98 protein-coding genes, 1 tRNA gene, 2 pseudogenes and 1 riboswitch (2 of these 102 only partly in view) are annotated in these 115343 nt (G+C 66.1%); of the genes and pseudogenes, 64 read left to right on the top strand and 37 right to left on the bottom strand.

The window, feature by feature from the left end:
• The 7 genes from AC56DV_RS15230 to AC56DV_RS15200 form a co-directional block, all read left to right on the top strand.
• On the top strand, nt 1–1102 hold the 3' portion of the coding sequence (locus AC56DV_RS15230; RefSeq protein WP_496315116.1) for a lipopolysaccharide biosynthesis protein. Its footprint begins 365 nt before the window's first position; the window shows 1102 of its 1467 coding nt (coding positions 366–1467); its start codon lies beyond the left edge, outside the window; it ends in the stop codon at nt 1100–1102.
• Between the two features lie 44 nt (nt 1103–1146).
• The gene (locus AC56DV_RS15225; protein WP_496315115.1) at nt 1147–2118 is read left to right on the top strand and encodes a WxcM-like domain-containing protein; all 972 of its coding nucleotides are present in this window, start codon (nt 1147–1149) and stop codon (nt 2116–2118) included.
• Between the two features lie 34 nt (nt 2119–2152).
• Complete coding sequence (locus AC56DV_RS15220; protein WP_496315114.1) at nt 2153–3277, top strand: DegT/DnrJ/EryC1/StrS family aminotransferase; 1125 nt, start codon at nt 2153–2155, stop codon at nt 3275–3277.
• Complete coding sequence (locus AC56DV_RS15215) at nt 3274–4245, top strand: glycosyltransferase family 2 protein (RefSeq protein ID WP_496315113.1); 972 nt, start codon at nt 3274–3276, stop codon at nt 4243–4245. Before AC56DV_RS15220 ends, AC56DV_RS15215 begins: the two co-directional genes overlap by 4 nt.
• Before the next feature lie 7 nt (nt 4246–4252).
• On the top strand, nt 4253–5320 hold the full coding sequence (locus tag AC56DV_RS15210; protein WP_496315112.1) for a glycosyltransferase family protein: 1068 nt from the start codon (nt 4253–4255) through the stop codon (nt 5318–5320).
• A gap of 21 nt (nt 5321–5341) precedes the next feature.
• Nucleotides 5342–7321: an acyltransferase family protein gene (locus AC56DV_RS15205; protein WP_496315111.1), complete on the top strand. Its 1980-nt coding sequence runs from the start codon at nt 5342–5344 to the stop codon at nt 7319–7321.
• Between the two features lie 81 nt (nt 7322–7402).
• Nucleotides 7403–8350: a methyltransferase domain-containing protein gene (locus tag AC56DV_RS15200; RefSeq protein WP_496315110.1), complete on the top strand. Its 948-nt coding sequence runs from the start codon at nt 7403–7405 to the stop codon at nt 8348–8350.
• Between the two features lie 19 nt (nt 8351–8369).
• Here the strand turns inward: AC56DV_RS15200 and AC56DV_RS15195 are convergent, their stop codons facing one another.
• Entirely contained in the window at nt 8370–9515 is a 1146-nt protein-coding gene (locus AC56DV_RS15195) for an acyltransferase family protein (protein ID WP_496315109.1), read from the bottom strand.
• A gap of 163 nt (nt 9516–9678) precedes the next feature.
• Between AC56DV_RS15195 and galE the strand changes: the two genes are divergently transcribed.
• Nucleotides 9679–10680: a UDP-glucose 4-epimerase GalE gene (gene galE / locus AC56DV_RS15190; RefSeq protein WP_496315108.1), complete on the top strand. Its 1002-nt coding sequence runs from the start codon at nt 9679–9681 to the stop codon at nt 10678–10680.
• A 27-nt stretch (nt 10681–10707) separates the two neighbouring features.
• Here the strand turns inward: galE and AC56DV_RS15185 are convergent, their stop codons facing one another.
• The 3 genes from AC56DV_RS15185 to AC56DV_RS15175 are packed head-to-tail and all read right to left on the bottom strand — an operon-like array spanning nt 10708 to nt 15265.
• Nucleotides 10708–12858, bottom strand: a complete 2151-nt coding sequence (locus tag AC56DV_RS15185) for a 3-hydroxyacyl-CoA dehydrogenase NAD-binding domain-containing protein (RefSeq protein WP_496315107.1) — start codon at nt 12856–12858, stop codon at nt 10708–10710.
• A gap of 21 nt (nt 12859–12879) precedes the next feature.
• Nucleotides 12880–14085: an acetyl-CoA C-acetyltransferase gene (locus AC56DV_RS15180; RefSeq protein WP_496315106.1), complete on the bottom strand. Its 1206-nt coding sequence runs from the start codon at nt 14083–14085 to the stop codon at nt 12880–12882.
• A gap of 43 nt (nt 14086–14128) precedes the next feature.
• Entirely contained in the window at nt 14129–15265 is a 1137-nt protein-coding gene (locus tag AC56DV_RS15175) for an acyl-CoA dehydrogenase family protein (RefSeq protein ID WP_496315105.1), read from the bottom strand.
• Between the two features lie 82 nt (nt 15266–15347).
• Between AC56DV_RS15175 and AC56DV_RS15170 the strand changes: the two genes are divergently transcribed.
• Together AC56DV_RS15170 and guaD are read left to right on the top strand one after the other, a co-directional pair.
• Nucleotides 15348–15971, top strand: coding sequence for a TetR/AcrR family transcriptional regulator (locus AC56DV_RS15170; protein ID WP_496315104.1), 624 nt, complete (start codon nt 15348–15350; stop codon nt 15969–15971).
• A gap of 122 nt (nt 15972–16093) precedes the next feature.
• Complete coding sequence (guaD, locus tag AC56DV_RS15165; RefSeq protein WP_496315103.1) at nt 16094–17530, top strand: guanine deaminase; 1437 nt, start codon at nt 16094–16096, stop codon at nt 17528–17530.
• 12 nt (nt 17531–17542) lie between these two features.
• On the opposite strand, the gene AC56DV_RS15160 is transcribed toward guaD, so the two are convergent.
• Together AC56DV_RS15160 and AC56DV_RS15155 are read right to left on the bottom strand one after the other, a co-directional pair.
• Nucleotides 17543–18892 carry an MFS transporter gene (locus tag AC56DV_RS15160; RefSeq protein WP_496315102.1) on the bottom strand — a complete coding sequence of 450 codons (1350 nt, stop codon included), beginning with the start codon at nt 18890–18892 and terminating at the stop codon, nt 17543–17545.
• Nucleotides 18892–19920: a LacI family DNA-binding transcriptional regulator gene (locus AC56DV_RS15155; protein WP_496315101.1), complete on the bottom strand. Its 1029-nt coding sequence runs from the start codon at nt 19918–19920 to the stop codon at nt 18892–18894. Before AC56DV_RS15155 ends, AC56DV_RS15160 begins: the two co-directional genes overlap by 1 nt.
• Nucleotides 19921–20147: 227 nt before the next feature.
• On the opposite strand from AC56DV_RS15155, the gene AC56DV_RS15150 reads away from it, so the two are divergent.
• From AC56DV_RS15150 to AC56DV_RS15130, 5 genes are read left to right on the top strand one after another with little or no spacing between them, the layout of a single operon-like run.
• Entirely contained in the window at nt 20148–22988 is a 2841-nt protein-coding gene (locus AC56DV_RS15150; RefSeq protein WP_496315100.1) for a TonB-dependent receptor, read from the top strand.
• Nucleotides 22989–23010: 22 nt separating this feature from the next.
• Nucleotides 23011–24342: a BNR repeat-containing protein gene (locus AC56DV_RS15145; RefSeq protein ID WP_496315099.1), complete on the top strand. Its 1332-nt coding sequence runs from the start codon at nt 23011–23013 to the stop codon at nt 24340–24342.
• Nucleotides 24343–24369: 27 nt separating this feature from the next.
• A complete protein-coding gene (locus AC56DV_RS15140) occupies nt 24370–25536 on the top strand; it encodes a glycoside hydrolase family 88/105 protein (RefSeq protein WP_496315098.1) in 1167 nt (388 codons plus the stop codon).
• Between the two features lie 3 nt (nt 25537–25539).
• On the top strand, nt 25540–27921 hold the full coding sequence (locus tag AC56DV_RS15135) for a beta-galactosidase (RefSeq protein ID WP_496315097.1): 2382 nt from the start codon (nt 25540–25542) through the stop codon (nt 27919–27921).
• An 8-nt stretch (nt 27922–27929) separates the two neighbouring features.
• Nucleotides 27930–29216: a DUF2264 domain-containing protein gene (locus AC56DV_RS15130; protein WP_496315096.1), complete on the top strand. Its 1287-nt coding sequence runs from the start codon at nt 27930–27932 to the stop codon at nt 29214–29216.
• A gap of 6 nt (nt 29217–29222) precedes the next feature.
• On the opposite strand, the gene AC56DV_RS15125 is transcribed toward AC56DV_RS15130, so the two are convergent.
• The 3 genes from AC56DV_RS15125 to AC56DV_RS15115 all read right to left on the bottom strand — a co-directional run bounded on the left by AC56DV_RS15125 (nt 29223) and on the right by AC56DV_RS15115 (nt 32903).
• Nucleotides 29223–30287, bottom strand: coding sequence for a hypothetical protein (locus AC56DV_RS15125; RefSeq protein ID WP_496315095.1), 1065 nt, complete (start codon nt 30285–30287; stop codon nt 29223–29225).
• 64 nt (nt 30288–30351) lie between these two features.
• Nucleotides 30352–31656 (bottom strand): sugar MFS transporter, encoded by a 1305-nt coding sequence (locus AC56DV_RS15120; RefSeq protein ID WP_496315094.1) that lies wholly within the window; start codon nt 31654–31656, stop codon nt 30352–30354.
• 113 nt (nt 31657–31769) lie between these two features.
• Nucleotides 31770–32903: a sensor histidine kinase gene (locus AC56DV_RS15115; RefSeq protein ID WP_496315093.1), complete on the bottom strand. Its 1134-nt coding sequence runs from the start codon at nt 32901–32903 to the stop codon at nt 31770–31772.
• 160 nt (nt 32904–33063) lie between these two features.
• On the opposite strand from AC56DV_RS15115, the gene AC56DV_RS15110 reads away from it, so the two are divergent.
• The 4 genes from AC56DV_RS15110 to AC56DV_RS15095 all read left to right on the top strand — a co-directional run bounded on the left by AC56DV_RS15110 (nt 33064) and on the right by AC56DV_RS15095 (nt 37991).
• Nucleotides 33064–33531 (top strand): hypothetical protein, encoded by a 468-nt coding sequence (locus tag AC56DV_RS15110; protein WP_496315092.1) that lies wholly within the window; start codon nt 33064–33066, stop codon nt 33529–33531.
• Between the two features lie 304 nt (nt 33532–33835).
• A complete protein-coding gene (locus AC56DV_RS15105; RefSeq protein WP_496315091.1) occupies nt 33836–35062 on the top strand; it encodes a sensor histidine kinase in 1227 nt (408 codons plus the stop codon).
• A gap of 14 nt (nt 35063–35076) precedes the next feature.
• Nucleotides 35077–35454, top strand: a complete 378-nt coding sequence (locus AC56DV_RS15100; protein ID WP_496315090.1) for a response regulator — start codon at nt 35077–35079, stop codon at nt 35452–35454.
• Nucleotides 35451–37991, top strand: coding sequence for an EAL domain-containing protein (locus AC56DV_RS15095; protein WP_496315089.1), 2541 nt, complete (start codon nt 35451–35453; stop codon nt 37989–37991). The genes AC56DV_RS15100 and AC56DV_RS15095 overlap by 4 nt, the downstream gene beginning before the upstream one ends.
• Here AC56DV_RS15095 and AC56DV_RS15090 read toward each other — a convergent pair.
• Nucleotides 37988–38503 carry a pyridoxamine 5'-phosphate oxidase family protein gene (locus AC56DV_RS15090; protein WP_496315088.1) on the bottom strand — a complete coding sequence of 172 codons (516 nt, stop codon included), beginning with the start codon at nt 38501–38503 and terminating at the stop codon, nt 37988–37990. The two genes, AC56DV_RS15095 and AC56DV_RS15090, sit on opposite strands and share 4 nt — an antisense overlap.
• 139 nt (nt 38504–38642) lie before the next feature.
• Here AC56DV_RS15090 and AC56DV_RS15085 point away from each other — a divergent pair, with 139 nt between their 5' ends.
• Nucleotides 38643–38858, top strand: coding sequence for a hypothetical protein (locus AC56DV_RS15085; protein WP_496315087.1), 216 nt, complete (start codon nt 38643–38645; stop codon nt 38856–38858).
• 51 nt (nt 38859–38909) lie between these two features.
• On the opposite strand, the gene AC56DV_RS15080 is transcribed toward AC56DV_RS15085, so the two are convergent.
• Nucleotides 38910–39998 (bottom strand): PEP-CTERM sorting domain-containing protein, encoded by a 1089-nt coding sequence (locus AC56DV_RS15080; RefSeq protein WP_496315086.1) that lies wholly within the window; start codon nt 39996–39998, stop codon nt 38910–38912.
• Between the two features lie 279 nt (nt 39999–40277).
• On the opposite strand from AC56DV_RS15080, the gene AC56DV_RS15075 reads away from it, so the two are divergent.
• The 9 genes and pseudogenes from AC56DV_RS15075 to AC56DV_RS15035 form a co-directional block, all read left to right on the top strand.
• Nucleotides 40278–40925 (top strand): NAD(P)-dependent oxidoreductase, encoded by a 648-nt coding sequence (locus AC56DV_RS15075; RefSeq protein ID WP_496315085.1) that lies wholly within the window; start codon nt 40278–40280, stop codon nt 40923–40925.
• A gap of 85 nt (nt 40926–41010) precedes the next feature.
• Entirely contained in the window at nt 41011–41577 is a 567-nt protein-coding gene (locus AC56DV_RS15070) for an Xre family toxin-antitoxin system antitoxin (RefSeq protein ID WP_496315084.1), read from the top strand.
• The gene (locus AC56DV_RS15065) at nt 41574–42047 is read left to right on the top strand and encodes an RES family NAD+ phosphorylase (protein WP_496315083.1); all 474 of its coding nucleotides are present in this window, start codon (nt 41574–41576) and stop codon (nt 42045–42047) included. The genes AC56DV_RS15070 and AC56DV_RS15065 overlap by 4 nt, the downstream gene beginning before the upstream one ends.
• 307 nt (nt 42048–42354) lie before the next feature.
• Nucleotides 42355–42702 carry a hypothetical protein gene (locus AC56DV_RS15060; protein WP_496315082.1) on the top strand — a complete coding sequence of 116 codons (348 nt, stop codon included), beginning with the start codon at nt 42355–42357 and terminating at the stop codon, nt 42700–42702.
• Nucleotides 42703–42998: 296 nt separating this feature from the next.
• On the top strand, nt 42999–43343 hold the full coding sequence (locus AC56DV_RS15055; RefSeq protein ID WP_496315081.1) for a hypothetical protein: 345 nt from the start codon (nt 42999–43001) through the stop codon (nt 43341–43343).
• Nucleotides 43344–43403: 60 nt separating this feature from the next.
• Complete coding sequence (locus AC56DV_RS15050; protein ID WP_496315080.1) at nt 43404–43682, top strand: type II toxin-antitoxin system RelE/ParE family toxin; 279 nt, start codon at nt 43404–43406, stop codon at nt 43680–43682.
• Between the two features lie 16 nt (nt 43683–43698).
• On the top strand, nt 43699–43974 hold the full coding sequence (locus AC56DV_RS15045) for a HigA family addiction module antitoxin (RefSeq protein ID WP_496315079.1): 276 nt from the start codon (nt 43699–43701) through the stop codon (nt 43972–43974).
• Nucleotides 43975–44182: 208 nt separating this feature from the next.
• Nucleotides 44183–44509, top strand: a pseudogene (locus AC56DV_RS15040) (helix-turn-helix domain-containing protein); the annotation flags it as partial.
• Nucleotides 44510–44538: 29 nt separating this feature from the next.
• Nucleotides 44539–44745 (top strand): annotated as a pseudogene (locus AC56DV_RS15035) (ATP-binding protein); the annotation flags it as partial.
• Nucleotides 44746–45076: 331 nt separating this feature from the next.
• Here AC56DV_RS15035 and AC56DV_RS15030 read toward each other — a convergent pair.
• Nucleotides 45077–45152: transfer RNA gene (locus AC56DV_RS15030), tRNA-Arg, on the bottom strand.
• 207 nt (nt 45153–45359) lie between these two features.
• On the opposite strand from AC56DV_RS15030, the gene AC56DV_RS15025 reads away from it, so the two are divergent.
• Entirely contained in the window at nt 45360–45920 is a 561-nt protein-coding gene (locus AC56DV_RS15025) for a c-type cytochrome (protein ID WP_496315078.1), read from the top strand.
• 61 nt (nt 45921–45981) lie between these two features.
• On the opposite strand, the gene AC56DV_RS15020 is transcribed toward AC56DV_RS15025, so the two are convergent.
• The 3 genes from AC56DV_RS15020 to AC56DV_RS15010 all read right to left on the bottom strand — a co-directional run bounded on the left by AC56DV_RS15020 (nt 45982) and on the right by AC56DV_RS15010 (nt 50965).
• Entirely contained in the window at nt 45982–48036 is a 2055-nt protein-coding gene (locus AC56DV_RS15020) for a M13 family metallopeptidase (protein WP_496315077.1), read from the bottom strand.
• 138 nt (nt 48037–48174) lie between these two features.
• Entirely contained in the window at nt 48175–50223 is a 2049-nt protein-coding gene (locus AC56DV_RS15015) for a M13 family metallopeptidase (protein WP_496315076.1), read from the bottom strand.
• Nucleotides 50224–50383: 160 nt separating this feature from the next.
• Nucleotides 50384–50965: a hypothetical protein gene (locus tag AC56DV_RS15010; protein ID WP_496315075.1), complete on the bottom strand. Its 582-nt coding sequence runs from the start codon at nt 50963–50965 to the stop codon at nt 50384–50386.
• Nucleotides 50966–51275: 310 nt separating this feature from the next.
• Here AC56DV_RS15010 and AC56DV_RS15005 point away from each other — a divergent pair, with 310 nt between their 5' ends.
• From AC56DV_RS15005 to AC56DV_RS14995, 3 genes are all read left to right on the top strand, one after another.
• Nucleotides 51276–52721 carry a S41 family peptidase gene (locus tag AC56DV_RS15005; RefSeq protein ID WP_496315074.1) on the top strand — a complete coding sequence of 482 codons (1446 nt, stop codon included), beginning with the start codon at nt 51276–51278 and terminating at the stop codon, nt 52719–52721.
• Between the two features lie 135 nt (nt 52722–52856).
• Entirely contained in the window at nt 52857–53978 is a 1122-nt protein-coding gene (locus AC56DV_RS15000; RefSeq protein ID WP_496315073.1) for a beta-ketoacyl-ACP synthase III, read from the top strand.
• 162 nt (nt 53979–54140) lie between these two features.
• A complete protein-coding gene (locus tag AC56DV_RS14995) occupies nt 54141–55889 on the top strand; it encodes a cation:proton antiporter domain-containing protein (protein WP_496315072.1) in 1749 nt (582 codons plus the stop codon).
• Nucleotides 55890–55900: 11 nt separating this feature from the next.
• Here AC56DV_RS14995 and AC56DV_RS14990 read toward each other — a convergent pair whose 3' ends face one another.
• A complete protein-coding gene (locus AC56DV_RS14990; protein ID WP_496315071.1) occupies nt 55901–57967 on the bottom strand; it encodes a 2,4-dienoyl-CoA reductase FMN-binding domain-containing protein in 2067 nt (688 codons plus the stop codon).
• Between the two features lie 257 nt (nt 57968–58224).
• On the opposite strand from AC56DV_RS14990, the gene AC56DV_RS14985 reads away from it, so the two are divergent.
• Nucleotides 58225–58713 (top strand): SRPBCC family protein, encoded by a 489-nt coding sequence (locus tag AC56DV_RS14985; RefSeq protein WP_496315070.1) that lies wholly within the window; start codon nt 58225–58227, stop codon nt 58711–58713.
• A gap of 21 nt (nt 58714–58734) precedes the next feature.
• Here the strand turns inward: AC56DV_RS14985 and AC56DV_RS14980 are convergent, their stop codons facing one another.
• From AC56DV_RS14980 to AC56DV_RS14945, 8 genes are all read right to left on the bottom strand, one after another.
• Complete coding sequence (locus tag AC56DV_RS14980) at nt 58735–59187, bottom strand: hypothetical protein (protein WP_057158556.1); 453 nt, start codon at nt 59185–59187, stop codon at nt 58735–58737.
• 6 nt (nt 59188–59193) lie between these two features.
• Complete coding sequence (locus AC56DV_RS14975) at nt 59194–59640, bottom strand: DUF2721 domain-containing protein (RefSeq protein ID WP_496315069.1); 447 nt, start codon at nt 59638–59640, stop codon at nt 59194–59196.
• Nucleotides 59641–59705: 65 nt separating this feature from the next.
• On the bottom strand, nt 59706–60662 hold the full coding sequence (gene pip, locus AC56DV_RS14970) for a prolyl aminopeptidase (RefSeq protein WP_496315068.1): 957 nt from the start codon (nt 60660–60662) through the stop codon (nt 59706–59708).
• Nucleotides 60663–60672: 10 nt separating this feature from the next.
• Complete coding sequence (locus tag AC56DV_RS14965; RefSeq protein WP_496315067.1) at nt 60673–62001, bottom strand: amino acid deaminase; 1329 nt, start codon at nt 61999–62001, stop codon at nt 60673–60675.
• 90 nt (nt 62002–62091) lie between these two features.
• Complete coding sequence (gene phbB, locus AC56DV_RS14960; RefSeq protein ID WP_496315066.1) at nt 62092–62832, bottom strand: acetoacetyl-CoA reductase; 741 nt, start codon at nt 62830–62832, stop codon at nt 62092–62094.
• A gap of 74 nt (nt 62833–62906) precedes the next feature.
• Nucleotides 62907–64085: an acetyl-CoA C-acetyltransferase gene (locus AC56DV_RS14955; RefSeq protein WP_496315065.1), complete on the bottom strand. Its 1179-nt coding sequence runs from the start codon at nt 64083–64085 to the stop codon at nt 62907–62909.
• A gap of 55 nt (nt 64086–64140) precedes the next feature.
• Entirely contained in the window at nt 64141–64374 is a 234-nt protein-coding gene (locus AC56DV_RS14950; RefSeq protein ID WP_496315064.1) for a hypothetical protein, read from the bottom strand.
• Nucleotides 64375–64458: 84 nt separating this feature from the next.
• Entirely contained in the window at nt 64459–65367 is a 909-nt protein-coding gene (locus AC56DV_RS14945) for a LysR family transcriptional regulator (RefSeq protein ID WP_496315063.1), read from the bottom strand.
• Nucleotides 65368–65493: 126 nt separating this feature from the next.
• Here AC56DV_RS14945 and metE point away from each other — a divergent pair, with 126 nt between their 5' ends.
• The 4 genes from metE to minE all read left to right on the top strand — a co-directional run bounded on the left by metE (nt 65494) and on the right by minE (nt 69934).
• A complete protein-coding gene (metE, locus tag AC56DV_RS14940) occupies nt 65494–67869 on the top strand; it encodes a 5-methyltetrahydropteroyltriglutamate--homocysteine S-methyltransferase (protein ID WP_496315062.1) in 2376 nt (791 codons plus the stop codon).
• Between the two features lie 180 nt (nt 67870–68049).
• Complete coding sequence (gene minC / locus AC56DV_RS14935) at nt 68050–68838, top strand: septum site-determining protein MinC (protein ID WP_496315061.1); 789 nt, start codon at nt 68050–68052, stop codon at nt 68836–68838.
• A 27-nt stretch (nt 68839–68865) separates the two neighbouring features.
• Nucleotides 68866–69681 (top strand): septum site-determining protein MinD, encoded by an 816-nt coding sequence (gene minD / locus AC56DV_RS14930; RefSeq protein WP_056400829.1) that lies wholly within the window; start codon nt 68866–68868, stop codon nt 69679–69681.
• A gap of 1 nt (nt 69682) precedes the next feature.
• A complete protein-coding gene (minE, locus tag AC56DV_RS14925; RefSeq protein ID WP_056400827.1) occupies nt 69683–69934 on the top strand; it encodes a cell division topological specificity factor MinE in 252 nt (83 codons plus the stop codon).
• A 23-nt stretch (nt 69935–69957) separates the two neighbouring features.
• Here minE and AC56DV_RS14920 read toward each other — a convergent pair whose 3' ends face one another.
• A complete protein-coding gene (locus AC56DV_RS14920) occupies nt 69958–70473 on the bottom strand; it encodes a hypothetical protein (protein ID WP_496315060.1) in 516 nt (171 codons plus the stop codon).
• Nucleotides 70474–70699: 226 nt separating this feature from the next.
• On the opposite strand from AC56DV_RS14920, the gene AC56DV_RS14915 reads away from it, so the two are divergent.
• The 10 genes from AC56DV_RS14915 (at nt 70700) to AC56DV_RS14870 (ending at nt 81208) form a co-directional block, all read left to right on the top strand.
• Nucleotides 70700–71389 (top strand): response regulator transcription factor, encoded by a 690-nt coding sequence (locus tag AC56DV_RS14915; protein WP_057158566.1) that lies wholly within the window; start codon nt 70700–70702, stop codon nt 71387–71389.
• A 109-nt stretch (nt 71390–71498) separates the two neighbouring features.
• Nucleotides 71499–72773 (top strand): glutamyl-tRNA reductase, encoded by a 1275-nt coding sequence (gene hemA, locus AC56DV_RS14910; RefSeq protein ID WP_496315059.1) that lies wholly within the window; start codon nt 71499–71501, stop codon nt 72771–72773.
• Between the two features lie 90 nt (nt 72774–72863).
• On the top strand, nt 72864–73940 hold the full coding sequence (prfA, locus tag AC56DV_RS14905; RefSeq protein ID WP_496315058.1) for a peptide chain release factor 1: 1077 nt from the start codon (nt 72864–72866) through the stop codon (nt 73938–73940).
• Nucleotides 73941–74007: 67 nt separating this feature from the next.
• Complete coding sequence (locus AC56DV_RS14900; RefSeq protein ID WP_496315057.1) at nt 74008–74481, top strand: disulfide bond formation protein B; 474 nt, start codon at nt 74008–74010, stop codon at nt 74479–74481.
• The gene (prmC, locus tag AC56DV_RS14895) at nt 74478–75320 is read left to right on the top strand and encodes a peptide chain release factor N(5)-glutamine methyltransferase (protein ID WP_496315056.1); all 843 of its coding nucleotides are present in this window, start codon (nt 74478–74480) and stop codon (nt 75318–75320) included. Before AC56DV_RS14900 ends, prmC begins: the two co-directional genes overlap by 4 nt.
• Nucleotides 75321–75467: 147 nt before the next feature.
• On the top strand, nt 75468–77060 hold the full coding sequence (gshA, locus tag AC56DV_RS14890; RefSeq protein WP_496315055.1) for a glutamate--cysteine ligase: 1593 nt from the start codon (nt 75468–75470) through the stop codon (nt 77058–77060).
• 15 nt (nt 77061–77075) lie between these two features.
• Nucleotides 77076–78119 (top strand): histone deacetylase family protein, encoded by a 1044-nt coding sequence (locus AC56DV_RS14885; protein ID WP_496315054.1) that lies wholly within the window; start codon nt 77076–77078, stop codon nt 78117–78119.
• Between the two features lie 129 nt (nt 78120–78248).
• Entirely contained in the window at nt 78249–78734 is a 486-nt protein-coding gene (locus tag AC56DV_RS14880) for a RidA family protein (protein WP_496315053.1), read from the top strand.
• A complete protein-coding gene (locus AC56DV_RS14875) occupies nt 78683–79882 on the top strand; it encodes a dipeptidase (RefSeq protein ID WP_496315052.1) in 1200 nt (399 codons plus the stop codon). Before AC56DV_RS14880 ends, AC56DV_RS14875 begins: the two co-directional genes overlap by 52 nt.
• Nucleotides 79883–79903: 21 nt before the next feature.
• A complete protein-coding gene (locus AC56DV_RS14870; protein WP_496315051.1) occupies nt 79904–81208 on the top strand; it encodes an amidohydrolase family protein in 1305 nt (434 codons plus the stop codon).
• Nucleotide 81209: 1 nt separating this feature from the next.
• Here the strand turns inward: AC56DV_RS14870 and rnk are convergent, their stop codons facing one another.
• The 6 genes from rnk to AC56DV_RS14840 all read right to left on the bottom strand — a co-directional run bounded on the left by rnk (nt 81210) and on the right by AC56DV_RS14840 (nt 90642).
• Nucleotides 81210–81617, bottom strand: a complete 408-nt coding sequence (gene rnk, locus AC56DV_RS14865) for a nucleoside diphosphate kinase regulator (RefSeq protein WP_496315050.1) — start codon at nt 81615–81617, stop codon at nt 81210–81212.
• Nucleotides 81618–81804: 187 nt separating this feature from the next.
• Nucleotides 81805–83313, bottom strand: a complete 1509-nt coding sequence (locus AC56DV_RS14860; protein ID WP_496315049.1) for a PepSY domain-containing protein — start codon at nt 83311–83313, stop codon at nt 81805–81807.
• Nucleotides 83314–83324: 11 nt separating this feature from the next.
• Complete coding sequence (locus AC56DV_RS14855) at nt 83325–85424, bottom strand: TonB-dependent receptor (protein WP_496315048.1); 2100 nt, start codon at nt 85422–85424, stop codon at nt 83325–83327.
• A gap of 10 nt (nt 85425–85434) precedes the next feature.
• The gene (locus tag AC56DV_RS14850; protein ID WP_496315047.1) at nt 85435–85755 is read right to left on the bottom strand and encodes a hypothetical protein; all 321 of its coding nucleotides are present in this window, start codon (nt 85753–85755) and stop codon (nt 85435–85437) included.
• Nucleotides 85752–86222, bottom strand: a complete 471-nt coding sequence (locus AC56DV_RS14845) for a MotA/TolQ/ExbB proton channel family protein (protein ID WP_496315046.1) — start codon at nt 86220–86222, stop codon at nt 85752–85754. Before AC56DV_RS14845 ends, AC56DV_RS14850 begins: the two co-directional genes overlap by 4 nt.
• Before the next feature lie 10 nt (nt 86223–86232).
• A complete protein-coding gene (locus AC56DV_RS14840; RefSeq protein WP_496315045.1) occupies nt 86233–90642 on the bottom strand; it encodes a cobaltochelatase subunit CobN in 4410 nt (1469 codons plus the stop codon).
• A gap of 68 nt (nt 90643–90710) precedes the next feature.
• Nucleotides 90711–90928, bottom strand: a riboswitch (cobalamin riboswitch).
• Between the two features lie 98 nt (nt 90929–91026).
• Here AC56DV_RS14840 and AC56DV_RS14835 point away from each other — a divergent pair.
• The 6 genes from AC56DV_RS14835 to AC56DV_RS14810 all read left to right on the top strand — a co-directional run bounded on the left by AC56DV_RS14835 (nt 91027) and on the right by AC56DV_RS14810 (nt 94897).
• Nucleotides 91027–92643 carry a hypothetical protein gene (locus tag AC56DV_RS14835; protein ID WP_496315044.1) on the top strand — a complete coding sequence of 539 codons (1617 nt, stop codon included), beginning with the start codon at nt 91027–91029 and terminating at the stop codon, nt 92641–92643.
• Nucleotides 92615–93019 carry a thiol-disulfide oxidoreductase DCC family protein gene (locus AC56DV_RS14830; RefSeq protein ID WP_496315043.1) on the top strand — a complete coding sequence of 135 codons (405 nt, stop codon included), beginning with the start codon at nt 92615–92617 and terminating at the stop codon, nt 93017–93019. Before AC56DV_RS14835 ends, AC56DV_RS14830 begins: the two co-directional genes overlap by 29 nt.
• A 155-nt stretch (nt 93020–93174) precedes the next feature.
• Entirely contained in the window at nt 93175–93600 is a 426-nt protein-coding gene (locus tag AC56DV_RS14825; RefSeq protein ID WP_496315042.1) for an organic hydroperoxide resistance protein, read from the top strand.
• 105 nt (nt 93601–93705) lie between these two features.
• Nucleotides 93706–94017 carry a DUF4148 domain-containing protein gene (locus AC56DV_RS14820; RefSeq protein WP_496315041.1) on the top strand — a complete coding sequence of 104 codons (312 nt, stop codon included), beginning with the start codon at nt 93706–93708 and terminating at the stop codon, nt 94015–94017.
• A 75-nt stretch (nt 94018–94092) separates the two neighbouring features.
• Nucleotides 94093–94404, top strand: a complete 312-nt coding sequence (locus AC56DV_RS14815) for a DUF4148 domain-containing protein (protein ID WP_496315040.1) — start codon at nt 94093–94095, stop codon at nt 94402–94404.
• 40 nt (nt 94405–94444) lie between these two features.
• Nucleotides 94445–94897: a GNAT family N-acetyltransferase gene (locus tag AC56DV_RS14810; RefSeq protein ID WP_496315633.1), complete on the top strand. Its 453-nt coding sequence runs from the start codon at nt 94445–94447 to the stop codon at nt 94895–94897.
• A 12-nt stretch (nt 94898–94909) separates the two neighbouring features.
• Here the strand turns inward: AC56DV_RS14810 and AC56DV_RS14805 are convergent, their stop codons facing one another.
• Nucleotides 94910–96214, bottom strand: a complete 1305-nt coding sequence (locus AC56DV_RS14805) for a sensor histidine kinase (RefSeq protein WP_496315039.1) — start codon at nt 96212–96214, stop codon at nt 94910–94912.
• A complete protein-coding gene (locus tag AC56DV_RS14800; RefSeq protein WP_496315038.1) occupies nt 96204–97619 on the bottom strand; it encodes a sigma-54-dependent transcriptional regulator in 1416 nt (471 codons plus the stop codon). The genes AC56DV_RS14805 and AC56DV_RS14800 overlap by 11 nt, the downstream gene beginning before the upstream one ends.
• Before the next feature lie 229 nt (nt 97620–97848).
• Here AC56DV_RS14800 and AC56DV_RS14795 point away from each other — a divergent pair, with 229 nt between their 5' ends.
• The 5 genes from AC56DV_RS14795 (at nt 97849) to AC56DV_RS14775 (ending at nt 106048) form a co-directional block, all read left to right on the top strand.
• Nucleotides 97849–99132 (top strand): efflux RND transporter periplasmic adaptor subunit, encoded by a 1284-nt coding sequence (locus AC56DV_RS14795; RefSeq protein ID WP_496315037.1) that lies wholly within the window; start codon nt 97849–97851, stop codon nt 99130–99132.
• A 28-nt stretch (nt 99133–99160) separates the two neighbouring features.
• The gene (locus tag AC56DV_RS14790; RefSeq protein ID WP_496315036.1) at nt 99161–99841 is read left to right on the top strand and encodes an ABC transporter ATP-binding protein; all 681 of its coding nucleotides are present in this window, start codon (nt 99161–99163) and stop codon (nt 99839–99841) included.
• On the top strand, nt 99838–102270 hold the full coding sequence (locus tag AC56DV_RS14785) for an ABC transporter permease (RefSeq protein ID WP_496315035.1): 2433 nt from the start codon (nt 99838–99840) through the stop codon (nt 102268–102270). The genes AC56DV_RS14790 and AC56DV_RS14785 overlap by 4 nt, the downstream gene beginning before the upstream one ends.
• Before the next feature lie 16 nt (nt 102271–102286).
• Nucleotides 102287–104686: an ABC transporter permease gene (locus AC56DV_RS14780; RefSeq protein WP_496315034.1), complete on the top strand. Its 2400-nt coding sequence runs from the start codon at nt 102287–102289 to the stop codon at nt 104684–104686.
• 132 nt (nt 104687–104818) lie between these two features.
• A complete protein-coding gene (locus AC56DV_RS14775; protein ID WP_496315033.1) occupies nt 104819–106048 on the top strand; it encodes a DUF4382 domain-containing protein in 1230 nt (409 codons plus the stop codon).
• A gap of 60 nt (nt 106049–106108) precedes the next feature.
• Here AC56DV_RS14775 and AC56DV_RS14770 read toward each other — a convergent pair whose 3' ends face one another.
• Nucleotides 106109–106912 (bottom strand): FKBP-type peptidyl-prolyl cis-trans isomerase, encoded by an 804-nt coding sequence (locus AC56DV_RS14770; RefSeq protein ID WP_496315032.1) that lies wholly within the window; start codon nt 106910–106912, stop codon nt 106109–106111.
• Nucleotides 106913–107043: 131 nt separating this feature from the next.
• Entirely contained in the window at nt 107044–108921 is a 1878-nt protein-coding gene (locus tag AC56DV_RS14765) for a potassium transporter Kup (RefSeq protein WP_496315031.1), read from the bottom strand.
• 187 nt (nt 108922–109108) lie between these two features.
• Between AC56DV_RS14765 and rarD the strand changes: the two genes are divergently transcribed.
• Nucleotides 109109–110011, top strand: a complete 903-nt coding sequence (gene rarD / locus AC56DV_RS14760; RefSeq protein WP_496315030.1) for an EamA family transporter RarD — start codon at nt 109109–109111, stop codon at nt 110009–110011.
• 10 nt (nt 110012–110021) lie between these two features.
• Here the strand turns inward: rarD and AC56DV_RS14755 are convergent, their stop codons facing one another.
• Entirely contained in the window at nt 110022–110819 is a 798-nt protein-coding gene (locus AC56DV_RS14755) for a helix-turn-helix domain-containing protein (protein WP_496315029.1), read from the bottom strand.
• 130 nt (nt 110820–110949) lie between these two features.
• Here AC56DV_RS14755 and AC56DV_RS14750 point away from each other — a divergent pair, with 130 nt between their 5' ends.
• From AC56DV_RS14750 to AC56DV_RS14735, 4 genes are all read left to right on the top strand, one after another.
• A complete protein-coding gene (locus tag AC56DV_RS14750; RefSeq protein WP_496315028.1) occupies nt 110950–112002 on the top strand; it encodes an alpha/beta fold hydrolase in 1053 nt (350 codons plus the stop codon).
• Nucleotides 112003–112028: 26 nt separating this feature from the next.
• Nucleotides 112029–112352, top strand: coding sequence for a DUF5710 domain-containing protein (locus AC56DV_RS14745; protein WP_496315027.1), 324 nt, complete (start codon nt 112029–112031; stop codon nt 112350–112352).
• An 85-nt stretch (nt 112353–112437) separates the two neighbouring features.
• The gene (ettA, locus tag AC56DV_RS14740; protein WP_496315026.1) at nt 112438–114105 is read left to right on the top strand and encodes an energy-dependent translational throttle protein EttA; all 1668 of its coding nucleotides are present in this window, start codon (nt 112438–112440) and stop codon (nt 114103–114105) included.
• Between the two features lie 55 nt (nt 114106–114160).
• Nucleotides 114161–114643 (top strand): DUF6265 family protein, encoded by a 483-nt coding sequence (locus AC56DV_RS14735; RefSeq protein WP_496315025.1) that lies wholly within the window; start codon nt 114161–114163, stop codon nt 114641–114643.
• 162 nt (nt 114644–114805) lie between these two features.
• Here AC56DV_RS14735 and AC56DV_RS14730 read toward each other — a convergent pair whose 3' ends face one another.
• Nucleotides 114806–115343, bottom strand: partial view of an outer membrane beta-barrel protein gene (locus tag AC56DV_RS14730; RefSeq protein ID WP_496315024.1) — the 3' portion only. 56 nt of this gene lie beyond the right edge of the window; only the last 538 of its 594 coding nucleotides appear in the window; the start codon falls outside the window, past its right edge — the gene reads right to left on this strand; it ends in the stop codon at nt 114806–114808.

Genomic DNA, 115343 nt, shown 5'->3' with positions numbered 1-115343 from the left:
GGGCGCCGAGAACATCGGCACCGTCACGTTCCGCAAGCAGATGAATTTCGGCCAGGAATTCCGCTTCCTGCTGTCGAAAAAGCTGATCTCGTTCACGGTGACCATGGTGCTGGCGTTTACATTGCGCAACTACTGGGCGCTGGTGGGCGGCATCATCGTCGGCAAGGTGTGCGCCGTGCTGCTCAGCTACAAGGTGCACCCGTTCCGGCCGCGCTTCTCGCTGGCGGCCAGCCGCGACCTGTTCCATTTTTCCAAGTGGCTGCTGGTGTCCAACCTGATTGTATTTCTCCAGAACAAGTCCGACAGCTTCATCCTGGGCCGCACCGTGGGCGCGCACGACCTCGGCCTGTACAACGTGGCCAGCGAGATCGCCGTGCTGCCGTCGACCGAGCTGATCGCGCCGATCAACCGCGCCGCCTTCCCGGCCTACTCGGCCAACTCGGCCAACCTGGACGCGCTGCGCGCCAAGTTCCTGTCGGTGTTCGGCTTTATCGGCCTGCTGGCCTTCCCCATGTCGGTCGGCCTGGCCTGCGTGGCCGGCCCGGCCGTGGCCGTGCTGCTGGGACCGCAATGGGCGGCCGCCGTGCCGCTGCTGCAGCTGTTTACGGTGTGCGGCCTGACCAGCGCCATCCAGTCCAACCTGATCATGGTGATCGTGGCGCTGGGCAAGCCCAAGGCCAACACCATGCTGTCGGGCGCCATGCTGGTGCTGTACCTGCCGGCGCTGGCCTACGCCAGCCTGCAGTACGGCGCGCTGGGCGCGGCCTGGGTGCACCTGGTGATGTCCTGCGTGGTGCTGGTGCCGCTGCACATCGTGTTCCTGCGGATGACCGGGCTGGGCGCGGCGCGCTACTTCGGCGCGCTGTGGCGCCCGCTGGCCGGCGCCGCCGTGATGGGCGCTGTGGTGCTGCTGCTACAGCGGCAGCTGGCCGGCGCCGCCCAGCCGTGGCCGGCGCTGGCGCAGCTGGCCGTTTGCATCTGTGCCGGCGCCATCAGCTATGTTACGATGGTCTTGACGCTTTGGCATGCTGCGGGACGCCCGGCCGCCAGCGCGGAAGCCACCATGCTGGCCAGCGTGGCTGGCCGCTTCCAGTCAGCGTAACCAGTCTGCATAACCCGTCAGCTTAATCGAACCCCACGCGCCCCATGCCCGACCACTTCCAACACTCGCACGCCCTGGTAGAGACCGAACAGATCGGCGCCGGCACCCGCATCTGGGCCTTCGCCCACGTGCTGCCCGGGGCCGTCATCGGCGCCGACTGCAATATCTGCGACCACGTCTTCATTGAAAACAAGGTGCGCATCGGCGACCGCGTCACCATCAAGTGCGGCGTGCAGCTGTGGGACGGGCTGACGGTGGAGGACGACGTGTTCATCGGCCCCAACGCCACCTTCACCAACGACCGCTACCCGCGCAGCCGGCAGTACGCCGACGAATGGCCGGCCACCGTGATCCACCAGGGCGCCTCGATCGGCGCCAACGCCACCATCCTGCCCGGCCTGAGCATCGGCCGCAACGCCATGGTGGGCGCCGGCGCCGTGGTCACGCGCGACGTGCCGCCCAACGCCATCGTGGTGGGCAACCCGGCCCGCATCACCGGCTACGCCAGCACCTCGCCGCAGGCGGACGCCCAGCCGGCGCCGTCGCGCACCGCACCGCTGCCGGCCGCAGCGCAGGCGTCGCTGCCGCGCGCGCTCAACGTGGCGGGCGCGAAACTGCACGCCATGCCGCTGGTGGAAGACTTGCGCGGCGCGCTGGTGTACGGCGAAATCGACCAGCACCTGCCCTTCCCGCCCAAGCGCTATTTCGTCGTGTTCGACGTCCCCAGCCGCGAAGTGCGGGGCGAGCACGCCCACCTGGAGCTGCATGAATTCCTGGTCTGCCTGCGCGGTTCGTGCTCGGTGGCGCTGGACGACGGCACCTCGCGCGACGAAGTGGTGCTGGACACGCCCACCATCGGCCTGCACGTGCCGCCGCGCCTGTGGCGCGTGCACTACAAGTACAGCCCGGACGCCATCCTGCTGGTGCTGTGCTCGGACGTCTACCAGGGCAGCGACTACGTGCGCGACTACGACCAGTTCCTGGCGCTGGCGCGCGGCGCCGCGCCGGCCGCCTGACCCCCTTCTCCTTTACCGCCACCCACGATACGCCATGATTCCTTTCCTCGACCTGAGCGCGATGCACGCCGAACTGCGTCCACAGCTGGATGACGCCTACCGCCGCGTGCTGGACTCCAGCAACTTCATCCTCGGTCCCGAGACCGCCGCCTTCGAGCGCGAGTTCGCCGACTACTGCGGCGCGCGCCACTGCATCGGCGTGGGCAACGGCCTGGATGCGCTGTTCCTCACGCTCAAGGCCTGGGGCGTCGGTCCCGGCGACGAAGTGATCGTGCCGTCCAACACCTTCATCGCCACCTGGCTGGCGGTGTCCTACACCGGCGCCACGCCGGTGCCGGTGGAGCCGGACCCGCGCACCATGAATATCGACCCGGCCCTGATCGAGGCGGCCGTCACGCCGCGCACGCGCGCCATCATGCCGGTGCACCTGTACGGCCAGCCGGCCGACATGGACCCCATCATGGAACTGGCGGCGCGCCTCGGCCTGAAGGTGCTGGAGGACGCGGCGCAGGCGCACGGCGCGCGCTACAAGGGCCGCCGCACCGGCACCCTGGGCCACGCGGCCGGCTTCAGCTTCTACCCCGGCAAGAACCTGGGCGCGCTGGGCGACGGCGGCGCCATCGTCACCAACGACGACGCGCTGGCCGAGCAGCTGCGCACGCTGCGCAACTACGGCTCCAAGGTCAAGTACTACAACGAAGTGCAGGGCCACAACTCGCGCCTGGATGAACTGCAGGCGGCGCTGCTGCGCACCAAGCTGCCGCTGCTGGACGGCTGGAACGTGCGCCGCCGCGCGCTGGCCGCGCAGTACAGCGCCAGCCTGGAAGGCAGCGGCCTGGCGCCGCAGCACGTGCCGGAGTGGGCCGAGCCGGTGTGGCATCTGTATGTGGTGCGCAGCGCCCGGCGCCAGCAGCTGCAGGAAGGCCTGGCCGCGCGCGGCATCCAGACCATCATCCACTACCCGGTGCCGCCCCATCTGCAGCCGGCCTACGCCGAACTGAATCTGGCGCAGGGCCGTTTCCCGGTTTCGGAAGCCATCCACGCCGAGGTACTGAGCTTGCCGTTCTGGCCGCAAATGCAGGACAGCCAGCAAGCCGAAGTTGCGGCAGCGTGCCGCCAGCTGTGCGCCGGCGCGGGCGCGGACGAAAAAGCGGCATGACCACGCAATCCGCCAGGCCGGCCGTCACCGTCATCGCGCTGTGCTACAACCACGCGCGCTTTCTGCACGCCTGCCTGGACAGCATCCGCGCCCAGACCTGCCAGGACTTCGAGCTGATCGTCACCGACGACTGCTCGCGCGACGACTCGGCCGACCTGATCGCCGCCTGGCTGGCCGAGCACCGGCCGGACGCGCGCTTTACCCGCCACACGAAAAACGCCGGCATCTGCGCCACGCTGAACGAGGCCATCGCCGGCGCGCGCGGCGAATTCATCAGCATGATCGCCACCGACGACATGTGGGCGCCCGACAAGATCGAGCGCCAGCTGGCCGCCATGCGCGCCCAGCCCGCCGGCGTGGCGGTGCTGTACTCGGACGCCTGGCAAATGGACGAGGAAGGCAAGCCGCTGCCGCTGCGCTTCATCGAGCAGCACCGGCCCAATTTCCAGCCGCCGTCCGGCAAGGTGTTTTCCGCGCTGGCCGACGGCAACTTCATCCCCGCCATGGCCACCCTGATACGGCGCCAGGCGCTGGCCGACGCCGGCTACTACGACGAGCGGCTGACGTACGAGGACTACGACATGTGGCTGCGCCTGGCCGCCGCCCACGACTTCGCCTACGAGCCGGGGCCGGTGGCGCACTACCGCATCGTGTCCACCTCCATCGTGCGCACCACCTTCGTGCGCCCGTCCGCCGCGCACTGCTACACGCTGTTCCTGATCCACGACCGCTGGCTGAGCGCCGGCGCGCTCAACGCCGCGCAGCGCGCGCGCTGGGGCGAGGCGCTGTGGTCGGCCGCCTACCAGCTGTATGTGCACGGCGACAGCCGCGCGCGCGCCTGCCTGTGGTCGGCCGCGCGCCACACCCGCAAGCCGCGCGCCGCGCTGCTGGCACTGGCCAGCACGCTCGGCATCCGGCGCGACGGCGCCAAGCGCCTGCTGGCGGCGCTGGGCATGGCAGGCAAATGAGCGCGGCATGAAGATCGGTTTCATCCTGCTGTCCAATTCAGCCCGCCCCATCCCCAGCACGCGGGTGGCGGCGCTGAACATGTTCCCGCTGCTGCGCGCGGCCGGCTGCCAGCCGCACATCGTGTTCGAGCCGGCCACCGCCACCGAAACGCCCAACCTGGACGGGCTGCTGCCGTCCATCGCGGCGGGCGGCTACGACCTGGTCGTGTTCCAGAAAGTGCAGGGACCGAGCGCGGTGGCGCTGGCGCGCCAGTTGGGCGAAGCCGGCATCCGCACCGTGTACTGCGTATGCGACCTGGTCGACGCGCCCATGGCGGCGGCCACCGACGCCACCGTGACCGTCACCGAATTCCTGAAGAGCCTGTATCCGGCCGCGCTGCAGCACAAGATCCACGTGGTGCACGACGGCATCGAGCGGCCCGACGTGCACAAGGGCGACTGGGGCCATCGCCGCGCCACCCCGGCGCACCCGCTGCGCGCGGTGCTGGTCACGTCCGCCCAGCTGGACCGCCTGCCCGTGATCGCCGAGCCGCCGCCGTGGCTGCGCGTGACCATCGTGGGCCGCTACCGCCCGCCCGGCCAGCCCGTGCAGCGCCTGCGCGAAGCCAAGTGGCAGCTGGCGCGCGCCGCCGAGCAGGGGCGCGGCTGGACCTACCTGCGCTTCCTGGCCAACCGCCGCATCCGCTGCGTGGCCTGGCACCCCAGCGGCGTGTACGAGCAGATGCGGCAAGCCGACATCGGCATCATCCCGGTGGACACCGGGCACGGCGCCGGCGCCGGCCAGGCCGCGCCCAGCTGGCAGGTGAAATCGGAGAACCGGCTGAGCATGAAGATGTGCGTGGGCCTGCCCGTCATCGCCACGCCCATCCCCTCCTACGAGCCGCTGATACGGCAAGGCGAAAACGGCTTCCTGGCCTCCAGCGAAGAGGACTGGATGCGCTGCCTGGATGCGCTGCGCGAACCGGCGCTGCGCGCCGCCGTGGGCCGCGCCGCCCGCGCTTCGGTGCAGCAGCGCTATTCGATGGAGGAACAGGCCCGCCTGTTGTTGGGCGTACTAAGCGGCCTCTTGCATTGACTAGCTGAAAGCAGGCAACGCATGAAGCCAGTCCCCAAAAATCAACGCGCAGATATTCAAGCGCTACGCGGACTGGCAGTATTGATGGTGGTGCTGTACCACACCCACATAGGCGGCCTGACCGCGGGCTATCTCGGCGTTGACATCTTTTTCGTCATCTCGGGCTACCTGATCACAACGCTGGTGGCGCGCGCCATCATGAACAATCAATTCAGCCTGGTTGACTTTTATTTCCGCCGCGCGAAGCGCCTGCTGCCGGCGGCCTACACCACGCTGCTCGCAACGGCATTGCTGGCGCCATGGTTCCTGAATCGGCAGGAATTGCAGGACCTGAGCCGCCAGGTACTGGGCGCACTGACCTTCACGGGCAATATCGTCTTGTGGCAGCAAAGCGGCTATTTCGAGGGCGCCAGCGACCTGAAGCCTTTGTTGCACGTCTGGTCGCTGGCAGTGGAAGAGCAATACTACTTCGTGCTGCCCGCCTTGTTGCTGTGGATACGGCCGAAGCGCTGGATGGCGGGGCTGGCGCTGCTCCTGCTGGGCAGCCTGGTGCTGTGCCTGCTAGGGACACATTTCAAACCCGTCGCCACGTTCTATCTGTTGCCGACGCGGGCATGGGAAATGCTCATAGGTTCGCTGGGCGCGCTGTGGGTACTGGCGCCGCTGTCCGACGCGCAGCGCCAGCCTGCGGCGCGCGCCTTGCGCTGGCTGCTGGCGCCAGCTCTGCTGTGTTTGTTTGTCCTCCCCGTGTTCCCATTCGGCGGCAGCCATCCGGGCCTGAATGCGGTCGTGGTGTGTTGCGCCACCCTGGTCGTCATCCTGCGCGACAGCCACGCGGTAGGCAATGCCGCTCCCACGAAGGCGCTGGCAAAGCTTGGCGACATGTCGTATTCGCTGTACCTGGTGCATTGGCCCATCGTCGCATTCATCAGGAACGCATGGGTGGGCAGCGCCCCGGACGTGCCGGCCGCAGCGAGCTGGCTCGCGCTGGGCCTGTCCATGCTGCTGGCCTGGCTGCTGTATCGCCATGTCGAAGAACCGCTGCGCCATTACCCATTCGTGCCGTCGAAAAAATTCGTGGCAGGCACGGTCAGCGCCTCGGCTACCCTGGCGCTGATCTCACCGCTGGCGTTGCAGTCCAGGCCAGCGCTGGATTTCGAAACCGTGCGCCGCCCGAACATCGGCCTGGCCGCGACCTGCGAATACGACGGGGCTTTCGAACCCAGGAAACAATGCCGGACCGGGGATGCTCCCACCATGCTGGTCTGGGGCGACTCCTACGCCATGCATCTTGTGCCCGGCCTGGCGGAGAACTGGGAGCCGCAAGGTATTGCGCAAGCCACCAAGAGCCAGTGCGGCCCGCTGATGGGAATAGCCCCGCGCATGCTGGCGTCGCAGGGGCATTCCAATACGGAAGATCATGCCTGGAGCATAGGCTGCATCCGTTTTAATCGGGACGTGCTGGCCTACTTGCGCGATACGAAATCCATACACACGGTGGTGCTCTCAAGTCCACTGAGCCAGTACCTGGATGCCCGCCATCGCGCGCACCTGATACAAGACGGAGAAGACTATCGGACCGTTCCCACGCAGCCTGCTGCAGCATATGCCGGTCTGCGCCGTACCATCGACGCGGTTCATCAACTCGGCAAACGTGTCGTGCTGGTGGCGCCGCCGCCTTCCGCCGACTTCAACGTTGGCAACTGCCTTGAACGCGAGCTGAGCGGCGCCTTTTCGTTCGGTGGAATGCCAGGCTGCGCTGTCAGCGTCGCCGAATACCACGCGCGCAGGGCGCCGGTACTGGCGCTGCTGAAACGCATGCAGCAGGAAGGCATACCCGTGATCAGCTTTGATGGCTGGCTATGCAATGGCGCTTCGTGCCGCACCATGGTCGATGGCACCATGCTCTACCGCGATAGCGGCCACTTCTCCGTTGACGGGTCCCGCCTTATTGCCCAGCGTGTGCAATTGGCCAGTCAGATCCGGGAAATAGCGCGCTGATTGCGAACAGATGCCGGCGGGCAGATCCGCCGCTCTTCCGTTGTGATATAGTCAACTATCAATGCCACGCGAGGGAATGCCATGAGCGAAGCGCTGCAGTTTCCTGTGTCCTACGCCTGTCCGGTGCACAAGACCGCCCTCACCAGCTGGCGCTGCGAGCAATGCGGCCGCGACTATCCCACCGTGCACGGCATTCCTGTCCTGCTTCACCACAGCAACAGCGTCTTCAGCGAAACCGACTATCTGCCCCAGGATGGCTACGGCGGCTACGACGGCGCCAGCGGTTATTCCGGCACGCTGGACCGCAGCACCGGCCTGCGCCGCCTCTACCATCGCGCGATGATGCGGCTGATGGATGCCGAACCGCCCCGGCGCGATTTCGGCGTGGCCGACGCGCTGGCGGCCATCCTGGCCGAACAGCCGCAGGCGTGCATTCTCGTCATCGGCGCGGGCGAACGCATGCTGGCTGGCAACGTGGTCTACACCGACGTGGCGTTCGGCAAGCACGTCAGCTGCATCGCCGACGCGCACGACCTGCCCTTCGAGGCGCATAGCTTCGACGCCTGCGTGGCCTGCGCCGTGCTGGAACACGTGCTCGACCCCTATCGCTGCGTGGAGGAAATACGCCGCGTGCTCAAGCCGGGCGGCTACGTGTATGCCGAGACACCGTTCATGCAGCCGGTGCACATGCGCGAATATGATTTCACCCGTTTTACCCACTTGGGCCACCGCAGGCTGTTCCGCCATTTCGCGGAGCTGCGCAGCGGCACCACGGCCGGCACCGGCACCAGCGCCGGGCAGATCATGCGCTACGCGCTGGCGGCGCTGTCGGACCGCCCGCGCACGCGGCGCTGGCTCAAGCTGGCCGGCCTGCTCGGCACCTATCCGCTGCGCTGGCTGGACTACCTGGTGCATGCCAACGAAAGCGATTATGACGCCGCTTCCGGCTTCTATTTCTTCGGCCGCCTGCAGGGCGAGCCACTGCCCGACCGCGAACTGCTGCGCGGCTTCCGGGGCTCGCGCTGCTGAAGCGGCTGACGAGGGACTGCTAAGCGGCGGCAGCCGGCGGCGCCAGCCCCCAGTGCGACTTGCCGCGCCGCCTGATCCATTTCCGGCAAGGCTCTTCAATGCAGTGGTATCCGAACGCCGACAGGGCCATCAGCACGGCGAACGCCGCCAGCAGCAGCATGCGGTTGTCCGCCAGCAGCGGCAGGTGGCCGACGATGGCCGCGTGCTGCGATTTCAGCACCAGCAGGAGCACGATCTGGAAGGAATAGAAGGAGTAGCTGATGTGGCCGCACCATACCAGCAGCCGGCTGCCGAGCAGTTTCGCCAGCACGCCGCCCTGCGTCACCGCGTAGATCGTCAAGGCTATCACCGGCAGCACGATCCAGTTGTGCGTGATCCACCCCGGCAGCCTGTTGCCCGCCAGGCCGAGATAAACGACCAGCAGCGCCAGCGCCGGGATGTGCAGCAGCAACGCCAGGCGCGGCGACAGCAAACCGCGGCGCAGTATTTCAAGGGTGCAGACGCCCATGACAAATTCCGGCAGGCGGTAGATCGGCAGGCTGTAGAACACCACCTGGTCGCCGCCCAGCAGGACCAGCACCATGCCCGGCAACAATGCCAGTCCGTATGCAGCCAGCGCCAGGCGGCGCAGTCCCGCATCGCCCAGCACCACCACCCTGGCCAGGATGAAGGGCAGCAGCAGATAGCAAAATACTTCCACTGAAATCGACCAGCTGCCGCCGTTGTTCCACATGTGAAACATCTGCGGGAACCAGGCCTGGATCACCAGCAATTCAGCCAGCACCAGCATGGCGGCAGTGATCACATGACGCAAGGTTCCGTAGGCGGATTCCGCATTGAAGTCGACGCCCATCCAGGGCACCGTCAGCAGCGCGACCACGAGGTACACCGGGTAGATCCGCGCAAACCTGTTGACGATGTAATCCTTGAAACTGTCCTTGCCGCTGTGATAGCGCTTGGCCAGCACAAAGCCCGACAGGATGAAAAACAAGCTCATGCCGATCGCGCCCTGGCCGAGCAGGTTGGTTAGGAATGCCGACTCCGGCGCCAGCGGCCAGCGCAACTGGATATGAAAAATGAACACATAAAGGGCCGCGATAAAACGCAGCCCTGTCAGCGGAAAAATTTCGTCGGTGTCGGCAGACACGCCATTAGTTGTGAACATACTCGGCAAGGAGTGAGTTAACAAGCTCAGTCACAGTGTTGTTCAAACTTTAATGGATTTCAAGGAAAACGCGCGTTCGCTTGGACTGGCCGATAAAAACTGTAGGCAAAAAAACCATAGCAATTTATTATCACGGCTGGAAGCTTCTTACTCTGGAAATGCTATGAAAATACTGGTCACCGGCGGACTGGGCTATATCGGCTCGCACACCTGCGTCGAACTGTTGGCCGCAGGCCACGACATCGTCGTTCTCGACAACCTGAGCAACGCGCAGCCTGCGGTGCAGCAGCGCGTGGAACGCATTGCCGGGCGCAGCTTCCCGCTGGTGCAGGCCGACGTGCGCGACCGCGCCGCGCTGCGCGCCGTGTTCCGCGAGCACGCCATCGGCGCGGTGATCCATTTCGCCGGGCTGAAGGCGGTGGGCGAGTCGGTCAGCAAACCGCTGGAGTACTACGACAACAATGTGGCCGGCAGCCTGGTGCTGTTCGAAATCATGGCCGAATTCAATGTGCGCACCCTGGTGTTCAGCTCGTCGGCCACCGTCTACGGCGACCCGGCCAGCGTGCCCATCACCGAAGACTTCCCGCTGTCGGCCACCAATCCCTACGGGCGCAGCAAGCTGATGATCGAAGAAATGCTGCGCGACCTGTGCCATTCCGATCCGCAATGGCGGGTGGCCTTGCTGCGCTATTTCAACCCGGTGGGCGCGCATGAAAGCGGCCTGATAGGCGAAACGCCGAACGGCATTCCCAACAACCTGCTGCCCTACGTGGCGCAGGTGGCGGCCGGGCAGCGCCCGGTGCTGGCGGTGCACGGCGACGATTACCCGACCCCGGACGGCACCGGCGTGCGCGACTACATCCATGTGACCGACCTGGCGCTGGGCCATGTGCGCACCCTGGCGCGGCTGGCGCAGGCGCCCGGCCTGCTCACCTACAACCTGGGCACCGGGCGCGGCTACAGCGTGCTGGAGATGGTGCAAGCCTTCGCCGCCGCCAGCGGCCGGCCGGTGCCCTACCAGGTCGGCCCGCGCCGTCCCGGCGACGTGGCGCAGTGCTACGCCGACCCGACCCGCGCCGAACGCGAACTGGGCTGGAAGGCCGAGCGCGCCATCGACCAGATGTGCCGCGACGCCTGGCGCTACCAGAGCGCCGGCGCGGCTTAGGGTCGCTTAGGGCGGCTTAATGCAGCCTCAGCCGCCGTAGAACGTCTTGCCCGACGCCGCCATGCCGCGCAACAGCGCCGGCGGCGCAAAGCGCTCGCCGTGGCTGGCGGCCAGGCGTTCGCAGCGCGCCAGGAAGGCCGCCGCGCCATCCTTGTCGACCTCGCTCAGCGGACCGCCGCGGAAGGCCGGGAAGCCCCAGCCGAGGATGGCGCCCACGTCCGCGTCGCGCGCGGTGGTGAGCACGCCCTCCTCCATGCAGCGCACGGTTTCCACCGCCTGCACCGCGATCAGGCGCTCCACCAGTTGCGCCACGCAGGGCTGCGCAGCCACGCGCGGGAAGTGCTCGGCCAATCCAGGCCACAGGCGCTTCTTGCCGCCCTCCGGATAGTCGTAATAACCCTGCCCCGCCTTCCTGCCGATGCGCCCCAGCTGCACCATGCGCGCCGCCACGCCGTGGCCGGGCCGGCTTTGGTAGGCGTCGCCCAGGTCGAGCCGGGTCTGGCGGTCGATCTTGTCGATCAGCTCGCTCGACACTTCATCCGTCAGCGCCAGCGGGCCGACCGGCATGCCGGCCTGCAGGCCGGCGTTCTCGATCAGCGCGGGCGCGATGCCTTCGGCCAGCATGGCCATCCCTTCCAGCACATAGGTGGAGAACACGCGGCTGGTGTAAAAACCGCGCGCGTCGTTGACGACGATGGGCGTCATGCCCAGCGCCTTGACCAGGTCCAGCGAGCGCGCCAGCGTGGCCTCGCTGGTCTGCTTGCCGACGATGACTTCCACCAGCGGCATCTTGTCCACCGGCGAGAAGAAATGCAGGCCGATGAAGTTGGCCGGGCGCGCGCTCGCTTCGGCCAGGCCGCTGATCGGCAAGGTGGACGTGTTGGACGCGAAGATGGCTTCCTGCGCCAGCACCGCTTCCGCCTGCGCCGTGACGGCAGCCTTCAGCGCGCGGTCCTCGAACACCGCTTCGATAACGATGTCGCTGCCCGCCAGCTGCGCGTAGTCGGTGGTGGCGGTGATGCGCGCCAGCAGGGCTTCGGCTTGCTGCGCTGCCTGCTGCGGCGCAGCCTGGCCGCGCGCGGCCTGCTTCTCCAGCAGCGCCTGCGAATAAGCCTTGCCCTTGTCCGCATCGGCTTGCGAGCGGTCGATCAGCACCACCTGCAAACCCGCCCTGGCGGCCACGTAGGCGATGCCGGCGCCCATCATGCCCGCGCCCAGCACGCCGACCTTGCCGTACTTCTGCTGCGGCACGCCGGCCGGGCGCGCGGCCAGTTTATTCGCCTCGCCCATGCTGAAGAACAGGGTGCGTATCATGGCTTTCGCTTCCGGCGACAGCACCGTCTGCGCAAAGTAGCGCGCCTCGGTCATCAGGCCGGTGTCGATGTCCGTGATCAGCCCTTCGTAGACGCAGGACAGGATGTTCATCGGTGCCGGGTAATTGCCCCAGGTCCTGGCGTGCACCATGGCGTTGGCCGCCATGATGGTCTGCTGCACCGCCGGCGCGGCCACCGCGCCGCCCGGCACCTTGTAGCCCTTGGCGTCCCACGGCTGCTGCACGCGTTCGGAGGGCGCGGCCAGCATGGCTTCCCGCAGCCACGCGCGCGCCGCTTCCTGCTCGCCGCCAGGCGCCACCACAGCGTGCAGGATGCCGGCCTTGAGCGCATCGGCCGCCTTCAGGCGCTTGCCCTCCAACAGCAGCGGCAGCGCTTTCTGGATGCCGATCAGGCGCGGCAAACGCTGCGTGCCGCCGCCGCCCGGCAGCAGGCCGAGCGTCACTTCCGGCAGGCCGAAGCGGGCTTTCGGATTGTCCGCCGCCACGCGGTAGTGGCCGGCCAGCGCCACTTCCAGGCCGCCGCCCAGGGCGGAACCGGGCAGCGCCATGGCCACCGGCTTGCCGCAGGCCTCCAGCTTGCGCAGCGCGCGGTGCAGCCGCATCACGCGCTCGAACAGCACGCCCGCGTCGCTGGTGTCCAATAGCCATTCGAGGTCGCCGCCGGCGATGAAGTCCGGCTTGGCGGAGGTCATCAGCAAGGCCTTGACGGCGCCGTCTTCCACCGCCTCGTCGATCAGGTCGCACAGCATCTGGCAGCTTTCCGCATTCAGCACGTTCTGGCTGCGGCCCACCATGTCCCAGCTCAGCGTGGCGATGCCGTCCGCGTCGATTTTCACGTTAATCATGGGTGGGTTATCCTCTATTCTTCAAATGCGTTCAATGATGGTGGCCGTGCCCATGCCGGCGCCCACGCACAGCGTGGCCAGGCCGGTGGATACGCCGCGGCGTTCCATTTCGTCCAGCAGCGTGCCCAGGATCATGGCGCCGGTGGCGCCCAGCGGATGGCCCATGGCGATGGCGCCGCCGTTCACGTTGATCCTGTCGTGCGGCACGGACAGCACTTCCATGAAGCGCAGCACCACCGAGGCGAAGGCTTCGTTCAGTTCCCACAGGCCGATGTCGGAGGCCTTCATGCCGGCGCGCTTGAGCGCCTTCTCGGCCGCGTAGCTCGGGCCGGTGAGCATGATGGACGGTTCGGAGCCGACCGAGGCGAAGGCGCGTATGCGCGCGCGCGGCTTGAGCCCGGCGCGCTCGCCGGCCGCGCGGTTGCCGATCAACACCGCCGCCGCGCCGTCCACGATGCCGGAGCTGTTGCCCGCGTGGTGGATGTGCTGCATCTGCTCGATTTCCGGGTAGCGCTTGCGGATCACGGCGTCGAAGCCGAACTGCTCTCCCATGTCGGCAAAGGCGGGCTTCAGCGCGGCCAGCGAGGCGGCCGTGGTGCCCGGCTTGATGAATTCGTCGCGCGCCAGGATGGTCAGGCCATTGCGGTCGACCACCGGCACCACGCTGCGGTCGAACCAGCCCTGCTGCTGCGCATGGTGCGCGCGGCGCTGGCTCTCGGCGGCGTAGGCGTCCGCGTCGGCGCGGCTGTAGCCGTGGAGGGTGGCGATGGCGTCCGCCGATATCCCCTGCGGCACGAAGTGGGTCTTGAACGCCACTTGCGGGTCCACCGGCCAGGCCCAGCCGCTGGCGCCCATGGGCACGCGCGACATGGCTTCCACGCCGCCGCCAATGGCCATGTCCGACTGGCCGGCCATCACCTGCGCCGCCGCCATGTTGACCGCTTCCAGGCCGGAGGCGCAGAAGCGGTTGATCTGCACGCCCGCCACGCTCTCCGCGTAGTCCGCCGCCAGCACGGCGATGCGGCCGATGCAGGCGCCCTGCTCGCCCACCGGCTCCACGCAGCCCAGCACCACGTCGTCAACCAGCGCGGTGTCGAGCGCGTTGCGCGAGGCGATGGCGCGCAGCGCCGTTTCGGCCAAGCGGATCGGCGTCACGCCGTGCAGCGAACCGTCCTTCTTGCCCTTGCCGCGCGGGGTGCGCACGGCGTCGTAGATGTATGCTTCCATTGTCCGCTCCAAAGTAGGATTCAAGCTGCCGCTTATTGGCTGCTTACAGGCTGCGGCTGATGAGTTCTTTCATGATCTCGCTGGTGCCGCCGTAGACGCGCTGCACGCGGGCGTCGGCCCAGGCGCGCGTGATCGGGTATTCCCACATATAGCCATAGCCGCCGTGCAGCTGCACGCAACGGTCCAGCACCTTGAACTGCATCTCGGTGGCGGCCAGCTTGGCCATCGAGGCGGTGGCCGCGTCCAGCTTTTTCTCCAGCAGCAGCTCGATGCAGCGGTCCACGAACACGCGCATGCAGGTGATCTCGGTCTTGATTTCGGCCAGCGCGTGCGCCACGGTCTGGAACTCGCTCAGCGCGCGCTTGAAGGCCTTGCGTTCGCGCGTGTACTGCAGGGTCCAGTCCAGGCCCGCTTCGGCCGAGGTCACCGCCATGATGGCGATCTGCAGGCGTTCCCACGGCAGCTCCTGCATCAGGTAGGCGAAGCCGCGTCCTTCCTCGCCCAGCAGGTTGGCGGCCGGCACGCGCACATTGTCGAAGAACAGCTCGGAAGTGTCCTGCGCCTTCATGCCGGCCTTCTTCAGGCGCTTGCCTTTCGAGAAGCCGGCCATCGCGGTATCGACCACGAACAGGCTGATGCCCTTGGCGCCGGCCGCCGGGTCGGTCTTGGCCACCACGATCACCGCGTCCGCGTGCCAGCCGTTGGTGATGAAGGTCTTGGAACCGTTCAGGAGGTAATGATCGCCATCGCGGATGGCCGTGGTCTGCACGCCCTGCAGATCCGAACCGGTGCCCGGCTCCGTCATGGCAATGGCGCCCACCATCCCGCCGCTGGCCAGCTTGGGCAGGTAGTGCGACTTCAGGTGCTCGCTGCCGTAATGCAGGATGTAGGGCGCCACGATTTCCGAGTGCAGGCCGAAACCGAGGCCGGTGGCGTTGATGCGCGCCTGTTCCTCGATCAGCACCACGCTGTACAGCTGGTCCGCGCCGGCGCCGCCGTACTGCTCCGGCATGCTGGCGCACAGGAAGCCGGCGGCGCCCGCCTTTTGCCATACCTCGCGGTCCACATAGCCCTGCTCTTCCCAGCGCTCGTGGTGCGGCAGCACTTCGGTTTCCATGAAGCGGCGCGCCGATTCGCGCAGCATGTCGTGTTCTTCGGTGAACAAAGTACGGGGGATCATAGTTGTCTCCTTGTGTTTTTAGGTCATTCGACCTATTATTTATAGGTATGTTGACCTATTTTCTGAAAAAGCGCAATCCGCCATGACCAAGCCACGCAAGGAATCGAACACCACCACCAAGGGCCACGAGCGGGCCGGCGCCATCCTGTCCGTGGCGCGCGAGATACTCGGCACCGAAGGCTATGGCGCGCTGTCGATGCGCAGCGTGGCCTCGCGGGTGGGCGTCAGCCTGTCCACCGTGCAGCACTACTACCCCAGCCGCGAAGTGCTGCTGGAGGCGCTGCTGAACCAGGCCTTCGACGGCTACCAGGCCGGCATCGACCAACGCCTGGCTCAGCGCACCGGCACCGGCAGCGGCAGCGGCAAGGCCGTGTTCCAGGCCATCATCGACTACTTCCTGGACGACTTGCGCGACCAGATTTCCAGCGGCCTGTTTTTCGAGATCGCCGCGCTGGCCAATCGCCATCCCTATGCCTCGAAGATGTTCGACACCATGCTGACGCGCGCGCGCCGCACGCTGCGCAACCTGATGCGCGACATTGCGCCGGAACTGACGCAGCGCCAATGCGAAATCCGCGGCGCGCTGATCGTGTCGCAAATGATAGGCCTGATGATCTTCCTGTCCGACACCCGTCCCAAGCACGACGAACTGGCCGAGCTGCAGCAGGAGGCCACCGCCGCCATCATGCGCACCGCATTCAACTGAGCTGGCAAGCGGTTCCGACAAATAGACACATAGCCCGTTTCATATAGTACCCACCAGGCCCTCCTTTTAGATTCTGTATCGGCATATACCTCTGCCGACATAATTTCTATACGGAGACTTTTATGAAACTAGTAGCAGCAGTGTGCACCGCCGCGCTGGCGGCGGCGTTCCCGGCAATCGCCCAGCAAAATCAGGATCAATACCAGTACCAAAGCACCGCCTACCGCGGCTCCGTGCTGCACTTCGTGGCGGACCCCGCCACCAGCGAGCACCCCTACGAATACTACGAGGACGGCGTGCTGCTGGTGGGCGCGGACGGCAAGGTGAAAGCCGTCGGCCCCGCCGCGCAAGTGCTGAACAACTACCAGCAGGTGAACGTGGTCGACTACTCCGGCAAGCTGATCATGCCCGGCTTCATCGACAGCCACGTGCACTACCCGCAGACGGAAATGATAGGCTCCTTCGGCCAGCAGCTGCTGCAGTGGCTGGAGACCTACACCTTCCCCACCGAGCGGCAGTTCGCCGACAAGACCTACGCCAAGAGCGTGGCCAAGGTGTTCCTGAACGAGCTGGCGCGCAACGGCACCACCACCGCGCTGGTGTTCGGCACCGTGCACCCGCAGTCGGTGGACGCGCTGTTCGAGGAAGCGCAGGCGCGCAATATGCGCATCATCGCCGGCAAGGTGATGATGGACCGCAACGCGCCGTCCTGGCTGCTGGACACGCCCGCCACGTCCTACGCCGACAGCAAGGCGCTGATCCAGCGCTGGCACAACAAGGGCCGCGCCCTGTACGCGGTGACGCCGCGCTTCGCGCCCACCTCCACGCCGGCGCAGCTGACCGAAGCGGGCCGCCTGCTGCAGGAGCACCCGGACGTCTACATGCACACCCACCTGTCCGAGAACAAGGGCGAAGTGGCGTGGGTGCAGGAGCTGTTCCCCGAGTCCAGCGGCTACCTGGACGTGTACAACCGCTACGGCCTGTCGCGCAAGCGCTCGGTGTTCGCGCACGGCGTGCACCTGCGCGACGACGAGTTCGCCTCGCTGGCGCAGACCCAGTCCGCCGTGGCCTTCTGCCCCACCTCCAACTTCTTCCTCGGCAGCGGGCTGTTCGACCTGCAGAAGGCGGAAGCCTACGGCGTGCACGTGGGCCTGGGCACGGACGTAGGCGCCGGCACCAGCTTCTCGGCGCTGCAGACCATGAACGAAGCCTACAAGGCGATCCAGCTGCACAAGGCCTTCAGCGACACGCCGGACCAGCAGCGCCCGCTCACCGCGCTGAAAGCCTACTACCTGGCCACGCTGGGGGCCGCCAGGACGCTCGACCTGGACGGCAGGATCGGCAACTTCAAGACCGGCAACGAGGCCGACTTCATCGTGCTCAACCCCAACGCCACCGACCTGCTGCGCTTCCGCATGCAGCGCGCCGCCAGCATCGAGGACAAGCTGTTCGTGCTGCAAACGCTGGGCGACGACCGCGCCGTGGAGCAGACCTATCTGATGGGCAAGCGCGTGGCCGTCACCACGGGCACGGGCGGCTACGACTACGGCAATAACTAGCGGGCCGGCGGGTTAGCGCGCATGCAATGCGGGCGTAACCCGCCGCAGCCGCAGCAGGCAGGTAATGGCCAGCAGCGCGAAGGCGGCGCCGCTCAGCAAGGTGAGGCGGTAGTCATGTCCCGAGAAATCGAGTATGGGCCCTTGCGCGCTGCTGACCAGGATATTGCCGAACACGACCATCAAGTCCTTGGTGGAGTTGTACTGCACGAAGCGGTCGCGCGGGAACAGCGCCATCGGCATCGACGAGGCGGCCGTGAAGTAGGCCCCGGAAATAATGATGTGCGCCATGTAGAACACGCGGAAGCTGCCTTCGTCGCGCACCGTCAGGTAGCCGGCGGCGGCGGCGCCGCAATACAGGACCATGAAGATGGCCGACATGCGCACCGCGCCGTAGCGGTCCGCCAGCCAGCCCACGCCGAAGGCGGACGCGATGGAGAACATGTAGCCATAGGCCGTCATGCTGCCCAGCGCGGCCTTGGAGATGCCCATCATCTGCGCGTAGTACTGGCAGAAGGTGTTGAACGGGCTGAACGTGACGCAGGCGAACATGAAAGCCGCCACGATCCACAGGTAGGGCCGGTAGCGGAAGCACTCGAGGATGTGGGCGCGCGGCACCAGCAGCGTGCAGCGGCCGCGCGGCGCCATGCCCGCGTCCGGCGGACACACTTCCTTGACGGTGGCGCACATGATGAAGATGGCCAGCGCAAACACCACGCCGATGGCGGCCAGGATCTCGGCCAGGTAGTGGTCGGTGAGCGCGAACACCCAGGTGTGGAAGGCGATGCCCAGGCTGAGCCCGACGATGCGGAAGCCGGCGAAGAAGCGGCCCAGCAGGCCCGGCGGCACCACGTCGTTGACCAGGCCGGTGAACAGCGAGGCGGCGCTGATGGCGGCGCACTCGAACACGGTCCAGAACAGGCAGAACCAGCCCAGGTTGCAGATGCGCGCGCCGGGCGAACTGGCGCCCAGCATGGCGTCGGTCCAGGCGCCCAGCACCGGCGACAAGGCCAGCCCCAGCATGGCGGCGCAGCCGATCGGCGCGATCACCAGCAGGAAGGGACGGCGCCGGCCCCAGGCGCTGCGGAAGCGGTCCGAGTGGTAGCCGATGAAGGGCACCAGCAGCACGCTCAGCACGGCCGGCACGGTGGCCAGCAGCAGCGAAGTGGTGGTGTCGGAGGCGGCGTTGCGGCGCAGCAGCTCAAGCCCGCTGGGCAGGGCCACGCGCTCGCGCATGGCGATGCCCAGGTCGCCCAGCATCAGCCAGCAGCCGACGGCGAACAGGCCGGCGGCGGTCAGCGGCAGCGCCGCGCCACGGCTGCGCCCGGGCGGTGCGGCTGTCAGCGCGGCGCCGTCGGCGGACATCAGGCCGCCAGCGTGACGCCGGGCGCGGGGCCGGTGGAATTGCGCACCACCAGCTCCATCGGGAAGGCCAGCTTCTTCGAGGCGGCGGGCGCGCCCTGGATCATCTCCACCACCTCGCCCACCGCGCGCGCGGCCATTTCCTGCAGCGGCTGGCGCATGGTGCTCAAGGTGGGGAACACGCCGGCGGCGGTGGGGATGTCGTCGAAGCCCATCACCGAGATATTGCCCGGCACCTTCAGGCCCTTGCTGTGGATGGCGTCGATGGCGCCGAAGGCCATTTCGTCGTTGGCGGCGAAAATGGCGGTGGGCAGCTGCTCCAGCGCCAGCAGTCTTTCGGTGGCCGCGTAGCCGCCGGCCTGCACGAAGCGCCCCACCTCCATCAGTTCCGGCAGCACCGGCAGGCCGGCGGCGGTGAGCGCGTCGATATAACCCTTCTCGCGCTGCGCGCTCTGGCCGGTGCCCTTGGAGCCGGCGATGAAGGCGATGCGCTGATGCCCCAGCGAAATCAGGTATTCGACGGCGCTGCGCGCGGCCTGCCGGTTTTCCACCGCCACCACCGGCACGTTCACGTCGCGCGCCTCGAAGCTGAAGAACACGGCCGGGATGCGCTGCTTTTCAATCACGTCCAGGTAGCCGTCGTCGGCGTTGGGCAGCAACAGCACCAGGCCGTCGCACAGCTTGCTCAGCATGTCGCAGGTGGGCGCCCGGCCCGGGCCGTCGAAACGCTCGGCGTTGAAGATCAGGATGTCGTAGCCGATGCGGCGCGCTTCCTGGCTGATGGCCTTGGTGATCTCGTGCAGCACCAGGGAACCGTAGTTGTTGACGAAGATGCCGATCAGGTTGCTCTTGTCGCCGCGCATGCGGCGCGCCAGCATGTCCGGCGTGTAGTTGAGCTGGGCCGCCGCCGCCATCACGCGCGCGCGCGCCGCTTCCGACACATAGCCGGTGCCCCGGATCGCCCGCGAGGCCGTAATCGGCGATACGCCGGCGGCCTTGGCCACTTCGCTCAGTTTGCTCGTCTTACCCATGTTCTCTCACCGCCGGTCTGCAATGTGGTCACGATACCACAAGCCGTAAAATCGATTCAATAAAAAATTCATTATAAAAATCAAACGCTTACTGAAACGATCAAAAAGTTGAGCAAAACGTTGGCCGTAGGACGGCAGCCGAGGTGGTAACGTGACCACATGGTACTGACAACAATATCAAAAGTACCTGGGGAGATGGTCTGACTGTCGTTCACTTGGAGGAGCACATGAATAAGAAGATACTGGCCGCACTGCTGCCGGCCGCCCTGGCCGCCGCGTACGGCGGCGCCGCGCTGGCGCAAGAGGCGGCGCCAGCCGCGCCCGTGGCCGTTCCGGAGGCAAACACCGTGGTGGTTACCGGTTTCCGTTCCAGCCTGCAAAAGGCGCTGAACCTGAAGATGCAGGCCATCGGCGTGCGCGATTCCATCGTGGCCGAAGACATCGGCAAGTTCCCCGAGGCCAATGTGGCGGAATCGCTACAGCGCGTGCCCGGCGTGATCCTGAACCGCGACGAGAGCTCGGCCGAAGGCCAGCGCATATCCATCCGCGGCCTGCCCACCGAATACTCGGTGACCACCTTGAACGGCGCGCCCGTCAACACCACCTCCACCAGCACCATCGGTTCGGCCGCGCGCGGCTTCAACTACGACGTGTTCGCTTCCGAACTGTTCGGCCGGGTGGACTTCTACAAATCGCCGCTGGCCGAGCTGACCGAAGGCGGCCTGGGCGGCATCGTCGACCTGCAGACGCCGCGCCCCTTCGACAATCCGAAGCGCACCGTGCGCTATGCGCTGTCCGAGTCCTACAACACCATGTCCAAGAAGGCCGACCCGAGCGGCTTCGCGCTGTATTCCAACACCTGGAACGACGTCGGCTTCCTGATCGGCGCGGCGCACTCGTCCAGCGTGAACAACCGCTCCGGCTTCGAAGCCACCGGCGGCTACAACAGCTCGGCGCGCGGCAGCCAGAGCCCGGTCAAGGGCAACTTCGCCGTCACGCTGGACTACGACGATCCGCGCGCCAACCTGGGCGGCCTGACGCGCGCCCAGGTGGACAACGCGCTGCTGCCGCGCATCTACCGCTTCTACGGCTCGGCCAACGACCGCACCCGCGACGGCCTGGTGTCGTCCCTGCAATACAAGTCCGGGGGCCTGAACCTGAGCCTGGACACGCTGTACTCCAAGCTGAAGAACACGCGCGACGAAATGTACTTCGGCCTGCTGGTGCGCAACAGCAAGACCACCAACCGCGCCGCGCCGCCCGGCCAGGCCGGCCACAACGGCTTCGTGCCGATCAACGTGAAGGTGGACCCGGACTCGAACCTGCTGACCGGCACCTTCGGCAACACCTCCTACAGCAGCGGCGTGACCTACAGCGAAGACGAAACCAAGTTCGGCTACACCTCGCTGAACGGACGCTGGGCCGCCAGCGACACCTTGGTGCTGAGCGGCCAGCTGAGCGTCAACAACAGCAAGGCGCTGAGCTACCAGGACACGCTGTCCGGCCAGATCTTCGGCGTGACCTCCACCATCGACTACGGCGACGACCACGTGTATCCGTCGCTGTCCTCGACCTCCAGCTACACCGACCTGAACAACTACCAGGGCTTCGACATCGGCACCGGCTGGACCCGCGAGACCGACAAGGCCAAGCAGGGCCGCCTGATCGCCGACTGGGACTACCAGTTGCCGGGCGACTGGAAGGGCCACCTGAAGGCGGGCGTCAGCTACGTGGACACCACCAAGGGCATCAACAAGCGCAACGGCACGTCGGCGGCCAAGGCCAAGATGAACCAGCTGGGCACGGCCGGCATCCGCAGCGGCATGACCACGCAGCTGCCGATCGGCAACCTGGACATGGGCGCCGGCTGGCCAAGCGCATGGGGCACCTTCACGCGCGACTACGCCTATTCCACGTTCGATCCGCTGGCCTACAACGTGGAATCGGCCTTCACCCCGGCGCAGAGCTTCACGGCGGGCGAGAAAGTGACCACCGGCTTCGTGCAGTCCGACTTCGTCGGCAAGGTGATGGAGCACGAGCTGCGCTTCAACGCCGGCGTGCGCTACTCGCGCACCGAAACCGAGATCGACAACTTCAAGCAGCAGGGCGCCAGCCTGACCTATGCGCCGAACCGCGAATCGGGCTCGTACAGCAACCTGCTGCCGGCCTTCAGCGCCGCCTTCGACGTGACGGACAACCTGATGTGGCGCGCCTCGTGGGGCAAGACCATCAGCCGCGCATCGCTGTCCATCATCGCCGCGCAGACCGTGATCCCGAACCCCTTCGACAACACCGCCACCGCCGGCAACCCCGGCCTGCGCCCGCAGCAGTCGAAGAACATGGACACCAGCCTGGAGTGGTACTTCCAGCCGGGCAGCCTGCTGTCGGCCGCCTACTTCAAGAAGGACCTGACCGACGCCACCGTGGCCAACACCAGCAACACCACCTTCGGCGCGCTGGGCTTGCCGGACACGGCGCTGGGCGCGATCTTCCAGAACGCGCAAGGCCGGGTCGACCCCAACCTGCCGATGACGCTGCGCAGCTACACCAACGCCGGCCAGCAGACGCTGAAGGGCTACGAACTGGCTTACCAGCAGGCATTCACCTTCCTGCCGGAACCGTTCAAGGGCTTTGGCGCGCTGGCCAGCTACACCCACATCGACCCGTTCAACAGCGCCAAGTGGATCACCAACGCCGGCAAGGAAATCCAGGTCAACTCGGTGCCGAAGTACGCCTACAGCACCACGGCCTACTACGAGAACGGTCCGCTGGCGGTACGCCTGTCGTACAACTACAAGGGCCGTTCGCTGCACGGCGACAACCCGCGCAACCTGGGCGACGACCTGATCCGCTGGCGCGCGGCGCGCGGCTACCTGGACGGCAACATCAGCTACAAGATCAATGACATGCTGGAACTGCGCATTGACGCGATGAACCTGTCCAACACGCTGAGCTACGACTACTTCGAAGACGCCTCCGGCCAGTTCGGCAGCGGAAAGAAGACCCGCATGGACTACGCCAAGTACGACGGCCGCACCATCAAGATCGGCATTCGCGGCAAGCTGTAAAGAGCAGAAACGGACACCACCCATGACCATGACCGCCCGCCTCGCCACGTTCGCTGCATTGACCTTTGCGGCCGCCCTCGCCCCGGCGCGCGCGGCGGACCAGGTCCGCATCGTCGACGTGGCGCCGGGCTGGGCCGGTAACTCGGTCAATGCGGTGGTGTTCCGTAAAAACGCCCTCGTCACGCACGGCGACACGCAGTACATCGCCTTCTACGACAAGGACGCCTGGGTGGTGCTGGGCAAGCGCAAGCTGGGCGGCGCGGCGTGGGAACTGCAGCGCAGCCAGTACCAGGGCAATGTGCGCGACGCCCACAACAGCATCAGCCTGATGGTGGACGGGGCCGGCTTTCTGCACCTGGCCTGGGACTTGCACAACCAGCCGCTGCGCTACGCGCGCAGCGTGCGCCCCGGCGCGCTGGCATTGACGGACACCATGCCGATGACGGGCGCGCAGGAACAGTCCGTCTCCTACCCCGAGTTCTACCGCCGGCCGGACGGCAAGCTGCTGTTCCTGTACCGCGACGGCGGCTCCGGGCGCGGCGACCTGGTGATGAACCGCTACGACCCGGCCGCGGCCTCCGGTCCCGGCTGGACCCGGCTGCACAGCAAGCTGATCAGCGGCGAAGGCAAGCGCAACGCCTACACCCAGGCCTTCCTCGACCACAAAGGCACGCTGCACCTGTCCTGGGTCTGGCGCGAAACGCCGGACGTGGCCAGCAACCACGACATGGCGTACGCCCGCTCGCGCGACGGCGGCCTGACGTGGGAAAAGTCGAACGGCGAGCGCTACGCGCTGCCGATTACGGCAGCCACCGCCGAGTATGCGGCACGCATCCCGCAAAACAGCGAGCTGATCAACCAAACGTCGATGTCCGCCGACCGGCAGGGCAATCCCTACATCGCCAGCTACTGGCGCGACGCCGCCTCGGCGGTGCCGCAGTACCGCGTGCTCTACCTGCGCGGCGGCGCCTGGCAGCGGCTCGACCTGGACTTCCGCAAACAGCCGTTTTCACTGAGCGGCATGGGCACCAAGGCGATTCCCATCGCGCGGCCGCAGATCATGGTCAACATCCAGCGCGAGCGGCCCTCCGGCCTGCTGATCTTCCGCGACGCCGAACGCGGCAGCAAGGTGTCGGCGGTGCGCATCGCCGACTTCGGCAAGGCGCAGTGGAGCGTGCGCGACCTCGACAGCGCGTCCGTGGGCGCCTGGGAGCCCAGCTTCGACACCGAACTGTGGCGGCGCAGCGGCGAACTGAATTTGTATTTGCAGACCGTGCAGCAGATCGACGGCGAGGGTGTGGCCGACGCCGCGCCTTCCCCGGTGCGCGTGCTGCAATGGACACCGGACTTCTGACTCCCCATCCACGCAAGGATCATGAACATGATGAGAAGACGACTTTGTTTGAAGGCAGCGCTGGCCAGCGTGGCGGCCATCTCCGCCGGCTGCACCCTGGGCGGCGTTGCAAGCACGACCTCCGTGACGAAAGCCGACGCGCTGACCGCGCTGCGCCTGGCCAACGACTACTGGCAACGCAGCAATTCCCCCGCGCTGTGGTCGTTCTGGGACGTGGCCGCCTACCACACCGGCAATATGGAAGCCTATTTCCTCACCGGCGACCAGCGCTACCGCCAATACTCCACCGCCTGGGCCGAACACAACCAGTGGAACTCGGCCCGCTCCGACGTGAAAGCCGCGTGGAAATACACCTACGGTGAAACCAACGAGCACGTGCTGTTCGGCGACTGGCAAGTGTGCTTCCAGACCTATGTCGACCTGTACAACCTGGACCCGGCCAAAGACCCGCGCAAGATCGCCCGCGCGCGCGAAGTGCTGGAATACCAGCTCGGCACGCCCAACAACGACTACTGGTGGTGGGCCGACGGCCTGTACATGGTGATGCCGGTGATGACCAAGCTGTACAAGGTGACCGGCGACCAGCGCTACCTGGACAAGCTGTACGACTACTTCCAGTTCGCCGACCAGCTGATGTACGACGCCGACGCCGGCCTGTACTACCGCGACGCCAAGTACATCTACCCCAAGCACAAGAGCAGCAACGGCGGCAAGGACTTCTGGGCGCGCGGCGACGGCTGGGTGTTCGCCGGCCTGGCCAAAGCGCTGGCCGACCTGCCCGCCGGCCACCGCTGCTACCCGCTGTTCAAGGCGCGCTTCCAGCGCATGGCGCAGGCCCTGAAAGCGGCGCAGCGGCCGGAAGGCTACTGGACCCGCAGCCTGCTCGACCCGGCGCACGCGCCCGGCCCGGAAAGCAGCGGCACCGCCTTCTTCACCTACGCCTACCTGTGGGGCATGAACCACGGCCTGCTGGACCGGGCCGAGTACGCGCCGGTGGTCAGGCGCAGCTGGCACTTCCTGAGCAAGACGGCGCTGCAGGCGGACGGCAAGCTGGGCTATGTGCAGCCGATCGGCGAGCGCGCCATTCCCGGCCAGGTGGTGGACAAGAACTCCACCGCGTCGTTCGGCGTCGGCGCCTTCCTGCTGGCCGCCGCCGAGCTGGCCCGTTTCCTCGACAAGCACACCCTGGATTGATCCATGACGACCAAGTTCTCTCGCCGCCGGCACCTGCAAGGTGCCGCGGTTGCAGCAGCCAGCGCGCTGCTGCCTTTTTCTGCCAGCGCACAGGTCCCCGCTTCCGGGCCTGCCGCGCGCTTCGCCATCGGCCAGGACGACTTCCTGCTCGACGGCAAACCGATCCAGATCCGCTGCGGCGAAATGCATTTCGCCCGCGTGCCGCGCGAATACTGGACGCACCGCCTGCAGGCCATCAAGGCCATGGGGCTGAACACGGTGTGCGCCTACCTGTTCTGGAACTACCATGAATGGCGCGAAGGCAAGTACGACTGGAGCGGCCAGCGCGACGCGGCCGAGTTCTGCCGCCTGGCGCAGCAGGCCGGCCTGTGGGTGATCCTGCGGCCCGGCCCGTACGCCTGCGCCGAGTGGGAAATGGGCGGCCTGCCGTGGTGGCTGCTCAAGCAGCCCGGCGACGCCTTCCTGCGCACCCGCGACGACGCCTACGTGCAGCCGGCGCGGCGCTGGCTGCGCGAAGTGGGCCGCGTGCTGGCGCCGATGCAGGCGACGCAGGGCGGCCCCATCCTGATGGTGCAGGTGGAGAATGAATACGGCTTCTTCGGCGAAGACCTGGACTACATGCGCGTGATGCGCCAGGCGCTGCTGGATGCGCGCTTCGAGGTGCCGCTGTTCCAGTGCAATCCCACCAACGCGGTGGTGAAGTCGCACATCCCCGAGCTGTTCTCGGTGGCCAACTTCGGCAGCGATCCGGCCACCGGCTTCAAGGAGCTGGCCAAGGTGCAGCGCGGCCCGCTGATGTGCGGCGAATACTATTCCGGCTGGTTCGACACCTGGGGCGCGCCGCACCGGCGCGGTTCGGCCGACAAGGCGGTGGCCGACATCCAGGCCATGCTCAAGGCCAACGGTTCCTTCAGCCTGTACATGGCGCACGGCGGCACCACCTTCGGCCTGTGGGGCGGCTGCGACCGCCCCTTCCGCCCCGACACCACCAGCTACGACTACGACGCGCCGATCGGCGAAGCCGGCTGGACCGGCGACAAGTTCAAGGCTTACCGCGACGGCATCACGCCGCTGCTGCCGGCCGGCGAGACGCTGCCGGACGCGCCCGCGCGCATGCCGGTCATCACCATCCCGCCGTTCGCCCTGCAGGAGACGGCCGCCGTGATGGCCAACCTGCCGGCGCGCACCATCAACGACGTGTCGCCCAAGCCGATCGAGCAGTACGACATCAGCCGTGGCCTGGTGGCTTACCGCGTGACCTTGCCGGCCGGGCCGGCGGGCACGCTGGCGGCGGCCAAGGTGCGCGACCTGGCCTGGGTGTTCGTGGACGGCAAGCAGGTCGGCACCATGGACACGCGCCACCGCCGCTTCAAGGTGGCGCTGGCCGCGCGCAGCAAGCCGGTGACGGTGGACATCCTGCTGTACACCATCGCGCGCGTGAACTTCGGCGTGGAGATCCACGACCGCAAGGGCTTGCACGGCCCGGTCACCTTCACGCCCAAGGACGGCGCGGGAGCGGCGCAGGCGGTGGAAAACTGGGCCATCCGCGCCATCGATTTCGACGCCGACGGCACGCTGCCGCCGCTGCAATGGAAGCGCAGCCGCGCGCAGGGCCCGGCCTTCTGGCGCGGCGGGTTCGACGCCGCGCAAACCGGCGACACCTTCCTCGACATGGCCGGCTGGGGCCAGGGCATCGTATGGATCAACGGCCGCTGCCTGGGCCGCTACTGGAGCATCGGCCCGACGCAGACCATGTACCTGCCCGGACCGTGGATCAAGCGCGGCCGCAATGAGGTGGTGGTGCTGGACCTGACCGGCCCGCGCAGCGCGCGCATCGCCGGCCTGGCCATGCCGGTGCTGGACCAGCTGCGCCCCGAACTCGACCTGGCGCGTCCGCCCAGCACCTCCAAGCTGCAGCTGGACGGCGTGGCGCCGGTGCACGCAGCCGAATTCGCGCCCGGCTCCGCCACGCAGGACGTGATGTTCGCCGCGCCCGCCAGCGGCCGCCAGTTCTGCCTGGAATCGCTGAACGCCTTCGACGGCAAGAGCTACGCGGCGGTGGCCGAAATCGCCCTGCTGGACAAGGCGGGCAAGCCGCTCAACCAGTCCAGCTGGACCATCGCCTACGCCAGCAGCGAGGAAGCGCGCAAGGAGGACGGTTCGGCGCTGAACGCCATCAACGGCCAGAACACCGACTACTGGCACACCGCCTACAGCGGCGCGGCCGCCAGCATGCCGCATCCGCACCGTATCATTATCGACCTGGGCAAGGCAATGGAAGTGGCGGGCCTGCGCTACGTGCCGCGCCAGGGCACGGCCGAGGTGACCGGCCGCATCAAGCAATACCGCATCTATATCGGCGACCAGCTCGTCACGGGCAACTAGGAGAACACATGGAACGACGCAACTTCATGCGCACGCTGGCGGCCGGCACGGCTGGTTCGGCGATGAGCGGATTGATCACCGCCAGCGGCACGCTGGCTGCAGGCAGCGCGGCGGCCGCCACGGCTGCGGCTGCGGGCGGCGACCGCGCCTACCTGCTCGGCCTGCTGCAAAAGATGTCCGACCCGGTGCTGTCGGCCATGTCGCAGGGCCAGCTGCACAAAAAATTCGCGCTCGAACTGAGCCCCACCTGGGATGGCCGCGACTCAAAGGTGGCCTACCTGGAATGCTTCGGCCGCCTGATCGCCGGCGTGGCGCCGTGGCTGGCCCTGCCCGCCGACGGCACGCCGGAAGGCCAGTACCGCCGGCGCATGCAGCAGATGGCGCTGCAAAGCTACGTGCATTCGGTCGACCCGGCCAGCCCGGACTGCCTGCTGTGGAAAGGCCCCGGCCAGACGCTGGTGGATTCGGCCTATTACACCAACGCCCTGATGCGCGCGCCCAAGACCTTGTGGGAACCGCTCGACAGCACCACCAAGCAGCGCATCATCGCCGCCATCAAGGGCCTGCGCCGCATCGAGCCGCCCTACATCAACTGGATGCTGTTCGCCGCCATGAACGAAGCGTGGCTGATGTCCATCGGCGAGGAATACGACCCGATGCGCATGAACGTGGCCATCCGCAAGATCAACGAGTGGTACGTGGGCGACGGCTGGATCAAGGACGGCGAAGCGTTCCACTTCGACTACTACAACTCCTACGTGATGTACCCGATGCTGGTGGAGATCCTGGACGTGCTGGCCAAGTTCAAGGGGCCGTTCTGGAACGGCAAGCCGGAGGAATTGCTGGCGCAGGCCGTGAAGCGCATGCAGCGCTACAGCGAGCACCTGGAGCGCTTCATCGCCACCGACGGCAGCTACCCGCCCATCGGCCGCTCGCTCACCTACCGCACCGCCGCCTTCCAGCCGCTGGCCCTGCTGGCCTGGCGCAAGCAGCTGCCGCCGTCGCTGCCCGAAGGCCAGGTGCGCGCCGCGCTGCACGCGGTGCACAAGGCGGTGTGGACCGAGCCGAGCAACTTCACCAGGGACGGCTACCTGACCATCGGCTTCGTCGGCCACCAGCCGGAGCTGGGCGACTGGTACTCCAACAACGGCAGCATGTACATCGCCTCCGCCACGCTGCTGCCGCTGGGCCTGCCCGAAAACGACAGCTACTGGACCGCGCCGGCGCAGGACTGGACGCAGAAAAAGGCCTTCTCGGGTCGCAAGTTCCCCAAGGACTACCACGTCAGCTACTGAAGACGCCTAGTACTGCTCCTTGTTGATGACGAAGTACATGCGGAAGACGGTGTCCAGCACCGTCTTCGCGGTGGCAGCCGCCTCTGCCGCAGGCATGCGCAGCTGGCGTACGTAGTGCTGCGCCAGCGCGCGCTCGGCCGGTGCGTACTGGGCCTGGATGGCTGCGGTGTGCTTCTTGTTCTTCTTGCCCTGCTGCGACCAGGCCAGCAGGTTCTCATCCACTTCCTCGCGCGTGTTGTAGGGGTTGTCCGCCACCCAGGGGCGCAGCGCGGCGTTGGCCCAGGCCTGCTGCACGCTGGCGCGCACCCTGGCGGTGGGCTGCCAGAAGCTCTCGCCCTTGCCGCTGCCCAGGGTCCGGTCCAGCAGCGACGCCAGCTTCTGCACCGGCTGCGGCAGCAGCTGCACGGCGCGGCGGACCTGCGGCCGGAACTGGATCTCGCACGCGGGCTTCAGCTCGCCGCCGGCGGGCACGAACACTTTCCAGTTGCCGGAGAAGCCGCCCGGTTCCGCGATGTACATCATCCACAGCGCGCTGTCGCCGTTTTTCCTGAACACGAAAGGCGCGCGCCAGCCGTCGCTGAACGGCTTGCCCAGGCGGGCGCTGCGCTCGCCGGCGTCGGTGCCGAGATAGTCCCTGGCGGTCATGGCCTGGCCGACCAACCGCACCCGGTGCATGTCGCCCTGCCAGCCGAGCGGCACTTCTTCCACCACCAGGCGCTTGCCGTTGACGGCGTCGGTCTGCCAGTAGATGCTGCGCGGCTTGTATTCGGGGAGGGGGACTTGCGTGAATACTTCGGTATCGAACTCCAGCACGTCGCCGCCGGTCAGGCTGGTGCTCTTGGGGCCGAGCACCAGGTCGCTGCCGAAGTCGTCCGGTATCGCATCGGGGTGCGTCCACGGCAGCACGCTGTTCGATTTGTGGGCCAGCGTGGCCAGCCCCAGGGCGGCCTTGCATTCGGCCAGCTGTTGTCCATTCGTCAGCCTGGGCCAGTCCTGCGCCTGGGCCCCGGCCGGGCCCCAAGCCATAGACAAGGCCAATCCGGCCGCGCAATACAGTTTATCCAGATTCATGGCATTCCATTTGAGTCGACCGCGCGGCAACCGGCCGCGCGATTAACTATTTTACAATGGAATTTTAGGTAGCTGCGTCCGGGAAAGCATTAGTCGTGCGCGCGCCCCACAGCGCGTAGAACAGCACGTACAGTTCGCACGCGGCGGTCAGCAGGAAGGACATCTGCAGGCCGTAGATGTCGGCCAGCCATCCCTGCACCACCACCAGCGCGCCGCCGGCGATGGCCATGATCAGCAGGCCGGCGCCTTCTTCGGTCAGCGGGCCCAGGCCCTTGATGCCCAAGGTGAAAATGGTCGGGAACATGATGGAGTGGAACAGGCCCACCGAGATCAGCGCCCACATGGCGGTCGGGCCGCTGCTGAAGGTGGCCACCAGCATCACCATGCAGGCGCCCACGCTGGCCGCCGCCAGCACGTGCTCGGCGGCGATCGAGCGCATCAGCACGCTGCCGGCGAAGCGGCCCACCATCATGCCGCCCCACAGCAGGAACAGGTAGTGCGAGGCGCGCTCGTGGTTGACGTTGCCGATGTCCGGCTGCGACACGAAATTGATGAACAGGTTGGCCACGCCGATTTCGGCGATCAGGTAGATGAAGATGGCCGGGATGCCGAACACCAGGTTGCGGTGCCGCCACAGCGAATGCGAGGCGCGCTCGGCTTTCGACACGCGGCTGGTGGCCGCGCCCATCTCCGGCAGCGGGAAGCGCGCGATGATCACCGCCAGCACGATCAGCACGCCCGCCACGATCAGGTAAGGCAGCTGCACCGCCTGCGCGTCGGCCAGGCGCTCGGCCTGGGTCAGCACATGGCCGGCGTCCGCCGTGCCGGCGTTGGAGCGGCCCAGGATCAGGTAGCCGCCGAACAGCGGCGCGAACATGGTGCCCAGCGAATTGAAGGCCTGCACCAGGTTCAGGCGCGCGGACGCGGTCTGCGGCGTGCCGACCACCGCCACGTAGGGGTTGGCGGCCACCTGCAGCAGCGTGATGCCGCAGGCGATGACGAACAGCGCCACCAGCGTAACGATGTAGGACGGCAGGCGCGCGGCCGGTATCATCATCAGCGCGCCCAGCGCCATGATGGACAGGCCCACCACCAGCGATTTCTTGTAGCCGATGCGCTCGATCAGGCGCGCCGAGGGGATCGAGGCGACAAAGTAGGCGATGAACCAGACCGATTCGATCAGCGTGGTCTGCGTGTAGTTCAGTTCGAACACGCTGCGCAAATGCGGCAGCAGCGTGTTGTTGATGACGGTGATAAAGCCCCAGGTGAAGAACAGGCTGGCCAGCAGCGACATGGCCGACTTGTAGCTGGCGGTTGCGGGCGCTTGCCCATCGGAAGATGTACTGACAGAAACAATAGGCGCAGCCACGGAAAGTCCCCTGAAAATCTTATTTTGGAGCCTTCCATGCTAGAGCCTTACGTGATCCAATACCAATAACTAAATTGCACGGATCTATACCGGTTTCGATATCGCAGCGCGCGTCAGTTGGGCAGCGCCACGCGCGGCAAGGTGATGGTGAACACGCAGCCCACGCCCGGGAGGTCCCTGACCGCCAGCGTCCCGTCGTTGGCGATGACGGACTGGCGCGCGATGGTCAGGCCGAGGCCGAGTCCGGTGCGGTCCGTGGCGCATTGCATAAACGGAGCGAACATGGATTCGGCCACACCGGGGGCCAGGCCACCGCAGTGATCCCGCACTTCTATCCAAATATGGTTGCCCGAAGCGAACGCGCACAGCGCCACTTCGGAATGGGGATGGGTGAACTTGAACGCGTTTTGCAGCAGGTTGGCCACCGCCGCGAGCAGCAGTTCGCGGTTGCCCCGAATCGCAAGCGTGGCATCCACCTCGGTTGTCATCAAAATGCAGCCCTTGTTCAGGGCCGCCAGTTCGGCGCTGGCGCGCACTTCGCCAATAAACTCGGCGAGCGAGAAAATAGGCATTTCCGCGGCCGCGTGTTTGACGCAGCGGATTTCATCCAGCGACTCGTCTATCAATTTCACCAGGCCGTCCAGGCTGCGCTTCAGGATCGAGCCGGTGGCGCCGTTCAGATTCAGGCCGCCCGTTCGCACCGCAGAATACGCCAGCATGGCCGACCCGAGCATGTTGCGCATTTCGTGCACGAAATGGCCCATGCGTTGATTGGCGTCGCTGGCGTGCTTGCTGGCGATCTCGACATCGCGTTGCTGGCTGAACTCGGTCACCGCGTCGGCTATTGCATTGTCGAGACAGCGGTTCATGGTCCGGAACTCGTCCACCAGGAAAGGGGCGTCGCGCTCCAGGGCCAGGTCGGTAATGGCCTGGCACAGGTCGCCGTAGTCATGGACCACCTCATCCACTGTAAACCCGAGCGCGAGCAGTTCTTTGCCGTGCTGCGCGGCCGATACGCCGATTTCGCTGAGCGACACCGCCCCGCCGGCCGCGCCGGAGATCTTCAGGCTGTCTTCCATGCCGTCGGTTTGCTCGGCTCGCAGCGTGCGGATCAGCTGGTCGAGAAAAAGGGGCACGCCATGGTCCAGCTGCGACGCCGTCACGCCGCTTCCCTGGCGCTTGGCCACCTTGGCCCGGCAGCGTCCCGTCAATTCGGCACGGTTGTTGGATAAAAATTCGTGAAGCACGATGCACCAGCCTTCCTGTCGCGCAAAGTGAGCAGCGCACTTTACAGTATATACATTCGGCAAACTAAGCGAGGTAGGGCACAGATACCGCGGATATATCGGTGCTAAATCAAGAATACAGTATCCGGCCCATTCCGCCGTTCTAATGAGGAGTTTATTTATGTCCAATACTACAACAAAGTCCATCGAGACCCAGCTTGTCTCCGCAACCGACCAAATCGAACTGCTCAATCTGGCGCTAAAGGCCGCGGTCGAATGCCTGGGCAGCCTGTCGGCAATGAACAGCGCGGTGAGCCGTACTGTGTCGGAAAGCACGCAGCAAATAGCGGCCTCGCTGGCGCTCATCAAGCGCATTACGAAAATGGCCAAACTCGACTTCCCATCCGGACAGGCGCTGCTGCAGCACAGCTCGGAATTGCAGTCGATCCTGTTGGCAACGAATGAAGACTTCTCATCCGCCGTGGATTTCAATGCCTGGAAACAAAGGCATGACATCGCAGACCTGGCCGACAGTTTTCTCAACACGAAAAAAAATGAGCCCGTGCCCAGTCCGGGCGATGCGGACGAATTGCAAAAGGGTATCGAAGCTGCCGAGCAGATCATGCTGCAGGAAGGGGGACAGCAGTAATGCAAGTCACTGCCATTTGCCGGCGCGGCGAGATTAAGTGCGCTGGCTGCCGCCGAAGCCTGCTATATTGAACCCATCCCTCCTCCTTGCCACCGGCCTGTTCGTCATCCAGCGCTGTTCGGCGCCAATCTGCGAGCCCGCTCGGCAGTCCCTGTACCGGATTCCACCCTCATGCTGAGCTGCAATTCTTTGGGAAGCGCATATGCATACGACCGGGTTTGGCAGAGGCGACCACGAGCGCTCTGGGCTGTCGCCAGGGACCATCGAGTACAGGCGGCAGGCGAGCCTGCTCAAAACAGGCGCCTTGCAGGATGCTATTTTCAACAGCGCCTACTTCTCCAGCATTGCCACCGACGAGCGCGGCGTGATCCAGATCTTCAACGTGGGCGCGGAACGCATGCTGGGCTACAAGGCGCTGGACGTTCTGAACCGCATCACGCCGGCCGACATCTCGGACCCGCTTGAGCTGATTGCGCGGGCAGCCACGCTGAGCGAGGAACTGGACACGCCGATTGCGCCCGGCTTCGACGCACTGGTATTCAAGGCTTCGCGCGGCATCGAGGACATCTACGAGCTGACTTACATCCGCCAGGACGGCAGCCGCTTTCCGGCCATCGTGTCGGTGACGGCGCTGCGCAATGTGCGCGACGACATCATCGGCTATCTGCTGATCGGCACCGACAACACCACCCGCAAGCGCTTCGAGCGCGCGCTGGAAGACAAGAACATCGAGCTGGAGCACGCCAGCCGCATGAAGTCCGAATTCCTGGCCACCATGTCGCACGAGTTGCGCACGCCCCTGAACGCCATCATCGGCTTTTCCGAAGCGCTCAAGGACGGCCTGATGGGCCCAACCTCGGCGCTGCAGCATGAATCGATCAACGATATTTTCAGCAGCGGCCAGCATCTGCTTTCGCTGATCAACGATATCCTCGACCTCTCCAAAGTCGAGGCCGGCATGATGGCGTTGGAACTGGAGGCGGTCGACCTGCAAAGCCTGCTGCAGAACAGCCTGACCATCGTGCGGGAAAAAGCGGCGGCCCAGCATATCGGACTCGATCTCGAGATAGGCCAGGGCCTGGGCACGGTGCAGCTGGACGTGCGCAAGACCAGGCAGATCGTCTACAACCTGCTGAGCAACGCCGTCAAATTCAGCGCCAGCGGCGGCGAGGTGCAGCTGCGCGCGCGCCGCGTGCAGCGTGCCGAGGTCGGGGTGTTGCGCGGCGATTGGCCGGTGCACCGCTTCCCGCAGGCCGGCAATGAATACAACGAGTTCGTTGAAATTTGCGTCAGCGATTGCGGCATCGGCATCTCGCAGGACGACATGGGGCGGCTGTTCCAGGCCTTCAGCCAGATCGATAGCAGCCTGGCCCGCAAGTTCGAGGGCACCGGCCTCGGCCTGGCCATGGTCAAGCAGCTGGCGGAGCTGCAAGGCGGCTCGGTGGCGGTCGCCAGCGTGGAGCGCAAGGGTTCGCGCTTTGCGGTGTGGCTGCCACTGCGGGCCCCGGCCCACACCGCGCACCAGGCGTAAAGCGAGGAGCCCCCATGGCCAAGGTACTGGTGATAGAGGACAATGCCGCGAATATGAAGCTGGCCTCGCTGCTGCTGCGCCACGCCCGCCACAGCGTGCTGTGCGCGGCAGACGCCGAAGCCGGACTGATGGTGGCCCGCAACGAACTGCCCGATCTGATCCTGATGGATATCCAGCTGCCCGGCATGGACGGCCTGGCCGCCACGGCCATTCTGAAACACGACCGCCTAACCGCCGGCATCCCCGTCATTGCCCTCACCGCCATGGCCATGAAGGAAGACCAGGAAAAGAGCCGCCTGGCCGGGTGCGACGCCTATATCGCCAAACCGCTGGGCTACCGCCAGCTGTACGCCATGATCGACGCCCTGCTGCCCGCCGGGAGCAAGCCATGAGCATCGCCACCCCCACCATCCTGATCGTTGACGACGAAGCGCAGAACCGCCGCCTGCTGGCCGTGCTGCTGCGCCCCGAGGGCTACCACACCGAAAGCGCAGCCAGCGGCGAGGAAGCGCTGAACGCGGTGGCGCATTCGGCGCCCGACCTGATCCTGCTCGACATCATGATGCCCGGCATCGACGGCTACCAGGTCGCCAGCATCCTCAAGGCCAACCCGTCCACCGCGAACATCCCCATCATCATGGTGACCGCGCACGGCGAGCGCAGCGCCCGCCTCGCCGGGCTGGAAGCGGGTGCGGAGGAATTCCTGACCAAGCCGGTCGACCGTACCGAGTTGTGGCTGCGCGTGCGCAACCTGCTGCGCCTGAAGGCCTTCGGCGACCTGCAGGAGCACAGCTTCGTGCTGGAGCAGCAGGTCGCCGCGCGCACCGCCGATCTGCAGCGCTTCCGCACGGCGATGGACGCCACCGCCGACGCCATCATGCTGGTCAGCCGCGACACCATGCGCTTCGTGGAAGTGAACGCCACCAGCTGCAAGATGCTGGGCTACTCGCGCACCGAAATGCTGGCGCTGGGCCCGGTGGCGCTGGGCGCCGTCACGCGCGAGGAACTGGAGCAGATGTACGATACCGTGATCGCCGGTCCCGCCAACAAGAAACTGAGCGAGGCGACCCTGCATTGCAAGGACGGCACGCTGGTCCAGGTGGAGGTGAACCGCCAGGCCATGCCATCCGGGAACGACTGGATCATTGTCAGCGTGGTGCGCGACATCACCGAGCGCAAGCAGGCGCAGCAAAGGCTGCAGCACCAGGCGCATCACGACGCGCTGACCGGCCTGCCTAACCGCAGCTACTTCTACGAGACGCTGGGCAAGACGCTGGCCCTGGCCGGTGGCCACGGCTGGAAGGTGGCCGTGATGTTCATCGATCTCGACCACTTCAAGAACGTCAACGACACGCTGGGCCACGCGGTCGGCGACGAACTGCTGGTCCAGTTCAGCAGCCGCCTGGTGGCTTGCGTGCGCGCGCGCGACACCGTCGGGCGCTTGGGCGGCGACGAGTTTGCCTTGATACTGGTGATGGAGCAAGGCCACCAGGGAGCGGCCCAGGTCGCCACCAAGATCCGCGATGCGCTGCACCTGCCGTTCAATCTGCAGGGCTGCGAAGTGATCATGACCGCCAGCATAGGCATCACGGTGCAGCCGGACGACGGCAATGACCCGGACGTGCTGATCAAATACGCCGACACCGCCATGTACCAGGCCAAGCATGCCGGACGCAATACCTACCGCTTCTTCACGGCGCAGATGAATGTCGACGTGCTGCAGCGCCAGGACCTGGAGAACGCGCTGCGCAAGGCCATCGAGAAGGACGAGTTCGTGCTGTACTACCAGCCCAAAGTGGCGCTGGCCACCGGCTCGGTGGTGGGACTGGAAGCGCTGCTGCGCTGGAACCGGCCCGGGTACGGCCTGGTGGCGCCGGCGCTATTCATTCCCGTGCTGGAGGAGAGCGGCCTGATCGTCCGGGTCGGCACCTGGGTCATCGCCACAGCCTGCCGCCAGATCAGGGAATGGCAACTCGGTGACGTCGGGCCGGTGCAGGTGTCGGTCAACGTCGCGGGCCGCCAGTTCCGCGAGGGCGATCTGGAAGCCGATGTGGCGCGCGCGCTGGCCGACACCGGCATTCCGCCCGGCTTGCTGGAACTGGAGCTGACCGAAACGTCGCTGATGGTGAACACGGAGCGCACCATCGCCTGCCTGCGCAATCTGCGCCAGCGCGGCGTGCAGGTGTCCATCGACGACTTCGGCACAGGGTATTCCAGCCTGGCCTACCTGCGCCGCTTCCCGGTCGACAAGCTGAAGATCGACATCGCATTCGTGCGCGACGTCACCAGCAATCCGGACGATGCGGCCATTGTGCGCGCCATCATCACCATGGCGCACAGCCTGCACCTGGTGGTGATCGCGGAGGGCGTCGAGACGCCGGCGCAGCAAAGCTATCTGCTGCGCCACCGTTGCGACCAGATACAGGGCTATCTGATCAGCCGGCCCTTGCCTGCCGGGCTGATCGCCCAGCTCATGATGCTGCGCAAGGCCCGTAAGCAGCCGGCCGCTGCGCAAGCGGTGTGGCCGGCGCTGCTGATCGTGGATGACGACCCGTTCATGCTGGAACTGCTGGCTGCCCAGCTGGGCGGGGAACCATACCGCTTGCTGCAGGCGGAGTCGGGAGCCCAGGCGTTCGAGGTGCTGGCTCAACACGAAGTCCAGGTCATCCTGTGCGACCAGCGCATGCCCGACATGGAGGGAACGGCGTTCCTGGACAAGGTGAGAGCCATGTATCCAGGCACGTTCAGGATAGTCCTGTCCGGCGAGGCCGACCTGGCAGACATGATGGCGGCAGTCAACCAGGGGGTGATCGACCGCTTCTATACCAAACCTTGGGACCAGGGGACACTGCTGAGCAGCATACGGCAGGCATTCCTGCACGCGAGCCAGCGATCGGCCGGCGCGGGCGTGGAGCTGACGGACGCCTAGCTGCGGGCGCGGGGCTGCGGGGCCTGCTGCGCTAGCGGCGGCAGCCTGGCGTCGAAAAGATCGGTATGGCCGTATCCTTTTGAGTAATCCAGCAGCGAGATCACTTGCGGATCGAGCCGCAAGAAAACCACCCCTCCCCACGGATGGCCTTCGGTGCCGGACAGCGCATGCCGAAAGAGCGGATAGCGCTGCAGCAGCGATTTCGCCGTGCTAGACACCTCTTCCTCTCCCGTGACGAAAGTGGCGATCGCGCCGATCGATAGCGCCTGGACCGGCTCCCCGCTGCGTCCCGGCGGCAGGATGGTAAACGACACCCTGCCATCGGTTTGAATATTGTGCGCCTTCTGGCTATCCAGCCCTATGGCGGCAAACAGCACCAGGCCCTTGCTGGCATAGTTCAGGATGCTTGCCTGCGGAAAGCCGTCAGGCCGGGTGGTGGCCAAGCTCAGTTCCTGGCCCGTGGACATCAACTGCAAAATAAGTTTCAGTTCCTGTTCATTCATCGTTTTCATAGCGCACCTCCTCATCCTGCCTGCCCCAAAACGGCCGGGCTGTCAGACAGTGTGCGCCTCCTGCCAAGAGGCGGCGCACGTCTGCGGCGTGCTTGGCAGCCGATCATGCTAAGATGGTTTTTCTATACGGGAGGATGATATGACCATCTATCGCCCAGAGGGGCGTACGGCGTATCTTGACTTCGCTGCAGCGCTTACCGAGGAACAAGAAGTTGCATACGAACTGAGCCAATGCGTGAAGGTCGAGGTGTACGGACTCATGGCGCAGGACCTGTTCGACCGCATGACGGCGGCGCACGCAAAAACCGCGGCAGCTTTCGCGATCATGCAGTGCTTTCAGTACGATAAGGCATAACAAGCGGCGCCTTTGACGGCGCCGGGTCCAACGTTGCCCTACGACGTTGCCCTACGTGCCCAGCTGTTTCCGGCGCGCCCAGCCCACCAGTCCCAGGCCGGCCAGCAGCATGCCGTAAGTGGCCGGCTCCGGAACCGGCGACAGCAGCGCGCCGGTGCAGAACGTGCCGCCGGTTTGGCACACCTCGGCGGCGATCTGCCCGTTATCGTTAATGTCCGATACCCTCGCCACGCGCCAGCCCGCCGCGCCAACCAGCAGCGTGTCCAGCGCATACTGAACGCCATCCTGGTAGAGGTAGCCGTGCACGCCGTCGAAGCTGCTGCCTGCGCCATTGGTGAAGATGCCGACGACGTCACCGTGATTGTTGATGGCTTCGGCCGTATTGTAGAAGGCAAAGCTGCCCAGCGCTTGCATCTGGCCGTTCTCATAAATGAATGCCTGCTGGTGCCCATCGCTGCCGTAGCTTGAGCTGCCCACTGCCACGCCGGCATCGTTCATGTCATATGCGAAGCTGGTTGACGACGTGCTGGTCGTCGGCAGCAGCCCCAGGTCCACCAGTTGGCCGTTGACCACCAGCTGGGCCCGCGCAGGCCCTTCGTCCGCAGACGAATAGCCGGCCACGTCGCCGCTGGCGTTGATGGCTTCCGCGTAGTCGATCGGCAGCAGCGTGGCGGCGCCGTTCTGCCACAGGAACGAGGTGGCGCCAAAGCTGTTCTCGGTGGTTGCCGCCACCACGCCGGCACTGTTGATGGCCCGCGCCTGCGTGTAATGGAAATTGGGCGACGCGACCACGTCCGGCAGCGTGGTGCTCACGCCGTTTTGGTAGACCACGGCGCGCACCACATCGACGCCGTTTTCAACGGTGGCCAGGCTTGCGCCGACGACTTGTCCTTGCGCCCCGACGCCGCGCGCAAAGCTCATCCCGGGCAACTGGGTGAGCTGCCCCGCCTGCCAGGTGAACGAGCGCTGTCCCTCAGGCGTGTTGTAGACGCCCACCACCTGCGCGGCATTGTTGAGCGCGAGGGGGCTGTAGAACTGGTCCGTGGACAGCAGCGTAACTTTGTAGTTGGGCGCGGCGAAAGCAGTGGGAACACAGGCGGCAAACAGCAGCGCCGACAACAAACGGTTGCGTGCAGGCATGACGATTCTCCAAGGTTGTTTAATTACTACGGGGGGGCCGATGATATACCTGCCCGGCCGTACGCTGGCGCGCACGATACGGTCTGGAAAAAAGATGTCACAAAAGAACGGACTGCCTCGTCTTGAGAGGGAGCGCGGCAAATCTGCCGGTGCCGCCCCCCGCAACCCAAGGAGTCCTCACATGTCAAAGCAAGGCCTGAACCACACCCAGCAATCCCTCCCGAACCCAAGCGCCCCGCATGGCGACCGCGCGTTGAAGCTGCGCAGGGAGCGTGTTTGATGAACGTCCTTATCTTTGGCGCAACTGGATCGACGGGCCGGCTTGTCGTTGAGTCCGCCTTGTCCGCCGGCCACGCAGTCACGGCCTTTGTGCGCGACCCCAAACGCGTCCACCTGACGCATGCGAATCTCCGCGTCGTCCAGGGGGATGCCATGGATCCGGCCGCCGTGGCAGCTGCGGTCCGGGGCGCGGACGCGGTGATCTGCACCTTGGGTGTGATACCTCAGGCGAAACAGGATCTGGGGCGGCGCCAAGTCGGTGTGCCGGTGTGTTCGGTGGGAACCAGGAACATTCTGGCCGCCCTGCCCGGAGGCCGGGGCCGGCTCATCGTCGAGAGTTCGGTGAGTGTCGGCGAGAGCTACCGCACCGGGAGTTTCGGCGCAGGCTTCCTCGTCAAGCTCGCGCTCAAGGAGGTGATGGCAGACAAGGAGCTGCAGGAATCGGCGGTCCGGGAGAGCGGCTGCGACTGGACCATCGTCCGTCCCGCAACACTGACCAACAAGCCAGCCCGCGGCAACCTGAAGTCCGGCACCAATCTGCGATGGAACATCATCTCAACGGCGACGCGCGCGGACGTGGCCGACTACATGGTGGCGATTCTGAACGACGCCACGACCTATAAGCAGGCCATCACGCTGCGCAACTAGCTTTTTTGTGTCCCGGTGAAGCGCCGGATGAACGCCTTACCGATTGACTCATTTGATCTATACTTCCATCTCAAAGGAGACAATCATGCCGCGTTCCAAAGCTCTTGGAAAGCCGGCCCCAGCACGTAAAGCGCCTGCAAAAGCGGCGCCGGCGGCAGCCAGCGGTTCCTTCGTGCAGGCCACCCCCAAAGGGCGCGGGACGGTCACGATTCTTGACACCGATTTCCTCCGTGGCACGAACCTCTATCGAGTTGATCCGCAAGCGCGCATTGCCGCCATACGGAAGGGTATTCCGGCCTCGATGGTCGGCGAGCTTTCGTCGGCGATGGGTATGAGTAAAGAACTACTGCTGGGCAGCCTCGGCCTGTCCCGCGCGACCATCAGCCGCAAGGAAAGGGACGAGACGGTATTGTCGAAAGACGAATCCGAGCGCGTCCTGGGCGTTGCGTCCTTGATCGGCAAAGTGCAAACGATGGTCGAGGAATCCGGCGATCCGACCGGCTTTGACGCGGCACAATGGCTTGCGGACTGGCTGGCCAGACCACTCCCAGCCCTTGGTGGAGCAACGCCGGCGAGCTACATGGACACTTTCGAGGGACAAAAGCTGGTAGCTGAATTGCTGTCCATGAGCCAGAGCGGGACCTACGCGTGACGATGCCCTTGTGGCGCATTGCTGTCGAGACGCCAAGCTATGCAGCCAATGACCTTAGCGGCGCGGGCGCCAAGATGACGGGGGGACGTTGGAACAGCGTTGGCACGCCGCTCATCTATAGCGCCGCTAATATTGCGCTGGCGACGATTGAAACGGTCCTGCACATACGCGGTGGCGGCCTGCCATTCAATCGTTTCCTGGTGCGGATCGATGTTCCTGACGATGTCTGGGCCGCGCGCATAGTGCTGGACCCGCTGCCTGGCGGCTGGGACGCCGTTCCGGCGGGCATGACAAGCCGGTCGACGGGCGACGCCTGGGTGGCGTCGAACAACTCCGCATTACTGCTGGTGCCATCGGTGAGCGTGCCTGATGAATACAATGTGCTGATTAATCCGCAACACCCGGACGTGGCGTCCCTTACCGCGACGACAGTGAAGCGCTGGATTCACGATCCCCGTTTCTGTGCCTAGAACCATAACCTTGCCACGGCCGGAAGCATAACCTTGCCATACAGCGATCTCCCAAAAACGCTTTGCCCGGATGGGTATAGGCAATTTTTGACTCCGCTGATAGCCCCGGAACCATAAGGTTGCCATCGCAAGACTTCGGAACCATATCCTTGCCACAGCTATAATTCCACACTTTTGGCTAACGGCACCAGCACCTAACCCCCCTACAATTCAGAAAAGACATCACCATCATGCAGCAATCGCTCTGACAGAGGTAAACACTGCGAGCCGTCTTTAGGACGGGTTGCAGGTATCCCTGACGCTGGTTATGGGCCAGTTCATGCCGGCGACCGCCAGCTGGTGGTGCCGGCTAATCGACCTGGCACCAGCGCAATGCCAACCCAGCAATCCGACCTGGTCGATGCGCTCCCTGGTCGGCTATGACCGCTGGCTGTATGAGCGCGTCAAGGGAACAACCACCTTCGACCGTCTCTGGGCGATGCTGCGCTCATACAACGGCGGCTTGGGCAATTGGCAGAAGGAGGCCGCCCTGGCCAGCACCACCAAGCGCACCGCCGTTGACGCGCAATGCGGCCGTGCCAGCCGTGCGCCGATCCATTGCACCGAGAACCTGGGCTATCCGCGCCGCATCTTGGTAACGCTCCAGGGTATCTAGGGGAATTGGTGTCCCGGTAGGAGAATAGCTGTCCACTTAGGAGAACAGCTGTCCGGGTAAGAGAAACGGTGTCCGGCAGGCCAATGCGTGGCCTGATCGATTTGCCACTCGGTGTCCAGTTTGGCGGGAGAATCGGTGTCCCAGTTGGGATGAGAATCGGTGTCCGGTCTGATGAGAATACTCAGCGTCAGCGCCGCTATCGCGGCTATTTCCGTCCAACCTCACACCGGTTTCCCAGTAATTCGAGGTACCCATTTATTTCACGGGGCAAACTAACCCTATGTCCATAGGGGGACTTGGCACTGTGCGCGCAAATCGTTTCAACTAACCCGTATTCCGACTTCTTGGCCGACCTGCGCAAGCAGCATCGCCAGACGGGCGGAATCGGGGTTTATCGCTTCTACATCTGCCCTCCCGGTCTGATCCGCCCCGAAGAGTTGCCGGCCCGCTGGGGGCTACTCTATGGTGATGGGAAGCGTGTGACGGAGATTGTCCGGCCCAAGGGCAACGTCTGGCCAGGGCTGAAAACTACAATACCCGGCTGGCTGGATTGGCAGCACGAGGCGGACCAAGACGCGGAACGAAGCGTGCTGTTCTCGATCTCCCGGCGCTTGGCGCTGAGGCAACCGATAATGAAGTGAAGTACAAGGGAAAGCGAAAAACACTTGTATCTCGTAGCGATACGCGATACAATTCTAAGCATGATAAAGACCTTTAGACACAAGGGCCTTCAAAGGTTCTTCGAGACAGGTAGCAAAACCGGTATCCAAGCTGCCCATGCATCGAAATTACGCCTCCAGTTGGCGGCCCTTGACCAGGCAATACGCGCAGAGGATTTGTCAGCCACATCGTGGAGTCTGCATCCAATCAAGGGGGCTTTAAAGGGCCACTGCGCGATCACAGTCAATGGCAACTGGCGAATGATTTTTGCGTTTGAAGGTAGTGACGCGATCCTCGTTGACTATCTCGACTACCACTAACTAAGCGGAGAATTACATGACTCGTATGCACAATCCACCTCATCCTGGGGAAGTATTGAGGGAGTACCTGGGGGACGTTACCGTAACCGATGCGGCCGCCCGGCTCGGAGTAGGTCGGGTCACTCTCCAGCGTGTCGTAACTGGCGCCTCTGGCGTATCCCCTGACATGGCCTATCGCCTGGGCGCTGCTTTTGGTACTAGCCCGGAGCTTTGGGCTGGTATGCAGCTCCAATACGATCTTCACCAAGCTGGCAAGGTCAAAAGACCCGCCATTGAACGTATTGCAGCGTAGGACGGAAAACAAGCATGAGCACAATTGAAATTCTCACGGCACAGCAGCGACCAAGTTCGATAGCTGCTTGATTGCACCGGCCAAATCGCGGTCCAAGACCTGCCTGTTGATTTGCGCCGAAAAATGACCCATCTCCCCTAGTAATTTGCAAACGAATCTGACCCACGTTTGAAGCACAATCCACCTGTCTCATCGGCAGGAGATCGGAGTGATCGACGTGGCATTGCTAGGCATAATTCGACGCTGGCACCTTCGTGACCAGGTCCCCCTCAGGGAGATCGCCAGGCGACTGGGCATCTCGAGGAACACCGTCCGGCGCTATCTGCGTTCGGAAATCACAGAGCCTTCCTATGCGGAACGGCGAGCGTCTAGTGCGCTGGACAAATACTCATTGCAGTTGTCGGGGTGGCTAAAGGCCGAGACGGTCAAGCCGCGAAAGCAGCGACGCAATTTGAAGCAGATCCACGAGGACTTGAAAGAGCTGGGTTACGAGGGATCATACGACCGCGTGGCGGCGTTCGCCAGGCAGTGGAAGGCGGGTCAATCGGACAGGGTCAATTCGGCGAGCAAACGAACATGATCATCACCACCAACTTAGGCTTTTCGGAATGGGGGGCTGTGTTTGGAGACGCTAAAATGACCACAGCGCTTCTCGATCGGCTCACTCATCACTGCCATATCATCGAGACCGGGAACGACAGTTATCGATTTAAACATAGCTCCACCCAGCCCGTCGCGAAAGAGAGGAGGTCAAGGCTAAGCGCGGCCTGAATTTTTAGAAATCAGTGAGGGTCGGAATTCAATGCAAATTCCGGGTCACTGTTCAGTGCAAATAGACAACCTCAGTCGAGGTTCACCACGTAACCTGGGTTAACGTCATCACCGAGCCGTATTCCGTTCACCGCTCGCCATCGGTACGAGAATCGCTCATCCCAGTATTGACTTAAGGTTTGGCCGGTGATGCCTGCTGAAAAAATTTGGGGAAGCGCTGTACGCTCCAACTTGGAAGCATAACTTTGCCACTGCAATTTGGAAGCATATCCTTGCCAAACGGCCAGGTTATGGTTCCAGTTACAGTTTCTTCTGGTGATCGCGTAAATGATGGTGCGGCTGGCGGGGATCGAACCCACAACCCTTGGCTTCGGAGGCCAATACTCTATCCATTGAGCTACAGCCGCGTAGAGGGAACTTCGGAGGTGACAGAAGGATACCGGGTTTCGTCTTGTGCGTCCATGAAAAGTGTCGCTTTTGCACCGTTCTGCATCCACAGGCAATCTTTTGAGACTATAATCGCCCGTTTGGCGAGCAAATGCGCTTCTTCACCTGCATGCAAAACCGATAACGTAACGCCGACGCAAGTTTCGAAATTTGTTATTAAGGAAATCATGAGCGACGCACACAACCACGAATCCGCCATCAGAACGCCCAAGCAGCTCGCAGCAGCAGTGATCGGCTTCTTCCTCATCACCGTGCTGGGCATCGCCCTGCTGGTGCAATTCGTTACCGCCACCAAGCTGACCGGCGCCGGCACCGAAAGCCAGTCGGCCGAAGCCATCAGCACGCGCTTGCAGCCGGTGGCCGATGTGGGCTTTACGCTGAAGGACGCGAACGCGCCCAAGGTGCTGCAGTCGGGCGAAGCCATCTATAGCTCGACCTGCGCGGCTTGCCATGGCGCCGGCGTGGCCGGTGCGCCGAAAGTGGGCGACAACGGCGCCTGGACCGCCCGCCTGGCCCAGGGCTATGACACGATCATGAAACACGCTATCGAAGGCCTGCGCGCCATGCCTGCCAAGGGCGGCAACCCGGATCTGGACGACGTGGAAGTGGTGCGCGCCGTGGTGTTCATGGCGAACAAGTCGGGCGGCAAGCTGAAGGAGCCTGAAGTGCCGGCGGCAGCCCCGGCTGCGGCCCCTGCGGCAGCGCCTGCCGAAGCGCCCAAGGGTTAATCGTTCCCCGATAAAAAAACCGCCCGGTTCAATGAACCGGGCGGTTTTTTTTCATCCGTGCTTACCAGATGATGACGCGCTCTTTCGGCGCCAGGTACATCTTGTCGCCCTGCTTGACCTTGAAGGCGTCGTAGAAGCCCGGCTGGTTGCGCATGGTGCCGTTGGCGCGGAACTGGCCCGGCGAGTGCGGGTCGGTCTTGATGCGGCTGATCATTTCAGGATCGCGCATCTTGCTGCGCCAGACTTGCGCAAAGCCCATGAAGAAGCGCTGGTCGCCGGTCAGGCCGTCGATCACCGGCGCCGGCTTGCCTTTCAGCGACAGCTTGTAGGCCTTGTAGGCGATCGCCACGCCGGAGTTGTCGGCGATGTTCTCGCCCAGGGTCAGCTCGCCGTTCACGTGGTAGCCGGGCAGCGGGCTGAAGGCGCTGTACTGCGCCACCAGGGCCTTGGTCTTGGCTTCGAAGTTCTTGTGGTCGGCCGCAGTCCACCAGTCGCGCAGATTGCCGTCGCCGTCGTACTGGGCGCCCTGGTCGTCGAAGCCGTGGCTGATCTCGTGGCCGATGACCGCGCCGATGCCGCCGTAGTTGACGGCGTCGTCCGCGTTGGCGTCAAAGAACGGCGGCTGCAGGATGGCGGCCGGGAACACGATCTCGTTCATTTCCGGGTTGTAGTAGGCGTTCACGGTCTGCGGCGTCATGCCCCATTCGTCGCGGTCGATCGGCTTGCCCAGCTTGTTGATTTCCTTGTTGTAGTCGGCCTGGCGCGAACGCTGCACGTTGCCCACCAGGTCGTCGCGCGTGACCACCAGCGCGGAGTAGTCGCGCCATTTGTTCGGGTAGCCAATCTTGGTGGTGAACTTGGCCAGCTTGGCTTGCGCCTGCTTCTTGGTGGCCGGGCTCATCCAGTCCAGCTTGTCGATGCTCTCCTTGTACGACACCAGCAGGTTCTTCACCAGCGCTTCCATGCGCGCCTTGCGCTCGGCCGGGAAATGCTGCTCGACGTAGACCTTGCCCACCGCTTCGCCCAGCGCGCCTTCCACCGCCACCACGCCGCGCTTCCAGCGCGGACGCTGCTCCTTGGCGCCGCTCAGCACGGTGCCGTAGAAGGCGAAGTTTTCGTCGACGAAGACTTTCGACAGGTAGGCCGCGTTGGCGCGCACGGCGTGCCATTGGAAGTAGGCTTTCCAGGTGTCCAGCGGGGTGGCCGCCAGCAGTGCACTGAAGCCTTTCAGGTAGCTCGGCTGGCTGACGATGACGTAGTCCACCTTGCCGCTGATTTTCAGCGCGTCCAGGTAGGCGTTCCAGTCGTAGCCCGGGGTCAGTTCGCCCAGCCTGGCGATCTCGACCTTGTTGTAGGCTTTCACCGGGTCGCGCAGTTCCACCTTGCTCCACTGGATCTTGGCCAGTTCGGTTTCCAGCGCAACGATGGCCTTGGCCTTGGCCACGCCGTCCTTGTCGCCCGCCAGGGTCAGCATCCTGGCGATGTGCTGCTCGTACTTGGCCAGCGTGTCGGCCAGCTTGGCGTCGTCCTGCTTCAGGTAGTAGTCGCGGTCCGGCAGGCCGAGGCCGCTTTGCACGAAGTCGACCACGTACTTGGTGGAATCCTTGTTGTCCTGGTGGATGCCCAGGTCGATGGGGGCGGCGGCGCCGGTCTGGTTGTTGTGGGCGATCAGCGCGGGCAGCTGCTTCTTGTCGCTCAGCGCGGCGATGCGGGCCAGTTCGGCGCTCAGCGGCGCGGCGCCCAGCTGTTCCAGCCTGGCTTCATCCATGTAGCTGGCGTAGAAGGCGCCGATGCGCTGCTCGTCCGCGCCGGCGTTCTGCTTGGCGGCGGCGTTCTCGATGATGGCGCGCAGCTGCGGCTGGATGTCGTCGTGCAGCTTGGCGAAGCTGCCCCAGTTGGACTTGTCGGCCGGGATCTCGGTGGTGGCCAGCCATTTGCCGCTCAGGTGCGTGAAAAAGTCGTCCTGCGCGCGCACGGACGGATCGATGTATTCCACGGCGATGCCGGACGTCAGCTTGCCGGCGGCGGGGCTTTTGGCGGCGTCGGCGGCGCCGGCGAAGCCGGTAGCACCAGCCAGCAAGGCCAGGGTCAATGCACTCAACAGATGTCTTTTCACAGGCTACTTCCCTCTCGTTGTATGTCCAGGTTTGTGTCTAGTTATATGCCCGGCTCATGGCCGGGTTTTCACTCTAGCACAGCGCCGCGGCGCCGATAACAAAAAGACCACTTATCGTGGCCTTTTTGATCCTTTCAGTTACCAGATAATCACGCGCTGTTCCGGCGCCAGATACATCGGATCGCCCTCTTTCACGCCGAAGGCGTCGTAGAAGCCGGGCTGGTTCTTCATGGTGCCGTTGGCGCGGAACTGGCCGGGCGAGTGCGGGTCGGTCTTGACCTGCTTGATCTGCGCTTCCTCGCGCATCTTGCTGCGCCATACCTGGCCGAAGCCCATGTAGAAGCGCTGCTCGCCGGTCAGATTGTCGATCACCGGCGCCGGCTTGCCGCCCAGCGACAGCTTGTATGCCTTGTAGGCCACCGCCACGCCGGAGTTGTCGGCAATGTTCTCGCCCAGGGTCAGCGCGCCGTTGACGTAGTAGCCCGGCAGCGGGCTGTAGCCGTCGTACTGCTTGGTCAGCGCGTCGGCCTTGGCCTTGAAGTTGGCGCGGTCGGCGGCGCTCCACCAGTCGCGCAGGTTGCCGTCGCCGTCGGACTGGCTGCCCTTGTCGTCGAAGCCGTGGCTGATCTCGTGGCCGATGACGGCGCCGATGCCGCCGTAGTTCACCGCGTCGTCGGCGCGCGCGTCGAAGAACGGCGGCTGCAGGATGGCGGCCGGGAACACGATCTCATTGGTGGTGGAACGGTAGTAGGCGTTCACGGTCTGCGGCGTCATGCCCCATTCCTCGCGGTCCACCAGCGCGCCCAGCTTGGCCAGGTTGCGCTTGTAGCTGAACTCGGCGGCGCGGCGCATATTGCCGGCCAGGTCGCCCGGCACGACCGTCAGCGCGCTGTAGTCGCGCCACTTGTTCGGGTAGCCGATCTTGGTGGTGAACTTGGCCAGCTTGGCTTGCGCTTCGCGCTTGGTTTCCGGGCTCATCCAGTCCAGGGTGTCGATGCTGTCCTTGTAGGCCGCCATCAGGTTCTTCACCAGCGCTTCCATGCGCGCCTTGCGGTCGGCCGGGAAGTACTGCGCCACGTACAGCTTGCCCAGGCCTTCGCCGATGGCGCCCTCGACCACCCGCACGCCGCTCTTCCAGCGCGGTTCCTGCACCGTCACGCCGTTGATGACGCCGCTGTAGAAGGCGAAGTCGGCGTCCGCGAAGGCCTTGTTCAGGTAGGGCGAGGCGTCGCGCAGCAACTGCCACTCGAAGTAGGCTTTCCAGGTGTCGAGCCCGGTGGCTTCGACGATCCTGGCGAAGCCGGCCAGGTAGCTCGGCTGGTTGACGATGACGGTGTCGGTCTTGGTGGCGATGCCGGCCTTGCCCATGGCGTCTTTCCAGTCATAGCCCGGGGCCAGTTCGGCCAGCTTGGCGATCTCGGTCTTGTTGTAGCGCTTGACCGGGTCGCGGTTGTCCACCTTGGTCCACTGCACTTCGGCCAGCGCGGTTTCCAGCGCCATGATGGCTTTCGCGTCGGCGGCGGCGTTCTTGTGGCCGGCCATGTTCAGCGTGTGCTCGATGTGGGCCACGTATTTGTCGCGCACGGCGGCCAGCTTGGCGTCGTCCTTCTTCAGGTAGTAGTCGCGGTCCGGCAGGCCCAGGCCGCTCTGCGCGATGCTGGCGGCGTGCTGGGTGGAGTTGCGCGCGTCCTGGCTGATGTAGACGCCGTACGGCACCGACACGCCGATGCGGGTCAGGTGCGCGATCATGCCCGGCAGGGCTTTCTTGTCCTTCAGGCCGCGAATGGCGCTCAGCTCGCCGGCCAGCGGCTTGGTGCCCAGCTTTTCCAGCGCCGCCTCGTTCATGTAGCTGGTGTACAGGTCGGCGATCTTCTGCGCCTCGGTGCCCTGCTTGTGCCTGGTTTTCTGGGTGTCTTCGATCAGGCCGCGCAGCTGCGGCAGGGTGTCGTCGCGCAGCTTGGCGAAGGAGCCCCAGCTGGCCTTGTCGTCGGGGATCTTGGTGGCTTTCAGCCAGCCGCCGTTCAGGTGGGTGAAGAAGTCGTCCTGCGCGCGCACGCTGGAGTCGATGTACTGGGTGTCGATGCCGGAAATCGGCGCGGCCGCCGGCGCGGGGTGGTCGCCCTCATGCGCGAATGCCTGGGTTGCCATCAGGCCGATGACCAGGGTGCTCAGCAAAGTACGTTTCAACTGCTCTCTCCTTGTTAGATGTGGTTCCCAGCGGACGGCTTGCAGCTCTTGGTCTGGCTGATGCGCACCTGGTTCCAGCCGCCATTTTAAGCGGGGCGGGCGCCGGCGGGCCGCGCCGGCGGGTGCTTTTTACTTTTCGATACACGGGGCAACAACAGGCTTAGCCACCGCCGCCCCGGCCTCCGCCCATGCCCCCCATGCCGCCGCCCATGCCGCCCTTGCCGCCTTTGTGTTCGCCACGCGGCGCACCGCCCTCTTTCGCCCGGTCCCCACGTTCACCGCGCTGGCCGCCTTCCACGCGCTGCATCTGCTCGGCCAGGAACACCGCCACCTGCTTGCGCTGCGTTTCATCAAGGGCATCGTTGACATCCAGCCACCATGCACGCAGCTGCTTTTCCTCCGCCGCCGACGCGGCCGCCTCGGCATCGACGCCGCCCGCCAGCTCGCGCAATTCGACGTTGCTGCCGTCCAGCGCGGGGCGCAGCGCGGCCTGCATGCGCTCGCGGCGCGATGCGCGTTCGCGCAGCAAGGCCCGGGTGCGGTTTTCGGTCTGCTGCCACAGCGTGGTCTGGTTGGCGTTCAGGTTCAGCTCCTTGCGGAACTCGGCGGCCATGGCCAGCAGGTCTTCGGCGCGCATCTCGCTCACCGGCACGGCGAAGGCGGGCGCGGCGGGCGGCAAGAACGCCAGCGCGCTGGTCAGCAGCAGGCCGCGCGCGCACTTCGAAATCAGCTTACTTGTCATCTGGGCTCCAGGCAAAAAAAAGCCTGCGCGGGCGCGCAGGCGGAAAAAACCACTACAGGGTAGAGAAGAACTACGAATCCAGTGTAGACCCTGATTTTGCAGGCTTCCCGGACTCTTACAATTCCTTACGGTCGTGAACGCAGGCTTTACAGTAGCGACAAAAACGCAATATTGAAGCCCTACCATGCTGTGTGTAAAACGCCGTAAAGTCGAGATAAATTACAGGCGAGCTACGCAGATTGCCGGAAATCAGGTTTATACTGAATTGGCGCGCGGTAGAGTGACTGCGGCAGCTTGACACAGGTGAAACATGGGCAAGAAACTCAAGAATACCGGGCTGGTTGGCCTGGGTGTGGTCGCCGGCATCGCCGTCTCCCTGCAATTCTCCGCGATGGCCCAGCGCCCCGCCGACCCGGCCCTGCCGCTGGAAGAGCTGCGCCAGCTGGCCGACGTGTTCGGCCTCATCAAATCCGATTACGTGGAAGCGGTTGAGGACAAGAAGCTGCTGACGGAAGCCATTTCCGGCATGGTCGCTTCGCTCGATCCGCATTCGGCCTACCTCGATAAAAAAGCCTACGCCGAACTGCGCGAAGGCTCGCAGGGCAAGTTCGTCGGCCTGGGCATCGAGATCGGCCAGAGCGAGGACGGCTACATCAAGATCGTCGCGCCGATCGAAGATTCGCCGGCCTACCGCGCCGGCATCAAGGCGGGGGACCTGATCACCCGCCTCGACTCCACCCCGGTCAAGGGCCTGAGCCTGGACGACTCGGTGAAGAAGATGCGCGGCGAGCCGCACAGCAAGGTGTCGCTGACGGTACTGCGCAAGGACGAGCCGGAACCGCTGGTGTTCCACATCACGCGCGAAGAAATCGTGCAGAAAAGCGTGAAGGCGAAAATCGTCGAACCGGGCTACGCCTGGCTGCGCGTGGCGCAGTTCCAGGAACCCACGGTGGACGACCTGGCCGCCAAGATCACCGAACTGTACAAGCAGGATCCCAATATCAAGGGCCTGGTGCTGGACCTGCGCAACGATCCGGGCGGCGTGCTGCAAGGCGCCATCGGCGTGGCGGCGGCCTTCCTGCCGAAGGACGCGGCCATCGTCTCGACCAACGGCCAGTTGCCGGACTCGCGCCAGACCTTCTACGGCCGTCCCGAATACTACGCGCTGCGCAGCGAGGGCGACGTGCTGGCCAAGCTGCCGGCGGCGGTGAAGAAGGTGCCGATGGCGGTGCTGGTGAACACCGGTTCCGCGTCCGCTTCCGAAATCGTGGCCGGCGCGCTGCAGGACTACAAGCGCGCCACCATCATCGGCAGCCAGACCTTCGGCAAGGGCTCGGTGCAGACCATCCGCCAGCTGACCGCCGACACGGCCGTCAAGCTGACCACGGCGCGCTACTACACGCCGAACGGCCGCTCGATCCAGGCCAAGGGCATCACGCCGGAACTGCTGGTGGATGAAAACGCCGACGGCGACGGCCTGAACGCGCTGCGCATGCGCGAGGCGGACCTGGTCAAGCACCTGTCCAACGACCGCGAGCAGGAGGGCGCCAAGTCCAAGCGCGACGAGGCCGAAGAGCAGCTGCGCATCCTGGCGGCCGAGCGCAAGCGCAAGCCGCTGGAGTACGGCAGCGGCGACGACTTCCAGCTGCAGCAGGCGCTGAACCACCTGAAAGGCCTGCCGGTGCAGCTGGCCAAGCAGGAATCGAAACTGGTGCAGGCGGCCGATCCCGTCGCCAAGGATCCTATGCGAAAATAAAGTCCGTCAAAACGGCATTCCGGCAAGCTGCGGCGCCCTTTGTGGCGCCGTTCTTCATTTTTAGTACGAGCGTTCGTGTAGAATTTCTCCCATAAAAAGGCGACAGCCCTATCCACAAGAGAAAGATTGAAGAATATGAAACAAGTCGTCATCAGCGGCACCGGCCTATTCACGCCAGCGAACTCCATCAGCAACGAAGAGCTGGTGGCCTGCTTTAACACCTATGTGGAGCAGTTCAACGCCGAGAACGCGGCCGCCATCGAAGCGGGCACGGTGACGGCGCTGGAACCGTCCAGCGTGGGCTTCATCGAAAAGGCATCCGGCATCAAGTCGCGCTACGTGATGGAAAAGGAAGGCATCCTGGACCCCAAGCGCATGGTGTCGCGCATTGCCGAACGGGCGGACGACGAACTGTCGCTGCAGGCTGAAATCTGCGTGGCAGCCGCCCAGCAGGCGCTGGACCGCGCCGGCCGCAGCGCCGCCGACATCGACATGGTGCTGGTGGCCTGCTCGAACATGCAGCGCGCCTACCCGGCCATGGCGGTGGAAGTGCAGCAGGCGCTCAACATCGACGGCTACGGCTTCGACATGAACGTGGCCTGCTCGTCGGCCACCTTCGGCATCCAGCAGGCGGTGGCGGCGGTGCAAAGCGGCCAGGCGCGCGCGGTGCTGGTGCTGAACCCGGAGATCACCAGCGGCCACCTGAACTGGCGCGACCGCGACAGCCACTTCATCTTCGGCGACGCCTGCACCGCCATCGTGGTGGAAGCGAAGGACACGGCGGTGTCGAAGCACCAGTGGGAAATCCTGGACACCAAGCTGAAGACCAGCTTCTCCAACAACATCCGCAACAACTTCGGCTTCCTGAACCGCTTCGACGAGGCGGGCGCGGGCCAGCCGGACAAGCTGTTCAAGCAGCAGGGCCGCAAGGTGTTCAAGGACGTGTGCCCGATGGCGGCCGAGATGATCAAGGAGAGCATCGCGCGCGCCGGGCTGGAAGTGCCGCAGGTGAGCCGCTACTGGCTGCACCAGGCCAACCTGAACATGAACCTGCTGATCAGCCGCCTGATCCTGGGCCGCGACGCCGAGCCGGGCGAAGCGCCGGTGATCCTGGACACCTACGCCAACACCTCGTCGGCCGGCTCCATCATCGCCTTCCACAAGCATAACGACGACCTGCCGCAAGGCGCGCTGGGCGTGATCTGCTCCTTCGGCGCCGGCTACTCGATCGGCGCGGTGGTGGTGCGCAAGCTGTAATCCCCTGCCGGATACGGCTTTCTTCTTCGCCGATCCCACCGCGATCTTTACGCAATGGCTGTCAATTCTGCTTTTGACGGCCAGCCTCACCCTGTCGGGCGCGGCGGGTTATACTCGGGTGGTTAGCTTTACAACATACCACCTGAGAGGAACCCCGCACGCATGCCCCATGACATCCCGCTGATCACCACCATCGCCGCCGCGCTCGGATTCGGGCTGATATTCGGCTTTATCGCCACCCGTTTGAAATTGCCCGCGCTGGTGGGTTATCTGGCTGCCGGCATCCTGATCGGCCCCGCAACGCCGGGCTTTGCGGCCGATACCGTGCTGGCCGGGCAGCTGGCGGAGATCGGTGTGATGTTGATGATGTTCGGCGTCGGCCTGCATTTTTCGCTGGACGACCTGTGGGAAGTAAGGCGCATCGCATTGCCGGGCGCGGTGTTGCAGATCGCGGCGGCCACCGGCATGGGCATGGCGCTGGCGCACTGGTGGGGCTGGAGCATAGGCGGCGGGCTGGTATTCGGCCTGGCGCTGTCGGTGGCCAGCACGGTGGTGCTGCTGCGCGCGCTCGAGGAGCGCGGCATCCTCGATTCATTCAACGGCCGCATCGCGGTCGGCTGGCTGGTGGTGGAAGACCTGGTCACCGTGCTGGTGCTGGTGCTGCTGCCGCCGCTGGCGTCCTCGCTGGGCGGCGTAACGCCGCACGACGGCCACGGCGCGGCCGATGCCGCCGCTGCGGCCGCCGTTGCCGCACCGCCGCTGTGGCAGACGCTGGCCATCACCTTCGGCAAGGTGGGCGGCTTCATCGCCTTCATGATGCTGATCGGCCGCAAGCTGTTCCCCTGGCTGCTGTGGCAGGTGGCGCGCACCAATTCGCGCGAGCTGTTCACGCTGTGCGTGATCGCGGCCGCCGTCGGCATCGCCTACGGCGCCACCAAGCTGTTCGGCATCTCGTTCGCCCTGGGCGCCTTTTTCGCCGGCATGGTGCTGCGCGAGTCGGAACTGAGCCACCGCGCGGCCGAGGAGTCGCTGCCGCTGCGCGACGCGTTCGCGGTACTGTTCTTCGTCTCGGTGGGCATGCTGTTCGAACCGTCCATCGTCACCGGGCAGCCATTGAAGCTGCTGGCGGTGGTGGGCATCATCGTGTTCGGCAAGTCGATCGCGGCCTACCTGCTGGTGATCGTGCTGCGCTACCCGCTGCGCACCGCGCTGACGGTGTCGGCCAGCCTGGCGCAGATCGGCGAGTTCTCCTTCATCCTGGCGGCGCTGGGCATTTCACTGAAGCTGATGCCGCACGAGGGCCAGAGCCTGATCCTGGCGGGCGCCATCATTTCCATCGCGCTCAATCCGCTGGTGTTCGCCGCCGTGAAACCGCTGGAGCGCTGGTTCGGCCGCAACGGCGGCCTGGCCGCCAAGTTCGACCGCAGCGCCGATCCGCTGGCCGAGCTGCCGATGACGGTGCCGCAGGAGCATCTGCATGACCATGTGGTGCTGGTGGGCTACGGCCGCGTGGGCCGGCGCATCGCCGCCGCGCTGACCGCGCAGCGCATTCCCTTCGTGGTGGCGGAGCAGAACCGCGAGGTGGTGGACCAGTTGCGCAAGGACGGCATCCCCGCCGTGGCGGGCAACGCGGGCGAGCCGGCGGTGCTGATCCAGGCGCACATCGCGCGCGCCCGCATGCTGGTGATCGCCACGCCGGACACCTTCCACGTGCGCAGCATGGTGGAGACGGCGCGCGCGCTGAACCCCAATATCAAGACGGTGGTGCGCACCCACAGCGAAGAGGAAGCCGAGCTGCTGAGCAATGAGCGGCCCGGCAAGATCTTCATCGGCGAGCATGAACTGGCCAACGGCATGGCCGAATTCGTTCTGGACGATTTCAAGCAGCCGCGCGCGCGCAACGGCCACTGATCCTTTAGCGGTTACAGGCTGACGGCCAGTTCGGCGCCTTCCTTGATGGCGCGCTTGGCGTCCAGCTCGGAGGCCAGCGCGGCGCCGCCGATTTTGTGGAAGCGCGGGGGCCGGCCATCCGGGGTCCGGCCGTCCGGGGCGCCTGCCGCGCTGTCGGCCGGCGGCATCAGCTCGGCCAGGCTGTCCTGGCCGGCGCAGATGATGACGTTGTCCACCGCCAGCAGGCGCTCGCCGCCATTCACGGTGATGTGCAGGCCGTGGTCGTCGATCTTGTTGTACTGCACGCCCGCCAGCATCACCACGCCATTGCGCGCCAGCACCGCGCGGTGCACCCAGCCCGAGGTCTTGCCCAGGCCGGCGCCCAGCTTGGAAGTCTTGCGCTGCAGCAGATACAGCTGGCGCACAGGCTCCTCCGCGTGCGGCGCCACCAGGCCGCCGCCGCTGGTGGCTTTCAGGTCCACGCCCCATTCCCTGGTCCAGGTATCGACCGCCAGCGGCAGCGCGTGGCGCGGGTCGTGCAGCAGGTATTCGCCGACGTCGAAGCCGATGCCACCGGCGCCGATGATGGCCACCCGCTTGCCGACCGGCTTCTTGTGCGCCAGCACGTCCAGGTAGGACAGCACTTTCGGATGCTCGATGCCTTCGATCGGCGGCTTGCGCACCTTGATGCCGGTGGCGACGATCACGTCGTCGTAGCCGCCCGCCAGCAGTTGCTCGCGCGTGACGCGCTGGCCCAGCTGCAGGTTCACGCCGGTCAGTTCCAGCTTGCGCTTGAAGTAGCGGATGGTTTCGGCGAATTCCTCCTTGCCCGGGATCTGCATGGCGACCTTGAATTGGCCGCCCACGCTGTCGCTGGAATCGAACAAAGTCACTTCATGGCCGCACTCGGCGGCCACGGTGGCGGCCGACAGGCCGGCCGGGCCGGCACCCACCACCGCCACTTTGCGGCGCTTGGCGGCCGGCTTGTAGACCAGCTCCGTCTCGTGGCAGGCGCGCGGGTTGACCAGGCAGCTGGCGCGCTTGTTGGAGAAGGTGTGGTCCAGGCAGGCCTGGTTGCAGCCGATGCAGGTGTTGATCTCGTCCACCCGCCCTGCCGCCGCCTTGACCACGAACTCGGGGTCGGCCAGGAAGGGGCGCGCCATCGACACCATGTCGGCGTCGCCGCGCGCGATGATGGCTTCCGCTTCGCCCGGCATGTTGATGCGGTTCGACGCCACCACGGGAATGGTCACTTCGCGCCGCAGGCGTCCCGCCACGCTGGCGAAGGCCGCGCGCGGCACCGAGGTGACGATGGTGGGCACGCGCGCCTCGTGCCAGCCGATGCCGGTGTTGAGGATGGTGACGCCCGCGTGCTGCAGGGCCTTGGCCACGGCCAGCACGTCTTCCCAGGTGTTGCCGCCTTCGACCAGGTCGAGCAGCGAGTGGCGGTACATGATGATGAAGTCCGGCCCCACGGCGGCGCGGATGCGCTTGACGATTTCCACCGGCAGGCGCATGCGGTTCTCGATGCTGCCGCCCCAGCGGTCGGTGCGCAGGTTGGTGCGGGCGCACAGGAACTGGTTCAGCAGGTAGCCTTCGCTGCCCATCACTTCCACGCCGTCGTAGCCGGCCTTCTTGGCCAGCTTGGCGCAGCGCGCGTAGTCGCGGATGGTGGCCTGGATGCCCGCTTCGCTCAGCGCGCGCGGCTTGAACGGCGAGATCGGCGATTTGCGGTCGGAGGCGGAAACCACGAAGGGCTGGTAGCCGTAGCGGCCCGCGTGCAGGATCTGCATCAGGATCTTGCCGCCTTCTTCGTGCACGGCGCTGGTGACCTTGCGGTGGTTCGGCACGTCGCCCAGGAAATTGAGCGTGCCGCCGAAGGGCAGCAGCCAGCCGGAGCGGTTGGGCGAGATGCCGCCGGTGACGATCAGGCCCACGCCGCCCTTGGCGCGCTCCTTGTAGAACGCGGCCAGCTTGCCGTAATTGTAGAAGCGGTCTTCCAGGCCGGTGTGCATCGATCCCATGATGACGCGGTTGCGCAGCGTGGTGAAACCGAGGTCCAGCGGGGCGAGCAGGTGGGGGTAGCTTGGCGTTGTCATTTTGATTATTGGTTGCGTTGGCGGTGGTGACACCTCATTCCGCATTAGAGCCGTTTTCTCTAGACCAATGTTACTAAAATGCCCTTCATGGAGCGTAAGCACTTAATTTGTAAGCGTATTGTGCCGTACTTGTATTCTGACAGTTAATCCCTTACGCTGGACAGATGAAGCGATTGTTTGCCATTTTGTTATTCAGCATTTCTGCGCCGCTACTTGCGCAGGGGCCGAAAATTGAGCTGCCGAAACTGGAAGTTGCGGTGACGCGGGTGACGCAGGACGCGCTGCACCTGTACGAAGTGGACGCCAGCGGCACCGTGCAGGCGCCCCTGGCCACCGTGTGGAAGACGCTCACCACCTACGAGCGCATGAACGAATTCGTGCCGGACATGGCGTCCTGCCGGGTGCTGTCGCGCAACGGCAATGAGGTGATCATCGAACAATTCGGCACCGCGCGCTTCCTGTTCATGTCGAAATCCATCCACCTGGTGGTGCGCGCCACGGAAACGCCGATGCAAAGCATCGATATCGCCCTGATTTCGGGCGACATGAAGCACTACGAAGCGCGCTGGGAATTGTTCCCGCTGCCGGACGGCGGCACGAAGGTGGTCTACACCGGCCGCCTGGTGCCGAATTTCTACGTGCCCGGCCTGCTGGGCACCAATATCATCCGCGGCGACATCGAACGCATGATGGGCGCCGTGCTGGCGCGCATCGACCGGCCGGACGGCACGGCCGCCAGGAACTAGGGCGAAGTGCCGCGCGGCGGCTTACTGCGCCGCGTATTCCGGGCCGCGCAGCTCGGCGAACTGCTCGATGCTGCCGATCTTGATCATCACCGAATTGAGACTGAGGTTGGCCTGCATGGCGCGCCAGGCGAACTGCCATTCGCGTTCCTGCTTCTCGGCGGCGGTCTTGGTGAAGGCCGCGCCCAGTGCGGCGCGGTGGCCGTATTCCACGGCGCCGTCGATGCCGGCCCAGCTGGGCAGCGCGCGCTGCACCGCGCGGTGGATGCGCTCGCCGAATTCTTCGGTGTTGTGGATCACCAGGCAGGCGTCGGCCGTGAACAGGTCGAACAGCTTGCGGTCCCACGCCTTGGAAAAGCTCAGCGTCAGGCAGTTCGAGGCCGGATGCAGGATGAACTGCCCCTGCGTCAGGGCCAGTTCAAGGTCGCTGCGCTCGCCGTAGCGGTACAGGGTCGGGGGGCGTTGGTAGTCGTGCATGAGGCTCTATTTCTTTAAGGGGGGGCGCACGTGGCGGTGCGCGCGCATGGCGGCGGAAGCGATGAAGATCTCCCGCAGCAGGTAAACAAAACTGGCGATCAGGGCCAGCATCGCCACCACGAACAGGCCGGCGATGTACTTGTCCAGCGTGACATTGGTGGTGTCGCCCACGAACAGCATGGCAATCACCAGGCAAATCAGCAGGCCGCAGCCGGTCGAGGAGCCGATCGATACGTTGATCAGGTGCGAACGCCGGTACAGCACGTCCAGCTCATTGAGATAGTTGTCGTTGTAGCCGACATCGAGCCGGTCTTCCAGCACGCGCGAGCGGTCTATGATGCGCGCCAGGCGGTTGGTCAGCACCATCAGGTTGGTGCAGACGCCCGTGAGCAGGAATACCGGCGCAATTGCCAGTTGGATGATGTGTCCTATATCGCCGACTTGAATATTCATTGCTTGTGTACTTTGTGCTTACGCTTGCAAGGGTCCAATACGATAGTGTAACAGGCCGCCCGGCCTTACTCGAAGCGCCGCAGGCGCTTGAACTGCTCGGTGGCCGCCACCAGCGCCGCGGAAATGCCGCGCTCCATGGCGCCGTGGCCGGCGTCCGGGATCATCTTCATCACGGAGCCGGGCCAGGCTTTGTGCAGCTTCCAGGCCGATACCGGCGGGCAGATCACGTCGTAGCGGCCCTGCACGATGACCGCCGGCAGGTGGGCGATCTTGTCCACGTTGCGCAGCAGCTGCTCGTCCTCGAAGAAGCCGAGGTTGGCCATGTAGTGCGATTCGAGGCGGCCCACGCCCAGGTCCATCGCGTCCGACGGCGCTTCCTCGGGCTGCGGCAGCAGGAACACGCGGCGGCCCTCGAAGCGGCTCCAGGCGCGCGCCGCCGGCCAGTACACGGCCGGGTCGTCGCTCATGATGCGCTTGACGTAGGCCTGCAGCAGGTTGCCGCGCTCCTCGGCGGGGATCGGCGCCACGAATTCGTCGTACACGTCCGGGTGGAACCAGCGCGAGCCTTCCAGGAAGAAGTCGATCTCGGGCTGGGTGCACAGGAAGATCCCGCGCAGCACGAAGCCCAGGCAGCGTTCGGGATGCGCCTGGCCGTAAGCCAGCGCCAGCGTGGAGCCCCAGGAGCCGCCGAACACCAGCCATTGCCCGATGCCGAACATGGCGCGCAGGCGCTCGATGTCTTCGATCAGCAGCTGGGTGGTGTTGTTGCGGCACTCGCCCAGCGGGGTGGACTTGCCGGCGCCGCGCTGGTCGAACAAGATCACGCGGTATTGCTGCGGGTCGAAAAAGCGGCGGTGCGCGGGCGACAGGCCGGCGCCGGGGCCGCCGTGCAGGAACAGCACCGGCGTGCCGTTCGGATTGCCCACCTCCTCCCAGTAAATGGTGTGCAGCGCGTCGACTTCCAGCATGCCATGGCGCAGCGGCGCGATGGCGGGGAACAGGGACTGGTTCGAATCAGGCATGTGGTGTCTTTCAAAAGAAGGTGTTGACGGCGTAGCGCACAGTATAAGCATCGTCGGCCACCAGCAGCAGCGGCCATTTGTCGAAGGTGGTGCAGGGGTGCGAGATGCCGCAGCCGACCAGGTCGCCCACTTTCAGCTGCTGGCACAGCGCGTCGCCCTCCGGCAGGCGCAGGTAGGCGTGCTGGTCGTTCATTTTCTCGATGCGGCAGCCGGGCGGCAGGTCGGTCGGCTCGTCGGCCGCATCCGGCCCGGGGCGGTGCGTGTAGAGCGGAATCGGCAGCTCCTGGTCATAGGACGCGTCGCGCTTGCCCATGCTGAGGATGGCCAGCGTGGGCTCGGGCCGCGAGGTGACCATGCTCCACACTTCCAGCGCCGGACGCAGGCCGTCGGCGGCGTGTTCGCGCGTGCGGATGTCGTGCGTCAGGTCCTGGTAGGAGCCGTGGTCGTTGGTCAGGTAGCAGCCGCTGCGCAGCACCGGCAGCACCGGGCGCGACAGGCCCACCAGCCCGGCGAAGCCGTGCGCCACCAGGTCGAAATAGGCCGAGCCGCCGGCCGACAGCAAAATCTGCTCGCCGCCGAACAGCTTCTTGCCGTCCGCCTGGCGCACCAGCGCGGCCAGCTGCGCCACGAAGGCGCGCACCGCCTCCACGCTGGCGGCGCGGTCGTGGCCCTGCAGCAGGCCTTCGTAGCCTTCGATGCCGGCCAGCTGCAGGCCGGGCGCCCGGGCAACTTTCTGCGCCACCGACATCGCCTCGGCGGGCGTGCGGCAGCCGGCGCGCTTGCCGGGCAGGCCCAGCTCCACCAGCAGCGGCAAGGGCCGCGCCAGTTGCGCCTCCGCCGCGGCGCGCGACAGGCGCTGCACGCCTTCCTCGGAATCGACCAGCGCGTAAAACTCGAAGGCGGCATCGTCCTTCAGCAGCGCCAGCATGGCGCGGATATCGGCCGGGGCCACCAGCTGGTTGGCCAGCAGCACCCGGCGCACGCCGAAGCGGTAGGCCACCTGCACCTGGGCGGCGGTGGCCAGGGTCATGCCCCAGGCGCCGTTGGCCAGCTGGGCGCCGAACAGCTGCGGGCTCATGGTGGTTTTACCGTGCGGCGCCAGCACCGCGCCGTAGCGGGCGCAAAAGCGCTTCATCCAGTCCAGGTTGTGCAGCAGCGCCGATTCCTTCAGCACCGCCACCGGATAGCTGGTGTCGCCGCGCAGCACGTTCCAGCGCTGCACGGGTATGGCGCCCTGGCGCATCGGTTCAGTCAGCGGCAGGCCTTTTACCCCGGGCTGCAGCATCTGTTCGGCCAGGCTGTCGAGCGCCAGGCCGCCTTCGGGCAAATGTCGGTCCATGATGGTTCTCCTCTGCCGCATTGTCCTACGCCGCAGGGCAAAAAAAAAGCACCGCGTGCGCGGTGCTTTCATGGATGCTATCACCCGGTCTTAGGACATGTGCTGGCCGCCGTTGATGGCGATGTTGGCGCCGGTGACGAAAGCCGCTTCTTCGGAGGCCAGGTAGGCCACCAGGCCGGCCACTTCTTCCGGCTTGCCCAGGCGGGCCATCGGAATTTGCGGCAGGATTTTCGAATCGAGCACTTCCTGCGGGATTTCCGTCACCATCTTGGTGCCGATGTAGCCCGGCGAGATGGTGTTGACGGTCACGCCCTTGCGCGCCACTTCCAGCGCCAGCGCCTTGGTGAAGCCGTGTACGCCGGCCTTGGCGGCCGAGTAGTTGGTCTGGCCGAAAGCGCCCTTCTGGCCGTTGACGGACGAGATGTTGATGATGCGGCCCCAGCCACGGTCCACCATGCCATCCGCTACCGGCTTGGTCATGTTGAACACGGAGTCCAGGTTGGTGCTCATCACCGCATCCCAGTTCAGCTTGTCCATCTTCTTGAAGGTCATGTCGCGCGTGATGCCGGCATTGTTGACCAGCACGTCGATCGGGCCGATGTCCTTCGTGATGGCCGCCACGCAGGCTTGCGCCGAGTCGTAATCCGCCACGTCGCACGGATAAGCCTTGAAATCAAAGCCCATGTCGCGCGTCGTGGCCAGCCATTCGTCAACTTTCTTGTTGCTCGGGGAATATGTGGTCACGACCTTATAGCCCAGTGCGGCCAGCTTGATGCACACCGCTTCGCCCAGACCACCCATACCACCTGTTACCAATGCAATTCTTGCCATTTGTCATCCCCTCTTATTGTTTCGAACACTAAAAGAACTGAACTGCTTGTTGCTGCTGCTGGTACTGCTTATTGTTATGCGCGCTCGACTGCCAGCGCCACGCCCATGCCGCCGCCGATGCACAGCGATGCCAGGCCCTTCTTGGCGTCGCGGCGCACCATCTCGTGCAGCAGGGTCACCAGGATGCGCGCGCCGGATGCGCCGATCGGGTGGCCGATGGCGATCGCGCCGCCGTTCACGTTGATCTTGCTGGTGTCCCAGCCCATTTCCTTGTTCACGGCCAGCGCCTGGGCGGCGAAGGCTTCGTTGATTTCCATCAGGTCCAGGTCGTCCGGGGTCCAGCCGGCTTTTTTCAGGCACAGCTTGGCGGCCGAGACCGGGCCCATGCCCATGTAGGCCGGGTCGATGCCGGACGAGGCGTAGGCTTTCACCTTGGCCAGCGGGGTCAGGCCCAACTCGCGCGCCTGGGTGGCGGTCATCATGATGACGGCGGCGGCGCCGTCGTTCAGGCCGGAGGCGTTGCCGGCAGTGACGCTGCCTTCCTTGTTGAAGGCGGGACGCAGGCCGGCCAGCGCTTCCAGCGTGGAGCCCGGCTTGATGTATTCGTCGGCGTCGAACAGCACGGTGCCCTTCTTCTGCGCGATCTCCAGCGGAATGATCTCGTCCTTGAACTTGCCTTCCTTCTGCGCCGCTTCGGCCTTCAGCTGCGACTGCAGGGCGAACTCGTCCTGCGCTGCGCGCGAGATGTCGTATTTCTTCGCCACGTTCTCGGCGGTCACGCCCATGTGGTACTGGTTGTACACGTCCCACAGGCCGTCGACGATCATGGTGTCGGTCATCTTCACGTCGCCCATGCGGAAACCGTCGCGCGAGCCGTTCAGCACGTGCGGCGAGGCGCTCATGTTTTCCTGGCCGCCGGCGATGATGATGCTGGCGTCGCCGCACTTGATGGCCTGGGTGGCCAGGTGGGTGGCTTTCAGGCCCGAACCGCACACCTTGTTGATGGTGTAGGCCGGGATGCTGGTCGGCAGGCCGGCCTTGATGACGGCCTGGCGCGCCGGGTTCTGGCCGACGCCGGCGGTCAGCACCTGGCCGAGAATGGCTTCGCTGATCAGGTTGGCGTCCAGGCCGGTCTTGGCCAGCAGGCCCTTGATGACATGGGCGCCCAGTTCGGCTGCCGGGATCTTGGCCAGGCTGCCGCCGAATTTGCCAACTGCGGTGCGGCCGGCCGCTACGATAACTACATCATCCATTTGATTCTCCAGAGTTTCCAACCGAGTGGTCAGGTGATTAAGATTAGCGGTGCATTCATTTTAACGATTTGTTGGGCGCGCGGTTGAATAACCCTTGCATTTGCTCGGTTGCTTCAACAAACAGCACACCCGTGCCATTTAATGCGTTGCACACCAGACGGGAAAAGACTGTGGAGTTGGCGAGCGCAGCATTGACAAAGTCCTGCTGCAAAGCGGCCAGATCGGAGAGACTGCGGAGATGGGCCTCTATCAGGGATAGCGCCTGCGGATACGGTTCGTGGCTAAACATGAATTCCTTATATAGACGCGGTCCTGCGGTGAAAAAAACCCATCTTAGCGGCTCCGAACCGCACCGGTTTTGATATTAATCAAGCTACGACAGCAATTTGATCCCATCCAGCGTGGCTGCACATTGTTCCCGTATCACATTAACGAAGTCGACGACATACGCTTTATCACGTAATGGTTCCGGTACGGAAACAAATAAGTCGCTCCATAAACCTTGCTCGCCCACCGGGCGCGCGCTGACATAATCGTAATCGATATAGTTTTTTATTGCCCAATTCGGCAAAGCCGCCAATCCACGGCGGCTTGCGACTAGCTGCAAAATAGCCACCGTCAATTCCGCGGTGCGGCGGTCGAAGGAAATCCCGGCCGGACCCAGCACTTCGCGGATCAGGTCGATGCGCGATTCGGGCACCGGGTAGGTGATCAGCGTTTCGCCCTCGAAATCGGCCGCGTGCAAGCGGCGCTGCGCCAGCAGCCGGTGCTTCTGCGCCATCACCACCAGGATTTCGAAGCGGAACAGCGGGAAGGTGGCGAACTCGGCGCTGTAATCGGAACCGATGATCAGGTCGGCGCTGCCGACGCGCAGCAGATCGGCCGGTTCGCTGTGGAAGCCCGACACCAGGTCGATTTCCACGTCCGGCCAGCGCTTGCGGAACTCGTCCATCACCGGCATCAGCCAGTCGAAGCAGGTGTGGCATTCCAGCGCCACGCGCAGCTGGCCCTGGTCGCCTTGCGACAGGCGCGCCACGTCGCGCTCGGCCTGTTCGATTTCCGGCAGCAGCGTGTCGGCCAGGCGCAGCAGGCGCGCGCCGGTGGCGGTAAAGCCGATCGGCACCGATTTCCGCTCGAACAGCGGGCTGCCGTAGCGATCTTCCAGCAATTTGATCTGGTGCGACAGGGCGGACTGGGTCAGGTTCAGCAGTTGCGCGGCGCGTACCAGGCTGCCTGCGGAACGCAGGGCGCTGAGGGTGCGAAGGTGGCGGATTTCCAGCATGGCAGTCCTTGTCTTGATTGCTTCATTAATTTATTTCACGTTGAAACGCAAAATCTTTCGTTTTGATTATAAACGCGTTTGCCGCACACTTTACCTCACCAATATTTAATGCGGATGACAACTTTCATGAAACCAATTCAGACACATATTCCCGGCTTTCCACGCATCGGCGCGGCACGCGAACTGAAGTTCGCGCTGGAGAAGCACTGGCGCGGCGAAACCGGCGAAGCCGGGCTGGAAGCGACCGGCGCGGCACTACGCGCGCGGCACTGGGCGCAGCAGCGCGACGCCGGGCTGGACCTGGTGTCGGTGGGCGATTTCGCCTTTTACGACCAGGTGGCCAACCATATCCAGCTGCTGGGCTGCGAGCCGGCGCGCTTCGGCTTCACTGCGGAGCAGAGCCAGCTGGCCCGCTATTTCGCGATGGCGCGCGGCGTGTCGCACGGGCATCACGAGCATGCGGGCTGCAGCCACCCTCATCAGGACGCGCATGCGCTGGAAATGACCAAGTGGTTCGACACCAATTATCACTACCTGGTTCCTGAGTTCTCGCCGGAAACCGAGTTTTCGCTGGCATGCGAGCGCCTGTTTGCTGAAGTGGCGGAAGCGCAGGCGCTGGGCCACGCGGTGAAAGCGGTGCTGATCGGCCCGCTGACCTTCCTGTGGCTGGGCAAGGAGCGCGCGGCCGGCTTCGACCGCTTGAGCCTGCTGGACAAACTGCTGCCGGTGTACGGCGCGGTGCTGGACCGCCTCAAGCGGCAGGGCGTGAGCTGGGTGCAAATCGACGAGCCCATCCTGGGCCTGGACCTGCCGCCGGCGTGGCGCAACGCGTTCGAAAACAGCTACTGGCAACTGGCGCAGGTGGGCGTGCCGCTGCTGCTGGCCACCTACTTCTCGCCGCTGGAGGAGAACGTGAGCCTGGCGTGCCGCCTGCCGGTGGCGGGCCTGCACGTGGACGGCGTGCGCGCCGCGCATGAGCTGACCAGCGTGGCGGACTGGCTGCCGGTGCACAAGGTGCTGTCGGTGGGCATCGTGGACGGGCGCAACATCTGGCGCACCGACCTCGACCTGGCGCTGGCGCAACTGGCGCCCATCGCCGCCAAGCGCGGCGGCAAGCTGTGGCTGTCCAGTTCGTGCTCGCTGCTGCACACGCCGTTCAGCCTGGAGCACGAAACCGCGCTCGACCCGGAAATCAAGAGCTGGCTGGCGTTCGCCGGCGAGAAGCTGGGCGAGCTGGAGCTGCTGAAGGCGGCGCTGCTGCGCACCGCAGCGGACAATCTGGACAATGCGGACGATGCGCACCTCGCCGCCCTCGGCAGCGCGGCCGACAGCGCCGCCTTCGACGCCGCATGGGCCGCGGCGCGCGCCGCGTGCGCCAGCCGCCGCGCCAGCCCGCGCGTGCACAACCCTGCGGTGGCGGCGCGCATCGCCGCGCTGCCGCAGGACGCCGACCGCCGCGCCTCGCCCTTCCCCGCCCGCCAGGCGGAGCAGCGCGCGCGCTTCCAGCTGCCGTCCTTCCCCACCACCACCATCGGCTCCTTCCCGCAAACGGCGGCGATCCGTTCGGCGCGCGCCGGCTTCAAGCGCGGCGAGATCGGCGCGGCGGCCTACCGGCACAGCATGCGCGAGGAAATCGCCTACGCCATTGCGCGCCAGGAGGAGCTGGGCCTGGACGTGCTGGTGCACGGCGAGGCGGAGCGCAACGACATGGTGGAATACTTCGGCGAGCAGCTGGACGGCTTCGCCTTCACGCAACTGGGCTGGGTGCAGTCCTACGGTTCGCGCTGCGTCAAGCCGCCGGTGATCTACGGCGACGTGGCCCGCCCGCAGGCCATGACCGTGGACTGGACCGTGCACGCGCAATCGCTGACCAGCAAACCGGTGAAAGGCATGCTCACCGGTCCGGTCACCATCCTGCAATGGTCCTTCGTGCGCGACGACCAGCCGCGCGCGCAGACCACGCTGCAGATCGCGCTGGCCATCCGCGACGAGGTGGCGGACCTGGAGCAGGCCGGCATCGGCATCATCCAGATCGACGAGCCGGCCGTGCGCGAGGGCTTGCCGCTGCGCCGCAGCCGCTGGGGCGAATACCTGGACTGGGCCACGCGCGCCTTCCGCGTGTCGGCCGGCGTGGCGAAGGATGCCACGCAGATCCACACCCATATGTGCTACGCCGAGTTCAACGACATCCTGCCGCAGATCGCCGCCATGGACGCGGACGTGATCACGATAGAAACCAGCCGCTCGGCCATGGAACTGCTGACCGGCTTCGGCGCGTTCCGCTATCCGAACGAGATCGGCCCGGGCGTGTACGACATCCACTCGCCGCGCGTGCCGGACACGGCCGAGATGGTGCGCCTGCTGAGGAAGGCCAGCGCCGTGATCCCGGCGGCGCAGCTGTGGGTGAATCCGGACTGCGGCCTGAAAACGCGCGGCTGGCCTGAAACCGAGAGCGCGCTGCGCAATATGGTGGCGGCGGCGCGCGAGCTGCGCGCGGCGTAGCCCCGGGGCAACCCGGCCGGCGGCTGCGCCCGCATGCCGCCTGCTTCTCCAGCCGTTTGGTGTCCGGTCCGCGCACACCAAACGGCACTCCCATTTCTGCCATAACCACAGTAAAATGCTTGAGCCTTTGGCAAATCCTGGCCGATGGGCCGCCAAGCCGACTCCTTTACTGATCGTTTTATGTCCAAAAGCTCGTTCCAAAAGCCCATCGAAATCAAGATTTCCACTGTAGTCGCCGTTTCCGCCATCCTGTATACGTCGGACGGCATCGCACTCGACGCCGCGCTCAACGAAATGACCGGCGGCACGCCCGATTTCTTCGAGGGCGACCTGGCCGTGATCGACGTCGGCTCGCTGGCGCCCGGCTGCGAACGCATCGACTGGGCAAGCACGATTGCCCTCCTGAAAAAATACCGCTTGAACCCGGTGGCCGTGCGCAACGCCGCGCCGGACATGGCGGACGAGATCGTGGCCCACGGCCTGTCGCTCGACAGCGGCAAGCGCGAGGAAGCCCCGGCGCCGGCCAAGCCGCCCAAGCCGGCCAAGGTGGAAGCGCCGGTGCCGACCCCGACTGCGGCATCCGGCACCGCCGCGCCGACCATCGCACCCGGCAACGCCCCGGCCGGCACCATGATCGTCGACACCCCGGTGCGCGCCGGCCAGCGCATCTACGCGCGCGGCGGCGACCTGATCGTGACGGCCGTGGTCAACAACGGCGCCGAGATCATCGCCGACGGCAGCATACATGTTTACAACACCCTCAACGGCCGCGCGCTGGCGGGGGCGTCCGGCAATGCCGAGGCGCGCATCTTCGCTATGTCGATGTCGCCGGAGTTGGTGTCGATTGCCGGCGTTTACAGCACTTTTGAAGACGGTTTCCCCGCCGAGCACGCACGCAAACCGACACAAATCAGCCTGGTTGGCGACCGAATCGATATACTATCTGTCAATTCACCTACTCGCGCTTAAAGCTTTAGCTTTGTAAAGGACTCTTTCGTGGCAAGAATTATCGTTGTAACGTCCGGTAAGGGCGGTGTCGGCAAGACCACTTCCAGCGCCAGCTTCTCTTCCGGCCTGGCCCTGCGCGGACACAAAACCGTGGTGATCGACTTCGACGTCGGCCTGCGTAATCTGGACCTGATCATGGGCTGCGAACGCCGCGTGGTGTACGACCTGATCAACGTCATCAATAAAGAAGCGTCGCTGACCCAGGCGCTGATCAAGGACAAGCACTGCGACAACCTGTTCATCCTGCCCGCTTCGCAGACGCGCGACAAAGACGCGCTGTCGGAAGAAGGCGTGGAGGCGGTGCTGCACGAGCTGATCAACATGGGCTTCGAATACATCATCTGCGATTCGCCGGCCGGCATCGAGCACGGCGCGCTGATGGCGCTGACCTTCGCCGACGAGGCGCTGGTGGTGACCAATCCGGAAGTGTCGTCGGTACGCGACTCGGACCGCATCCTGGGCATCATCCAGGCCAAGTCGCGCCGCGCCCAGTCGGGCGGCGAGCCGGTCAAGGAACACCTGCTGATCACCCGCTACTCGCCGAAACGCGTGGAAGCGGACGAGATGCTGTCTTACCAGGACGTGCAGGAAATCCTGCGCATTCCGCTGATCGGCATCATTCCGGAATCGGAATCGGTGCTGCACGCGTCGAACCAGGGCAATCCGGCCATCCACTTCAAGGGCACCGACGTGGCCGACGCCTATGAAGATGTGGTGTCGCGCTTCCTGGGCCAGGACCTGCCGCTGCGCTTTACGACCTACGAAAAGCCTGGCCTGCTGCAGCGTATTTTCGGAGGGAAGTGATATGGCCCTGCTGTCATTCCTGTTCCCGTCCAAGCCCAAGACGGCCACCGCCGCCAAGGAACGCTTGCAAATCATCATCGCGCGCGAACGCAATGGCCGCGCCGGTCCGGATTTCCTGCCCGCCCTGCACAAGGAACTGATCGAAGTGATCTCCAAGTACACCAAGGTGAACGCGGACGACATCAAGATTTCGCTGGACCGCCAGGGCAACCTGGAGGTGCTGGATGTGAACGTGGTGCTGCCGGACGCGTAAGCCCGGCGCTTCTGCACGTTTATTTAGAGAGGCGCGGCCTTCTGCTGCGCCAGCATCACTTCCTGCGCCACCTTGGCGCAGGCTTCCACGTGCTGGTAGCCGATCTGGCGGAAGGCGAAAAAGCCGATCGCCGCCGCCGTGGCCTGGCCGGCCAGCGGTACAAAGCGGGTCGCCTGCCTGGCGATCAGGCCGGCGCCGGCCCGCTGCAGCAGCCGCAGCACCACTTCCTTGGTCACGTATTTGCCCACCATGGTGCCGCCCACGTTGACGGCGGCCTGGTAGGCCAGCAGCCGGAAACGCGGCTGCAGCCGCCCCACCTGTTCCGGCGTGAGGCCGAACTCACGGTTCACGTCCTCGATCAGTTCGGAGAACAGGCGCAAGTCGGACACCACGTCCAGGCCCGGAATCGGCACCGCCGAGATCCCGGCCGACACCGCCGCGCGGCGCTGCACCAGGCGCCGGCAGCGCGCGCGCACCTCTTCCAGCTCCCTGTCGGAGGCTGGAATCAATGTCCATTTGGCATCTTTCTTTGTAAACATAGTGACTTTTCGTGTTACGCAATTGTACCAAAGGACATTGAAAAGCCACTTTTTACCGTGTACCGTGTAATCATAAGACGAGTTTGCATAAGAACATCTGTGATTCTTTCGGGGAAATTTCCCGAAAATCTCAATTTCTGAAGTAATTAACACTCTGTCGCTCAAGCATGACTATAATTTAACTTTAACGGCAGCTGCACTGCCGGCTTCGACCCGCCCTATCATCATGAGAATCGTAGTTCTAGACAACGACCGCAGCCAAGCCGACGTCATCTGCCAGGTGTTGACCTCGGCCGGTCATATCTGCCACGGCTTCCAGACCGGCAAGGACCTGCTCGGCCACTTGCGCAAGGACAGCTATGACATGCTGATCCTGGACTGGCAGGTGGCGGACATGGGCGGCGCCGAAGTGGTGCGCCGCGCCCGCGAAAAAATGCCCGAACAGGCGCCGGTGCTGTTCCTCACCACCGCCTCCGGCGAGGACGACATCGTGGCCGGCCTGGCCGCCGGCAGCGACGACTACATGATCAAGCCGCTGCGCCGCAGCGAACTGGTGGCGCGCGTGCAGGCGCTGCTGCGCCGCGCCTATCCGACCCAGAACGGCGCCGAGCAGCTGCAGTTCGGCCAGTACGTGTTCGAAACCCGCCCGGGCCGCCTGCTGATGGACGGCGCCGTGCTGGACGTGACGCACAAGGAGTTCTACCTGGCGCTGCTGTTTTTCCGCAACATCGGCCGGCCGCTGTCGCGCGCCTACATCCACGAGGCGGTGTGGATACGGGAAACCGCCGTACCCTCGCGCACCATGGACACCCACGTCTCGCGGGTGCGCAACAAGCTGCAGCTGAAGCCGGAAAACGGTTTCCGCCTGGTGCCGGTGTACAGCTACGGTTACCGCCTGGAAAAGCTCGGCGCCTGATTCCGGCAACAGCCATATAGAGGCTATACGGCCCCGGCTGCCGGTGAGGCGGGACACATCACGGTATAATGACCGGTAACGCCCCTATCCCGTCCGCACACTGTCTAAAATGCAACTGCTTGCCGTCGGCCTCAACCACACCACCGCTCCAGTGTCGCTCCGCGAACAGCTGGCGTTCGCCCCTGAGCAATTGGGCCAGGCGGTGACGGCTGCGCGCGCGTGGTTCGAGCGCATCGACCCGGTGGGCAGCGACGAGGCGGCCATCCTGTCGACCTGCAACCGCACCGAGCTGTACGCGGCCAGCCACGTCGCCAATCCGCTCGACGCGGGCGGCCACTTCCTGGCCGACTTCCACAAGCTCAACTACGGCGAACTGCGCCCGCACCTGTACATGCTGCCCCAGCACGACGCGGTGCGCCACACCTTCCGCGTCGCCTCCGGGCTCGATTCGATGGTGCTGGGCGAAACCCAGATCCTGGGCCAGATCAAGGACGCCATCCGCACTGCCGAGGAAGCGGGCGGCCTGGGCACTTATCTGCACCAGCTGTTCCAGCGCAGTTTCTCGGTGGCCAAGGAAGTGCGCAGCACCACCGAAATCGGCGCGCACAGCGTATCCATGGCGGCCGCCGCCGTGCGCCTGTCGCAGCGCATCTTCGACAAGATTTCCGAGCAGAACGTGCTGTTCATCGGCGCCGGCGAAATGATCGAGCTGTGCGCCACGCACTTCGCGGCGCAGAACCCGAAAAGCATCACCATCGCCAACCGCACCATGGAGCGCGGCGAGCTGCTGGCGCACCGCTTCGGCGCCAAGGCCATGCGCCTGGCCGATTTGCAGGACCGCCTGCAGCATTACGACATCGTCATTTCCTGCACCGCCTCGTCGCTGCCGCTGATCGGCCTGGGCATGGTGGAGCGCGCCATCAAGGCGCGCCGCCACAAGCCCATGTTCATGGTGGACCTGGCCGTGCCGCGCGACATCGAACCCGAAGTGGGCCGCCTGAGCGACGTGTTCCTGTACACCGTGGACGACCTCGGCAAAGTGGTGCAGACCGGCATGGAAAACCGCCAGGCGGCGGTGGCCCAGGCCGAAGCCATCATTGAAACCCGGGTGCAGTCCTTCATGCACTGGGTGGACGACCGCGCCGTGGTGCCCGTGATCCAGACCCTGCAGGAAAACGGCGAAGCCATGCGCCAGCTGGAGCTGGAACGCGCGCGCAAGATGCTGGCCAAGGGCGAAGACATCGACGCGGTGCTGGAAGCCCTGTCCAAGGGGCTGACGGCCAAGTTCATGCACGGTCCGCAGCAGGCGCTGCACCGGGCCCAGGGCGAAGAGCGCGCCCAGCTGGCCACCCTGCTGCCCCAGATGTTCCGCGGCCGCCGTTAGCGCAGCCCGCACCCGGCGTCCGCGCCACCTTCCGTTTAGCCGGCGCCTGGCGCCACTCAGCCACTTCCCCACCCGTACTAAAGAGCACCCATGAAACCATCGATGCTGGCCAAGCTGGACCAATTGGCAAACCGACTCGCCGAACTGGACGAACTGCTGATGTCCGAAGGCGCCACCTCCAATATGGACAGCTACCGCAAAATGACGCGCGAGCACGCCGAGCTGGGCCCGCTGGTGGCGCTGTACAAGGATTACCAGGGCGCGCTGGGCGATATCGCCGAGGCGCAGGCCATGCTGGCCGATCCGGAAATGAAGGAGTTCGCGCAGGAGGAAATCGAAGCGGGCAAGGAGCGCCTGGCCGGGCTGGAACTGGAGCTGCAGAAAATGCTGCTGCCCAAGGACGCCAACGACGAGCGCAACATCTTCCTCGAAATCCGCGCCGGCACCGGCGGCGACGAGTCGGCCCTGTTCGCCGGCGACCTGCTGCGCATGTACACCCGCTTCGCCGAGCGCAACCGCTGGCAGGTGGAGATGGTGTCCGAATCGGCGTCCGACCTGGGCGGCTACCGCGAGGTGATCGTGCGCCTGGTGGGCAACGGCGTGTACTCGAAGCTGAAATTCGAATCCGGCGGCCACCGCGTGCAGCGCGTGCCGGCCACCGAGACCCAGGGCCGCATCCACACCTCGGCCTGCACCGTGGCGGTGATGCCGGAGGCGGACGAGGTGGAGGACGTGCACATCAACCCGGCCGACCTGCGCATCGACACCTTCCGTGCCTCGGGCGCGGGCGGCCAGCACATCAACAAGACCGACTCGGCCGTGCGCCTGACCCACTTGCCCACCGGTATCGTGGTGGAGTGCCAGGACGACCGCTCGCAGCACAAGAACAAGGCGCAGGCGCTGAAGGTGCTGGCGGCGCGCATCAAGGACGTGCAGCTGCGCGAGCAGCAGTCCAAGGAAGCGGCCACCCGCAAGAGCCTGATCGGCTCGGGCGACCGCAGCGAGCGCATCCGCACTTACAACTACCCGCAGGGGCGCATGACGGACCACCGCATCAACCTCACCTTGTATAAGCTGGACTTCATCATGGACGGCGACCTCACCGAGCTGACCAACGCGCTGGCCGCCGAACACCAGGCCGAGCTGCTGGCCGCGCTGGGGGATTAATACAGACTTAAGGCGCGGTCATGCCGGTTTGTGCGAGAATTGGCCCGCCTATAATCTTTCCATTTTCATGATGAATCCACGTTCCCTGCTCCTGTCCATCGCCCTCGCCTGTTTCGGCCTGATCGGCGTCGCCCTGTATCTGCAGCACGTGGTGGACCTGCTGCCCTGCCCGCTGTGCGTGATCCAGCGCTACCTGTTCCTGCTGATCGGCTTCGCCTGCCTGGCCGGCTACTTCATGAAGAACACCGCCATCGGCACCGGCATCGGCCTGCTGGGCGCGCTGGGCGGCCTGGGCGTGGCCGGCAAGCACCTGTATGTGCTGGCGCACCCCGGCTTGTCCTGCGGTATCGATCCGATGGAAACCATGCTCAACAAGATCCCCACCGCCACTTACCTGCCCTTCCTGTTCGAAGCGGACGGCCTGTGCGAGAACGCCACCGACGGCATCCTGGGCATGTCGATCCCGCAGTGGGCCTTCGTGTGGTTCGGCCTGTTTGCCGTGGCGCTGGGCTGGTCCCTGCTGCGCCGCGGGGCGCGATGATCGCAGCCGGCACCACCGTCGCCGCACTGCAGGCGCAAAGCCACTACCCGCAGCGCCTGGACCCGCTGGATAACCGCATCCTGATCTGCCACGCGCTGGGCCTGACGCGCGTGGGCCTGATCACCCAATCCGAACGCGCCGTCACCGACGACGAGGCGGCGCGCCTGGGCGCCCTGCTGCAGCGCCGCCTGGACGGCGAACCCATCGCCTACATCGTCGGCCGGCGCGAGTTCTTCGGGCTGCCGTTCAACGTCAGCCCGGCCGTGCTGATCCCGCGCCCGGACACGGAATTGCTGGTGGAACTGGCCATCGAACGCCTGCCGCCGGCCGGCCGCGCGCTGGACATGGGCACCGGCAGCGGCGCCATCGCCGTGGCGCTGGCCCACAGCCGGCGCGACGCCGCCGTCACCGCGCTCGACGTCAGCCCGGCCGCGCTGGAAGTTGCGCGCAGCAACGCCGCCCTGAACCAGGCCGCCGTGCGCTTCCTGGAAAGCGACTGGTACGGCGCCGCCGCCGGCGAACGCTTCGACCTGATCGTCTCCAATCCCCCCTATATCGCCAGCGGCGACCGCCACCTGTCCGAAGGCGATCTGCGCTTCGAGCCGAGCGGCGCGCTGACCGACCACGCGGACGGCCTGAGCGCGCTGCGCACCATCATCGCGGGCGCGCCGCAGCACCTCGAGCCCGGCTGCTGGCTGCTGATGGAACACGGCTACGACCAGGCCGGGCCCGTGCGCGCGCTGCTGGCGGCGCAGGGGTACACTGAGGTGCAAAGCTGGCGCGACCTGGCCGGCATCGAACGGGTCAGCGGCGGTGTTACCGGCGGTAACCGCCCCTGAAACCGCGCCGCCGCGCGCTTCCGGGCGGCCTCCGCGCAGTTTGTTAAAATAGCAATCCGAGCTTTTTGGGCCGTCTCCGACGCGCTTGTCCGATTTCGGTTAATCTCGCACCAATATTAAATTGCTGCACCAGAAAGGAAGCTCAAATTGTCCAACCTATTGACGCGCCGCCTGGCCATACTGGCCGATGAAAAACACCGCGCGGTGCTGGGCGGCGGCTTGCGCGGCATAGAGCGGGAAACCCTGCGCGTGGACCCCACCGGCCACCTGGCGGCAACCCCGCACCCGGCTGAACTGGGCTCGGCGCTCACGCATCCTGAAATCACCACCGATTACGCTGAAACCTTGCTGGAGTTCATCACCCCGGCCGAGCACGACATCGCCCTCACGCTGGACAAGCTGGACGCCATCCACCGCTTCAGCTACAGCAAGCTGGGCAGCGAAATGCTGTGGAGCCAGTCCATGCCGTGCCAGCTGCCGGCCGAGGAAGACATCGAGATCGCCTGGTACGGCAAGTCCAACATGGGCATGCTCAAGCATGTCTACCGGCGCGGCTTGGCGCTGCGCTACGGCAAGGCCATGCAATGCATCGCCGGCATCCACTACAACTACTCGCTGGACGAGCAGCTGTGGCGCCTGCTGGATGAAACCGAGAACACCGAGCGCAAGCAGTCGGCCAAGGCTTACCAGTCGGAAAGCTACTTCGCCACCATCCGCAACTTCCGCCGCTACAGCTGGCTGCTGATGTACTTGTTCGGCGCCTCGCCGGCACTGTCGTCGAGCTTCCTGCGCGGCCGTCCGCACAAGCTGGAACAGCTGTCGGACGACACGCTGTACCTGCCCTACGCCACCAGCCTGCGCATGAGCGACCTGGGCTACCAGAACGACGCCCAGTCCGGCCTGAGCCCGCACGAGAACTGCCTGGACAGCTACGTGGCCACGCTCACCAAGGCGGTGAACCAGCCCTACGCGCCGTACGCCGAAATCGGCACCAAGAAGGACGGCGAATGGGTGCAGCTGTCCACCAACGTGATCCAGATCGAGAACGAGTACTACTCGACGATACGCCCCAAGCGCGTGATCCGCAGCGGCGAACGCCCGATCCAGGCACTGTGCTCGCGCGGCGTGCAGTACATCGAAGTGCGCTGCATGGACGTGGACCCGTTCGAGCCGATCGGCATCAGCCTGGAAACCGGCCGCTTCCTGGATGCGTTCCTGCTGTTCTGCGCGCTGGAGGAAAGCCCGGCGATCTCCGAAGAACAGGGCCGCATCTACACCGAGAACTTTGCGCGCACCGTGAAGGAAGGCCGCCGTCCGGGCCTGACCCTGCAGAACAACGGCGCCGAAGTGGCGCTGCCGGCGTGGGGCCGCGAACTGCTGGAGCGCATCCGCCCGGTGGCCGAGCTGCTGGACCGCCAGCGCGGCGACACGGCGCACGCGGACTCGCTGGCCGTGCAGGCGGCCAAGCTGGACGACCCGGACCGCACGCCGTCGGCCCATGTGCTGCGCGAACTGCGCGCCAACGGCGGCTCCTTCGCCGCCTTCGGCCTGAAGCAGAGCGAGCGCCACGCCGCTTACTTCCGCAGCCATCCGCCCACGGCGCAGGAAACCGCCTACTTCGAAGCGCAGGCCGCCGCCTCGCTGGCCGAGCAGGCCGAGATGGAAGCTGCCAACACCGGCAGCTTCGACGATTTCGTGGCGGCCTACCGCAACAGCAATCTGTGCAAGAACGTCGGTTGAGCGCAGGCCAGCACCGTGCTCACCTTCTACAACGAACTGCACGGCCAGCACCACGGCCGCTTTGAAATCTTCCGTGGCGAGATGGTGCCCTGCTTCGAGAAACCGGAGCGGGCCGATTCCGTGCTGGCCGAACTGGGACGGCGCGGCCTGGGCCAGATCGTCACGCCGCACGGCGTGCCCTTGATGACGCTGGAACGCGTGCACACGCCGCGCTATCTGCACTTCCTGCGCGGCGCATGGAACGAATGGCTGGCGCTCGATCCGGCCAATGCCGGCAAGGACGCCTTCCCCGCCGTGTGGCCGGTGCGCTCGCTGCGTTCGGACGTGGAACCGGACAATTTCTGCGCCAAGCTGGGCCTGTATTCGATGGACAGCGGCACGCCCATCACCGCCGGCACCTGGACCGCCGCCAAGACCGGCGCCGACTGCGCGGTGAACGCGGCGCACGCGCTGCGCCTCGGCGAGCGCAGCACCTTCGCCTTGACGCGCCCGCCGGGCCACCACGCCGGGGCCGACTTCTACGGCGGCTACTGCTTCCTGAACAACGCCGCGCTGGCGGCCCAGCACCTGCTGGACGACGGCGCGCGCAAGGTCGCCATCCTCGACATCGACTACCACCACGGCAACGGCACGCAGAGCATTTTCTACGAGCGCAACGACGTGCTGTTCGTCTCCATCCACGCCGACCCGCGCCAGGAGTATCCGTTCTACCTGGGGCACGCCGACGAAACCGGCGCCGGCGCGGGACTGGGCTTCAACGTCAACCTGCCGCTGGCGCACGGCAGCAGCCCGCAGGCGTGGTTCGCCGCGCTGGAGACGGCCTGTTTGCGCTTGCAGATGTACGCGCCGGAAGCGCTGGTGGTGTCGCTGGGCGTGGACACCTTCGCCGGCGATCCGCTGTCGCATTTCGCACTGCAAAGCGCGGACTACCTGCGCATCGGCGAACGCCTGGCCTGGCTGGGCCTGCCCACCGCTTTCGTGTTCGAAGGCGGCTACGCGGTGAAGGAGCTGGGCGTAAACGTCGTCAATGTGCTGGAAGGCTACGAGACGGCCTTGTAGTCCTTCGCCAGCGGCGCCGCGTCGCCGATAATTACCGAGCTGCCGACCGCGCGGTCCAAGATATGGTCGTGGTGATGGCCACTACCGAATGTTTACCGTGCGGGGCAAAGTCGTGCCTATAATTTATGCATGAAACGCAGACACTACAAAAAACTCGCCAGCGCCATGGCCGTGGCGCTGCCAGGCCTGGCCTACAGTGCCGCCCCCGTCCCGCAATTGGGCTACTACAACGAAGGCAACCCCGCCACGCGGCCGTTCACGCTGGCGGTGCGCGCGGGCGACTACGTCCACCTGTCCGGCCAGATGGGCACCGACGCCAACGGCCTGGTGCCGGGCGGCTTCGAAGCCCAGTCGCGCAAGGCCATGGACAATATCCAGGACATCCTCAAGGGCATGAACCTGAGCATGGACCACATCGTCAAATGCACGGTGATGATCGCGGACATGGGCAAGTGGGGCGACTTCAACAAGATCTACGCCGGCTACTTCAAGCCCGGCCGGCTGCCGGCGCGCAGCGCCTTCGGCGTGAACGCCCTGGCGCTGGGCGGCGAGATCGAAGTCGAATGCCTGGCGTACGCGCCGCTGGCGCCAGCTCCCAAGCGGGGCGCGCGGTGAGCGGCGAGACCGGCGCCCGCCGCGCTTTCCTGCGGCAGGCGGCGGCGCTCGGCTTCGCTGCCAGCCTGCCCGCCTTGGCGGAAGCGGCCCAAGCAGCCGACCCGCGCGCGCGCCGCCCCATCATCATCGACGCGCTGGGTGGCATCAGCAACCCCAACCGTCCGAAAGCGGAACTGGACGACCCGAACGCCATCGGCATCGACGCGCGCTCGCTCGCCGACGCCAGGGCCGCAGGCCTGAGCGCCGTCAACGTCACCATCGGCTTCGTGTTCGGCAAGGACGACCCGTACGAGCAAAGCGTGCGCGAAGCGGCCGCGTGGGACGCCCTCATCCGCCGCAACGACGCGCTGCTGAAAGTACACGGCGCAGCCGACATCCGCCGCGCGCACGAACAGGGCCGCACCGGCGTCATCCTCGGTTTCCAGAACGCCGCCATGATGGGCAAGGACGCGCGCCGCGTGGAAACCTTCGCCAACCTCGGCGTGCGCGTGATCCAGCTCACCTACAACGGCGCCAATCAGCTCGGCGACGGCGCCATGGCGCCGGACAACCGTGGCCTGACGCCGTTCGGCCGCGAGGTGGTGCAAGCGCTGAACCGGCACCGCGTGCTGGTGGACCTGAGCCACAGCGGCGAACACACCTGCCTGGACGCCATCGCCGCCTCCAGCCAGCCGGTCGCCATTACGCACACCGGCTGCCGCGCCGTGGCCGACCTGCCGCGCAACAAGACCGACCGCGAACTGCGCATGGTGGCCGACAAGGGCGGCTTCGTCGGCATCTACTTCATGCCCTTCCTCGCCATCGGCAGGCAGCCCATGGCGGCGGACTTGGTCGCGCACATCGAGCACGCCATCAATGTCTGCGGCGAGGACCACGTGGGCATCGGCACCGACGGCTATGTCAGCGGCATCGACGACATGCCGGCCTACATGCGCGGGCTGGAAAAGGAAGTGGCGCAGCGGCGCGCCAGCGGCATCGGCGCCACCGGCGAACGCGCCGACATCGTGACGTTCCTGCCCGACCTGCAAGGACCGGAGAAGTTCTGGAAGCTGGCGGACCTGCTGGCCAAACGCGGCCACGGCGCCGGCCGCATCGACAAAATCCTGGGCCTCAATTTCCTGCGCACCGCCGGCGGCGTATGGGGCTGATTCTTCTCTAGCAAAGCATCCATGTTCCCGACTATCCGCAAGCCCATCGCCGCCGCAGTCGCCCTGCTGTGCGCAGGCGCCGTCCACGCAGCAGCCACGCAAACCATCTACCGGGGCGCGACGCTGATCGACGGCACCACCGCTGCGCCGCGCACCGGCATGGCGATTGTCGTGGAAGGCGAACGCATCAAAGCCATCCTCCCCGCAGCGCAAGTGCCGGCGGACAGCGGCGCCACCGAGTACGATGCGCAAGGCATGTACGTGGTGCCCGGCCTGATCGACTCGCACGTGCACTACGCCACCAACCCCGACCGGCCCTACGCCGAAGCGGAACTGAAGCGCAATCTGTACGGCGGCGTGACCGGCGTGCGCGACATGGCGGGCGACGCGCGCGAACTGGCTTCGCTGTCGCGCGATGCGCTGCTGAACCGCATTCCCTCGCCGGACATCTACTACTCGGCACTGGTGGCGGGCCCCAGCTTCTTCAAGGACCCGCGCACCGTCGCCGCCGCGCAAGGCACGGTGCCGGGGCAAGTGCCGTGGCTATACTCGGTGGACGACAAGACCGACATCGCGCTGGCCATCGCGCAAGCGCGCGGCACCGGCGCCAGCGGCCTGAAGATCTACGCCAACCTGCCGGGCGCGCTGGTGGCAAAGCTGATCAAGGAAGGCAAGCGCCAGGGCTTCCCGGTGTGGACGCACCAGCAGGTCTATCCGTCCACGCCGTACGACACGCTGGGCGCCACGTCGGTGTCGCATGCGTGCATGGTGGCGCGCTACGTGCGGGAGGCCGGCAAGGCCGCTTATGGCCACAGCGGCGAGCCTTCCTACGCGGGCCTGACGGCGGCCGATCCCGGCATCCGCAAATACATCGCGGCGCTGGCCAGGTCCGGCTCCCTGCTGGACGCCACCCTGAGCGTGTACGCGCCCAAAGGCACGCCGCGCTGCCAGATCGAACTGGCGGGCGACATCACCCGCGCCGCACACCGGGCGGGCGTGAAGATCATCGCCGGCACAGACACCGACGGGCAGGGCGACGATCCCTATCCTATCCTGGACCGGGAGCTGGAGCGGCTGGTGCAGTATGCGGGCCTGACGCCGAACGAAGCCATCATCGCGGCCACCGCCAATGCCGCCATCGCGGTCGGCAAGCAGCGCGACATCGGCACGCTGGAAGCGGGCAAGTTCGCCAACATGGTGTTCCTGAAAAAAGACCCGCTGCAGGACATCGCCAACGTGCGCTCGGTGGTGCTGACCGTGAAACGCGGCCGGCAATTCGCGCGCGAGGACTACAAGTTCGCGCCGATACCAGCACAGAAGGAGTGAGCTAGCGATGCAGCTCACCGGCCCGCTCGGGCTGGTACAGCACATCGAGCACGGTGAGGTTGAAGGAGGCGCCGTCCGGGCGGGTCCAGTCTATGCTGTCGCCGCAGGCCAGGCCGAGCAGCGCGTTGCCCACCGGCGTGAGCACCGAGATGCGATCGTCGCCGGGCTGCATGTCCTTTGGATAGGCCAGCGTCAGCGTGAATTCCTCGGCCGGCTGGTCCAGCGCGAAACGCACGCGCGAATTCATGGTGACGACGTCCGGCGGCATGTCCGCCGGCTCCAGCATTTCGGCGCGCGCCAGTTCTTCCAGCAGCGCGTGCTTGACGGCCGACTGCGCCGCAGGCAGCGAATCGATCAGCGTTTCCAGGCGGTCCATGTCGATGGACGACACAACGATATTGGGTCTCATGAGGTAACTCCACAAATGTCAGGAAAATGGCAAGTCAGTTGGAGAGTGGCCCGGGGGGAGGAAAGACGGCGTCCTCCTGGAATTCCCGCCGGGCCTCAGGAAAGGCCGGCGAGATCACGCGCATGCACGCGCCAGCCTTCGCCACACTGGGGCGAAACGGCGCAATACGGACGGTTACTCGGCAGGATCATGAGGAATGTTGTGTTGGGACTGTCCCGAGTATAGCGCTTTTGCGCGCGCGCCTGGCGGTTCGCAGGCGCCGCCAGGCCAGCACCACGCCGGTGGCGCTCAGCACGGCGCCCAGCAGGCAGAGCGAAACCACCAGCACGTCCCATGCGGGACGCGCGCGGACGGCAGCGGAGAAGTCCAGCTGGTGCAGGCCGTTGAACAGCCAGCGGTTCCATTTGCTGTTGCTGTCGGCGTAGCCCGCCAGCTTGCCCTGCATCGGATCGGCATAGAAGGTGGTAGCATCCGGCAGTGCGAACTGCACGCGCAGCACGGGGAAGGCAGCCGGGTTGTGGTGGCTGTAGTAGTAGTGGTCGCCGGCGGTTAGCATGACAGCTTCCTGCACCGGTGCGGTGGGACGCACCGCCTGCACCGCGCGCAGCAGCGCGTCCGGCGGCAGCGCGCCCACTGCTTCGCCGCAGTGCGCGTCGAGCAGCTGGCGCCCGGAGCGTTCCAGCGCGGCCAGATAGAGCTTGCCGCCCACGCGCCGCCATTCCAGTTCCAGCACGCCGGGGTAGGCGCGCACCGCGTCCGCCACGGCGACCGTGAGATCGTCCCGCGCCAGCGGGCCGCCGGCGAAGGCCAGCTTGTCCTGCGCGGTGATGCCGGGCGAGGACAGCCAGCCGAACGGCGTGACGGACAGCCAGCCGCTGAACAGCCAGGTGAGCGTGAGCGTGCCGAGGCTCAGGCCGAGCCAGTGGTGCCAGGCTTGCCAGCCTCTGTATGGCGAGCGGGCGCCGCTGGCATAGCGGCGGCGCAGGCGCAGGCGCTGGATGCCCAGCACCATGCCGGTCATGGCCAGCAGCAGGGCCACGGCCGAGGTCCACATGACCACCTGCCGCCACGCCTCGCCGTGCTTGCGCAGCGGCGTGACGTAGACCCAGTGGATCACCGAACCGGCCCAGTTCCAGGCGCGCTCGCTGCGCCTGGTGTCGCGCACCAGTTCACCGGTGCGGCCCGACACGTACAGCACGCTGCCGGCCGCGTCGCCCGCGTCCACGCGGTACAGCGGCCGGTGCGCGGCCACGCGGCCGAAAGTCCACTGGTCCAGCTCCATCTGCTGCACGGACGGCATGGGTGCACCGGGCGCCATCGCTGGCGCGGCGGCGGCGATGGCCATGGCGTCTGTCACGCGCAGCACGGCGCCGGTGTCGGCCCATACCGAATGCAAGCCGCGCACGGACTGGAAATGGTAGGCGGGCCGGCCGGCCACGGTGTTCAGGCGCACCGAATCCGGCATGCCCGGCTGCGAGCCTTCCTGCGCGATTGCTTGCCACGCATCCCAGGCGCTGACACGGACCTGGGCGGCATCGATCTGCGCCAGCCACGCCATGCGTTCCTGCTCGGTGAGCGCCGGATACGGCACATACATCATGACGATGCCGGAACCGAACCACAGCAGCACCAGCAGGCCGATGCCTATGCCCAGCCAGCGGTGCCACAGGTGCAGCTGGCGCTTCCAGTTAAGCATGGCCTAGCGGATCAGTAGCGCCACTGCACGGTCAGCTCGGCATGGCGGCGGTCGCCCAGCAGGTACTGGCTGTCGCTGTAGGAGGTGCTGGCGTACAGCTTGTCGGCCAGGTTGCGCAGGTTCAGCTGCACCAGCACGTTGCGGTTGACATTCCAGCCCAGCGTGGCGTCCAGCACGGTGTAGGCGGGCAGCGCCTGGTTGTTGCCGCTGTCGATGTAGCGCTTGCCGACGTAGCGCGCGCCGGCGCCGGCGCGCCAGGCGTCCGCCTTGTAGGTGAGCCACAGGTTGGCCGAGGTCTCGGGCACGTCGGCGGGGCGCTTGCCGGCGCGCGAGACGTTGCCGCCTTCGATCAGGTTGTCGAACTGCGCGTCGGTGTAGGCCAGGTTGGCGTCCACGCGCCATGCCGTGGCCACGCTGGCGCTGGCGCTGAACTCGGCGCCCTGCGACGATTGCGAGCCGCCCTGGACCGACAGTGCCGGGTTGGACGGGTCGCGCGTGATGATGTCGTCCTTGCGGATGCGGTACAGCGCGGCGGTCCACTCGGCCTTGCCGTTGGCCAGCGACTGCTTGACGCCGCCCTCCACCTGGCGCGAGCGGGTCAGCTTGTAGCGGGCATTGGCCAGGTTCAGCGACAACAGGCTGGTGAGCGGATCGCTGCCGGTGCTGAGCTGGCCGTACAGCGACGTCTGCGGCGCCAGCTTCCAGGTGAGGCCCAGGCGCGCGGAATTCGAGATCAGCGTGGAACTGAAGCCGGCGGCGCCCAGCAGGCTGACGCGGTCCACTTCATAGCGGTCGTGCCGCGCACCGGCCAGCAGCAGCAGGCTTTCGTTCAGGCTGTAGGCGTCTTCGATGTAGAACGCGTTGGTGGCGGTGTCGGTGGCGAAGTTCGGGCGCAGCGGATCCGGGCTGTCGAACACGCCCGGGTTGAAGCCGGTGGGCGCCACGCTGGAGCTGCCGCCGTAGGGCGAGTTGTTCGTGTGCAGGAAGTTGATGGTAGCCGCTTCCCAGCCCGCCACCAGCTTGTTGGCGCCCGCGTTCCAGCGTGCCTCGAGACGGTTGGCGGTCTGCTCCTGGTCGTGCTGGATGGCGATGTAGTCGCTGCGCTCAACCACCTTGGCAACCGGGTTGTAGACGTAGTACTCGGCGTTGCGCCAGTTGCGGCGCGCTTTCATGTAGGCCAGCTCGTTGCTGATGGCGAGCGCCGGCGATACGCGCCAGGTGAGGCGCGCGATGGCCTTGTCGTCCACGTATTCGATGTCGGCGTCGCCCACGTTGTAGTTCTCGTTGCGCAGATGGCCGGCCAGCCGGCCGTTCACCAGCGGCGTGCCGAAGTAGCGCTGCGGCTTCTCTTCGGCGTGGTCCAGCTGCGCGTCCAGGTCCAGGTCCGGCGTGAGTGCGTAAGTCAGGCTGGTGAGCAGCTTGCCGTTGCGCGCGTCGCCACGGTCGACGAAGCCGTCGCTGCGGCCGGCGTAGGCGTCGACGCGGAAGGCGCCCTTCTCTCCCAGCGCGCCGGTGCCGCCCAGGCCTGCGCGCAGCGCCTTGCCGCCGCCGATGCCGGCCATGGCTTCGATGGACTGGGCGCGCTGCGGCGCCTTGCGCACTGCGTTGATGGTGGCGCCGGTGCTGCCGCTGCCGTAGACCACGGAGCCGGGGCCGCGCAGCACTTCGATGTACTCATAGCCCCATGGATCGGCCGGGGAAGTGGCGGTGCCCGAGCCCACCAGCAGGCGCTGGCCGTTCTCCAGCATGGCGATGGCGTTGTTGCCGCTGAAGCCGCGCGCGGAATAGGCAATGCCGTTGCCCGGGGAGCTGGTGTCGGTCAGGCCGGTGCTGCGGGTAATGGCGTCCTTCACCTGGAGGTCGCCGCGCGCCTGCATGGCGGCGGCGCTGAGCGACTCGACGCTGGCCGGCATGTCCTGCGCGCTCAGGTTCAGGCGGCTGGCGGTGCCGTTCTCGCGCGCCAGGCCCAGGCCTTCCTGCACGGCTGCGCCAACCACGGTTACGGTGGGCATGGTGTCCGCTTGCTGCGCGCCTGCCGTGGCGGAGCACAGCAATGCGATGGCGGCGGCGATGGGGCGGATGGCGTGGCGTTTCTTATTCTTGTACATCATAAAAGCAGTCTTATTTTTTCTTGGCCGGTTCGATCAGCACCAGCTGACCGGTCTTGGGGTCGCGGAAAACTTCGCCGACGCGGTCGTAGCCGCTGCCGTTCTGGCTCACGCCGTCCGCAGGGCGTTCGATCTGGCGGCCCTTCTCCACCGGCTTGGGCGCCTTCAGCGCGCCCTGCGAACCAGCGATGGCGGCGATCAGGCCGCAGGCGAAGACCAGCATCACGTCGACCAGGTTGACCAGGCTGGCGCGCGGGTCTTCGTCGCTGTCGTCGAAGCGGGCGTCGAGGCGGGAATAGAGGCGCATGCGCTGGCGCGCGGGCTGGGTGCTCATGCTGCTTGCCCCATGGCTGCTTGCCCCATCGATTGCTCCATGGCTTCCAGCGTTTCTTCGTACCAGCGGCGGCGCAGCTTGCCGATCACCAGGCCGCCGATGCCTGCCACCAGGCCGAGCACCGTGGCGTCGAAAGCGACGGTGACGGCGCTTGCCAGCTGGGCGGGGTCGCCTTGTCCGAGCGCGGCCAGGCCGGGCCCGAGGGGGATGATGGTGGCCATCAGGCCCAGCATCGGCGGGATGCGCGCCAGCAGGTCGGCGCGCTCCAGGCGGTGGCGGGCAATGGCCTGCACTTGCGCCAGGTTGCCGCTTGCGGCCAGCTTGGCCAGGCCGTGGAAGCGCTCGCCGGCGGCGATGCCCGCTTCCACCACCGCGATGGCGCAGCCGAGCAGCAGCGTGGCCAGCGCGGGCGCCAGCAGCCAGCTGACCGCGTCATGCAGCCAGGCGTAGGACATGGTTTCGATCATGGGGAACTCCTTACAGGTTGATAGGTTGAGGTACGTTGGGCACGCGACGGCCGCGCCACAGGCCCAGCGAGAACAGGGCGAGCAAGGCGGCCAGTGCGCCGAGCAGCTTGGCAGCGCGCACGGCGGGCGCTTCCGGCGGCACGACTTTCTGGTGCAGTTCGTAGAGGCGCGGGGCCGGCTCGGCGGGCGCCTCGGCGCTGTCGGGCGCTTCGGCGGACTTGGCGGCGCTGTCCTTCACGGCGGCCGGCGGCGTGGCGGCGGCAGCAGCGGTGGCGGCATCGGCCACGCGCGGCTGGCTGGCCGCATCGGGGGGCAGCAGTTCGCCGCGCGCCTTGGCCAGCGTAACGCCCAGCGCGCCCGCGTCGGCACTGTCCAGCTGCGGCGCAAGCCAGTCCCACATGGGATGGTTGGGCGCCGCGTGGCCGCTGCCCGGCAAGCCGTTCTTCGCCACCAGCTGTGCCAGTTCGCCGCCCATCTGCTTGATGGTGGCGGGGTCGGTCTTCCAGTAGCCCTTCTCGGCGGCCACCATGAAAATGGCCAGCATGTGCGCCTTCACGTGCACGTTGTGCTGCCGGCCCAGGAACTGAGGCAGGCCCAGTTTGTGCGCGTCGTCGAAGTACACCGACTTCACTTCGTCCCAGGCCCAGTTCTTCACCAGGTCCGGCCGCGTAACCTGCCAGCCCCACAGGTTCTCCAGGAACTCCTGTCCCATGGTGCGCGCGCCGGCGTAGCCGTGGCCCATCAGCGGCTTGAGCCAGGCCGGGTTCAGGAAGCGCCCCCGCAGCTCGCCCAGCAAGGCCGACGCCAGCGGTTCCACGTCGGCGCGGCCCGGCTGTGCATGCTGCAGGATGAAGGCCTGCGGCACGCGGCCGGTGCGGCCTTCGATGGCCAGCGACAGGCCGCCCAGGTAGTCGAAGGCGTCGTTGTTGTCGAGCAGGCCGTACAGATTGCTGGCGCGGCCATGATAGGTGCGCTCGATGCCGTCCAGCGCCACGTCGAAGGCGGCGTGGGTGGCCTCGCCGCTGGCGTCCAGCCCGTAGGCGTGGCCCATGCGGTTGCGGTAGGCGCGGCCGATTTCCTCGCGCTCGCGCCAGGCGCCGGAGCGCTCGGTCAGGCGGTTGACGCCGGTGCCGTATGCGCCGGGCGCGTCGCCGAACACGCGCTGCGCGGCGGCGCGGCCAGCTTCGCTTGCCGGCATGCCGGCGGCGGCCAGCGCGCGCCGGCGCACCAGCCATTCGCGCGCCACGCGGTTCTGCGCCGGGTCTTCGCTGCCCCAGGCCACGCCCGGCACCGGCGCAAGCGCCGCCTGCAAGGCTTCCTTCAGCGCAGGGTCGCGCCCGGCCAGCGTGGCGGCCGATGCGGCCAGCGCCATGCGCCCGGCGCGGTCGATCAGGCGGATCAGGTTCGGATACAGGTCGCGGAACAGGCCGGAGGTGGTCACCAGCGCGTCGCGCCGCACGGCGCCGGGCTTGAGCTTCACGTCGGTGACGATGCCGCGCGCGTTCCACACCGGCTCGGTGCCCATCATGGCCAGTGCGAACGCCACCATCACGCCCTCGTCGCGCACCGCGTCGGAGGCCCACAGGATGATGCCTTCGCTGCCCTTGGTTGAGCTGTCTCCGCCCTTGCCCGCGTTGGCCTTGGCGGCCATGCGTTCGCCCAGCTGGTAGCCCAGGCGGGTCGGCAGGATGTCGCCGTCCACCGCGTGGAAATTGCGGCCGGTGGGCAGCGCCTCGGGCGAGCGCAGCGGGTCGTTGCCCTTGCCCGGTTCGATGTACTCGCCATCCAGCCCGGCCAGCAGCGCCAGCATCTCGCGGCGCGGCGAATCGGCCAGCCTGGCGGCGATGTCCGGGCCATCGATGCCGCCTTTCTTCATCGAATCGAGCATCAGGTCGATCGACTCCTGCTTCCATGGGCGGCCGAAAATATGCAGGCCGTGCGGCATGAACTTCTCCTGCAGCTTGGTCAGGTAGTGGCCCACTTCGTGCGCCAGCAGGTCGTCGTCGGCAGCGTCGAAGCCGATGCCGCGCACGGCCAACACGTCGGCCATGGACGCTTCCAGTTCGGCCTTCAGGTTGAGCGCATTGACGCGCTCGCGCATCAGCGCGGCGGCCTGCGTCTTGAGCGACTCCGAACTGGCGGCCTCGAAGCTCTCCACCACCTGGCGCAAGGCCAGCAGATCGTCGTACAGCGGCGTGGAGGCCAGCGGCGGCGTCAGGTGGTCGACGATGACGGCCAAGCCGCGCCGCTTGGCCTGCGTGCCCTCGCCCACGCCATCGACGATGTAGGGATAGATGCCCGGCAGGTCGCCGGCGATCAGGCTGGGATAGTCGTCGGAACTCAGGCCGACCGCTTTGCCGGGCAAGAACTCGTAGGTGGAATGGCGGCCCACGTGCACCAGCGCGTCTGCCTTGAAGCGGTCGCGCAGCCAGTGGTAGTAGCCGAGGTACTGGTGCGGCGGCGTGATGCTGGTGTTCGCGTGCAGCAGTTCCTCGTCCACTTCCCAGCCGCGCGGCGGCTGCGGGCCGATGAACACATTGCCGAACACCAGGCCGGGCACCAGCAGTTTGCCGCTGTCGACCATGATCTTGCCGGGCGCCGCGCCCCAGCCTTTCAAGCCTTCGATGCCGTAGCCGGACAGCCGCTTGCTGAGCGGCGCCAGCGCGGCGCAGCCGCTTTTCCTCCTGGCGCCGCGCGCGGGGATGGCACCCGCGTCCAGGCAAGCGTGATAGCCCTCGGCCAGCGCGGCCAGGTCGCGGATCGCGGCTTCGCGCTGCGGATGGTCGGCGCCTTCCACCAGGTGCTGCAATTCCTTGATGATGACTTCGGCCTGCTTGCGGCCCAGCGCGCGCTCGCCGGCGGCCTCCGCTTCCAGCACGTCGGCATGCAGGCGGCCCAGCAGGCCGCTGGTCATCTCGCCTTGCACGCGCGGCGGCAAGGCGCCGAACCAGCGCGCATAGTCCGCCGCGCCGACGCTGTTCACCGTGCCGCTCAGCTCCCGCAGCGCGGCGCGGTCTTCCGGCAGGTTCACGCCATGCGCCATGATCATGTCCAGCAGCGCTTGCGGCGATTCGGGCAGCGTGCCCACCGTGTAGCCGGCGTTCTTCATCGCATTCAGCATGTCGAACAGCGAGGCCGGCACGTCCAGGTTGTCGGCGCCGATGTTCTGGCGGCCCGGCGGATGGTTGTAGTAGATCAGCGCCACGCGCTTGTCGCTATTGGCCTTGCTGCGCAGCGCCAGCCAGCGGCTCACGCGCGCGGACAGCCGGTCGGCCTCCTCGGCCAGCACCACCGGCGGGCGGTTCTCGATGCCGGTGCGGCGGTCCAGCTGCGCCTGGCCGAGCGCGGCCACCACGATGGGCTGGCCGATGCCCTGCAGTTCCGGCAGCGCCACGCGGTACTGCACCGAGTCCGGAGGCAGGCCGTCCGGCGACAGGCGCCACTGCACGGCGGTGCGGTCGGACAGGCGGATCGCCTTGAACACCGGCACGTTGAGCCGCTTGAACGCTTCGGTGACGGCTTCGCGCCCCTCGGCGGCGCCCACCACGAAGTCCTGCAGCACCACCAGCGCCGCCGGCTGCGCCGGCGCGATCAGTTCGGGCAGGCGCTCCAGCGCCTCGCGCGAAGCGCCGCCCCAGCGCGTGAGCACCTGCACGCAGGGCTGGCCGCGCTGCTCCACGCGCCGGCACACGGCGGCGGGAACCGCGCTATCCATATTGGACAGATCCAGCACCACCACGGTGGGCTGCGGCTTCAGGCCCAGCTGCGCGGCCTTGCCCCACGCGGCCGCGTCGGTCAGTTCGCGCTGGCCCACGCGCACGCGCAGCGTCGGTTCCGGCCGCGGTCCGGCCAGCGCCACGGATGGATTGAGCAAGTGCGCGAACAGCGCCGCCGTATTGTCGGCGCCGCCCGCCTGCCACACCTGGCGCGCGGCCAGCCAGCGGCTCGCTGCGGGGTTGGCCTGGGCCGCCTTCAGGGCCGCTGCGGGCGGCGCCTCCGACGACAGTTCGCGCAGCGTGTCCGGCGAAAAGTCGTGCAGGCTGGCGCGCGGATCGCGGCTCATGAGACTGAGGCTGGCTTCGCCGTTGAAGGCCAGCACCGGCGTCTGGGCCCGGGCGTGGCGCGGCAGCACTTCCTTCAGGCGGCGCGCCGGATCGCCGAACAGGGACACCGCGAGCACGGTATCGGCCTGCCTGATCCACAAGCCGGCGTCGCGCTCGCTGGCCGCCATCCATTGCGCGGGCGTGCGCAGCACGATGCGGTCGCCGGGATGGCTGGCCAGGTGACGGTGCGCAGCCTCGATGGCCGCCGGCGCGGCGCGCTCGGTGACGATGGCGAACAGGGTGGCGGCCGGTGCGCGCGCGCAAGCGCAGGCGCATAGCAGCGCTGCGGCGAACCGCAGGAGTATGGAGGTGCTCAATTTGAACTTTAACCAGTAGCTGCGCGCCGGGCGCGCAGGAAAACAGGCAAAACCACACCCCGGGTTTTGCGCAATTTTCGTGACTGGCCGGTCTTCTGGCTGGCCTTCATCCTCCTTCGGCCCTGCCTTCCCGTGCAATGCACAGTGGCGTTCGGTCAAAGTCGTCAGGCTTACAGCAGCGGGGGCTGCGCCGGACTGGCGCGGGATGAAAATCCCGCGCGTCACCGGCTTCCCGTTTCACCCTCCAGCCGACAAGCGGGAGGGCACCATTCACGTTAATGCCGCGATTCTACCGTATTGAGCATGGTCATGAAACATGTTCGTTGCGGTGGACGGATGGAGCGGCGGGCGGTTAGTGTTGAATTTCACGGACAAAGGAAGCCCATGGAACCGTCTACTTATGGTGCGCTGGAGCCGCCCGGAATGCGGGTAGCGCCGGCGGCCGATGCACTCGCCGTCGCCGGCGTGGCCGTGGTTTCGGCAACCGTGTTCCAGGCCTACTGGCTGCTGGAGGACGTGCTGCGCTGGTACCCGTCCACCACGCTGCCGGCACTGATCGCCGTAGCGGCGGCCTGCATCGCCGCCTCCGGCGTCAGCTACGCTTGCGTGCCGCGCCCACTCCGCACGCTCATGCGCGGCATGGGCATCGCGTGCGGCGTGTACAGCATGCTGCTCTACCCTTCGGTTCCCGCGATCGCGCACGATTTCAAGGGCTGGAGCCAGTTCATCCTCAACCTTGCATGGCCGATGGCCGGCGTTGCGGCACTGCTGTCCATGCAGCGCCCGGCATGGCTGCTGTACTGCGGCTTCTACATTTACTGGATCAAGCACGCTGCCGGCTATATCACCGGTTTCCCCTTCCACACCCTGCTCGATGTCAATCCGATGATACAGCTGCCGGTCTACCTGTCGCTGTCGGTGGTCGCCCTGGAACTGGCGAAACGGCGCTGGCCTGCCAGTTGGCCGCGCATCGGCGGCACGGCGCCTTACTGGACCATACTCTTCATCGCGATCGCCATGCAGGCGGCGAACTATTTCTATTCGTCGCTTGCCAAGGGCGGCCTGGATGGCGGTGTGCTGGACTGGGCGCTCAACAACGAGAACCGCAACATCTACCACGTCGCGCTGCACAACAAGCAGCTGCTGTGGGGCGACTGGACCGCGCTGACCAGCATGGTGTCGGCGCTGCTGCAGGTGGTGGGCCGGCCGTTCGCGATAGGCGTGTTCCTGATCCAGCTGGCGGCGGTACTGGTGTTCGCCAACCGGCGGCTGCTGCTGGTGCTGTTCGCCCTGTTCGACCTGTTCGACCTGATGCACATCGGGATCTTCGTGCTGGTGGGCGCCAATTTCTGGACCTGGTTCATGGTGAACCTCTCCATCATCGCGGCGGTGTCGCAACTGCCCCGCGGCGCCTTCAACTGGAAGACCGGCGCGGCGGGCGCGCTCGCCATTGTGCTGGCGCCGCTGTTCGCCAACGTCGCCCGGCTGGGCTGGTACGACAGCCTGGCGGTCAACGAAGTCCATTTCGACGTGGAGCTGGAAGACGGCAAAACGGAGCGCATGCCGTCCACCGCGTTCGGCTTCTACTCCTACCCCATCTCCCACATGAGCTTTGGCCTGCCGCCCGGGAGGTACTTGCCCACCGCGACCAACGGCGGCACGTTCTCGTCCGCCATCGTGCGCCAATCCTACCGTTGCGATTTCGCCAGCTCGGCCCCGGCCACCGACGTTGTGTGGGACGGCGCAAGCGTGTCCGCCTTCATCCGGGGTTACCATCGGCAGGTATTGAGCAAAACGGGGGCCGGCGGACGCTGGCCGAACAGCATCTACCCGCACCATTTCTGGAGCGCGCCATCGGTCGAGAAGGCGTTTGCCGGCGTAGACATGCGCCGCGTGCGCGCCTACCGCATGGTGATCGATTCCGTGTGCCTGGACCCGGACACCGGCGCCCTGAAAAGAAAGGTCTACCGCAATGAGTACCGAATCGACCTTGCAGGCTGAGCTCCCCGGCGGCCTGGTGATCGTGTATGACGGCGAGTGCCCGTTCTGCTCGAATTATGTACAGGTGCTCGCGCTGCGCGAGGCGGCCGGGCCGGTCCGCCTGGTCGACGCCCGCAGCGATCCCGCGCTCGCCGCCCGGCTGCGGCGCGGCGGCTACGACCTGAACGAAGGCATGGTGGCGCTGTACGGCGGCGGCGTCTACTACGGCGCAGAATGCGTGCACCTGCTTGCGTTGTTGAGCACGCCTTCCGGCATGTTCAACCGTATCAACAGCGCGGTGTTCCGCTCGCGCACGCTGTCCCGCCTCCTGTATCCCGTACTGCGCTGCGGACGCAACCTCACCCTCAAGCTGCTGGGGCGCCGCAAGCTGCCCTGAAATTTTTTTGAAGATTTTTAAAATATCGCTTGCTATTACATAGCGCACGATATAAAGTACCTACATCGGCGCTGCAAACACAGCGAGACGTAGCAAAAAGTAGGGCACGATTTAATAGATAGCAATCTAACTTAACCCACAGCAAAGGAAACATCATGTCGATCAAACAAGTTCTGTACCGCGCAACTTCCAAAGCAACCGGTGGCCGCGAAGGCCGTGCTGTCTCCTCCGACGGCGTTCTGGACGTCAAACTGACCACCCCGAAAGAACTGGGCGGCGCAGGCGCAGTCGGCACCAATCCTGAACAGCTGTTCGCCGCCGGCTACTCGGCTTGCTTCATCGGCGCCATGAAATTCGTCGGCGGCCGCGACAAGATCGCCGTGCCGGCGGACGTGTCGGTGGAAGCCACCGTAGGTATCGGCGCCATCGAGACCGGCTTCGGCATCGAAGCGGAACTGAAAATCTCGCTGCCGGGCCTGGACCGCGCAACCGCTGAAAAACTGGTCGCCGCAGCGCACATCGTCTGCCCGTACTCGAACGCCACCCGCGGCAACATCGACGTCACGCTGACCATCGTATAAAGCAAGCCTTGCTGCTACCGCCAAGGCGGTGGCAGCAGCCTGAAGGTCCATGAAATAAGTAGTGCACGATCTAATAGACACCAATTTAAACTTAGGAGAAATATCATGAAAGCATCCATCCTGTCCGCCGCCGCCGCCATCCTGACCCTGAGCGCCAGCGCCTACGCCGCCGAACCCGTCAACAGCGGTGAAGGCTACCAGGGCTACACCAGCGCCGTGTCGTCGGTTTCGACCCGCACCCGCGCCGAAGTGAAAGCCGAAACCATCGCCGCCCTGCGCGACGGCCTGATCCTGAACGGTGAAGCCTACCCTGGCAACATCACCGGCCCTGCCAAGGAACCAGGCAAAACCCGCCAGGAAGTGCGTGCGGAACTGGCCCTGGCCATCCAAACCGGCACCCTGCCGCGCTACGAGTAAGACCATCGCTGCAAAGCAGCAGCAAATAAGTAGTTAGCGATCTAATCGAACACAACTTAATTTAGGAGAAATACCATGAAAGCATCCATCCTGTCCGCCGCCGCCGTCGTCATCGCCCTGACCTCGAGCGCCTATGCAGCCGAACCCGTCAACAGCGGCGAAGGCTACCAGGGCTACACCAGCGCGGTGTCGTCGGTCTCGACCCGTACCCGCGCCGAAGTGAAAGCCGAAACCATCGCCGCCCTGCGCGACGGCCTGATCCTGAACGGCGAAGCCTATCCGGCCAGCGTGACCGCCCCTTCCAAGGCGCCAGGCAAAACCCGCCAGGAAGTGCGCGCCGAACTGGCCCAGGCAATCCAGGCCGGCACCCTGCCACGCTATGAGTAAAGCCCCTTACAATGGTTGCTTCTTTCCCGCAGAGGCAACCATGATCGAGTGGCAATGGCTTGAGTTTGAACAGATTCCGCGCGAAGACCTGTATGAAGTGCTGCGCCAGCGGCAAGAGGTCTTCGTGCTGGAACAGAAATGCCTGTATCCCGATATCGACGGATACGACCAGGCGGCGCATCACCTGATGGCTTGGCACATCGTTGACGGCAAACGCCAGCTGGCAGCCTACCTGCGCTGCATCGCTCCCGGTGTGAAATTCCCTGAAATGTCTTTGGGCCGCGTTTTGACGGCATCGTCCGCGCGCGGCAGCGGCATTGGCCGCAAGTTGCTGGAAGAAGGCATCCGCCGCGCAGAAGCGCTGCACCCAGGCCACCGCTTCCGCATCGGCGCCCAGCTTTACCTCGAAAAATTCTACGGCAGCTTCGGCTTCGCGCGCGCCAGCGAACCGTATGACGAAGACGGCATCATGCACATCGACATGCTGCGTTAAAAAAGCGCCGCCTCAAAACGTGATGACGAAGCGCGCGCCGGCGCCCACCGGTTTGGCGTAGCGCACCATGCCGCCGTTGGCGTGCACCAGGTGGCGCACCATGGCCAGGCCGATGCCGCGCCCCTGCTTCTTGGTCGAGAAAAACGGCGTGAACACTTGCGCGGCCAGCTCCTGCGGCACGCCGGGGCCGTTGTCGGCCACCTCGATGCGCAGCCGCCCTCCCCTGCTCAATCGCGCGCTCACCTGCACTTGCGGCTGCGGCGTGGCGGCGGTGGCTTCGGCGGCGTTCTTCAGCAAATTGATCAGGGCCTGCTCCAGCTGGCCGGGGTCCACCATCACGTCCAGCGAGGCCGGCTCCACCGAAAAGCCGGCGCTGCCGCCGCGCGCCAGCCACTGCGGCGCCATCAGCATGGACAGGCGCGCGAACAGTTCGCCCAGGTGCACGCGCTCGGGCTGCGCTTGCGGCACGCTGGACAGGCTGCGGTAGCTGGCCACGAATTCCACCAGGCTGGCGGCGCGGCGCGCGATGGCGTCCAGCGCCGTGCCCAGGTCGCCGCTCACGTCCGGCGCCAGGTCGGCCTTGGCTTCGTCCAGCAGGTCGCAGGCGGTGCGCGACAGCGACGCCACCGGCGTGAGCGAATTCATGATCTCGTGCGTGAGCACCTGCACCAGCTGGCGCCAGGCGTTCATCGCTTCCGCTTCCAGCTCGCTCTCGACCGGCATCATCGCAGCCAGGCGCTGGCCGGCGCCTTGCAATGTCAGCGCAGTGACGGTGGCCAGCGCGCGCTCAATGCCGCGTTCCGATTCAAAGCTCACCAGTTCGCGCCGCTCGGCCGTTTGCGCCGCCAGCAACTGCGCCAGTTGCGCCGGATCGCTGGCGCGCCCGGGGGCGAGCAGGCGGCGCGCGCTGGCGTTCAGCGGCGTCAGCGCACCCGGTCCGCTCAGGTGGGCGATGGCGAACAGCGCGATCGGCGCATGCTCAAGGCGCGCCTCCAGCGCCTGCGCGGCATCGAGCAGCGCGCGCCGGTCCGGCGTGAGTCCCCACGCGCCATCCGTGGCCATGGCCGTGGTCGCGGTGTTGGCCGTAGCCAGTGCCAATGCGGGCGCGAACGCGGGAACAACGCCTGGCGCGACCGGGGCGGCGCGCAGGCGGCGGTGGAGCAGGCAGGCGGGCACGATGGCGGCGAGCCCGCACAGCACTTGCATGCGCGGCGAGCCGGCATAGGCGGCGGCGGCGTAGCTCAGCGCCATCAGCGCGGCGGCACTGCCGTAGGCGGCGGCCCAGCCGGCGAACTTGCGCGGCCGCTCAGATGCCATGCTTGCCCAGCTTGCGGTAGAGCGCGGCGCGGCTGACGCCCAGCATGCGGGCGGTGTGGCTGATGTTGCCGTTGGCGGCGGCCAGCGCCGCGGCGATGGCGTCGCGCTCAAGGGCGCTCAGGGTGAGGTCGTCGCCCGCTGCGGACGGCGCGGCGTCGAGGCGGATGGGGGCGTTGGCGGCAGCGTTGGCGGACGCGCTAACGGAGGCCGGGCCTGTGAGGCCGAAGTCGTCGGCCAGGTATTCGCTGTCGCGGCCAAGGATGACGGCGCGTTCGCAGGCGTGGCGCAGCGCGCGCACATTGCCGGGCCAGGGGTGCGCAGCCAGCCAGGCCTGTGCAGCGGCCGACAGCGCGCGCGCCGGGCGCTGGTACTGGCGCTCGTAGGCATCCAGGTAATGGCGCAGCAGGCCGGGGATGTCTTCGCGCCGTTCGCGCAGCGGCGGCACGCGGATGACGATGGTATTGAGCCGGAACAGCAGGTCGGGCCGGAATTCGGCCGGATCGAACAGCCGCACTTCGTCCAGGTTGGTGGCGCTGATGATGCGCACGTCGATGGCTTCGGGCTTGTCGGCGCCGATCGGGGTCACTTCGCGGCGCTCCAGCACCGTCAGCAGCTTGGCCTGCGCGGCCAGCGGCATGTTGCCGATTTCGTCGAGGAACAGCGAGCCGCCGCGCGCGGCCTGGAAGCGCCCGGCGCGGTCGGCCTTGGCGTCGGTGAAGGAACCTTTGCGGTGGCCGAACAATTCGCTTTCAAAGGTGGATTCGGGCAAGGCGCCCATGTCCACCGCGAGAAAAGTGCCGGCGGCGCGCTGCGAGGACAGGTGGATGGCGCGCGCCACCAGCTCTTTGCCGACGCCGTTTTCGCCCAGCACCATCACGTTGGCGCCGGTGGGGCCGACGCTGGCGATCATCGCCTTCACGCTGTGCATGGCGGGCGAGTCGCCCATCAGGGCGGCGGTGGCGTCGGCGGCGGTGGTAGCGGCGGCGGCGTTGCCGGCCAGCGGCCGTGCGGGCGCCTCGGCGGCGCGGCGCGCCAGCGCGGCATCGACCGCCGCCACCAGGCGCGCGTTGTCCCATGGCTTGGTGATGAAGTCGCAGGCGCCGCGCTTCAACGCTTCCACCGCCAGCGGCACGTCGGCGTAGGCGGTGAGCGCGATCACGGCGCAGCGTTGCGCGCGCAGCGTGTCCAGCAAGGCCAGGCCTTCGGCGCCGTCGATGCGGCCGGGGGTGAAGTTGAAGTCGAGCAGGACCACGTCGGGCACGCCGCGCGCGAGGAAAGCGGGCAGCTGCGCCGAATCGTTCAGGGTGGCGACCGTGCCGTAGCGGCGCCGCAGCAGCATCTGCGCGGCACAGGCCACGTCGGTGTCGTCGTCGAGTATCAGGATGTGTGCTGTGGTGTCGGCCATGTGGCGCATTCTAGCAGCCTGGATCGCCTTGCGGAGCAAGGCTTTCCGCGCAATTTCAGCGTGTTCTCCGGCGCTCGGAGTGGACTGTCCGTTTCCGGACACCCGGCACTGTCCGCATGCGGACAAGAGCCGCCCGCGTGCGCCGCGAAACGGGGCGAATCCGCCATTTCCGGCAGCTGGCACAGGCCTTGCAGATGGAGAGTCCATCGTCATCCGCTTGCGAAAAAAAATGAACACTTCCCAGCCCAAACTCGTCACCGGCGCCGCCATGGACACCATCGTGCCCAGGCGGCGCGGCAAGACGATTGCGCTTGCCGCCGCAGGCACGGTAGCCGTGGCCTGCCTGGCCTTCGCGCTGTGGCACTGGATGCCGCGCGGCCTGCAGGTGACGGCGGGCGAGTTGCGCATCGCCGCCGTGGAGCGCGGCGTGTTCCGCGACGATATCGTGGTGCGGGCCACCGCGCAGCCACTGCAGTCGGTGATGCTCGATTCGGTGGAGTCCGGCCGCATCGAGGAAGTGTATGCGCGCGACGGCGACCTGGTGAAACAGGGCCAGCTGCTGTTCCGCATCTCCAACCCGCAGCGCAACCTGGAGCTGCTGGCGCGCCAGGCGGAACATGCGCAGCAGATTTCCAACCTGTCCAATCTGCGCGTGGCGCAGGAGGCCAGCCGCAGCGACCACCAGCGCCGCCTGGACGATCTCAATTTCGCCATGGAGCAGGCGCAAAAACGCCATGCGCGCGAAGAAAAGCTGGCGGCACAAGGCTTCCTGTCCCCGGTGGCGCTGGAGGAGTCGGCCGACCGCCTGGCGCAGCAGTGGCGCGTGCTGGCGCAGGCGCAGGCCAGCGACGACACCGACCGGCGCGTGCGCGGCACCGCGCTGGCGCAACTGGACAAGGCGCTGGACGGCTTGCAGTCCGGCCTGAAGCTGGTAAGCGCCACGGTGGAGGCGCTGGCGGTGCGCGCCCCCAGCGCCGGCAGGCTGACCGATTTCCGCCTGCAGGTGGGCGAGTCCATCGCCACCGGCAAGCACGTGGGCCGCATCGACGATCCGGCGCGCTTCAAGCTGTCGGCCGAGGTGGACGAGTACTACCTGAAGCGCGTGGCCGTGGGGCGCCACGGCAGCGTGCAGATGGACGGCCGCAGCTACGCGGTGGACGTGTCCACCATCTACCCGCAGATCAAGGAGGGCCGCTTCACCGTGGAGCTGACCTTCAACGCCGCGCAGCCGGAAGCCCTCAGCCCCGGCCAGAGCGTGGACGCCACCATCACGCTGGGCGAGCCGGCGCCCGCGCTGCTGCTGCCGAACGGCGCTTTCCTCAACGACAGCGGCGGCACCTGGGTCTTCGTCGTGACGCAGGACGGCGGCGTGGCCGAACGGCGCGCCATCCGCAGCGGCCGCCGCAACAACGGCCAGCTCGAAGTGCTGTCCGGCCTGGCCGTGGGCGAACGCGTCATCGTGTCCGGCTATACGGCCTATGGCGATTCACCCAGGCTGCAGATTTCCAAGTAAGCTCATCACCAACGAAAAAGGAACCACTATGCTCAAGCTTTCAGGCGTCACCAAAACCCACCTTGCGGGCGAAGTCCAGACCACCGCGCTGGACCGCATCGACCTGCAGATCGACGCCGGCGAGTACGTGGCCATCACCGGCCCCTCCGGCTGCGGCAAGTCCACCTTGCTCAGCCTTCTCGGCTTGCTGGATGTGCCCAGCAGCGGCGAGTACTGGTTCGAGGGGCAGAACGTGGCGGGATGGAGCGAAGGCAGGTTGAACGAACTGCGGCGCGGCCGCATCGGCTTCATCTTCCAGAGCTTCAACCTGATCGAAGAGCTGAGCGTGTTCGAGAACGTGGAACTGGCGCTGGAGTACACCGGCATGGCCAAGGCCGAGCGCAAGGCCAGGGTGACGGCCATGCTGAACAAGCTGGGCGTGCTGCACCGCGCCGGGCACCGCCCGTCGCAGCTGTCCGGCGGCCAGCAGCAGCGCGTGGCGATCGCGCGCGCGCTGGTGTCCGGTCCGGCCCTGCTGCTGGCCGATGAACCGACCGGCAACCTGGACACGGCGCACGGCGACGAGGTGATGCGGCTGCTGCGCAGCATCAACGCCGAGGGCACCACGGTGGTGATGGTGACGCACTCGCCGTCGCACGCCGCGCAGGCTTCTCGCACGCTGAACCTGCTGGACGGCCGCATCATGGTCGACGCGCTGCGCGCAGCATGAAGGCGTCCGACTTCCGCATCGGCTGGCGCCTGCTGCTGCAGGAGCGCGGCTATTCGGCGGTGACCATCCTCGGCCTGGCGCTGGGCTTCGCGGCCTGTTTCCTGCTGATGGCCTACGTACAGTTCAGCTTCAGCTACGACAGCCACGTGCCGCAGGCCGAGCGCGTGTACGTTGCTAAGAACCGCCTCAACATCCTGGAGCGCGGCGGCTGGTTCGAAAACACGCCGATCAACCTGCTGGCCGTGGCCGAAGGCAGCCCGCAGGTGGAGGCGGCGGCCGTGGCGCTGACCGGCTCGGCCACCCTGCGCCAGGACGGCATGCTGGCCAACCTGGACTTCCTGCTGGTGAGCCCCGCCATGCCGAAAGTGCTCGGCCTGCGAGCGCTGGAAGGCGACCTGGATGCCGCGCTGCAGCGGCCGGACAGCCTTGCCCTCACCGAGAGCAAGGCGCGCCAGCTGCTGGGCGCCGCACGCGGCGTGGCGGGCAGGACGCTGGCCATCGAGAACCTGCAGTACAAGGTGGCCGCGATTGTGCCCGATCCGCCTGCCGCCACCACCCTGCCCTACGCGGCGCTGATGGGCACCGCCAGCCAGCTGCTGCCCGAGGCCATGCACAAGCGCCTGGACAAGCACAAGCCGTCCAACTGGGGCGGCATCATGTCGCGGCTGTATGTACGCCTGGCGCCGGGCGCCACGCCGCAGGCCTTGCAGCGCGAAATGCAGGACGCGTCCGACCGCTCGCCGTTCGCCGCCTCGCTGGCGCCGGACATGCTGCAGCGACTGAAAGGGCGCGCGCCATCCGACATCGGCCTGGTCTCGCTGCGCGGCTGGTACTTCGACCCCGACCTGGCAGGCAGCGGCAGCGCCCGCCACGGTGACGCCAAGCTGGTGCTGGGCGTGGCCGCCGTCGGCGCGCTGGTGCTGCTGCTGGCCGCCATCAACTACGTCAACCTGGCCACCGTGCGCGTGATACGGCGGCGCGCCGAAATCGCCATGCGCAAGGTGCTGGGCGCCAGCCATGCGCGGGTGGCAGCCATGCTGATGGCCGAATCGCTGTTGGCCAGCATGCTGGCGGCGGCCATGGGCCTGCTGCTGGCCTGGCTGCTGCTGCCCGGCTGCGCACAGCTGCTGAACCGGCCGCTGGCTACTGTAATGGGACCGGGCGCGGCGCTGGCGGCGCTGGCCGTAGGCCTGGCCACCGGCGTGCTGGCTGGCCTGCATCCCGCCTGGCTGGCGCTGCGCGTGCGGCCGGCCCAGGCATTGGCCGCGCGCGGCGGGCAGGAAACCCATGGCGCCACCTGGATGCGGCGCGCCGTCACCGTCTTCCAGATGACCTGCGCCATGGGCTTGGTGGCCACCACGCTGGCGGTAGCATGGCAGACGCGCTTCGCCAGCAACGCCAACCCGGGCTTCGACCCGCGCCCGCTGCTGGTGCTGGAGCTGCCCTCGCTGATGTGGGAAGGCGACGCGCCGCGCCAGCTGCAAGAGGCCCTGCTCAGGGTGCCCGGCGTGCAGGGCGTTACCTACTCGCCGGTGCCGGCGGGGCGCTACTACCTGGGCCTGAACAACCCGGTTCGCACCGCCGCCGGCGTCTCCGCCACCCTGCAGCAGCGCGCGGTATCGCCCACCTTCTTCCAGGTGTACGGCGTGGCGCCGCTGGCCGGACGCGGCTTCGATCCGCAGCGCGAGCAGGAAAGCAACGACAAGGCCGTGGTGCTGAATGCGGCCGCCGCCAAGGCACTGGGCTTCGCATCGCCGCAGGCGGCCGTGGGCCAAACCGTCACGCTGAAAGGCCGCAAGGGCGATATCCAGCCGGTGGTGATCGGCGTGGTGCCGGACCTGCGCTACCAGTCGCTGCGCGAAACGCCGGCCCCGGTGCTGTACATGAACAACCGCAACGCCTCCGTGCTGACGGTGCGCTACCAGGGCGACATGGCCGAGCTGGAAGGCGCGGCGGATGCGCTGTGGCGGCAGTACTTCCCGGACGCGATCCCGGACATGCATCGCGCCGCCAGCTATTTCGCCGACAACTACGACGACGACGCGCGCCTGGCGGCCATGCTGGCGGCGGGCAGCGCCATGGCCTTGCTGCTGTCGGCCTTCGGCATCTATGTGCTGGCGGCCTACAACGTGCAGCGGCGGGCGCGCGAGATCGTGCTGCGCAAGCTGTACGGCGCGCCGCGCGGCGCCGTGGCGCGCCTGCTGGGCAGGGAGTTCGCCTGGATGGCGGGCTGCGCTGCCTTGCTCGGCCTGCCGCTGGCCGCGCTGGCGATCCAGCGCTACCTGTCCGAGTTCGCCGAGCAGGCGCCCATCGGCGCCTGGACGCTGCTGGCGGCGCTCGGCGCGGTGCTGGCGGTCGCGCTGGGCGCCACCATCCGCCACACGCTGGCCGCCCTGCGCATGTCGCCGGCGCTGGCCCTGCGTACTTAAAGCCGAAGGAACAAACATGCAACTACAAGACTTCCGCATTGGCTGGCGCCTGCTGCTGCAGGAACGCGCCTATTCCGCCGTCTCCATCCTCGGGCTGGCCATCGGCTTCGCGGCCTGCTTCCTGCTGCTCGGCTTCGTGCACTACTGCCTGAGCTACAACAGCCACGTGCCCGACGCGCAGCGCGTGTACTCGGTGAAGCAGCGCATCAACGTCTTCCCGCGCCCGGACTGGGCCGAGTTCGCCGCCCTGCCGCTGCAATCCGCCGCAGCCGCCAGCGGCATGGTGGAAGCGTCCAGCATTGCCAAGCAGCTGGAGCTGCCGCTGTGGCTAGGCGCCCAGCGCCACGCAACGGACCTGCGCATCGTCGATCCGGCCTTCGAGGCGATGTTCGGCCTGCGCGCGCTGGAGGGCGATCTGCAGGCGGCGCTGTCCCTGCCGGACGGCATCGCGCTGACCGCCAGCAAGGCGCGCGCCATCTTCGGGTCCGGCCAGGCGCTGGGCCAGCACCTGCGCTTGCGGCGCGAAACGCTGCAGGTGCGGGCGGTGCTGCCCGACCCGCCGGCGAATTCCACCTTGCGCTACGAGGCGCTGATCGGCAGCGCCAGCAGCGCATGGTCCGAGAAGGAGCGCGGCGACCACGCCACCAACTTCCAGCGGCGCGGCGGCATTTACCTGAAGCTCAAGCCGGGCGCGGACCCGGCGCAATTGCAGCGCCAGCTGCAGGACGCCGTCAACGCCAGCCCGCTCGACACCACCTGGCGCACCGGCCCGATGGGCAAGAAGCTGGACGGCCGCAACGTGACCGACGTGGCCATGGTGGCCATGCCGCAGGTGTATTTCGACGAAGGCCTGGCCGCCGGCCGCAGCGGCGGCGACTACGGCCAGCGCGGCAGCGTGTTCGCGCTGGCCGGCATCGCCCTGCTGATCCTGCTGCTGGCGGCCAGCAACTACGTCAACCTGGCCACCGTGCGCACCCTGCGCCGCCAGCGCGAAATCGGCATGCGCAAGCTGCTGGGCGCCAGCCACGCGCGCCTGGCGGCGCAATTCCTCACCGAGTCGTCGGTGGTGGCGCTGCTGGCCACCGTGCTGGGACTGGGGCTGGCCTGGCTGTGCCTGCCCATGTTCAGCGGCCTGGTGGCGCGCCAGCTGGACAGCCTGTTCTCACCCGCCAGTTGCGCGCTGGCCTTGCTGGGCGGCCTGCTGGCCGGCTTGTGCGCGGGCCTCTACCCGGCGCTGCTGGCCATGCGGGTGCGCCCGGCGGCGGCGCTGGCCGGACGCGGCGACCATGAAACGGCCGGCGGCCTGTGGCTGCGCCGCGTGCTGACGGTGCTGCAGTTCGCCACTGCCATGGCGCTCAGCGGCGCCACGCTGGCCATTGCCTGGCAGGCCGACTACGCCAGCAAGGCCGACCGCGGCTTCAACCCGGCCGGCATGCTGGTGCTGGACCTGCCGCAGGAAACCGGCAAGCCGGCGGCGGACGGCTTCATGCAGGCGCTGGCGCGCATGCCGAACGTGCAGGGCGTGGCCGCCATGTCGGAGGCGCCAGGGCGCGATGGCAACAAGATCGTGGCAACCCTGCCTGGCCGCTCCGGCGACATGGTGAGCATGGAGTACCGCACCGTCAGCCCGGAATTCTTCCAGGTCTATGGTCTGAAGCCACTGCACGGCCGCCTGTTCGATCCGGCCCGCGACGACGGCAACGCGCAGGCGCGCGTGATCAACGCGGCGGCGGCACTGGCGCTGGGCTTTGCCACGCCGGAGGCGGCGGTCGGCCAGTTCCTGACCAATGGCGACCGCACCGTGCACATCATCGGCATCGCGCCGGAAGTGCGTTACCAGAGCCTCAAGCAGCTGGTGCAGCCGATGGTGTACCGCCTGGCGCCTTCCCAGGTGCTGGCGGTGCGCACCAGCGACAGCCTGGCGGCGGCGCACGCCAACATCGCGCCGCTGTTCAAGCAGTACTTCCCGGACGGCGTGCTGGAGCTGCAGACCGCCGGCAGCCTGTTCGGGCTGGCCTATGCGGACGACGTGCGGCTGGCGCGCATGCTGGCCTCGTCCAGCCTGATCGCGGTGGCGCTGGCGGCGTGTGGCATCTACGTGCTGTCGGCCTACAGCGTGCAGCGCAGCCGCAAGGAAATCGTGCTGCGCAAGCTGCACGGCGCCGGGCGAGCCGCCATCGCGCGCCTGGTGGGGCGCGAGTTCGCCGCGCTGATCGCGGCCGGCGCCGTGCTGGGCCTGCCGCTGGCCGCGCTGGCCATCCAGCGCTACCTGGCCGGGTATGTCGAGCATGCGCCGATGGGGGCCTGGCCGCTGCTGGCGGCGCTGGGCCTGGCCGCGCTGGTGGCGCTGCTGGCCACCGCCCGCCACACGCTGGCGGCGCTGCGCATATCGCCGGCGCTGGCGCTGCGGGGCTAGCGCGGGGATGATTGCCTGCAATCCGCTATGTGCGTCCGCGCACATAGCGGGCTCTACGGTGGGAGGATAATGGCTGAGTAGCGAACTCGTCGCTGCCTATGCCGAAGACCGCCACCCCAAGAGAGGTCCACCATGAAGACGCCAGCCCGCTTCCACTCTTCCCCTTGCACCCTGGCTGCCGCCGGGGCAGTGGGCCTCGCCCTGGCCGCCTGCGGCGGCGGTGGCGGCGGCAGTCCAAGCATGCCGCCGGTCACCCTCGGCACGCTGGGCGTGTCGCTGACCGACGCCCCGGCCTGCGGCTTCGACGCCGTCAACGTCACCGTCAGCAAAGTGCGCGTGCACCAGAGCAGCACGGCGGGCGACACCGACAGCGGCTGGAGCGACATCACGCTGTCCCCGGCGCGCAAGATCAACCTGCTGAACCTGGCCAACGGCACGCTGGATGCACTGGGCCAGACCTCGCTGGCGGCCGGCCGCTACACGCAGATCCGCCTGGTACTGGACCCGAACACCGGCGCCGGCCTGGCCAACTCCGTGGTGCCGTCCGGCGGCACGGCCGAAGTCTCGCTGGAGACGCCCAGCGCGGTACAGAGCGGCATCAAGCTGACCAACGAGTTCGACGTGGCCGCCGGCCAGCGCGTGGACCTGGTGCTGGACTTCGACGCCTGCAAGTCCGTGGTCACCCGGGGCAACGGCAAGTACGCGCTGAAACCGGTGGTCAAGGTGATTCCCACCACGCTGAACGGCATCAGCGGCTACGTTGCCACCAGCCTGCTGGGCAGCCGCGTGATGGTCAGCGCGCAGCAGAACGGCGCCATCGTCAGCAGCACCGTACCGAACGCCACCACCGGCGAATTCGCACTCACCCGTCTGCCGCTTGGCAACTACGAGGTGGTGGTGACGGCCGACGGCCGCGCCGCCGCCGTGGTGGGCGCGGTGCCGGTCACCAGCACCAGCGCCATGGTGGCCGTCAGCCAGGCGGCCGCCCCGATCGCGCTGCCGGCCTCGCCCGGCGGCAGCATCAGCGGCGCCGTCACGCTGGCTCCCGCCAGCGCCACCGAGGCGGCATACGTCGCCGCCAAGCAGACCTTTGCCGCCGGCCCGGTGGTGACCATCAAATACCAGGGCGCGGACCTGGCCAGCGGCGCCTACACGCTGGCCGGCCTGCCGCTGGCCGCGCCGCAGTACGCCGCCTACAGCGCCGCGTTGCCGCTGGTGTTCGCCAGCGCCGCCACGGTGCAGCCGGGCGCGGGCAAATACCAGGTGGAGGCCACGGCCGCCGGCTATGCGAGCAAGAGCGTGGCTTCGGTGGACATTACGGCGGCCAACCAGGCCGGCGTCAACTTCACCTTGACGCCGTGAGCGGCGCACCATGAAAAAAGGGCGGCCATCAAGGCCGCCCTTTTTCGTTGCGCATGAAGCTTACTTCATGCTCAGCAGTTCAATGTCGAAGATCAGCGTGGAGCCAGCCGGGATATTGGTCTGGGCGGTGAAGCCGTAGCCCAGTTCAGGCGGGATGATCAGGGTGCGCTTGCCGCCCACCTTCATGCCCACCACGCCGCGCTTCCAGCCTTCGATGACGCTGCTGCTCAGCGTGAACTCGAACGGCACGCCCTTGTCGCGCGAGCTGTCGAATTTGGCGCCATGCTGGTCGGCGGCGGTCTTGTCGTAGATCCAGCCGGTGTAGTGCACGCTCAGCGTCTTGGTGGCGGTCACTTCGGCGCCGGTGCCGATGGTCTGGTCGATGATGGTGACCTGGGCCGACGGCGACGGCTTGGTGATGCCCAGTACCGTGATTTCCATCACCACCGGGGTGTTGGCCGCCACCTTGGCGGTGTAGGCCGGGTTGGAGTAGGTGTACACGCCGTAAGCCAGGTTGGACGGCAGCACCAGCTGCACCGTGCCGCCCTTGCGCATGCCGATCACGCCCTGGTCCGCGCCCGGCAGCCAGCGGCCGGTGCCGATGGCGTACACCGCCGAAGGCGAGCCGTCCACCTGGGCGCCGCGCGAGTTCGGCTTGGTCGAATCGTACAGGAAGGTCGAATACGTCACTTGCACCAGATCGTTGGCCACCACCTGTTCGCCGCTGCCGGCGGCCAGTTCGGTTTTCGCATAGACCGGCTGCGGCGGCAGCTCTTCGGTCTTGGTGGTGCTGGCAGGCGAGCCGCAAGCGGTCAGCGCCGCTACGCAGGCGAGCGACGCGATCAGTTGGAACATCGATTTCATGATTACCTTTGTATTGTTGAACATGTAACTTGCACTGCGCTGGCACTCCATCCGGACGCCGTCGGAGCAGAAGTGTATCAGACTGCAACGGCGCCTTTTCAGGCAGAACATTCAGTTACAAATTCCCTGTCTCAAATTTCCACCTGCGTGCCCAGTTCAATCACCCGGTTGGGTGGAATCTGGTAATAATCCGCCGCCGCGCGCGCGTTGCGCGACATGGCCACGAACAGGCTCTCGCGCCACGACGCCATGCCGGCGCCCGGGGTGGAAATGACGGTCTGGCGCGCGATGAAGAAGGAGGTTTCCATCATCTCGAATTCCAGTCCGTGGCGGCCGCACAGCGTCAGCACGTTCGGGATGTCCGGCTCGTCCTTGAAGCCGTAGTGCACGTTGACCTGGTAGCACTGGTGGCCCAGGTCGACGATCTTGACCTGCTCCTCGGGCGCCACCCATGGCTCCTCCACGATGTGCACGGTGATGAACACCACGCGCTCGTGCAGCACCTTGTTGTGCGACAGGTTGTGCAGCAGCGCGTGCGGCACGCCGTCGCTTTCGCCGCGCAGGAAGATGGCGGTGCCGAACACGCGCACCGGCGGCGCCATGAACAGCGAGGACAGGAAGGCTTCCAGCGGGATGGCGTGCTTTTCCAGGTTCTTGAACACCAGTTCGCGGCCGTCGCGCCAGGTCAGCATCACGGTAAACAGCACGCTGCCCAGCAGCAGCGGGAACCAGCCGCCATGCAGCAGTTTCAGCGAAGACGCCGAGAACAGCATGATGTCGATCAGCAGGAAGAAGCCGGTGGCGCTCCAGCACAGCAGCAGCGGCAGCTTCCAGCGGTAGCGGATCACGAAGAAGGTCAGGACGGTGGTCGACAGCATCGTGGCCGTGACGGCAATGCCGTAGGCGGCGGCCAGGTTTTCCGACGAGCCGAAGCCGACTACCGCCAGCAGCACCACGGCCAGCTGCAGCCAGTTGACCGCCGGGATGTAGATCTGGCCGATCTCGCTCTCCGAGGTGTGGCACACGCGCATGCGCGGCAGCAGGCCCAGGGCGATGGCCTGCTTGGTCATCGAGAAGGTGCCGGAAATGGTGGCTTGCGAGGCGATCACGGTGGCCATGGTCGACAGGACCACCAGCGGGTAGACGCTCCAGGCGCCCAGTTGCTGGTAGAAGGGATTGGAGATGGCTTCCGGATGCACCAGCAGCAGGCCGCCCTGGCCCAGGTAGTTCAGCGCCAGCGCCGGGAAGGCGATGGCGAACCAGGCCACGCGGATCGGCGCCTTGCCGAAGTGGCCCATGTCGGCATACAGCGCCTCGGCGCCGGTGAAGGCCAGCACCACCGCGCCCAGCGCCACGAAAGCGATGAACTGGTTCTCGTACATGAACACCAGCGCGTGCCAGGGATTGAGCGCGGCCAGGATGGCCGGCGCCTGCACGATGTTGACCACGCCCATGGTGGCCAGCGCGCCGAACCAGATCAGCATGATGGGGCCGAACCAGCGGCCGATGCCGGCCGTGCCGTGCGACTGCACCGCGTACAGCGCCACCAGCACGATAATGGTCAGCGGCACCACGTAGGGCTTGAAGGCCGGAGTGGCCACTTCCAGGCCCTCGATGGCCGACAGCACCGAAATGGCGGGGGTGATCACGCTGTCGCCATAGAACAGGGTGGCGCCGAACACGCCCACCAGCATCAGCGGCACATGCCAGCGCGAGGCGCGGCTGACCGAATTGAGCGCCAGCGCCATCAGCGCCATGATGCCGCCTTCGCCGCGGTTGTCGGCGCGCAGCACCAGCGTGACATATTTGAGCGACACGATCACGGTCAGGCCCCAGAAGATCAGGGACACGATGCCGACCAGGTTGGCCGGCGTCAACGCCAGGCCGTGCGCGGGGTCGAAGATGGTTTTAAGGGTATACAGGGGACTGGTGCCGATATCGCCATAGACGATGCCGACGGCAGCTAGCGTCAGTGCGACGAGGCTGCTTTTCTTATGTTCCGACGTCAAGATTGCACCTGAGTTTGTTCTGGTGCGTTGCACAATAGGCCAACTATGGTCAATTTGCAAGTGCATTCTGGCATGGCCGGGCTCCGCTGATTGGGCCGTCCATTCTACCGCCCCCAGCGGAATGCGGCGTTTTCCCGGATAATGGCAGACCGCCGCCGTTTCACCTTCGACTCCCCCTACCGACACCATGAACACAGGCATCCTGTACGCCACGCTCGCGTTTTTCTGCTGGGGCCTGTTCCCGCTGTATTTCCACGCCCTGGGCGAGGTGCCGCCGATCGAAATCCTGGCCCACCGCATGCTGTGGTCGCTGCTCTTCCTGGCGCTGGTGCTGACCGCGCGCGGCCAGTGGCGCTGGCTGCCGGAGGTGCTGCGCAAGCCGCGCGTGGTGGCCAGTTTTGTCGCCAGCGCGGTATTGCTGACGGCGAACTGGTTCGTCTACATCTGGGCCGTCAACAACGGCCACGTGATCGACGCCAGCCTGGGCTATTTCATCAACCCGCTGGTCAATGTACTGCTGGGGCTGCTGGTGCTGAAGGAGAAGATGCGGCGCGGGCAGTGGATCGCCATCGGCATCGCCGCCTGCGGCGTGGCCTGGCTGACCTGGCAGGCCGGCCAGCCGCCGTATATCGCGCTGATCCTGGGCATCACCTTCGGCGGCTACGGCCTGCTGCGCAAGACGGCGGCGCTGGCGGCCCTGGAGGGCTTGTCGTTCGAGACCATCATCCTGTTCCCGCTGGCGCTCGCCTATGTCATCTGGCTGTCGCTGCACGGCCAGAACACCTTCATCAACGCGCCGCACGACAGCACCCGCTGGCTGCTGGCGGCGGCCGGGCCGATCACCGCCATCCCGCTGCTGATGTTCGCCGCCGGCGCGCGCCGCATCCCGATGGGCGTGCTGGGCATGCTGCAATACCTGTCGCCTACCATGCAGATGCTGCTGGGGGTGTGGATCTTCCACGAAGCGTTCTCGCCGGAGCGGCTGGCCGGCTTCGTCGTGATCTGGAGCGCGCTGGGCATCTATATGGCCGAGGGGCTGTGGGCCTCGCGGCGCGCCACGGCGGCGGCCGGCGCCAAGACCGCCGGCTAGCGCCGTTTGGCTAACCAAGCTGGCGGCAGAACGCCGCCGTCTGCGCGTCGGCCGGGAAACAAGCCTCGATGTGCAGCTCGTCGAGCGTGACGTCGCGCGGGGTGCCGAAGGTGGTGATGGTGGAGAAAAAGCTCAGCTGCACGCCATGGCGGTCGAACGAGGTGGTCAGCACCGGGGCCGGCGCGCTGTCCGGTGCGCGGTGGCGCCAGTGCCGGGGCACGCCGGGATAGGCCAGCATTTCGTCCAGCAGCGCCCGCGCCTTGCCGTCCAAAGGCGACGCGGCGGCCTCGTTTTGCAGGTGGCGCAGCAGGTTGCCGGCCAGCTCCTCCCAGTTGGCAAAGGCGGGCCGCAGGTCGTCGGGGTCGAAAATCTGCCGCAGCATGTTGCCGTGTTTGCTGTCCCGCCCGCCCAGCATGAAGCGGTTCAGCTTTTTCGCCGCCTCGTTGGCCATGAGCACGTCCCAGTGCTTGTTGAGCAGAAAGGCGGGATACGGTTCCTGTTGCGCCAGCATGGCTTCCACCGCGTAACGCATTTGCGCCAGCTTGGGGGCGTCCAGCTCGGTTTCCGGATAGACCGGCGCAAAGCCGCCGGCCACCAGCAGCGCATTCCTGTGCCGCAAAGGCACTTCCAGCGACTCGGACAGTCGCGCGATCATGTCGCGGCTGGGCTGGGCCTTGCCGGTTTCAACATAGCTCAGGTGGCGCGCCGAGATGTCGGCCTGCAAAGCCAGGTCGAGCTGGCTCAGGCGCCGCGCGACGCGCCACTCGCGCAACATGGCGCCCACTGCCGCTAACGTTTTGTTTTCCATGCAAGCATTGTAATGAAGGGCGCGGCCAGCTTCCATAACCTCCGAGGTCATGCTTTCATGACGCGGCCGGGAATTGCCGCCCGCCCGCGCCGGCGCGAAGATGCAGCCCTGACCACACAAGGAGCTGACCATGCAACGCAGAAACTTCATCGGACTCACCCTGGCCGCCATGTCGTTGGCGGCCTCCCGCCATGCGGCAGCGGCGACGGCGGCAGAGCGGCCAGCCGCCGCTGCACCCGCCTTGGCCGCGCCCGGGCTACCGCAGGCGCCGGGGCAGTCCGGACCGCCCGCATCGCTGTCGGCCGCCGAGTTTCACGCAACGCGCCGGTTCGCCGCCACCGCTTTCGGCCGCATCGCTTACACCGAGCGCGGCAGCGGCGCGGCAGCGCTGTTCCTGCACGGTTTTCCCCTCAACAGCTTCCAGTGGCGCGGCGTGCTCGGCCCGCTGTCTGCGGTGCGCCGCTGCATCGCCCCGGATTTCCTCGGCCTGGGCTACACCGAACCCGCCGCCGGCCAGGACGTGGGGCCGGACACCCAGGTGGCGATGCTGATCGCCCTGCTCGACAGGCTGGCGGTCGGCCAGGTGGACCTGGTGGCCAACGACAGCGGCGGCGCCGTCGCGCAACTGTTCATGACGCGCCACCCGCAGCGCGTGCGCACCCTGCTGCTCACCAACTGCGACAGCGAAATCGACTGCCCGCCCGAAGCCCTGAAGCCGGTCATCGAGATGGCGCACGCGGGCACCTTCGCCGACACCTGGCTGGCCGCCTGGGTGGCGGACAAGGAACTGGCCCGCTCGCCGCAGGGCCTGGGCGGCCAGTGCTACCAGGACCCGCGCCAGCCCAGCGACGAGGCCATCAACTGCTATCTGCGCCCGCTGGTGGCCACGCCGCAGCGCAAGCGGCTGGTGCATGCCTACGCCATCGCGCTGGAACGCAACGTGCTGGCCGGCGTGGAGGCGGGGCTGAAAGCGTCCGCCATCCCCACCCGCATCCTGTGGGGCAGCAGCGACACCATCTTCTCCCCGGCCGGCGCCAACTACCTGGACCGCACGCTGGGCCGCTCGCAGGGCGTGCGGCGCCTGCCGGGCAGCAAGCTGTTCTGGCCCGAAGAGCGGCCCGACGTCATCATCGCCGAAGCACGCGCACTGTGGACCAGCGGCCGGCCGCCATATAATACGTAGCCCAACAGCCCACACGCAGAAAGCCCATGACCAGCACTCCGCCGTTTGACCCGCCATACAAGACCAGCACCGTCCTCGAGGACGGCAGCGTGAAATGGATGGAAGTCCGCGCCGACGGCTCCATGGTGGAGGCCAGTGCGCCGGCGGCGATGCCGCCCGCCGGGATGCCGGCCGCCGATGCGCCTGCCCCGCGTTCCGGGCAGTCGGCGCGCGCGGTCACGGTGCTGAACGTGCCGTTCGCGGAAAAGGACGAAGCCAAGCAGCTCGGCGCCCGCTGGGACCCCAAGCGCCGCAAATGGTACGTTCCGCCGGGCGTGGATGCGGCCCTGTTTGCCCGCTGGAGCGCATAAAACCGGCCGAAGCCAACCGAAACTAGCTGGAACACGGCGTTTGGCGTATCCTTGTTGACCTTCGTAACATATCGAGAATTTCCTAATGGCAAACTACGTCTATACCATGAACCGCGTGGGCAAAATCGTCCCGCCCAAGCGCCAGATCCTCAAAGATATTTCGCTGTCCTTCTTCCCGGGCGCAAAAATCGGCGTGCTGGGCCTGAACGGCTCCGGTAAATCGACCTTGCTGAAAATTATGGCCGGCATCGACACCGACATCCAGGGCGAAGCGCGCCCGATGCCGGGTCTGAACATTGGCTACCTGCCGCAGGAACCGCAGCTGGATCCTGAAAAAACCGTGCGCCAGGAAGTGGAATCCGGCCTGGGCGAAGCGTTCGAAGCGCAAGCCAAGCTGGACGCCGTGTACGCCGCCTACGCCGAAGAAGACGCGGACTTCGACGCGCTGGCCGCCGAACAGGCGCGCCTGGAAGCGATCATCTCGTCGTCCGACGGCGGCAACCTGAACCTGCAGCTGGAAATGGCCGCCGACGCGCTGCGCCTGCCGCCTTGGGAGCAGAAGATCAGCGTGCTGTCCGGCGGTGAAAAGCGCCGCGTGGCGCTGTGCAAGCTGCTGCTGTCCAAGCCGGACATGCTGCTGCTCGACGAACCGACCAACCACCTGGACGCGGAATCGGTGGAATGGCTGGAGCAGTTCCTGGTGCGCTTCCCGGGCACCGTGGTCGGCATTACCCACGATCGCTACTTCCTGGACAACGCGGCGGAATGGATCCTGGAACTGGACCGCGGCAGCGGCATTCCATGGAAAGGCAACTACAGCTCCTGGCTGGACCAGAAGCAGGCCCGCCTGAAGCAGGAAGAAGCCACCGAATCGGCACGCCAGAAGGCGCTGCAGAAGGAATTGGAGTGGTCGCGCCAGAACCCGAAAGCGCGCCAGGCCAAATCCAAGGCCCGCATGGCCCGCTTCAACGAGCTGAGCGAGCACGAATACCAGAAGCGCAACGAAACCCAGGAGATCTTCATCCCTGTGGCCGAGCGCTTGGGCAATGAAGTGATCGAGTTCAAGAACGTGTCGAAGTCCTTCGGCGACCGCATGCTGATCGACAACCTGAGCTTCACGATTCCGGCCGGCGCCATCGTCGGCATTATCGGCCCCAACGGCGCGGGTAAATCGACGCTGTTCAAGATGATCACCGGCAAAGAAGTACCGGACAGCGGCGAAGTGCTGATCGGCAAAACCGCCAAGGTGTCCATAGTCGACCAGCACCGCGACGCGCTGTCCGATGCGAAGACCGTGTTCGAAGACGTGACCGGCGGCGCCGACATGCTGAGCGTGGGCCGCTTCGAAATGCCGTCGCGCGCCTACCTGGGCCGCTTCAACTTCAAGGGCGGCGATCAGCAAAAGATCGTTGGCAACCTGTCCGGCGGTGAGCGCGGCCGTCTGCACCTGGCGAAAACCCTGCTGATGGGCGGCAACGTCCTGCTGCTGGATGAACCGTCGAACGATCTGGACGTGGAAACCCTGCGCGCGCTGGAAGACGCGCTGCTGGAATTCGCCGGCTCCGTGATGGTGATCTCGCACGATCGCTGGTTCCTGGACCGTATCGCGACCCACATCCTGGCCTTCGAAGGCAACTCGCAAGTGACCTTCTTCGACGGCAACTATCAGGAATACGAAGCCGACAAGAAGAAGCGCCTGGGTGAAGAAGGCGCCAAGCCGAAGCGCATCCGCTACAAGCCGCTGACGACCTAAACGCCGCAAGGCACGGTTTTTTAACCGTGCCTTTTTTTATTCCCGGGAGAGAAAAATGAAAATAGCCCTGACAGCCGTAGCAGTCGCCGCAGCCCTGACCGCCGGCAGCGCCGGCGCCGCACCGCTGAACGCGGACGCCATCGGCCAGCTTGGCTGGCTATCGGGCTGCTGGGCCGCCGCCGACGCGGAAGCCGGCTCCGGCGAGCACTGGATGGCGCCGGCCGGCGGTACCCTGCTCGGCATGAGCCGCACCATCAGGAACGGCCAGACCACGGCCTGGGAATTCGTGCAGATCCGCGAAGTGGATGGCCAGCTGGCCTACGTGGCCAAGCCGCACAACCAGCCGGAAGCGTCGTTCAAGCTGGCCAGCCTGGAAGGCAGCAGCGTGGTATTCGAGAACCCCCGGCATGACTTCCCCCAGCGCATCATCTACAAGCGCGAAGGCGACAAGCTGCAGGCCCGCATCGAAGGCACCATGAACGGCAAGGCGAGGGGAAAAAATTTCCCCTTGCAGCGCGTGAGCTGCGAGGGGAAGTAAAAGGGGAGGAGGAGGAAACAGTTAAAGCAGTTGAAACAGTTGAAACAGGTTTGAAGCAATGTAAAACAGGTTGAAACTGGGAGGCGGGCACAAGGACATAAGCATCGCAAGGATGCCGCTGTCGCGCCCGGCCTCGATCGGCAACTACGCTAAGCGTTCAGGTTAGAAGTTGTAGCGCGCGCCCAGGGTGACTGCGCCTTTTTTGCGGCCCTGGTCGATATCGTTCTTGCCGTAGTGCTCGTACTCGAGCGACAGCGACACTTTCTGGTTGATCGCATACTCGGCGCCTACCGACGCGTACAGGCCGGTGCGGTTGCTGTCGCCCACGGCGTACGGCGCGGCCAGGCCGGTGCCGTGCACTTCATTCTTGTTATAGGCCACACCCAGCTTGCCGAACGCGGACAGCTGCGGGTTGATCGGGTAGCTGCCCTTGCCTGCTACATAGAAGGAATGCGATTTGCTGTCGATGGCGCCGTTGTTGCCGCCGACGGAATACTTGTAGCTGGAGCTGCCGAAGTCGGTGTAGCCGCCTTCAACCGCCCAGGTCGGGTCGATCTGGTAGCCACCGTAGATCTTGCCGGACCATTCATCGCTCTTGCGGTCGCCGCCACTGGTGTCGTTGGACAGGCTGTACTTGTGCTGGCTGGCCACGACGCCGGCGCCGAGATAAGCGGTGCCCGGTTCGGCAGCCTGGGCTGCG

Source organism: Massilia sp. BGA-UO-ETr-WB1, from assembly GCF_059567845.1.
Note: the sequence above shows the minus strand (reverse complement) of the source record. Positions and strands in the feature narration are given on the sequence as shown.

Bases quoted from the DNA above. Each gene is read 5' to 3' on its own strand.
- AC56DV_RS14915 (WP_057158566.1), top strand. From the start codon at position 70,700: ATGAGAATCGTAGTTCTAGACAACGACCGCAGCCAAGCCGACGTCATC.
- AC56DV_RS14875 (WP_496315052.1), top strand. From the start codon at position 78,683: ATGCCTGGCGTACGCGCCGCTGGCGCCAGCTCCCAAGCGGGGCGCGCG.
- AC56DV_RS15085 (WP_496315087.1), top strand. From the start codon at position 38,643: ATGACCATCTATCGCCCAGAGGGGCGTACGGCGTATCTTGACTTCGCT.
- AC56DV_RS15100 (WP_496315090.1), top strand. From the start codon at position 35,077: ATGGCCAAGGTACTGGTGATAGAGGACAATGCCGCGAATATGAAGCTG.
- AC56DV_RS15130 (WP_496315096.1), top strand. From the start codon at position 27,930: ATGGAACGACGCAACTTCATGCGCACGCTGGCGGCCGGCACGGCTGGT.
- AC56DV_RS14835 (WP_496315044.1), top strand. From the start codon at position 91,027: ATGGAACCGTCTACTTATGGTGCGCTGGAGCCGCCCGGAATGCGGGTA.
- AC56DV_RS15205 (WP_496315111.1), top strand. From the start codon at position 5,342: ATGAAGCCAGTCCCCAAAAATCAACGCGCAGATATTCAAGCGCTACGC.
- AC56DV_RS14750 (WP_496315028.1), top strand. From the start codon at position 110,950: ATGCAACGCAGAAACTTCATCGGACTCACCCTGGCCGCCATGTCGTTG.
- AC56DV_RS15075 (WP_496315085.1), top strand. From the start codon at position 40,278: ATGAACGTCCTTATCTTTGGCGCAACTGGATCGACGGGCCGGCTTGTC.
- AC56DV_RS14870 (WP_496315051.1), top strand. From the start codon at position 79,904: ATGTTCCCGACTATCCGCAAGCCCATCGCCGCCGCAGTCGCCCTGCTG.
- AC56DV_RS15210 (WP_496315112.1), top strand. From the start codon at position 4,253: ATGAAGATCGGTTTCATCCTGCTGTCCAATTCAGCCCGCCCCATCCCC.
- AC56DV_RS14950 (WP_496315064.1), bottom strand. From the start codon at position 64,374: ATGTTTAGCCACGAACCGTATCCGCAGGCGCTATCCCTGATAGAGGCC.
- AC56DV_RS15150 (WP_496315100.1), top strand. From the start codon at position 20,148: ATGAATAAGAAGATACTGGCCGCACTGCTGCCGGCCGCCCTGGCCGCC.
- AC56DV_RS15170 (WP_496315104.1), top strand. From the start codon at position 15,348: ATGACCAAGCCACGCAAGGAATCGAACACCACCACCAAGGGCCACGAG.
- AC56DV_RS14830 (WP_496315043.1), top strand. From the start codon at position 92,615: ATGAGTACCGAATCGACCTTGCAGGCTGAGCTCCCCGGCGGCCTGGTG.
- AC56DV_RS14785 (WP_496315035.1), top strand. From the start codon at position 99,838: ATGAAGGCGTCCGACTTCCGCATCGGCTGGCGCCTGCTGCTGCAGGAG.
- AC56DV_RS14790 (WP_496315036.1), top strand. From the start codon at position 99,161: ATGCTCAAGCTTTCAGGCGTCACCAAAACCCACCTTGCGGGCGAAGTC.
- AC56DV_RS15140 (WP_496315098.1), top strand. From the start codon at position 24,370: ATGATGAGAAGACGACTTTGTTTGAAGGCAGCGCTGGCCAGCGTGGCG.
- AC56DV_RS15080 (WP_496315086.1), bottom strand. From the start codon at position 39,998: ATGCCTGCACGCAACCGTTTGTTGTCGGCGCTGCTGTTTGCCGCCTGT.
- AC56DV_RS15090 (WP_496315088.1), bottom strand. From the start codon at position 38,503: ATGAAAACGATGAATGAACAGGAACTGAAACTTATTTTGCAGTTGATG.
- AC56DV_RS14850 (WP_496315047.1), bottom strand. From the start codon at position 85,755: ATGAGCACCCAGCCCGCGCGCCAGCGCATGCGCCTCTATTCCCGCCTC.
- AC56DV_RS15195 (WP_496315109.1), bottom strand. From the start codon at position 9,515: ATGTTCACAACTAATGGCGTGTCTGCCGACACCGACGAAATTTTTCCG.
- AC56DV_RS15155 (WP_496315101.1), bottom strand. From the start codon at position 19,920: ATGGGTAAGACGAGCAAACTGAGCGAAGTGGCCAAGGCCGCCGGCGTA.
- AC56DV_RS14990 (WP_496315071.1), bottom strand. From the start codon at position 57,967: ATGACAACGCCAAGCTACCCCCACCTGCTCGCCCCGCTGGACCTCGGT.
- AC56DV_RS15125 (WP_496315095.1), bottom strand. From the start codon at position 30,287: ATGAATCTGGATAAACTGTATTGCGCGGCCGGATTGGCCTTGTCTATG.
- AC56DV_RS14980 (WP_057158556.1), bottom strand. From the start codon at position 59,187: ATGCACGACTACCAACGCCCCCCGACCCTGTACCGCTACGGCGAGCGC.
- AC56DV_RS14965 (WP_496315067.1), bottom strand. From the start codon at position 62,001: ATGGACCGACATTTGCCCGAAGGCGGCCTGGCGCTCGACAGCCTGGCC.
- phbB (WP_496315066.1), bottom strand. From the start codon at position 62,832: ATGGCAAGAATTGCATTGGTAACAGGTGGTATGGGTGGTCTGGGCGAA.
- AC56DV_RS14995 (WP_496315072.1), top strand. From the start codon at position 54,141: ATGCCCCATGACATCCCGCTGATCACCACCATCGCCGCCGCGCTCGGA.
- AC56DV_RS14805 (WP_496315039.1), bottom strand. From the start codon at position 96,214: ATGGCATCTGAGCGGCCGCGCAAGTTCGCCGGCTGGGCCGCCGCCTAC.
- AC56DV_RS14880 (WP_496315053.1), top strand. From the start codon at position 78,249: ATGAAACGCAGACACTACAAAAAACTCGCCAGCGCCATGGCCGTGGCG.
- AC56DV_RS15175 (WP_496315105.1), bottom strand. From the start codon at position 15,265: ATGATCCCCCGTACTTTGTTCACCGAAGAACACGACATGCTGCGCGAA.
- AC56DV_RS15110 (WP_496315092.1), top strand. From the start codon at position 33,064: ATGTCCAATACTACAACAAAGTCCATCGAGACCCAGCTTGTCTCCGCA.
- minC (WP_496315061.1), top strand. From the start codon at position 68,050: ATGTCCAAAAGCTCGTTCCAAAAGCCCATCGAAATCAAGATTTCCACT.
- AC56DV_RS14815 (WP_496315040.1), top strand. From the start codon at position 94,093: ATGAAAGCATCCATCCTGTCCGCCGCCGCCGTCGTCATCGCCCTGACC.
- galE (WP_496315108.1), top strand. From the start codon at position 9,679: ATGAAAATACTGGTCACCGGCGGACTGGGCTATATCGGCTCGCACACC.
- AC56DV_RS15225 (WP_496315115.1), top strand. From the start codon at position 1,147: ATGCCCGACCACTTCCAACACTCGCACGCCCTGGTAGAGACCGAACAG.
- AC56DV_RS14800 (WP_496315038.1), bottom strand. From the start codon at position 97,619: ATGGCCGACACCACAGCACACATCCTGATACTCGACGACGACACCGAC.
- AC56DV_RS15070 (WP_496315084.1), top strand. From the start codon at position 41,011: ATGCCGCGTTCCAAAGCTCTTGGAAAGCCGGCCCCAGCACGTAAAGCG.
- AC56DV_RS15045 (WP_496315079.1), top strand. From the start codon at position 43,699: ATGACTCGTATGCACAATCCACCTCATCCTGGGGAAGTATTGAGGGAG.
- rarD (WP_496315030.1), top strand. From the start codon at position 109,109: ATGAACACAGGCATCCTGTACGCCACGCTCGCGTTTTTCTGCTGGGGC.
- AC56DV_RS15160 (WP_496315102.1), bottom strand. From the start codon at position 18,892: ATGTCCGCCGACGGCGCCGCGCTGACAGCCGCACCGCCCGGGCGCAGC.
- minE (WP_056400827.1), top strand. From the start codon at position 69,683: ATGGCCCTGCTGTCATTCCTGTTCCCGTCCAAGCCCAAGACGGCCACC.
- pip (WP_496315068.1), bottom strand. From the start codon at position 60,662: ATGCCTGATTCGAACCAGTCCCTGTTCCCCGCCATCGCGCCGCTGCGC.
- AC56DV_RS14920 (WP_496315060.1), bottom strand. From the start codon at position 70,473: ATGTTTACAAAGAAAGATGCCAAATGGACATTGATTCCAGCCTCCGAC.
- AC56DV_RS15215 (WP_496315113.1), top strand. From the start codon at position 3,274: ATGACCACGCAATCCGCCAGGCCGGCCGTCACCGTCATCGCGCTGTGC.
- hemA (WP_496315059.1), top strand. From the start codon at position 71,499: ATGCAACTGCTTGCCGTCGGCCTCAACCACACCACCGCTCCAGTGTCG.
- guaD (WP_496315103.1), top strand. From the start codon at position 16,094: ATGAAACTAGTAGCAGCAGTGTGCACCGCCGCGCTGGCGGCGGCGTTC.
- AC56DV_RS15095 (WP_496315089.1), top strand. From the start codon at position 35,451: ATGAGCATCGCCACCCCCACCATCCTGATCGTTGACGACGAAGCGCAG.
- AC56DV_RS14770 (WP_496315032.1), bottom strand. From the start codon at position 106,912: ATGAAATCGATGTTCCAACTGATCGCGTCGCTCGCCTGCGTAGCGGCG.
- AC56DV_RS15200 (WP_496315110.1), top strand. From the start codon at position 7,403: ATGAGCGAAGCGCTGCAGTTTCCTGTGTCCTACGCCTGTCCGGTGCAC.
- AC56DV_RS15000 (WP_496315073.1), top strand. From the start codon at position 52,857: ATGAAACAAGTCGTCATCAGCGGCACCGGCCTATTCACGCCAGCGAAC.
- prfA (WP_496315058.1), top strand. From the start codon at position 72,864: ATGAAACCATCGATGCTGGCCAAGCTGGACCAATTGGCAAACCGACTC.
- AC56DV_RS15135 (WP_496315097.1), top strand. From the start codon at position 25,540: ATGACGACCAAGTTCTCTCGCCGCCGGCACCTGCAAGGTGCCGCGGTT.
- AC56DV_RS15220 (WP_496315114.1), top strand. From the start codon at position 2,153: ATGATTCCTTTCCTCGACCTGAGCGCGATGCACGCCGAACTGCGTCCA.
- AC56DV_RS14825 (WP_496315042.1), top strand. From the start codon at position 93,175: ATGTCGATCAAACAAGTTCTGTACCGCGCAACTTCCAAAGCAACCGGT.
- AC56DV_RS14795 (WP_496315037.1), top strand. From the start codon at position 97,849: ATGAACACTTCCCAGCCCAAACTCGTCACCGGCGCCGCCATGGACACC.
- prmC (WP_496315056.1), top strand. From the start codon at position 74,478: ATGATCGCAGCCGGCACCACCGTCGCCGCACTGCAGGCGCAAAGCCAC.
- AC56DV_RS14820 (WP_496315041.1), top strand. From the start codon at position 93,706: ATGAAAGCATCCATCCTGTCCGCCGCCGCCGCCATCCTGACCCTGAGC.
- metE (WP_496315062.1), top strand. From the start codon at position 65,494: ATGAAACCAATTCAGACACATATTCCCGGCTTTCCACGCATCGGCGCG.
- AC56DV_RS14975 (WP_496315069.1), bottom strand. From the start codon at position 59,640: ATGAATATTCAAGTCGGCGATATAGGACACATCATCCAACTGGCAATT.
- AC56DV_RS15005 (WP_496315074.1), top strand. From the start codon at position 51,276: ATGGGCAAGAAACTCAAGAATACCGGGCTGGTTGGCCTGGGTGTGGTC.
- AC56DV_RS15145 (WP_496315099.1), top strand. From the start codon at position 23,011: ATGACCATGACCGCCCGCCTCGCCACGTTCGCTGCATTGACCTTTGCG.
- AC56DV_RS14735 (WP_496315025.1), top strand. From the start codon at position 114,161: ATGAAAATAGCCCTGACAGCCGTAGCAGTCGCCGCAGCCCTGACCGCC.
- AC56DV_RS14855 (WP_496315048.1), bottom strand. From the start codon at position 85,424: ATGATGTACAAGAATAAGAAACGCCACGCCATCCGCCCCATCGCCGCC.
- AC56DV_RS15050 (WP_496315080.1), top strand. From the start codon at position 43,404: ATGATAAAGACCTTTAGACACAAGGGCCTTCAAAGGTTCTTCGAGACA.
- AC56DV_RS15060 (WP_496315082.1), top strand. From the start codon at position 42,355: ATGGGCCAGTTCATGCCGGCGACCGCCAGCTGGTGGTGCCGGCTAATC.
- AC56DV_RS14860 (WP_496315049.1), bottom strand. From the start codon at position 83,313: ATGCTTAACTGGAAGCGCCAGCTGCACCTGTGGCACCGCTGGCTGGGC.
- AC56DV_RS15180 (WP_496315106.1), bottom strand. From the start codon at position 14,085: ATGGAAGCATACATCTACGACGCCGTGCGCACCCCGCGCGGCAAGGGC.
- AC56DV_RS14945 (WP_496315063.1), bottom strand. From the start codon at position 65,367: ATGCTGGAAATCCGCCACCTTCGCACCCTCAGCGCCCTGCGTTCCGCA.
- AC56DV_RS14745 (WP_496315027.1), top strand. From the start codon at position 112,029: ATGACCAGCACTCCGCCGTTTGACCCGCCATACAAGACCAGCACCGTC.
- AC56DV_RS14845 (WP_496315046.1), bottom strand. From the start codon at position 86,222: ATGATCGAAACCATGTCCTACGCCTGGCTGCATGACGCGGTCAGCTGG.
- AC56DV_RS14775 (WP_496315033.1), top strand. From the start codon at position 104,819: ATGAAGACGCCAGCCCGCTTCCACTCTTCCCCTTGCACCCTGGCTGCC.
- AC56DV_RS15025 (WP_496315078.1), top strand. From the start codon at position 45,360: ATGAGCGACGCACACAACCACGAATCCGCCATCAGAACGCCCAAGCAG.
- AC56DV_RS15185 (WP_496315107.1), bottom strand. From the start codon at position 12,858: ATGATTAACGTGAAAATCGACGCGGACGGCATCGCCACGCTGAGCTGG.
- AC56DV_RS15010 (WP_496315075.1), bottom strand. From the start codon at position 50,965: ATGACAAGTAAGCTGATTTCGAAGTGCGCGCGCGGCCTGCTGCTGACC.
- ettA (WP_496315026.1), top strand. From the start codon at position 112,438: ATGGCAAACTACGTCTATACCATGAACCGCGTGGGCAAAATCGTCCCG.
- AC56DV_RS14955 (WP_496315065.1), bottom strand. From the start codon at position 64,085: ATGGATGATGTAGTTATCGTAGCGGCCGGCCGCACCGCAGTTGGCAAA.
- AC56DV_RS14900 (WP_496315057.1), top strand. From the start codon at position 74,008: ATGATGAATCCACGTTCCCTGCTCCTGTCCATCGCCCTCGCCTGTTTC.
- AC56DV_RS14755 (WP_496315029.1), bottom strand. From the start codon at position 110,819: ATGGAAAACAAAACGTTAGCGGCAGTGGGCGCCATGTTGCGCGAGTGG.
- rnk (WP_496315050.1), bottom strand. From the start codon at position 81,617: ATGAGACCCAATATCGTTGTGTCGTCCATCGACATGGACCGCCTGGAA.
- AC56DV_RS14780 (WP_496315034.1), top strand. From the start codon at position 102,287: ATGCAACTACAAGACTTCCGCATTGGCTGGCGCCTGCTGCTGCAGGAA.
- AC56DV_RS14810 (WP_496315633.1), top strand. From the start codon at position 94,445: ATGATCGAGTGGCAATGGCTTGAGTTTGAACAGATTCCGCGCGAAGAC.